The sequence below is a fragment of the Klebsiella sp. GB_Kp047 genome, assembly GCF_040065235.1.
GTDB classification, from domain to species: Bacteria; Pseudomonadota; Gammaproteobacteria; order Enterobacterales; family Enterobacteriaceae; genus Klebsiella; species Klebsiella quasipneumoniae.
The window spans coordinates 1-101,582 of the sequence record NZ_JBEAJG010000034.1 but is presented as its reverse complement, the minus strand read 5'-3'; the positions used below and the strand labels follow the sequence as shown (position 1 = coordinate 101,582).

General features: G+C 56.8%; 95 protein-coding genes and 1 riboswitch. Of the genes, 46 read left to right on the top strand and 49 right to left on the bottom strand.

The window, feature by feature from the left end; genetic code table 11:
* Positions 1-302 precede the first annotated feature (302 nt).
* Positions 303-1,154: a glutamate racemase gene (gene murI, locus ABLV76_RS15630; RefSeq protein ID WP_023291541.1), complete on the bottom strand. Its 852-nt coding sequence runs from the start codon at positions 1,152-1,154 to the stop codon at positions 303-305.
* Positions 1,099-2,937 carry a TonB-dependent vitamin B12 receptor BtuB gene (gene btuB, locus ABLV76_RS15625; RefSeq protein WP_049092593.1) on the bottom strand — a complete coding sequence of 613 codons (1,839 nt, stop codon included), beginning with the start codon at positions 2,935-2,937 and terminating at the stop codon, positions 1,099-1,101. Before btuB ends, murI begins: the two co-directional genes overlap by 56 nt.
* Positions 2,938-3,001: 64 nt before the next feature.
* Positions 3,002-3,189: riboswitch (cobalamin riboswitch) on the bottom strand.
* A 114-nt stretch (positions 3,190-3,303) separates the two neighbouring features.
* On the opposite strand from btuB, the gene trmA reads away from it, so the two are divergent.
* Entirely contained in the window at positions 3,304-4,404 is a 1,101-nt protein-coding gene (gene trmA / locus ABLV76_RS15620; RefSeq protein WP_004203692.1) for a tRNA (uridine(54)-C5)-methyltransferase TrmA, read from the top strand.
* Between the two features lie 50 nt (positions 4,405-4,454).
* On the opposite strand, the gene ABLV76_RS15615 is transcribed toward trmA, so the two are convergent.
* The gene (locus tag ABLV76_RS15615) at positions 4,455-4,814 is read right to left on the bottom strand and encodes a YijD family membrane protein (protein ID WP_004203691.1); all 360 of its coding nucleotides are present in this window, start codon (positions 4,812-4,814) and stop codon (positions 4,455-4,457) included.
* A gap of 15 nt (positions 4,815-4,829) precedes the next feature.
* The gene (fabR, locus tag ABLV76_RS15610) at positions 4,830-5,465 is read right to left on the bottom strand and encodes an HTH-type transcriptional repressor FabR (protein ID WP_004151856.1); all 636 of its coding nucleotides are present in this window, start codon (positions 5,463-5,465) and stop codon (positions 4,830-4,832) included.
* A gap of 196 nt (positions 5,466-5,661) precedes the next feature.
* Between fabR and sthA the strand changes: the two genes are divergently transcribed.
* A complete protein-coding gene (gene sthA, locus ABLV76_RS15605; protein WP_002883016.1) occupies positions 5,662-7,062 on the top strand; it encodes a Si-specific NAD(P)(+) transhydrogenase in 1,401 nt (466 codons plus the stop codon).
* Here the strand turns inward: sthA and oxyR are convergent.
* From oxyR to argC, 4 genes are all read right to left on the bottom strand, one after another.
* Positions 7,045-7,962 carry a DNA-binding transcriptional regulator OxyR gene (oxyR, locus tag ABLV76_RS15600; RefSeq protein WP_002883015.1) on the bottom strand — a complete coding sequence of 306 codons (918 nt, stop codon included), beginning with the start codon at positions 7,960-7,962 and terminating at the stop codon, positions 7,045-7,047. The two genes, sthA and oxyR, sit on opposite strands and share 18 nt — an antisense overlap.
* Positions 7,963-8,221: 259 nt before the next feature.
* Positions 8,222-9,595, bottom strand: a complete 1,374-nt coding sequence (argH, locus tag ABLV76_RS15595) for an argininosuccinate lyase (RefSeq protein WP_004203690.1) — start codon at positions 9,593-9,595, stop codon at positions 8,222-8,224.
* Between the two features lie 100 nt (positions 9,596-9,695).
* The gene (argB, locus tag ABLV76_RS15590) at positions 9,696-10,472 is read right to left on the bottom strand and encodes an acetylglutamate kinase (RefSeq protein ID WP_085955164.1); all 777 of its coding nucleotides are present in this window, start codon (positions 10,470-10,472) and stop codon (positions 9,696-9,698) included.
* A 6-nt stretch (positions 10,473-10,478) separates the two neighbouring features.
* Positions 10,479-11,483, bottom strand: a complete 1,005-nt coding sequence (gene argC / locus ABLV76_RS15585; protein WP_004203689.1) for an N-acetyl-gamma-glutamyl-phosphate reductase — start codon at positions 11,481-11,483, stop codon at positions 10,479-10,481.
* A gap of 113 nt (positions 11,484-11,596) precedes the next feature.
* On the opposite strand from argC, the gene argE reads away from it, so the two are divergent.
* Positions 11,597-12,748, top strand: coding sequence for an acetylornithine deacetylase (gene argE, locus ABLV76_RS15580; protein ID WP_004203688.1), 1,152 nt, complete (start codon positions 11,597-11,599; stop codon positions 12,746-12,748).
* A gap of 258 nt (positions 12,749-13,006) precedes the next feature.
* Positions 13,007-15,658: a phosphoenolpyruvate carboxylase gene (gene ppc / locus ABLV76_RS15575; RefSeq protein ID WP_017899812.1), complete on the top strand. Its 2,652-nt coding sequence runs from the start codon at positions 13,007-13,009 to the stop codon at positions 15,656-15,658.
* Between the two features lie 46 nt (positions 15,659-15,704).
* Here the strand turns inward: ppc and zinT are convergent, their stop codons facing one another.
* Positions 15,705-16,355, bottom strand: coding sequence for a metal-binding protein ZinT (gene zinT, locus ABLV76_RS15570; RefSeq protein ID WP_017899813.1), 651 nt, complete (start codon positions 16,353-16,355; stop codon positions 15,705-15,707).
* A gap of 69 nt (positions 16,356-16,424) precedes the next feature.
* Between zinT and ABLV76_RS15565 the strand changes: the two genes are divergently transcribed.
* The 3 genes from ABLV76_RS15565 to ABLV76_RS15555 all read left to right on the top strand — a co-directional run bounded on the left by ABLV76_RS15565 (position 16,425) and on the right by ABLV76_RS15555 (position 19,392).
* Positions 16,425-17,366 carry an AraC family transcriptional regulator gene (locus ABLV76_RS15565; protein WP_226648908.1) on the top strand — a complete coding sequence of 314 codons (942 nt, stop codon included), beginning with the start codon at positions 16,425-16,427 and terminating at the stop codon, positions 17,364-17,366.
* A 205-nt stretch (positions 17,367-17,571) separates the two neighbouring features.
* The gene (fsa, locus tag ABLV76_RS15560; RefSeq protein WP_017899815.1) at positions 17,572-18,234 is read left to right on the top strand and encodes a fructose-6-phosphate aldolase; all 663 of its coding nucleotides are present in this window, start codon (positions 17,572-17,574) and stop codon (positions 18,232-18,234) included.
* A 54-nt stretch (positions 18,235-18,288) separates the two neighbouring features.
* Entirely contained in the window at positions 18,289-19,392 is a 1,104-nt protein-coding gene (locus ABLV76_RS15555; protein WP_004203683.1) for a glycerol dehydrogenase, read from the top strand.
* A gap of 93 nt (positions 19,393-19,485) precedes the next feature.
* Here the strand turns inward: ABLV76_RS15555 and metF are convergent, their stop codons facing one another.
* Complete coding sequence (gene metF, locus ABLV76_RS15550) at positions 19,486-20,373, bottom strand: methylenetetrahydrofolate reductase (RefSeq protein WP_004203682.1); 888 nt, start codon at positions 20,371-20,373, stop codon at positions 19,486-19,488.
* Between the two features lie 74 nt (positions 20,374-20,447).
* Here metF and ABLV76_RS15545 point away from each other — a divergent pair, with 74 nt between their 5' ends.
* The 3 genes from ABLV76_RS15545 (at position 20,448) to ABLV76_RS15535 (ending at position 23,337) form a co-directional block, all read left to right on the top strand.
* On the top strand, positions 20,448-20,621 hold the full coding sequence (locus ABLV76_RS15545; protein WP_017899816.1) for a hypothetical protein: 174 nt from the start codon (positions 20,448-20,450) through the stop codon (positions 20,619-20,621).
* Between the two features lie 108 nt (positions 20,622-20,729).
* Positions 20,730-22,229, top strand: coding sequence for a PTS transporter subunit EIIC (locus ABLV76_RS15540; protein WP_032455467.1), 1,500 nt, complete (start codon positions 20,730-20,732; stop codon positions 22,227-22,229).
* Positions 22,230-22,320: 91 nt separating this feature from the next.
* Entirely contained in the window at positions 22,321-23,337 is a 1,017-nt protein-coding gene (locus tag ABLV76_RS15535) for a substrate-binding domain-containing protein (protein ID WP_064189998.1), read from the top strand.
* A 2-nt stretch (positions 23,338-23,339) separates the two neighbouring features.
* Here the strand turns inward: ABLV76_RS15535 and ABLV76_RS15530 are convergent, their stop codons facing one another.
* A complete protein-coding gene (locus tag ABLV76_RS15530) occupies positions 23,340-24,248 on the bottom strand; it encodes a LysR family transcriptional regulator (RefSeq protein WP_048326182.1) in 909 nt (302 codons plus the stop codon).
* A 91-nt stretch (positions 24,249-24,339) separates the two neighbouring features.
* On the opposite strand from ABLV76_RS15530, the gene ABLV76_RS15525 reads away from it, so the two are divergent.
* The gene (locus tag ABLV76_RS15525) at positions 24,340-24,711 is read left to right on the top strand and encodes a carboxymuconolactone decarboxylase family protein (protein ID WP_017899820.1); all 372 of its coding nucleotides are present in this window, start codon (positions 24,340-24,342) and stop codon (positions 24,709-24,711) included.
* A gap of 38 nt (positions 24,712-24,749) precedes the next feature.
* On the opposite strand, the gene ABLV76_RS15520 is transcribed toward ABLV76_RS15525, so the two are convergent.
* Both ABLV76_RS15520 and metB read right to left on the bottom strand, forming a co-directional pair.
* Complete coding sequence (locus tag ABLV76_RS15520) at positions 24,750-27,182, bottom strand: bifunctional aspartate kinase/homoserine dehydrogenase II (RefSeq protein WP_017899821.1); 2,433 nt, start codon at positions 27,180-27,182, stop codon at positions 24,750-24,752.
* A 2-nt stretch (positions 27,183-27,184) separates the two neighbouring features.
* On the bottom strand, positions 27,185-28,345 hold the full coding sequence (gene metB / locus ABLV76_RS15515; RefSeq protein WP_004203678.1) for a cystathionine gamma-synthase: 1,161 nt from the start codon (positions 28,343-28,345) through the stop codon (positions 27,185-27,187).
* 267 nt (positions 28,346-28,612) lie between these two features.
* On the opposite strand from metB, the gene metJ reads away from it, so the two are divergent.
* A complete protein-coding gene (metJ, locus tag ABLV76_RS15510) occupies positions 28,613-28,930 on the top strand; it encodes a met regulon transcriptional regulator MetJ (RefSeq protein WP_002882924.1) in 318 nt (105 codons plus the stop codon).
* A 101-nt stretch (positions 28,931-29,031) separates the two neighbouring features.
* Here metJ and rpmE read toward each other — a convergent pair whose 3' ends face one another.
* A complete protein-coding gene (gene rpmE, locus ABLV76_RS15505; protein ID WP_002882922.1) occupies positions 29,032-29,244 on the bottom strand; it encodes a 50S ribosomal protein L31 in 213 nt (70 codons plus the stop codon).
* A 252-nt stretch (positions 29,245-29,496) separates the two neighbouring features.
* Here rpmE and priA point away from each other — a divergent pair, with 252 nt between their 5' ends.
* The 7 genes from priA (at position 29,497) to rraA (ending at position 37,464) form a co-directional block, all read left to right on the top strand.
* Positions 29,497-31,692 carry a primosomal protein N' gene (gene priA, locus ABLV76_RS15500; protein ID WP_032455464.1) on the top strand — a complete coding sequence of 732 codons (2,196 nt, stop codon included), beginning with the start codon at positions 29,497-29,499 and terminating at the stop codon, positions 31,690-31,692.
* Positions 31,693-31,842: 150 nt separating this feature from the next.
* On the top strand, positions 31,843-32,871 hold the full coding sequence (cytR, locus tag ABLV76_RS15495; protein ID WP_004203676.1) for a DNA-binding transcriptional regulator CytR: 1,029 nt from the start codon (positions 31,843-31,845) through the stop codon (positions 32,869-32,871).
* 93 nt (positions 32,872-32,964) lie between these two features.
* Complete coding sequence (ftsN, locus tag ABLV76_RS15490) at positions 32,965-33,930, top strand: cell division protein FtsN (protein ID WP_004203675.1); 966 nt, start codon at positions 32,965-32,967, stop codon at positions 33,928-33,930.
* 91 nt (positions 33,931-34,021) lie between these two features.
* The gene (gene hslV, locus ABLV76_RS15485; RefSeq protein WP_002882918.1) at positions 34,022-34,552 is read left to right on the top strand and encodes an ATP-dependent protease subunit HslV; all 531 of its coding nucleotides are present in this window, start codon (positions 34,022-34,024) and stop codon (positions 34,550-34,552) included.
* A 9-nt stretch (positions 34,553-34,561) separates the two neighbouring features.
* Positions 34,562-35,896: an HslU--HslV peptidase ATPase subunit gene (hslU, locus tag ABLV76_RS15480; protein ID WP_004203674.1), complete on the top strand. Its 1,335-nt coding sequence runs from the start codon at positions 34,562-34,564 to the stop codon at positions 35,894-35,896.
* Positions 35,897-35,965: 69 nt separating this feature from the next.
* A complete protein-coding gene (gene menA, locus ABLV76_RS15475) occupies positions 35,966-36,886 on the top strand; it encodes a 1,4-dihydroxy-2-naphthoate polyprenyltransferase (RefSeq protein WP_135716142.1) in 921 nt (306 codons plus the stop codon).
* Positions 36,887-36,978: 92 nt separating this feature from the next.
* Complete coding sequence (gene rraA / locus ABLV76_RS15470) at positions 36,979-37,464, top strand: ribonuclease E activity regulator RraA (RefSeq protein ID WP_002882913.1); 486 nt, start codon at positions 36,979-36,981, stop codon at positions 37,462-37,464.
* Between the two features lie 61 nt (positions 37,465-37,525).
* Here rraA and pfkA read toward each other — a convergent pair whose 3' ends face one another.
* From pfkA to cpxP, 3 genes are all read right to left on the bottom strand, one after another.
* Positions 37,526-38,488, bottom strand: a complete 963-nt coding sequence (gene pfkA, locus ABLV76_RS15465; RefSeq protein WP_002882911.1) for a 6-phosphofructokinase — start codon at positions 38,486-38,488, stop codon at positions 37,526-37,528.
* A 196-nt stretch (positions 38,489-38,684) separates the two neighbouring features.
* Entirely contained in the window at positions 38,685-39,587 is a 903-nt protein-coding gene (fieF, locus tag ABLV76_RS15460; protein WP_002882907.1) for a CDF family cation-efflux transporter FieF, read from the bottom strand.
* A 159-nt stretch (positions 39,588-39,746) separates the two neighbouring features.
* On the bottom strand, positions 39,747-40,250 hold the full coding sequence (cpxP, locus tag ABLV76_RS15455; RefSeq protein WP_004203672.1) for a cell-envelope stress modulator CpxP: 504 nt from the start codon (positions 40,248-40,250) through the stop codon (positions 39,747-39,749).
* Positions 40,251-40,399: 149 nt separating this feature from the next.
* Here cpxP and cpxR point away from each other — a divergent pair, with 149 nt between their 5' ends.
* Positions 40,400-41,098 (top strand): envelope stress response regulator transcription factor CpxR, encoded by a 699-nt coding sequence (gene cpxR, locus ABLV76_RS15450; RefSeq protein WP_004203671.1) that lies wholly within the window; start codon positions 40,400-40,402, stop codon positions 41,096-41,098.
* Positions 41,095-42,468: an envelope stress sensor histidine kinase CpxA gene (cpxA, locus tag ABLV76_RS15445; RefSeq protein WP_004203670.1), complete on the top strand. Its 1,374-nt coding sequence runs from the start codon at positions 41,095-41,097 to the stop codon at positions 42,466-42,468. The genes cpxR and cpxA overlap by 4 nt, the downstream gene beginning before the upstream one ends.
* Before the next feature lie 63 nt (positions 42,469-42,531).
* Here the strand turns inward: cpxA and yiiM are convergent, their stop codons facing one another.
* Together yiiM and sodA are read right to left on the bottom strand one after the other, a co-directional pair.
* Positions 42,532-43,206, bottom strand: coding sequence for a 6-hydroxyaminopurine reductase (gene yiiM, locus ABLV76_RS15440; RefSeq protein WP_004203669.1), 675 nt, complete (start codon positions 43,204-43,206; stop codon positions 42,532-42,534).
* Positions 43,207-43,278: 72 nt separating this feature from the next.
* Complete coding sequence (gene sodA, locus ABLV76_RS15435; RefSeq protein WP_004203668.1) at positions 43,279-43,899, bottom strand: superoxide dismutase [Mn]; 621 nt, start codon at positions 43,897-43,899, stop codon at positions 43,279-43,281.
* Positions 43,900-44,188: 289 nt separating this feature from the next.
* Between sodA and rhaT the strand changes: the two genes are divergently transcribed.
* On the top strand, positions 44,189-45,223 hold the full coding sequence (gene rhaT, locus ABLV76_RS15430) for an L-rhamnose/proton symporter RhaT (RefSeq protein WP_004203667.1): 1,035 nt from the start codon (positions 44,189-44,191) through the stop codon (positions 45,221-45,223).
* Positions 45,224-45,255: 32 nt separating this feature from the next.
* Here the strand turns inward: rhaT and rhaR are convergent, their stop codons facing one another.
* Positions 45,256-46,101, bottom strand: coding sequence for an HTH-type transcriptional activator RhaR (gene rhaR / locus ABLV76_RS15425; protein WP_004203666.1), 846 nt, complete (start codon positions 46,099-46,101; stop codon positions 45,256-45,258).
* Positions 46,102-46,174: 73 nt separating this feature from the next.
* Positions 46,175-47,011 carry an HTH-type transcriptional activator RhaS gene (gene rhaS, locus ABLV76_RS15420; protein WP_004203665.1) on the bottom strand — a complete coding sequence of 279 codons (837 nt, stop codon included), beginning with the start codon at positions 47,009-47,011 and terminating at the stop codon, positions 46,175-46,177.
* Between the two features lie 310 nt (positions 47,012-47,321).
* Between rhaS (ABLV76_RS15420) and rhaB the strand changes: the two genes are divergently transcribed.
* The 9 genes from rhaB to rhaM all read left to right on the top strand — a co-directional run bounded on the left by rhaB (position 47,322) and on the right by rhaM (position 57,305).
* Positions 47,322-48,788, top strand: a complete 1,467-nt coding sequence (rhaB, locus tag ABLV76_RS15415; RefSeq protein WP_348878374.1) for a rhamnulokinase — start codon at positions 47,322-47,324, stop codon at positions 48,786-48,788.
* Positions 48,785-50,044, top strand: a complete 1,260-nt coding sequence (locus ABLV76_RS15410) for an L-rhamnose isomerase (RefSeq protein WP_004203663.1) — start codon at positions 48,785-48,787, stop codon at positions 50,042-50,044. Before rhaB ends, ABLV76_RS15410 begins: the two co-directional genes overlap by 4 nt.
* Positions 50,045-50,195: 151 nt before the next feature.
* Positions 50,196-51,026: a rhamnulose-1-phosphate aldolase gene (gene rhaD, locus ABLV76_RS15405; RefSeq protein WP_004203662.1), complete on the top strand. Its 831-nt coding sequence runs from the start codon at positions 50,196-50,198 to the stop codon at positions 51,024-51,026.
* Between the two features lie 81 nt (positions 51,027-51,107).
* The gene (gene rhaS, locus ABLV76_RS15400; protein WP_004203661.1) at positions 51,108-52,094 is read left to right on the top strand and encodes a rhamnose ABC transporter substrate-binding protein; all 987 of its coding nucleotides are present in this window, start codon (positions 51,108-51,110) and stop codon (positions 52,092-52,094) included.
* Positions 52,095-52,239: 145 nt separating this feature from the next.
* Positions 52,240-53,751, top strand: coding sequence for a sugar ABC transporter ATP-binding protein (locus ABLV76_RS15395; RefSeq protein ID WP_004203660.1), 1,512 nt, complete (start codon positions 52,240-52,242; stop codon positions 53,749-53,751).
* Positions 53,748-54,755, top strand: coding sequence for an ABC transporter permease (locus tag ABLV76_RS15390; RefSeq protein ID WP_074195334.1), 1,008 nt, complete (start codon positions 53,748-53,750; stop codon positions 54,753-54,755). Before ABLV76_RS15395 ends, ABLV76_RS15390 begins: the two co-directional genes overlap by 4 nt.
* Positions 54,752-55,756 carry an ABC transporter permease gene (locus ABLV76_RS15385; RefSeq protein WP_049093252.1) on the top strand — a complete coding sequence of 335 codons (1,005 nt, stop codon included), beginning with the start codon at positions 54,752-54,754 and terminating at the stop codon, positions 55,754-55,756. The genes ABLV76_RS15390 and ABLV76_RS15385 overlap by 4 nt, the downstream gene beginning before the upstream one ends.
* Positions 55,757-55,845: 89 nt before the next feature.
* The gene (fucO, locus tag ABLV76_RS15380; protein ID WP_062913760.1) at positions 55,846-56,994 is read left to right on the top strand and encodes a lactaldehyde reductase; all 1,149 of its coding nucleotides are present in this window, start codon (positions 55,846-55,848) and stop codon (positions 56,992-56,994) included.
* Entirely contained in the window at positions 56,991-57,305 is a 315-nt protein-coding gene (gene rhaM / locus ABLV76_RS15375; protein WP_017899830.1) for an L-rhamnose mutarotase, read from the top strand. Before fucO ends, rhaM begins: the two co-directional genes overlap by 4 nt.
* Before the next feature lie 122 nt (positions 57,306-57,427).
* On the opposite strand, the gene ABLV76_RS15370 is transcribed toward rhaM, so the two are convergent.
* From ABLV76_RS15370 to ABLV76_RS15350, 5 genes are all read right to left on the bottom strand, one after another.
* Positions 57,428-58,021, bottom strand: coding sequence for a maltose acetyltransferase domain-containing protein (locus ABLV76_RS15370; protein ID WP_114466371.1), 594 nt, complete (start codon positions 58,019-58,021; stop codon positions 57,428-57,430).
* Positions 58,022-58,072: 51 nt separating this feature from the next.
* Positions 58,073-59,338: an MFS transporter gene (locus ABLV76_RS15365; protein ID WP_004203654.1), complete on the bottom strand. Its 1,266-nt coding sequence runs from the start codon at positions 59,336-59,338 to the stop codon at positions 58,073-58,075.
* 41 nt (positions 59,339-59,379) lie between these two features.
* Complete coding sequence (locus ABLV76_RS15360; protein ID WP_004203653.1) at positions 59,380-61,503, bottom strand: alpha-galactosidase; 2,124 nt, start codon at positions 61,501-61,503, stop codon at positions 59,380-59,382.
* 114 nt (positions 61,504-61,617) lie between these two features.
* Entirely contained in the window at positions 61,618-62,613 is a 996-nt protein-coding gene (locus ABLV76_RS15355) for a substrate-binding domain-containing protein (RefSeq protein ID WP_032455457.1), read from the bottom strand.
* Positions 62,614-62,703: 90 nt separating this feature from the next.
* Entirely contained in the window at positions 62,704-63,252 is a 549-nt protein-coding gene (locus ABLV76_RS15350) for a helix-turn-helix domain-containing protein (RefSeq protein ID WP_002882865.1), read from the bottom strand.
* A gap of 99 nt (positions 63,253-63,351) precedes the next feature.
* Between ABLV76_RS15350 and ABLV76_RS15345 the strand changes: the two genes are divergently transcribed.
* Entirely contained in the window at positions 63,352-64,011 is a 660-nt protein-coding gene (locus tag ABLV76_RS15345) for an AzlC family ABC transporter permease (RefSeq protein ID WP_032431168.1), read from the top strand.
* On the top strand, positions 64,011-64,334 hold the full coding sequence (locus ABLV76_RS15340) for an AzlD domain-containing protein (protein ID WP_043521891.1): 324 nt from the start codon (positions 64,011-64,013) through the stop codon (positions 64,332-64,334). Before ABLV76_RS15345 ends, ABLV76_RS15340 begins: the two co-directional genes overlap by 1 nt.
* On the opposite strand, the gene ABLV76_RS15335 is transcribed toward ABLV76_RS15340, so the two are convergent.
* The 9 genes from ABLV76_RS15335 to fdhD all read right to left on the bottom strand — a co-directional run bounded on the left by ABLV76_RS15335 (position 64,331) and on the right by fdhD (position 70,760).
* Entirely contained in the window at positions 64,331-64,924 is a 594-nt protein-coding gene (locus ABLV76_RS15335; protein ID WP_004203646.1) for a hypothetical protein, read from the bottom strand. The genes ABLV76_RS15340 and ABLV76_RS15335 overlap by 4 nt on opposite strands.
* Complete coding sequence (locus ABLV76_RS15330) at positions 64,921-65,358, bottom strand: PTS sugar transporter subunit IIA (protein ID WP_004203645.1); 438 nt, start codon at positions 65,356-65,358, stop codon at positions 64,921-64,923. The genes ABLV76_RS15335 and ABLV76_RS15330 overlap by 4 nt, the downstream gene beginning before the upstream one ends.
* Before the next feature lie 9 nt (positions 65,359-65,367).
* On the bottom strand, positions 65,368-65,637 hold the full coding sequence (locus ABLV76_RS15325) for a hypothetical protein (protein ID WP_004203644.1): 270 nt from the start codon (positions 65,635-65,637) through the stop codon (positions 65,368-65,370).
* Between the two features lie 59 nt (positions 65,638-65,696).
* A complete protein-coding gene (locus ABLV76_RS15320; protein ID WP_025999201.1) occupies positions 65,697-66,539 on the bottom strand; it encodes a class II fructose-bisphosphate aldolase in 843 nt (280 codons plus the stop codon).
* Positions 66,526-67,893, bottom strand: a complete 1,368-nt coding sequence (locus tag ABLV76_RS15315) for a PTS sugar transporter subunit IIC (RefSeq protein ID WP_203559327.1) — start codon at positions 67,891-67,893, stop codon at positions 66,526-66,528. The genes ABLV76_RS15320 and ABLV76_RS15315 overlap by 14 nt, the downstream gene beginning before the upstream one ends.
* The gene (locus ABLV76_RS15310; protein ID WP_004203640.1) at positions 67,886-68,200 is read right to left on the bottom strand and encodes a PTS sugar transporter subunit IIB; all 315 of its coding nucleotides are present in this window, start codon (positions 68,198-68,200) and stop codon (positions 67,886-67,888) included. The genes ABLV76_RS15315 and ABLV76_RS15310 overlap by 8 nt, the downstream gene beginning before the upstream one ends.
* Positions 68,201-68,211: 11 nt before the next feature.
* Positions 68,212-69,192, bottom strand: coding sequence for a 6-phosphofructokinase (locus ABLV76_RS15305; protein ID WP_004203638.1), 981 nt, complete (start codon positions 69,190-69,192; stop codon positions 68,212-68,214).
* Positions 69,193-69,582: 390 nt separating this feature from the next.
* On the bottom strand, positions 69,583-69,795 hold the full coding sequence (locus tag ABLV76_RS15300; RefSeq protein ID WP_004203637.1) for a YdgH/BhsA/McbA-like domain containing protein: 213 nt from the start codon (positions 69,793-69,795) through the stop codon (positions 69,583-69,585).
* A gap of 128 nt (positions 69,796-69,923) precedes the next feature.
* The gene (gene fdhD / locus ABLV76_RS15295; RefSeq protein ID WP_017899836.1) at positions 69,924-70,760 is read right to left on the bottom strand and encodes a formate dehydrogenase accessory sulfurtransferase FdhD; all 837 of its coding nucleotides are present in this window, start codon (positions 70,758-70,760) and stop codon (positions 69,924-69,926) included.
* Positions 70,761-70,916: 156 nt separating this feature from the next.
* On the opposite strand from fdhD, the gene fdnG reads away from it, so the two are divergent.
* The 5 genes from fdnG to ABLV76_RS15270 all read left to right on the top strand — a co-directional run bounded on the left by fdnG (position 70,917) and on the right by ABLV76_RS15270 (position 77,682).
* Complete coding sequence (gene fdnG / locus ABLV76_RS15290) at positions 70,917-73,967, top strand: formate dehydrogenase-N subunit alpha (protein WP_085956538.1); 3,051 nt, start codon at positions 70,917-70,919, stop codon at positions 73,965-73,967.
* A 12-nt stretch (positions 73,968-73,979) separates the two neighbouring features.
* A complete protein-coding gene (gene fdxH, locus ABLV76_RS15285; RefSeq protein WP_002882822.1) occupies positions 73,980-74,882 on the top strand; it encodes a formate dehydrogenase subunit beta in 903 nt (300 codons plus the stop codon).
* Entirely contained in the window at positions 74,879-75,514 is a 636-nt protein-coding gene (gene fdoI, locus ABLV76_RS15280) for a formate dehydrogenase cytochrome b556 subunit (protein WP_004203632.1), read from the top strand. Before fdxH ends, fdoI begins: the two co-directional genes overlap by 4 nt.
* Positions 75,511-76,440 (top strand): formate dehydrogenase accessory protein FdhE, encoded by a 930-nt coding sequence (fdhE, locus tag ABLV76_RS15275; protein ID WP_004203631.1) that lies wholly within the window; start codon positions 75,511-75,513, stop codon positions 76,438-76,440. The genes fdoI and fdhE overlap by 4 nt, the downstream gene beginning before the upstream one ends.
* A gap of 324 nt (positions 76,441-76,764) precedes the next feature.
* Positions 76,765-77,682 (top strand): alpha/beta hydrolase, encoded by a 918-nt coding sequence (locus ABLV76_RS15270; protein ID WP_043521882.1) that lies wholly within the window; start codon positions 76,765-76,767, stop codon positions 77,680-77,682.
* A gap of 11 nt (positions 77,683-77,693) precedes the next feature.
* Here the strand turns inward: ABLV76_RS15270 and fabY are convergent, their stop codons facing one another.
* The 8 genes from fabY to typA all read right to left on the bottom strand — a co-directional run bounded on the left by fabY (position 77,694) and on the right by typA (position 85,790).
* Positions 77,694-78,635, bottom strand: coding sequence for a fatty acid biosynthesis protein FabY (gene fabY, locus ABLV76_RS15265; RefSeq protein WP_025999202.1), 942 nt, complete (start codon positions 78,633-78,635; stop codon positions 77,694-77,696).
* 44 nt (positions 78,636-78,679) lie between these two features.
* On the bottom strand, positions 78,680-79,117 hold the full coding sequence (dtd, locus tag ABLV76_RS15260) for a D-aminoacyl-tRNA deacylase (RefSeq protein ID WP_004203627.1): 438 nt from the start codon (positions 79,115-79,117) through the stop codon (positions 78,680-78,682).
* Positions 79,114-79,974: a virulence factor BrkB family protein gene (locus tag ABLV76_RS15255; protein ID WP_004203625.1), complete on the bottom strand. Its 861-nt coding sequence runs from the start codon at positions 79,972-79,974 to the stop codon at positions 79,114-79,116. The genes dtd and ABLV76_RS15255 overlap by 4 nt, the downstream gene beginning before the upstream one ends.
* A complete protein-coding gene (yihX, locus tag ABLV76_RS15250; RefSeq protein ID WP_004203624.1) occupies positions 79,968-80,567 on the bottom strand; it encodes a glucose-1-phosphatase in 600 nt (199 codons plus the stop codon). The genes ABLV76_RS15255 and yihX overlap by 7 nt, the downstream gene beginning before the upstream one ends.
* A gap of 138 nt (positions 80,568-80,705) precedes the next feature.
* The gene (locus tag ABLV76_RS15245) at positions 80,706-81,968 is read right to left on the bottom strand and encodes an MFS transporter (protein WP_057212601.1); all 1,263 of its coding nucleotides are present in this window, start codon (positions 81,966-81,968) and stop codon (positions 80,706-80,708) included.
* A gap of 100 nt (positions 81,969-82,068) precedes the next feature.
* On the bottom strand, positions 82,069-83,049 hold the full coding sequence (locus ABLV76_RS15240; RefSeq protein WP_348878373.1) for a TIM barrel protein: 981 nt from the start codon (positions 83,047-83,049) through the stop codon (positions 82,069-82,071).
* 7 nt (positions 83,050-83,056) lie between these two features.
* The gene (locus ABLV76_RS15235; protein WP_017899841.1) at positions 83,057-83,767 is read right to left on the bottom strand and encodes a GntR family transcriptional regulator; all 711 of its coding nucleotides are present in this window, start codon (positions 83,765-83,767) and stop codon (positions 83,057-83,059) included.
* 199 nt (positions 83,768-83,966) lie between these two features.
* Positions 83,967-85,790: a ribosome-dependent GTPase TypA gene (typA, locus tag ABLV76_RS15230; protein WP_002882755.1), complete on the bottom strand. Its 1,824-nt coding sequence runs from the start codon at positions 85,788-85,790 to the stop codon at positions 83,967-83,969.
* A 378-nt stretch (positions 85,791-86,168) separates the two neighbouring features.
* Between typA and glnA the strand changes: the two genes are divergently transcribed.
* From glnA to ABLV76_RS15210, 4 genes are all read left to right on the top strand, one after another.
* Positions 86,169-87,578, top strand: a complete 1,410-nt coding sequence (glnA, locus tag ABLV76_RS15225; RefSeq protein WP_004203622.1) for a glutamate--ammonia ligase — start codon at positions 86,169-86,171, stop codon at positions 87,576-87,578.
* A 188-nt stretch (positions 87,579-87,766) separates the two neighbouring features.
* Positions 87,767-88,816: a nitrogen regulation protein NR(II) gene (gene glnL, locus ABLV76_RS15220; RefSeq protein ID WP_004203621.1), complete on the top strand. Its 1,050-nt coding sequence runs from the start codon at positions 87,767-87,769 to the stop codon at positions 88,814-88,816.
* An 8-nt stretch (positions 88,817-88,824) separates the two neighbouring features.
* On the top strand, positions 88,825-90,234 hold the full coding sequence (gene glnG, locus ABLV76_RS15215; protein WP_002882749.1) for a nitrogen regulation protein NR(I): 1,410 nt from the start codon (positions 88,825-88,827) through the stop codon (positions 90,232-90,234).
* Between the two features lie 110 nt (positions 90,235-90,344).
* Positions 90,345-90,455, top strand: coding sequence for a YshB family small membrane protein (locus ABLV76_RS15210; RefSeq protein WP_004152951.1), 111 nt, complete (start codon positions 90,345-90,347; stop codon positions 90,453-90,455).
* Between the two features lie 35 nt (positions 90,456-90,490).
* Here the strand turns inward: ABLV76_RS15210 and hemN are convergent, their stop codons facing one another.
* A complete protein-coding gene (gene hemN, locus ABLV76_RS15205) occupies positions 90,491-91,864 on the bottom strand; it encodes an oxygen-independent coproporphyrinogen III oxidase (protein WP_094311569.1) in 1,374 nt (457 codons plus the stop codon).
* 188 nt (positions 91,865-92,052) lie between these two features.
* Entirely contained in the window at positions 92,053-92,559 is a 507-nt protein-coding gene (gene yihI / locus ABLV76_RS15200) for a Der GTPase-activating protein YihI (protein ID WP_002882743.1), read from the bottom strand.
* 585 nt (positions 92,560-93,144) lie between these two features.
* On the opposite strand from yihI, the gene yihA reads away from it, so the two are divergent.
* A complete protein-coding gene (yihA, locus tag ABLV76_RS15195) occupies positions 93,145-93,780 on the top strand; it encodes a ribosome biogenesis GTP-binding protein YihA/YsxC (protein WP_004203619.1) in 636 nt (211 codons plus the stop codon).
* A gap of 359 nt (positions 93,781-94,139) precedes the next feature.
* On the opposite strand, the gene polA is transcribed toward yihA, so the two are convergent.
* Positions 94,140-96,932: a DNA polymerase I gene (gene polA, locus ABLV76_RS15190; RefSeq protein ID WP_049004068.1), complete on the bottom strand. Its 2,793-nt coding sequence runs from the start codon at positions 96,930-96,932 to the stop codon at positions 94,140-94,142.
* Between the two features lie 396 nt (positions 96,933-97,328).
* Here polA and ABLV76_RS15185 point away from each other — a divergent pair, with 396 nt between their 5' ends.
* Positions 97,329-98,246, top strand: a complete 918-nt coding sequence (locus ABLV76_RS15185) for an acyltransferase (RefSeq protein ID WP_032425949.1) — start codon at positions 97,329-97,331, stop codon at positions 98,244-98,246.
* 29 nt (positions 98,247-98,275) lie between these two features.
* Here ABLV76_RS15185 and dsbA read toward each other — a convergent pair whose 3' ends face one another.
* From dsbA to ABLV76_RS15170, 3 genes are all read right to left on the bottom strand, one after another.
* On the bottom strand, positions 98,276-98,899 hold the full coding sequence (gene dsbA / locus ABLV76_RS15180) for a thiol:disulfide interchange protein DsbA (protein ID WP_004203613.1): 624 nt from the start codon (positions 98,897-98,899) through the stop codon (positions 98,276-98,278).
* Between the two features lie 27 nt (positions 98,900-98,926).
* Complete coding sequence (locus ABLV76_RS15175) at positions 98,927-99,913, bottom strand: serine/threonine protein kinase (RefSeq protein ID WP_065878550.1); 987 nt, start codon at positions 99,911-99,913, stop codon at positions 98,927-98,929.
* Between the two features lie 75 nt (positions 99,914-99,988).
* The gene (locus tag ABLV76_RS15170) at positions 99,989-100,258 is read right to left on the bottom strand and encodes a YihD family protein (RefSeq protein WP_002882612.1); all 270 of its coding nucleotides are present in this window, start codon (positions 100,256-100,258) and stop codon (positions 99,989-99,991) included.
* Positions 100,259-100,329: 71 nt separating this feature from the next.
* Here ABLV76_RS15170 and mobA point away from each other — a divergent pair, with 71 nt between their 5' ends.
* Both mobA and mobB read left to right on the top strand, forming a co-directional pair.
* Positions 100,330-100,911: a molybdenum cofactor guanylyltransferase MobA gene (gene mobA, locus ABLV76_RS15165; protein WP_004203611.1), complete on the top strand. Its 582-nt coding sequence runs from the start codon at positions 100,330-100,332 to the stop codon at positions 100,909-100,911.
* Positions 100,908-101,414, top strand: a complete 507-nt coding sequence (gene mobB, locus ABLV76_RS15160) for a molybdopterin-guanine dinucleotide biosynthesis protein MobB (protein WP_043521871.1) — start codon at positions 100,908-100,910, stop codon at positions 101,412-101,414. The genes mobA and mobB overlap by 4 nt, the downstream gene beginning before the upstream one ends.
* The last annotated feature ends 168 nt before the right edge of the window (positions 101,415-101,582 follow it).

Sequence of the window (101,582 nt, the reverse complement as noted above, 5' to 3'; positions counted from 1 at the left end):
ATGTCACTTTGAGTGCCCACACAGATTGTCTGATAAATTGTTAAAGAGCAGTTGCAACGCGGCTTTCAGCTCACCGTTGCGAGGTCCCGTATAATACGTTTTCCTCATTCAGAGTCAAGCCCTTATTTTGCTTTTCTCTGTCGGTTTTCAGCGCTGAACTTCATCGCCGAAACCCTGCTGACCCGGCGGCTCGCTTGCCGTTGTTCCGTGTCAGTGGAGGCGCATTATAGGGAGTTCTGAGACGTTGACAAGCCCTGTTTTCAAAAAATTATTCAACCGTCTCTTTTTTGTGCAAAACGCCGTTAAAGCGGTAATTTTTCCAGCGTCGAGAAGCCATAGCGATGCAAAACGGGTAAAAGTTGTTCCGTTTCTGCCGTCAACGCCATGCAGAATGCTTTATTCTCGTCGCTGGACTTCGCATCCGGCGCTTCATGCTCTAACAGCCAGGCGGTGCGACGGGCAATCGCCGCGCCGGAATCAATCAGCCGCGTGCCTTCCGGCAGAACGCGCTGCAGCTCCTCCTGTAAAAGAGGAAAATGGGTGCAGCCCAGCACCACCGTATCCGGCGGCTCCTGCATCCGCAGCCACGGGCGCAGGATACGGCGCAGCTCTTCTAACGGCACAGGCTCGCCGTGCAGCTTCGCTTCCGCCAGCTCCACCAGCTCCGCCGACCCCAGCATCTCAATCCGACATTCATTGGCAAAGCGGTCGATCAGCTCACGGGTATAAGGACGCTTTACGGTACCGCGCGTCGCCAGCAGACCAACAATGCCGTTCGCCGTTAAGCGGGCGGCGGGCTTGATCGCCGGCACCACGCCAACAACGGGGAAGGCGAACTTTTCACGCAGGGCAGGCAGGGAGACGGTACTGGCGGTATTGCAGGCGATCACCGCCAGCGCCAGGGGATAACGCTGCTGGACAGCGGTGACGATTTCCACAACGCGCTCAACGATAAACTCCTCGCTCTTCTCGCCATAGGGGAAGGCAACGTTATCGAAAGCATAGATGTAATGCAGATTCGGCAGCAGCTGCCGAATCTCATTATAAACCGACAACCCACCGACGCCGGAATCAAACACCAGCACGGTGGGACGTGGATCAGAAGGTGTAGCTGCCAGACAAGGTGTATTCCCGTCCTGCAGATTGGTAGCCATAAACTGTCTCGTAATCTTTATCGAACAGGTTGGCTATTTTACCACGAACTGTCAGGTGTGAGGTGACGGGATACGATAAACCGACATCCCAGAGGCTCAACCCACCCATATTGACGGTACGCGAATTGTCGTAATCATAATCGTAGCGCTTGCCGATGTAGTGATACGTCACATCCCACCCCAGATCGTAGACCTGGCCGTTCAGCTCGTATTTCACCTGCTGCTTCGCCCGGCGATAGAGGATCTTGTTAGTTTCATCATCGCGAGGGTCAACATACTGCAGCGTCAGATGGTGCTCCACCGGCCCTGTGGTGACATTTCCCGTCCACTCCAGCCCCTTGATCGTCGCCGACTTGACGTTGTAATAGGCGTTGTTGTCGTAATCGATGAGGTTTTGAATCTCATAGCGATACGCGGAGAGACGCCAGTCGACCGGCCCCGTTAACCCTTCAAGGCCCGCTTCCCACTGCTTCGACTCCTCTGGCTTCAGGTTCGGGTTAGAGGCGATGCCAAAGCGTTCTGCGCCGTACTGCTGCCCGAGGGAGGGGGCGAGGAATCCTGTGCCGTACGAGAGCGTTGTCCGATAACCGTCGATAAATTCCCAGCCTGCCGCCGTCTGCCAGGTACCGTGCCAGCCAAACTGCTCGTCATGATCCTCACGGCCGGAAGCTTCCAGCGTCACGCTGTCAATCTGCTGCTGGCCCGTCAGATAAAGACCGGTGGTATCGCGCTTATACACGTCGGTACTGGTCGTTCCGCTGGATTTCAGCTTCTCCTGTTTCCAGTCTACGCCGCCGCTCACCGCGCCATGGCCCACCACAACATTATTTCCCCACTGGATATAGCGCTGTTCCATATCATCCAGGGTGGTGCCCGCGGCATAGCGGCCAGCGTCGCTGCTGTAGTTGTAATCTTTAATACGCTGATAGTTCGCAATCAGCTGGGAGGAGTAAATTCCGGAGTGGTAGTGCAGACCGGTATCCCAGGATTGGGTATAGGACTGATCTTCATCGTTTCCACCTGCGTAGCCCCAGTTACCCTGGTCATAGTCAGCATTGGCGGAATAACCATAGCCGCGGAAGAATCCCGAGAAGTTATCATCGAACTGATGCTGTACCCCGCCCCACAGCATTTTATTGCGGTAGCCGTCGCGATCGCTGTCGCCGCTATAAGAGGAGTTCGGCTGGACGTTAAACCCTTTGGTGGTCTGATAGGCGCCGGCAGCGGTAACCAGCGTATCGCCAAACCGCTTGTTGAAGGCGCCATCATAGGACTGATAGCCGTTCGTTCCCGCGCCGGCGTTGATCTGCGAACGCTCAGCGTCGGTCATGGTGATAATGTTCACCACCCCGCCGATCGCTCCGGAGCCATACACCGCGGAGCGCGGGCCGCGGATATATTCCACCCGCTGGACCAGCGAGATAGGGATCTGACTGATATCCACGCCATTGGAGATCCCCGGACGCGCCATCGGCACACCGTCGATCAGCACCAGCACGTGGCGAGCCTCCGTCCCCCGAACATACAGCGAAGCGCTCTGCCCCATGCCGCCGTTGCGGGCAATATCGACCCCGGGAAGACGACGCATGACATCGTTTAAATCTTTGGACTGCCAGCGGTCGATGTCATCGCGCGTCACTATATCGGTCGGCGCCAGCACGGTATTGACCGGCTGTTGAAAACGGTTTGCTGTCACCACCAACGTATCTGAATTGCTATCCTGCGCCCAGCCGGAAAATGCCGTGACGGATAAGGCCGTCATCAGCGAAGCTTTTTTAATCATTGTAAAAGCATCCGAAACAGAAAAAGGATGCCGCAGGTTTTATCAGTTGCTCGCGACGATAAAACCCAGTGCGACGTATTCCGGCAGGTCTTCGGGCTTGGAGGCTGTTTCAAGAAATAATGACTTCCCACGGCTAACCGCAGTGTCTGCACCGAGTGCGCTCATTTCTCACCTTCCTTACCGCTGCGCGTCAGCCCCAGATTTCCACTGGGTTCCCTTTTAACTCACAGGACCGGTAGGCGAATGCTACAATCAGAATCATATAGATGTCCAGACTGCTAATTATATTTCCCGCGGCATTCGAGGCTGGACATCCCCGGCGCTTTCCCTACAATCCCCGCGTACTTATTTTATTCAGGATACATCATGACCCCCGAACACCTTCCTACCGAACAATACGAAGCGCAACTGGCAGAAAAAGTCGTCCGTTTGCAAACCATGATGGCGCCTTTTGCCGCGCCGGTTCCGGAAGTGTTTCGTTCGCCGGTCAGCCACTACCGTATGCGCGCCGAGTTCCGTCTGTGGCACGATGGCGACGACCTGTACCATATAATTTTCGATCAGCAGACCCGGTCGCGGATTCGCGTTGACAGCTTCCCGGCCGCCAGCGCGCTCATCAATCAGCTGATGACCGCCATGCTGGAGGGCGTACGCAACAATCCCGTGCTGCGCCATAAGCTGTTCCAGATTGACTATCTGACCACCCTCAGCAATCAGGCGGTCGTCTCGCTGCTGTATCATAAAAAACTCGATGATGCCTGGCGTGAGCAAGCGGAGGCGCTGCGTGACGCCCTGCGAGCCCAGGGGCTCAATGTGCATCTCATTGGTCGGGCGACCAAAACTAAAATCGAGCTCGATCAGGATTATATAGATGAACGTCTGCCGGTTGGCGGTCGGGAGATGATCTACCGTCAGGTGGAAAACAGCTTTACCCAACCGAACGCGGCAATGAACATTCAAATGCTGGAGTGGGCGCTGGATGTCACCAAAGGAGCGACCGGCGACCTGCTGGAATTGTACTGCGGCAACGGTAACTTCTCGCTGGCGCTGGCGCGTAATTTCGATCGCGTCCTGGCCACCGAAATCGCCAAACCGTCGGTGGCGGCGGCGCAGTACAACATAGCCGCCAACCATATCGACAACGTGCAGATTATCCGCATGGCGGCGGAAGAGTTTACTCAGGCGATGAACGGCGTGCGTGAGTTTAACCGGCTGCAGGGTATCGATCTGCAAAGCTATCAGTGCGAGACGATTTTCGTTGATCCGCCGCGTAGCGGGCTGGACAGTGAAACGGAAAAAATGGTGCAGGCCTATCCGCGTATTCTGTACATTTCGTGCAACCCGGAAACGCTGTGCCGCAATCTGGAAACGCTAAGCCAGACGCATAATGTTACCCGGCTGGCGCTGTTCGACCAGTTCCCGTATACCCATCACATGGAATGCGGCGTGCTGTTGACCCGGAAATAGGCCAAAAAAAACCGGCAACGTCATATTGCCGGTTTTTTATCACTGGCGGCTTATTCGGCTGCCGTATTTTTGCGGTTACGCATCTTGTAGCCGATCCAGAAGACCATCGCGACGGACAGAACGGCCGGGAAGAAGTTAGAGCCGATATCAGGGTACTCCGCACGCACGACGGTGCTGTACAACAGCACCCCGAGAATAAAAAAGGCGGCGGCGAGGCCCGGTAGCCCGACGGGCATACTGCGATTCTGATAGCGCTGATGCAGACAGTAGACCGTCAGCAGCAGGGATAAGATGGGGAAGACGGAAAACGGAACTATCGAACTGAACAGCGCCGCAAAGGCGCCATTAATAGATAACCCGGCAATCAGCGCCAGCAGCAGCGTACCTTTATCTTGAACTGAGTGTTTCATTGCTCGTCCTTCACGTTATTCGGAATGATGTGACATTTTTTCTTGTTCACGGCGATACCAGTAATACGCGCCTTTAGAGATCATTCTGAGCTGCAGTACCAACCGTTCTTCCAGCTGTCGGCGCTGTTCAGGGCCGACATCCAGCGCTTCCGCGCCAGCGCTAAAAACGATGGTGACCATAGCTTCAGCCTGCGCTTCGGTAAAGGCGCGCGGCATATGGTTTTCGAGTTCTAAATAGTCGGCGAGTTCCGCAATAAAGTGCTGGATCTCGCGTGCGACGGCGGCGCGAAACGCCGCAGAAGTTCCCGAGCGCTCGCGCAGCAGCAGGCGGAAGGCGTTCGGGTTGTTACCGATAAACTCCATAAAGGTCGAGACCGAGGTGCGGATCACGCTGCCGCCTTTGGCAATCCGCTGGCGCGCCTGGCGCATCAGCTGGCGCAGCATCAGTCCGCTCTCATCGACCATCGTCAGGCCTAACTCATCGACATCGCGAAAATGACGATAAAAGGACGTCGGCGCGATCCCTGCTTCCCGCGCCACTTCACGCAAACTCAGGCTGGCGAAACTCCGCTCAGCGCTAAGTTGGCTGAATGCCGCTTCCACCAGCGAACGGCGGGTTTTTTCTTTTTGTTGTGCTCTTACGCCCATCACGATGTATGAATCCTTCCAATAGCCCTGCTGGCACTATACCAGAGATTAAAACTAATCGGTTTGCCCTGGATTGTGAATGATTGTTTACGAGCCGTTTCTGCTTTTATGCCGCAAAAAAGCACAACGATAATTGGGTTAAAGCGCAGCGAATGTTATCATCGTGTTTATTTTATGTATAAAACAGGTGAGTAATGCCATGTCACACTCTTGGGATTATGATGCAATAGTGATTGGTTCCGGTCCTGGCGGCGAAGGCGCCGCCATGGGACTGGTAAAACAGGGAGCACGCGTTGCCGTCATCGAGCGCTACCATAACGTCGGCGGCGGTTGCACCCACTGGGGCACCATCCCGTCGAAAGCCCTCCGCCATGCCGTCAGCCGTATTATCGAGTTTAACCAAAACCCCCTCTACAGCGACCACTCCCGCCTTCTTCGCTCTTCTTTCGCCGACATCCTTAACCATGCCGACAGCGTCATCAACCAGCAGACTCATATGCGCCAGGGATTCTATGAGCGCAACCACTGTGAAATTCTGCAGGGCAATGCCCACTTCGTTGATGAGCATACTCTGGCGCTGGAGTGTCATGACGGCACGGTTGAGACGGTGACCGCGGAGAAATTCGTTATCGCCTGCGGCTCTCGCCCCTACCATCCGGCGGATGTCGATTTCCACCACCCGCGCATCTATGACAGCGATTCGATTCTCAGCCTGCAGCATGAGCCGCGCCATGTGATCATTTACGGCGCCGGGGTAATCGGTTGTGAATATGCGTCGATCTTCCGCGGCATGGAGGTGAAGGTCGATCTGATCAACACCCGCGATCGTCTGCTGGCCTTCCTCGATCAGGAGATGTCAGATTCGCTCTCTTATCACTTCTGGAACAGCGGCGTGGTCATTCGCCACAACGAGGAGTATGAGAAAATTGAGGGGGTGGATGACGGGGTGATCATGCACCTGAAGTCCGGTAAAAAACTGAAAGCCGATTGCCTGCTGTACGCCAACGGCCGCACCGGCAATACCGACACTCTGGCGCTGGAAAATATCGGTCTGCAGACCGATAGCCGCGGTCAGCTGAAGGTCAACAGCATGTATCAGACCGCCCTTCCGCACATCTATGCGGTTGGGGATGTCATCGGCTATCCGAGCCTCGCCTCCGCGGCGTACGATCAGGGACGCATTGCCGCCCAGGCGCTGGTGAAAGGCGAAGCCTCAGCGCATCTGATTGAAGATATCCCGACCGGGATCTACACCATTCCGGAAATCAGCTCCGTCGGGAAAACCGAGCAGCAGCTGACGGCGATGAAAGTGCCGTATGAGGTGGGTCGCGCTCAGTTTAAACACCTGGCGCGGGCGCAAATCGTTGGCATGAGCGTGGGAACCCTGAAGATCCTGTTCCATCGGGAGACCAAGGAGATCCTCGGCATTCACTGCTTTGGCGAACGCGCAGCCGAAATCATTCACATCGGCCAGGCAATCATGGAGCAGAAAGGTGGTGGTAACACCATTGAGTACTTCGTCAACACCACCTTTAACTACCCGACCATGGCGGAAGCGTACCGGGTTGCCGCGCTGAACGGCTTAAACCGCCTGTTTTAACGCCTTGTCGAAATGGCCATCCATCGTGCCGCGGATGGCCTCCGCCAGATGTTCGTAGCGGCTGCGCAGCGGTGAGCCCGGACGGTAAACCAGACCGATGGTGCGTCTTGGCTCTGGCTTAATGCACGGCAGGTAGACCACGCCATCGCGTTTTCTTTCCTGCGGCACCGCCAGCGCAGGCAGCAGGGTAATACCGCTGCCTGCCGCTACCATATTGCGCAGCGTTTCCAGGCTGGTCGCGCGGAAGTGGGTATCCTCATCCGCCCCCGCTTCAAAGCAGAAGCCCATCGCCTGATCGCGCAGGCAGTGCCCATCCTCCAGCATCAGCAGCTTTTCACCGGCCAGATCCGACATCGGCACCCGATCGCGGTTTGCCCACGGATGATCCTCATAGATAGCCAGCATCATCGGCTCATCGAACAGCGGCACCTCGATAAAGGCCTCGCTCTCTTTGACCAGCGCCAGGATGGCGCAGTCGAGCTTACCGCTGTCGAGCTGAGCCAGCAGCTGATGGGTCTGCGCTTCGTGCAGATACATTTCCAGCTTCGGGAAGGTCTGATGCAGCATCGGAATGATGTGCGGCAGCAGGTACGGGCCAATTGTCGGGATCAGGCCGATATGCAGCGGCCCGGACATGGTTTCCCCTTGTTGGCTTGCCATCTCCTTGAGCACTTTTACTTCGCGTAACACGGTACGCGCCTGATCCACCAGCAACAGCCCCGCCTGGGTAAACAGAACCTTACGGCTGGTGCGCTCCAGCAGCATGACGCCAAGCTCATCCTCCAGCTTGCGGATCTGTCCGCTGAGCGTCGGTTGGCTCACATGGCATGAGTCAGCCGCCCGCCGGAAGTGGCGGTGTTCGGCGAGCGCTACCAGGTATTCAAGATCGCGAATATTCATTATTCATCCTCCATCGCCACGATAGTCCATGGCGATAGATAGCATAGCAACGAACGATTATCCCTATCAAGTTTTCTGTTCAATAATACACCCATAAAGACGGTGAACCTGTGAAAACCACTGGCCCGTCACACTGTTTCTCTACCCGAACAACTAAAGCCAACGTGAACTTTTGCGGACCTTGCGTCCGCTTTTTTTTTGCATAAAAAACCCGGCGTCGCTGGGCTCGGCCGGGTCAGGGGGGGCAGATATCTAAGGATTAGCTCAGACGGGCCTTCGCCTCGCCGATAGCCTGCGCCACCTGCTGCGGCGAGACGCCGCCTTTTGCCGCGCGTTTATCCAGGCAGGACTGCAGCGACAGGATCGGATAAACATCGTCCGCAATCACCGGGCTGAATTTCTGCAGATCGGCCAGGGCCAGCGCTTCCAGCGGTTTCCCTTGCGCAATGGCTTCCACCACCGCTTCACCGACAATATGGTGCGCCTCACGGAACGGTACGCCTTTCGCCACCAGATAATCCGCCAGCTCCGTGGCGTTGGCATAGCCCTGCTGCGCCGCTTCCGCACAGCGCGGACGTTTTACCTGGATGCCATCCAGCACCAGGGTCGCCATATGCAGGCAGTCGAGCCAGGTATCCAGGGCGTCGAAAAGCCCCTCTTTATCTTCCTGCATATCTTTGTTGTAGGCCAGCGGCAGCCCTTTCAGGGTCATCATCATGCCGGTCAGCGCGCCCTGCACGCGACCGCATTTGCCACGGATAAGCTCCAGGGCGTCCGGGTTTTTCTTTTGCGGCATCAGCGAGGAGCCTGAGGTTACGCGGTCGGAAAGCTCGACGAAATTCGCCTCGCCGGAGTTGAAGAAAATCAGATCTTCCGCAAAGCGCGACAGATGCACCATGCCGATAGAGGCATCGGAAAGCAGCTCCAGAACATGGTCACGGTCGGACACGCTGTCGAGGCTGTTGCGGGTAGCGGAGGCAAAGCCCAGCCACCCGGCCAGCTGCTCGCGGTCGATCTCATACGCCGTTCCCGCCAGCGCGCCGCAGCCCAGCGGGCTAACGTCGAGGCGCTTCAGCGCGTCCTGCAGGCGGCTTTCGTCGCGCGCCAGCATTTCGACATAGGCCAGACACCAGTGCGCGAACGTCACCGGTTGGGCGCGCTGCAGGTGGGTGTACCCCGGCATCACCGCGTCCTGGTTCTGCTGGGCCGTCTCCACCAGCGCGCTCTGCAGCTGGCGGTTCGCCGACAGCAATTCGACAACGGTATCTTTGCACCACAGTTTAAGATCGGTAGCGACCTGGTCGTTACGGCTGCGGCCGGTATGCAGTTTCTTGCCCAACTGGCCCACTTTGTCGATCAGTTTGCCTTCCACCCAGCTGTGAATATCTTCGGCATCGCTGGCGAGGATTTGCTGCGGATTGGCGCGCACCTCTTCCAGTAGCACGTTCAGCGCTTCTTCCAGCTGCTGCTGTTCAGCGGCACTCAGAACGCCGACCGTTACCAGCGCTTTCGACCAGGCGACAGAGCCAACGATATCCTGCTCCGCCAGACGATAGTCGAAGCGCAACGAGTCGTTGAACTGTTTAAACCGTTGATCTGCTGCCTGTGTAAAACGCCCGCCCCAAAGTGCCATAACATGCTTCCTTTATTCGTTAGTTCCGCCGGTGGCGTTGTGCCTCCCCGGCCTACGGTCTTGTAAGCCCGGCAGACAACGCGCCGCCGGGCATGAAATCTTAAGCCAGAATACGTGTGCCGATAGGCGTGCCGTTAAACAACGCCGGCAGCTGCTCGGCGTGACGCCAGGAGGCGATGTCCACCGGACGGCCCAGAGCGCGCGCGGCGTCGAGGGCCGCATTCACTTTGACAATCATGCCGTCGGTGATAATCCCCTGCTCGATCAGTTGCTCCGCTTTCTCGGCGGTCATCTCGGCAATGCGCTGCCCTTTACCGTCGAGGATACCGCTGACGTCAGACAGCAGAATCAGATCCGCCCCCAGGGTAGCCGCCAGCGCCGTCGCCGCCTGGTCAGCATTGACGTTCATCAGCTGGCCCTCATCGGTCACGCCGATAGAGCTCACCACCGGCAGGTAACCGCCCGCCAGCAGGGTGTTGATCAGCGTCGGAGAGCCCGGCTGCGCCAGCCCGACATGGCCCAGCTCAGCATCCAGCTGCGTCACCTTCACGCTATCGCCATCGCCGAGGAACAGGCCGACAGAGGCCAGACCGTGCTTTTTCGCCCACGCCAGCAGCGTCTTGTTAGCGGTTCCCGCCAGCGCGCCGGTGATGATGTCGATTTGCTCAGCCGGCGTCACCCGCAGACCATTTTTCTTCTGCACCGGCAGATTGAGCTGCTTCATCAGCTCATCCACCACGCAGCCGCCGCCGTGGACGATAATCAGCGGACGCTGGTGCGCTTCACGGTAATTGACCAGCGCGGTAAACAGACGCTCCAGCGCTTCTTCGCTATCGAGTAATACGCCGCCGAGTTTGATAATTAATGGGTTCATCATCACACCTTAAATAAGAGACTGCGTCTCAGCGAAGCCGAAACGAATATTCGCGCACTGCACCGCCTGCGCTGCGGCGCCTTTCAGCAGATTATCTTCTGCCGCGACGACGATGAGATGATCGTCCTGCACGGCAAAACCGATATCACAGAATGGCAGACCTTCGACGCTTTTCACTGCGGGCACGCCTTTATCATATAAACGTACCAGCGGTTTATCGGCGTAAGCCTGCTGGTAAACCGCCGCGATCTGCGCATGGCCAACGCCCGGCTTCAGGCGGCAGGTAATGGTTTCCAGAATACCGCGTTTAAAATTACCCAGGTGCGGGGTAAAAATCACTTTCGCTCCGAGGTGGCTGGCAATCTCCGGCTGATGACGATGGTTAAATATGCCGTACGGCTGCAGGCTGACTTCACAGAAGCTGTTGCCGATCGCGGCTTTGCGTCCCGCGCCGCTCACCCCGCTGGTGGCGTTGATCACTGGCCACTGGTTGAGATCCAGCAGACCGGCATCGATCAGCGGCTTCAGCGACAGCTGCGCCGCCGTTGGGTAGCAGCCAGGCACCGCGATTAACTGCGCTTCTTTAAGCGCATCCGCGCTCCACTCCGCCAGACCATACACCGCCTGTTTGAGCAGGTCGGGATGCTGATGAGTGAAACCATAATATTTTTCGTAGAACGCCCCATCGTTAACGCGGAAGGCACCGGAGAGATCGAACACCACGCAGCCGGCGGCAAGGAACTGCGGCGCCAGATCGTGACTCACTTCGTGCGCGGTGGCGAGAAACACCACGTCCACGCCAGCGCTGAATTCGCTGATATCGGACATCGGCTGCAGCGGCATATCGACAATGCCTTTGAGCTGCGGATGCAGGTCGGAAATTAATTTTCCCGCATCATTGCTTTGCGCGGAGACCGTCAAAGCGGTTATGTTCATATGCGGATGACGATTGATATAGGTCACCAGCTCTGCGCCGGCATAACCACTGGCACCCACAATCAGCGTATTTAACATTGGAAGCGCATCTCCTTACATTCGATGGGTTTTCTTACGCTCAACGATATTGTATTTTTATTCACAATAAATGCATGAATATTGATACTATCACGACCCAAGGTGTGTCAACAATGAAAAACAATTTACCGCCCTTTATCGAGATCTACCGCGCGTTGATCGCCACACCGTCCATCAGCGCGACCGAAGAGGCTCTCGATCAAAGCAATGAGTCTTTAATCAATTTGCTGGCCGGCTGGTTCCGCGATCTCGGCTTCAACGTCGAGGTACAGCCAGTGCCGGATACGCGCCATAAATTCAATCTGCTGGCCAGCACCGGACACGGCGCCGGCGGCCTGCTGCTCGCAGGGCATACCGATACCGTGCCGTTCGATGATGGCCGCTGGACGCGCGACCCGTTCACCCTCACCGAACACGATAACAAGCTCTACGGCCTCGGCACGGCCGATATGAAAGGCTTTTTCGCCTTTATTCTCGACGCCCTGCGCGATGTCGACGTCACCACGCTGAAAAAACCGCTGTATATTCTGGCCACCGCCGACGAAGAGACCAGCATGGCTGGCGCGCGCTATTTTGCCGAAACCACCCAGCTGCGCCCGGACTGCGCCATCATCGGCGAGCCCACCTCCCTGCAGCCAATCCGCGCCCATAAAGGACATATGTCCAACGCGATCCGTATTCAGGGCCAGTCCGGCCACTCCAGCGATCCGGCGCGCGGGGTCAACGCGATCGAGCTGATGCACGACGCCATCGGCCGGATTATGCAGCTGCGCGATCTGCTAAAAGAGCGCTACCACTTCGAGGCGTTCACGGTCCCTTACCCGACCCTCAACCTCGGCGCCATCCATGGCGGCGATGCCTCAAACCGTATCTGCGCCTGCTGTGAACTGCATATGGACATCCGCCCGCTGCCGGGGATGACCCTCAACGACCTTAATGGTCTGCTGGGCGAGGCGCTGGCCCCGGTCAGCGAACGCTGGCCAGGCCGCCTGACGGTCTCGGAGCTGCATCCGCCGATCCCCGGCTATGAGTGCCCACCGGACCATAAGCTGGTGCAGGTGGTTGAGAAACTGCTTGGCGCCCAGACCGACGTGGTGAACTACTGTACCGAAGCGCCGTTTATCCAGACGCTGTGCCCAACGCTGGTTCTCGGCCCGGGCTCGATCAACCAGGCCCATCAGCCTGACGAGTTTCTGGAGACGCGCTTTATCAAGCCGACGCGGGAGCTGATTAGCCAGGTGGTCCACCACTTCTGCTGGCACTAAAATCGCCCTCTTTTTCCGCCCCGTTCTCCCGGGGCGGAACGGTGACGATCGTCACATTTCCATAAGCGATGCTTATCCAGCGCCCCCTGAGTTAAATTTCGCAAATTACGGGTATTTACTCGTTTGCTGAAGCGATTTCGCAGTAATTGACGTGGGGGTATTTACGTGGCTTTATAAAAGACGGGTTGCTTATCCGTTGCTCACGTTCCAGCGCAGCGGATATAACAAAATAAAATGAGATGGGGTGTCTGGGGTAACATGAACGAACAATATTCCGCATTGCGTAGTAATGTCAGTATGCTCGGCAAGGTGCTGGGCGATACCATCAAGGATGCATTGGGAGAAAATATTCTTGATCGTGTCGAAACTATCCGTAAGTTGTCCAAATCTTCACGCGCCGGCAACGAAGCTAACCGCCAGGAGCTGCTGACCACGCTGCAGAATTTGTCTAACGACGAACTGCTGCCGGTAGCCCGTGCCTTCAGCCAGTTCCTGAATCTGGCTAACACCGCTGAGCAGTACCACAGCATTTCGCCGAATGGCGAAGCGGCCAGCAATCCGGAAGTCATTGCGCGTACCCTGAGAAAGCTCAAAGACCAACCCAATCTCAACGAAGAGACCATCAAAAAAGCGGTGGAATCTCTTTCCCTGGAGCTGGTGTTAACCGCCCACCCGACCGAGATCACCCGCCGGACGCTGATCCATAAAATGGTGGAAGTGAACAACTGCCTCAAGCAGCTGGATAACAAAGATATCGCGGACTACGAGCACCACCAGCTGATGCGCCGTCTGCGCCAGCTGATCGCCCAGTCCTGGCATACCGATGAAATTCGTAAGCACCGTCCTTCCCCGGTCGATGAAGCCAAATGGGGCTTCGCGGTGGTGGAAAACAGCCTGTGGGAAGGGGTGCCTAACTACCTGCGCGAGCTGAACGAACAGCTGGAAGCCAACCTCGGCTATCAGCTGCCGGTGGACTTTGTCCCGGTGCGTTTCACTTCGTGGATGGGCGGCGACCGCGACGGCAACCCGAACGTGACCGCCGATATCACCCGCCACGTGCTGCTGCTCAGCCGCTGGAAAGCGACCGATCTGTTCCTTAAAGATGTGCAGGTGCTGATCTCCGAGCTGTCGATGGTGGAGTGTACCGACGAATTGCGTGCCCTGGCCGGCGCCGAGGGCGCTCAGGAACCGTACCGTTACCTGATGAAAAAACTGCGCACTCAGCTGATGGAAACCCAGGCCTGGCTGGAAGCGCGTCTGAAAGGCCAGAAGCTGCCGAAACCGGCGGGACTGATCACGCAGAACGAGCAGCTGTGGGAGCCGCTGTACGCCTGTTATAAATCGCTGCAGGCCTGCGGCATGGGCATTATCGCCAACGGCGAGCTGCTCGACACCCTACGCCGCGTGAAGTCTTTCGGCGTACCGCTGGTGCGTATTGATATTCGTCAGGAAAGCACCCGCCATACCGAAGCGCTGGGCGAAATGACCCGTTACCTCGGGATCGGCGATTACGAAAGCTGGTCAGAAGCCGACAAACAGGCTTTCCTGATCCGCGAACTGAATTCCAAACGTCCGCTGCTGCCGCGCCAGTGGGAGCCCAGCGAAGAGACCCGCGAAGTTCTCGACACCTGCAGAGTGATCGCCGAGGCGCCGCGCGGATCGATCGCCGCCTACGTGATCTCGATGGCCAAAACGCCGTCCGACGTGTTGGCGGTTCACCTGCTGCTGAAAGAGGCCGGGATTGGCTTCGCCCTGCCGGTGGCTCCGCTGTTCGAAACGCTGGACGACCTGAACAACGCCAACGACGTCATGACCCAGTTGCTGAATATCGACTGGTACCGCGGCTTTATCCAGGGCAAACAGATGGTCATGATCGGCTACTCTGATTCCGCGAAAGACGCAGGGGTGATGGCCGCCTCCTGGGCGCAGTACCAGGCGCAGGATGCGTTGATCAAAACCTGTGAGAAAGCCGGGATCGAACTGACGCTGTTCCACGGTCGCGGTGGCTCCATTGGCCGCGGCGGCGCGCCTGCCCACGCCGCGCTCCTCTCACAGCCGCCGGGAAGCCTGAAAGGCGGCCTGCGCGTTACCGAGCAGGGTGAGATGATCCGCTTTAAGTACGGCCTGCCGGAAGTCACCATCAGCAGCCTGTCGCTCTATACCAGCGCGATCCTCGAAGCCAACCTGCTGCCGCCGCCGGAACCCAAGCCGCAGTGGCGCGACATCATGGCCGAGCTGTCCGACGTGTCGTGCAAGATGTATCGCGGCTATGTGCGTGAAAACAAAGATTTCGTGCCTTACTTCCGCTCCGCCACTCCGGAGCAGGAGTTGGGCAAACTGCCGCTGGGTTCGCGTCCGGCAAAACGTCGCCCGACCGGCGGCGTCGAGTCGCTGCGCGCCATTCCGTGGATCTTCGCCTGGACCCAGAACCGCCTGATGCTTCCGGCCTGGCTGGGCGCTGGCGCTGCGCTGCAGAAGGTAGTCGAAGGCGGAAAACAGAGTGAACTGGAAGCGATGTGTCGCGACTGGCCGTTCTTCTCCACCCGCCTCGGCATGCTGGAGATGGTTTACTCGAAGGCCGACCTGTGGCTGGCGGAGTATTACGATCAGCGCCTGGTGAAACCGGAGCTGTGGGCGCTGGGTACCGAGCTGCGCAAGCTGCTGGCTGCCGATATCAACGTCGTGCTGGCCATCGCCAACGACTCCCATCTGATGGCCGACCTGCCGTGGATCGCCGAGTCTATCCAGCTGCGTAATATCTATACCGATCCGCTGAACGTCCTACAGGCGGAACTGCTGCACCGTTCACGCCAGGCTGAAGAAGAGGGCAAAGACCCGGATCCGCGCGTTGAACAAGCGCTGATGGTCACCATCGCCGGCGTCGCCGCCGGTATGCGTAACACCGGCTAATCGATGTCTTCCCCCGGCCGCCCGGCCGGGGGATTTTTCACCCGTTTTAGTGGTGCAACATCTCATCAACGATCTGTTCTTTATGCAGCGCATACGGATAATAGGTCGGCCAGTTATCCATCTCTTTCAACAACGCTTCCTGTGATTCATTACCCATGAAAATATGGAAATGCTGCGATTTACGCGGACCAATGATATGGTCGCTGAACTGGACATATTTTGGCGCGTTGGCATCGCCCTGCTGGCACTCGAACAGATAACGTACGCCCTTCTTACCGGAGGCGTAATGCAGAATTTTGTAGCCTGAATAGCGGTATTTGCAGCTGTTGACGGCCTCGCCGACGTGGAACTCAATCACGTCATCTTCAATGCCAATCTGTTCCACATCGGTGGCGTAGCCCTTCTTATAATAGGCGCGATACTCCTCCACGCTCTTGCCGCCGGGCTTTTTCGCCTTCTGCTCCAGCACCGGATCGAGATCGCCGTTGAGCAGATATGGGTTCACCGACTGCCAGACGCCCTCCCAGTCGCTCAGCGCGCGGTCCTGCACATCTTTATCCGCAAAAATGCCTTCGCTGGCCTGACGCTCCACTTCGGTTAGCGCCGGCCCATGGCTATGGTTGCCGTGGGCGAACGCCTGGGCGCTGGCGAGCGCCATGCCGAGTCCCAAGGCCAGCAGGGGGATCTTTCTGGTCATTACTCTCTCCTGAGTTTGTTATCAATGGCGACAAATTGTTACGATATAACATATCTTAAGTGAGAAGCAATAGCGACAGGCTGGCGCTTTTACCGCTGGAATAATGTCCGGTATGATGAAAAGGGTGATGCGCGGGGCGGAACAATGATGGACAACGATATCAATCAACTTATTGATGCATTGCTAAAAAAGCAGACCAGCCTCGGCCGGGTTTATTTCGCCGGCGAGACGCGCTCGCCTGCTGAACCGGTGGTGCAGGTTGATTTTCCCCGTCTGAATATCCTCCTCGATGGGCAATTGCGCGACCAGGCGCTCGGCGATAACGCCCCGCCCCTGGAGACCCATGACGTGCTCTATATTCCTGGCGATAGCTGGAACTGCCCACAGTGGCAGGCGCCCTGCCTGCTGTTAAGCATCCTGTTCGCTAAGCAGCAGCTGGAGTGCTCGCTGCAGCACTGGAATGGCAAGACGATCGCCGTTGTTGAAAAACTACAGGCGCTGCGTCGCGGGCCGCGCGTCGGTTCCTTTCTGCTGCAGGCGCTCAACGAGATCCGGATGCAGCCGCAGGAGCAGCAAACCGCCCGCAGCATCGTCATCAGCCTGCTCAGCCACTGCCATGATCTTCTCGGCAGCCAGGCGCAAACCTCCTCGCGCAGCCAGGCGCTGTTCGAGGCAATCCGTCAGTACATCGAGGTCCATTACCCGGAGCCGCTGAGCCGGGAATCGGTCGCCCAGGCGTTCTATCTCTCTCCTAACTATCTTTCTCATCTGTTCCAGAAATGTGGGCCAATGGGCTTCAATGAATATCTGAACCACATTCGTCTCGAACAGGCCCGTATGCTGCTGAAGGGCCACGATATGAAAGTGAAAGACATCGCCCACGCCTGCGGCTTCGCCGACAGTAACTACTTCTGCCGCCTGTTCCGCAAAACCACGGAACGCTCGCCGTCTGAATACCGCCGCCAGTACCATAGCCAGCTGACGGAAAAATCATCCCCGGCAAAAAACTAGATTTTTGTGTGTTAAACCTGACTTTTGTGCGCGCTATAGTTTCCTCTCATCCCAGGCTGCGTCGATAAATGTGATCTAAATCATCCTTAATCGCGATGCGTACATTTATCCAGTTTTTGGCAAATTTGTCATCTGGCGATCCTTCAAACGAAAGCCGTATGCTTACCTCAACGACAGCACCGAATTAAGCATTGAGGAAAACACTATGGAACTCTATCTGGATACCGCCAACGTCGCCGAAGTGGAACGCCTGGCCCGCATCTACCCGCTGGCCGGGGTGACCACCAACCCGAGCATTATCGCCGCCGGAAAAACACCGATCTGGGATGTACTGCCGCGCTTGCAAAAAGCCGTTGGCCCGGAAGGGATTCTGTTCGCGCAGACCATGAGCCGCGATGCGCAGGGCATGGTGGCAGAAGCCAAACGCCTGAGCAACGCCGTGCCGGGCATCGTGGTCAAAATCCCGGTCACCGCCGAAGGCCTCGCCGCTATCAAGCTGCTGAAGAAAGAAGGCATCCCAACCCTTGGCACCGCCGTCTACAGCGCCTCACAGGGTCTGCTGGCCGCGCTGGCCGGCGCAAAGTACGTCGCGCCTTACGTTAACCGCGTCGACGCTCAGGGCGGGGACGGCATCCGCATGGTGCAGGAGCTGCAATCCCTGCTGGAAATGCATGCGCCCGAAAGCAAAGTGCTGGCGGCGAGCTTCAAAACGCCCCGTCAGGCACTGGATTGCCTGCTGGCTGGCTGCGAAGCCATCACCCTTCCATTAGATGTAGCGCAACAAATGCTCGGCACCCCTGCGGTAGAGTCAGCCATAGAGAAATTTGAACAGGACTGGAATAACGCCTTTGGCACGCTGAACCTGTAACCGGACCCGCGCGCCGCCTGCGGGCGGCATCACGGTCATCGAGGAGGAATCGTAATGGATCGCATTATTCAATCACCAGGCAAATACATTCAGGGCGCAGGCGCCATCAAGCGCCTTGGCGACTACCTGAAACCGCTGGCCGAACGCTGGCTGGTCGTTGGCGATAAATTCGTGCTGGGATTCGCGGAAGAGATGCTACGCAAAAGCCTGGCCGATGCCGGCCTGGCGGCGGAAATCGCGCCGTTTGGCGGTGAATGTTCGCATAATGAAATCAATCGCCTGCGCGATATCGCCGGCAGTGCGAAATGCACCGCCGTGCTGGGGATCGGCGGTGGTAAAACCCTGGATACCGCGAAAGCGCTGGCCCATTTTATGAAGGTGCCGGTGGCGATCGCCCCTACCATCGCCTCCACCGATGCGCCGTGCAGCGCGCTGTCGGTGATTTACACCGACGAAGGGGAGTTCGACAGCTATCTGATGCTGCCGCATAACCCTAACATGGTCATTGTCGATACGCAGATCGTTGCCGGCGCGCCGGCTCGCCTGCTGGCAGCCGGAATTGGCGATGCGCTGGCCACCTGGTTCGAAGCCCGCGCCTGCTCACGCAGCGGCGCCACCACCATGGCGGGCGGGAAATGCACCCAGGCGGCGCTGGCGCTGGCCGAGCTGTGCTACAACACCTTACTCGAAGAGGGTGAAAAAGCGATGCTGGCCGCCGAACAGCACGTGGTCACTCCGGCGCTGGAGCGGGTGGTGGAAGCCAACACCTATCTGAGCGGCGTCGGTTTTGAAAGCGGTGGCCTGGCGGCAGCCCACGCAATTCATAACGGCATGACGGCCATCCCTGACGCTCACCACTATTATCACGGTGAAAAAGTGGCGTTCGGCACCCTGACGCAGCTGGTGCTGGAAAACGCGCCGGTGGAAGAGATCGAGACCGTCGCCGCGCTATGTCACAGCGTTGGGCTGCCGATCACCCTGGCGCAGCTGGATATCAAAGGCGACATCCCGACCAAAATGCGCCTGGTGGCGGAAGCCGCCTGCGCTGAAGGCGAAACCATTCACAATATGCCGGGCGGGGTTAACTCCGACCAGGTCTACGCCGCGCTGCTGGTCGCCGACCAATATGGCCAGCGCTTCCTGCAGGAATGGGAATAATCCAGAGCAAAACAAAACACCCGGCGTCAGCCGGGTGTTTTTTATGTTTATCTGCCGGACGTGTCGCCCACTGGCGGCGGAAACGACAAGCACTCAGGCCGGACGCACGCCCAGCGTATGGCAGATGGCGTAGCTCATTTCGGCGCGGTTCAGGGTGTAGAAGTGGAAATCTTTTACCCCTTCCCGACTTAAAATCTTCACCATGTCCATAGCGATGTTAGCCCCCACCAGCTGACGGGTTTCGGCATCGTTATCGAGACCTTCGAACATTTTCGACATCCACACCGGGATACGAACGTTGGTCATATCCGCAAACTTTTTCGCCTGTTTAAAGTTGGATACCGGCAGGATACCCGGAATAATTTCCACGTCGATGCCCGCTGAGACGCAGCGATCGCGAAAACGCAGGTAGCTTTCCACATCGAAGAAGAACTGGGTGATCGCGCGGTTGGCGCCTGCCTCGACTTTGCGTTTCAGGTTGAGTAAATCCGCCTGCGCGCTTTTCGCTTCCGGATGCACTTCCGGATACGCGGCAACAGAGATATCGAAATCCCCCACCTCTTTCAGCAGGCTGACCAGATCGGCGGCATACATCTCCGGTTTACCGCTGCCCGGCGGCAGGTCGCCGCGCAGCGCGACGATATGGCGGATGCCGTTGTTCCAGTAATCCTGGGCGATAGTGCGCAGCTCATCGCGAGTCGCATCGATACAGGTCAGGTGCGGCGCCGCTTCCAGACCGGTTCGCTCTTTAATGCCCTTGATGATGCTGTGGGTGCGATCGCGCTCGCCGGAGTTCGCGCCATAGGTCACCGAGACAAACTTCGGTTTCAGACTGCTCAGGCGATCGATGGATTTCCACAGGGTTTGCTCCATTTCACTGGTGCGCGGCGGAAAGAATTCAAAGGACACATTAATCTGGCCCTGGACTTCCGCCAGGCTCTGATTCAGGGCTTCCCGCTGATTGGCGTGAAAAAAGCTCATACCTTACCTCATCAATCGCATGTAATGGCTGTTGTATTGCGAACTTCTATACGTTTAGACGTCCAGATGTAAAAATGACGGAAAAGCGCGCGGGCGTCAATAGAAAAATCTGCGTAAAGAGTGAGGAAAAGGCCGCCAATATGAAAAAAATTCATCTTCCGGCCAGAATGGATGCCGCGCAGGAAGAATTCGATCCGATGAAATTTGAAGCAGTTCAAAAAACCAGCATCTCCCCATGTTGGCCGTAGCGATTGTTATTGCAGCCGCTTATCGCTTGGTTCAGAGTAAGTAGAACGTTCTACTAGAACGTTCTACTTACTCAATAATGCTTATAAAATCTATTCGGGGATATCACCATGAGTCTGTGGTCAGGGTTCATAAAATCATTATCAAAACTGTCGATGATCGGCCGCGCCTTGATGCTGCCGATTTCGCTCCTCCCGGCCGCCGGCTTACTGTTGGCCTTCGGGGATAAATTCCATATGCCCTTGATGATGAACGCCGGCGGTATCATTTTTGATAACCTGCCAATGCTGTTTGCAATTGGTTCAGCCGTGGGGCTGGCATCAGAATCGGGTATCGCTGCGCTGTCGGCAGCCGTCTCCGTCTTCATCACTAATATCACCATTAGCACTGTGCTCGGCATTACGCCGGAGATGGCCTCTCAGGGCGGAAAATATGCCATGGTCGTCGGCATCCCGACGCTGCAGATGGGGGTTTTTGGCGGTCTCATCTGCGGTATTCTCGCGGCGTGGTGCTATAACCGCTTCCATGCGATGCAGTTGCCTGAGTTCCTTGGCTTCTTCTCGGGTAAGCGTTTCGTGGCGATCGCCACAGCATTTCTCTCATTTATCCTCGGCCTGCTGTTGCCTTATGTCTGGCAACATATCCAGGCTGGTATTGACTCACTGTCGATGGTGGTAAACGGCGACAACCAGGCCGCATCGACCTTTATTTTCGGCCTCGTTGAACGGGCGCTGATCCCACTGGGACTGCACCACATATGGTATCCCTCCTTCTGGTACTCTTTCGGCGATTACACCACTCAGGCAGGCCAGGTGATCCACGGCGACCAGACCATCTGGTTTAAAATGCTGGAAGAAGGGGTGAAATCTTTTAGCTCCGATAGCTACCAAAACGCTGGGAAGTTTATGCAGGGGGAATTCCCGCTTATGCTGTTCGCGCTTCCAGCTGCCTGTCTGGCGATGTATCACGAAGCGCATACTAAGAATAAAAAAATCGCGGCCGGTATTCTCTTCTCTGCCGCGCTGACCTGCTTCCTGACCGGCATTACCGAACCCGTAGAATTTACCTTTATCTTCGTGGCGCCGATCCTGTACGTCTTCAACGCCATCATGGCGGGGCTCTCGTACATGACAATGTATCTGCTGCATGCGCATATCGCTAAATCCTTCTCGGCGGGGCTTATTGACTATATCTCCTTCGGTATTCTGCCGTCGCTGAACGGCTATCAAACCCACTTCCTCAACGCGGTTATCGTTGGCGTGCCGATGGGGCTGATTTATTATTTCACCTTCCGGTTCGTTATCCGTCGCTTTGATGTGAAAACACCAGGCCGTACCGATATCACTGTCACCGCCGATGATAAAACCGACGCGGAGCTGGCAACGGAGATCGTCAATCTTCTCGGTGGTGCACAAAATATCGATTCCGTCGGGGCTTGTATCACCCGCTTGCGCCTGGAAGTGGCTGAGCGCGATGCGGTTGATAAAGATGGCCTCAACGGCATCGGCGCACGCGGGGTGGTCTTCGTCGGCGATAACGGCATCCAGATTATTTTTGGCGCCAGGGCGCAATTTATCGCGCAAACCATGTCGGGGATGATTGGCAAATAACAAGAAGGTGTTATGGTGTGGAAGTAGGCTTACCGTGGGTAAGCCTATGTCTGCGATCTGACGGTAATACACGCGTTGTCATGGAGCGATTTTGAAGAAAGTCAGCATTATAGATGTGGCGAAACTGGCCGGCGTCTCCGTTTCGACGGTGTCGCTGGTATTACGCCAGAAAGGAAAGATCTCCGACGCCACCATCGAAAAAGTCAACGCGGCCATCCAGGAACTTGGCTATGTACATAACGTCGCCGCCGCTAACCTTCGCGCCAATACCACCAATTTGATCGGCCTGATCCTGCGCGACTTCAACGACAGTTTTTCCATTAAAGTGATGGCGAATATCGTCCAGGAGCTGGAGAAGCAAGGCTATATGGTGATCCTCGGCCAGCCGCGCGACGATCATGACTATCTGGCCCGCTGCCTGCTGTCGTTTAAACAGCAGGGCGTCGCCGGCGTGATATATCTGGATGCCGATACCACCAGCAATGCGCTGCCTGCGGCGTTACAAGCATGTCCTCTGCCGCTGGTCGCCGTCTCGCAAACGCCGCTCGCCGGCCATCATGACCAGGTGGTCCGCGATAATCGCCAGGCCGCCAGTATCGCCGCCCGCTATTTGATTGAACGCGGCCATCGCTACATCGCCTATATTGGCGGACAGGATAATGACCTGATTCGTCAGCAGCGGCTGCTTGGCTTATACAGTACGCTGGAGAAAAACGGCATGACCGTACGGGAGGAATTTGCTCCTGCCTGCAGCGACAATACGCAGGCTGCCAGTATCGCTACCCGCCAGTTGCTGGAAAAAAATAATGCCATTACCGCCCTGCTGTGCCACTCACCGGATGCAATGATTGGCTGCCTCAGCGGCATTCATCAGGTTGGACGCACGGTGGGAAAAGATGTCTTTCTCACTCAACAGGTGGCGCTGGTGGGTTTTGAAGACATGATGCACGTGAATTTGACCTCGCCATCCTTCACTTATGTCTCTTCCGCCAGCGAAGAGACAGGACGTCAGGTAGCCTCGCTCATTATCCGCAAAATCAAAGAACCTGCCCTGCCGACCCAGCGCATTACCCTTTCCGGACAGCTGGTGGCTCGAGAGTCAGCCTGAGGCTAGCCAGTCGTCAGGTGCTCATCCAGCAGTGAGAGCCATTGCTGCACGGATTCTGCCCGGTGAGGCGCATAGATCACCCCAAGGCTTAACGGCATGCTGTCGCCTTCAGCGACAGGACAGAACACCACCCCCTGACGCTGGATTGCGGAAAAGGACGCCGGCAGGAGGATCATGCCTTCCCCACGCGCAATTCGCGCCAGCAGCACATCATGTTCGGCAGGCTCTTCCACATAAGCGGGGGTATAGCCAGCCCGGTCGAAAATACGTCGCGTGTAGTCAAAGAAATCGGGGTTACGCTCACGTTTAAACCAGAACAACGGCCGGTGATTGAGCGCGCTTAGCGTTAACGCTGGTGTGGCGGCTTCCGGCCAGGAGGCTGGCACTGCCGCGATGAGCGGCTCCTGATACGGCAATGGGTGCAAGTGCAGCCCTTCAGTATTGAGCGGCAGCGCAACCAGCGCCGCATCGAGTTTGCCTTTGCGCACCTGCTGAGCCAGCGCCGGTGAAGCGTGGCGGGTGATATGCAACGCGCGGGTATGTTCGCTCAGCGCAGATTCAACAGCGGCGAAAATGCCTTGTTCGAAGGCGGTAGTCACGCCCAGACGCAGAGACGGCGGCGAGTGAACGGAGAGCTCACTCAATGCCGCCAGCGTGCGTTCCTGTAGCGCCAGCATGGGCCGAATCATCGCCAGCACCTCTCTGCCCGCGTCGGTAAGGATCAGGCCTTTGCTATGGCGCTGAAACAGCGTCACCCCCAGCTGCGCTTCCAGATGGCGCATATGGCGACTCAGCGGCGGCTGCGAGATAAATAACCGCTGCGCCGCCCGGCTGATGTTATTTTCCTCCGCCACCACCGCAAAGGCGCGCAGCAGGCGGATATCGAGAGAATGCAATCGCGAAGTTGTCATACTGAAAAGGTATCACGAAAAGGGTATTACTCAAGTCCGGCAAACTTCCCTACCCTTCCTCTCAACGCATCATCACAGAGAGGAAAAAACGATGTCCAGCGAACGTTATATCACCGGTCAGGAAATGCTTCAGCGTGTGGACGGTCGCGGCGGGGAAGCCGTCGTCGACAGCCTGCGGGATATCGCCCCCGACTTCGCCCGCTATCTGATTGAGTTCCCCTTCGGCGATATTTACGCCCGGCCAGGGCTTGATTTGCGCAGCCGGGAAATCGCCACCATCGCCGCGCTCACCGCGCTGGGTAACGCCGAGCCGCAGCTGAAAGTGCATATTGCCGCGGGATTAAATGTTGGTCTGACGCAAGAGGAAATTACGGAAGTGATCATGCAGATGGCGGTCTACGCCGGATTCCCGGCGGCGCTAAACGGCCTGTTTGCCGCTAAAGCGGTTTTTGCGGCGCACTAACAAAAAAGACCAGGCCTGGCCTGGTCTTTTTCTCGGGATTACAGCAGCTGCGCCAGACGGTTAATATCCGACTGGATCGCCCCGGCGGTCACGTCACGCCCGGCGCCGGGCCCGCGGATCACCAACGGATTATCACGATACCAGCGGCTTTCGATAGCAAACACGTTATCGCACGGCAGCAGCGCCGCCAGCGGGTGCTCTTCGCGTACCGCTTCCACGCCGACGCGAGCTTTGCCGTTGGCATCAAAGCGCGCCACGTAGCGGAGCACCAGCCCCATCTCGCGGGCCGCCTCCAGGCGCTGCAGCATCTGCTCGTTCAGCTCTTCGCCATTCTCAAAGAAGTGATCAACCGAACCCTCTTCACAGTGCGCCGGGACCAGTGATTCCACGCGCACCTGATCCGGTTCGATGTCATAGCCCGCTTCCCGCGCGAGGATCACCAGCTTGCGCATCACATCTTTACCGGACAGATCGACACGCGGATCCGGCTCGGTCAGCCCCTGCTGCCACGCCTGATCCACCAGGTCGGTGAACGGCACGGTGCCATCGAACTGCAGGAACAGCCAGGAGAGCGTTCCCGAGAAGATACCGCTCAGGCCGAGGATGGTATCGCCGCTGTCGATCAGGTCGCGCACCGTATGGTTCACCGGCAAGCCGGCGCCCACGGTGGCGTTATACAGCCAGTGGCGCCCCGTCTTCTCAAACGCGTCGTGGATCTGGCGATACTTATCGCTGCTGCTGGCCCCCGCCAGCTTGTTGGCGCTGATCACGTGGAAGCCATGGCTGGCGAAATCAAGATACTGGTCGGCCAGCTGTTCGCTGGCGGTGACGTCCAGCACCACTAAATCATCGTACGGGTGCGCGCGCATCCACAGGAACAGCGACTCTTCATCCTGCTCCACCGCTTCATCGTTGAAGAAAGCCAGCGCCCGGCTGGCGTCCAGCCCGTCATAGTTCAGCAGACTGCGTTTACTGTCGACCACGCCGGCGAGAACAAACTCAAAGCCGGTGCGCGCCGAGAGCGTGGTTTGTTCACGGGCGAACAGCTCCAGCCAGCGGGAACCGATGTTTCCTTTGCCGAACAGCATCAGGCCAATACGCTTTTCGGCACGAAACAAGGACTGGTGCAGCCCCTGGATCAGGCTTTCCGTCGGCCCGGCGCGCAGCACGGCCACCAGGCTGATTCCTTCTTCCGACTGCCAGGTGAACTCCACTGGCTGCCCTTTCAGCTGCTGCCAGAAACGGTGGCAATGCAGGGGGTTACGGGTGACGCCAGCGCCCACCATCGCCACCAGCGCCAGCTTCTGACGCAGACGCAGCTCGCCCGGCAGACCTGCTTCATCGAGCAGCTTCAGCGCGCTGTCGGCCACCTCGGAGGTATAGCAAAACTGCAGCAGCTTGCGGTCGGCATGGACGCCAACGGCTAACGGGCGCAGCTGGGCGCGTTTGAGCAGGGCGTCCAGCTCTTTATGCGCCAGTTTGAAATCTTGACCGGCCGGCACCTGGAACTCCACCAGGCAGACGTCGTCATGGCTGGTGACAATCCGGGCGCCAGTACCGGAGGCCAGTACGCGCTCAATGCGCGTGGAACCCTGTTCCGGCGTATAGCTACAGCGTAACTGCAGATCGATATCGCTGGCGGAAACCGGCTGTAGCGTGCGGGCATGGAGCACCGGCGCGGCCAGACGCGCTAACTCGCTGGCTTCGTCCAGACGCAGCAGCGGCAGCAGACAGGCGTCTTTCACCTTGCGCGGATCCGCGCTGTACACCCCGGCGACGTCGCTCCAGATAGTGACGCGGGAAGCGCCCGCCAGCGCACCGATCTGGGTGGCGGAGTAGTCAGACCCGTTACGGCCCAGCAGGACGGTTTCACCGGCCTGGTTGCGGGAGATAAAGCCGGTCACCACCAGACGTTTGTTAGGATGCTGCGCCATCAGCTGCTGCAGCAGCGGATAGGATAATCCTTCATCCACCTGCGGCTGCGCGGCACGTTCCGCGCGCAGGAACGCGCGCGCGTCAAGCCAGGCGGCTTCCATTCCCAGCTGGTTGAGAACCGCCGCCATCAGGCGCGCGGACCACACTTCCCCATGGCCGACCACTTCCGCATAGACCGCTTCGGAAACTCCGCCGTCCAGCAGACCAGCCAGACGCTCAAGGTCGTGGATAAAGGCGGCTATCAGCGTATCCGCCGCCGCAGGCTCCACCAGACCGCCAATCAGTTCGGTGTGATAGCGGCGAAGCGACTGCTGAACCTGATGCGCAGCAAGGCGATCGCTCTGGCTAAGCTTAAGCCAGCTGATCAGCTGGTTGGTGGTGCTGCCAGCGGCGGAGACGACCATCATGTCCCCCGCCTGCGAATACTCCTTCATGATCCCCGCGACGCGCAGGTAACATTTCGCATCCGCTAAACTACTCCCACCAAATTTGTGCAGCTGACGACCCTTCGCCCCTGCCTGCGCAATCACACTCATCTTTATTCCTCGTTTGCTGCCCGGAAGCCATTTTCCAGGTCGGCAATTAAATCTTCACCATCTTCAATACCGGTCGAAATACGCAGGAGCGTTTCTGAAATTCCGGCGGCGGCACGCGCTTCAGGCGCCATGCCGGCATGCGTCATCGTTGCCGCATGGGAAATCAGGCTTTCAACGCCCCCCAGCGATTCCGCCAGTGTAAACAGCGACAGCCCGCTCAGGAAACGGCGCAGCGTCTGCTCGTCACCGTCCAGCTCGAAGCTTAACATTGCGCCAAAACCTTTTTGCTGACGCGCCGCAATTTCATGCCCCTGGTTTTCCGGCAGCGACGGATGATACAGCTTTTTCACCAGTGGCTGGGTTTTCAGATACTCGACAATCGCCAGGGCATTACGCTGCGCCACTTCCATGCGTGGAGAAAGCGTCCGCAGCCCGCGCAACAGCAGATAGCTGTCGAAGGCGCTGCCGGTGACGCCAATATTATTCGCCCACCATGCCAGTTCGGTGACAGTCGCCGGATCGTTGGCAATCACCACCCCGGCCACCACATCAGAGTGACCATTAAGGTATTTAGTACAGGAGTGCAACACCAGATCGGCGCCCAGCGCCAGCGGGTTTTGCAGCGCCGGACTCAGGAAGGTGTTATCGACCACGCTGATCGCCCCGGCTTCGCGCGCCAGACCACAGATTTTCGCAATATCCACTACCCGCAGCAATGGATTACTTGGGCTTTCGACCAGCACCAGCTTCGGTTTTTCCGCCAGCGCCGCCCGCAGCGCCTGCTCATCGTTTTGATCGACGAACTGAACGCGATAGCAGCCGCGCTTCGCCAGGCTATCGAACAGACGGTAGCTGCCGCCGTAGCAGTCGTGCGGCGCCACCAGCAGATCGCCAGGCTTAAGGAACACCGTCGTCACCAGCAGGATCGCCGACATACCGGTATTGGTCAGCACTGCGCCAGCGCCGCCCTCCAGCTCCGCTAAGGCACGCTGCACCACATCACGCGTCGGGTTGCCGCGGCGGGAGTAGTCGTGAGCGCGAGGTTCATTAAAGTCGGTGAAGTTATAGGTACTGGAGAGGTGGATCGGCGGGACAACGCAACCGTACTGCTCGTCGTCATTTAAACCGCTACGCACTGCGATGGTGGCCTGTTTACGCGTCATGTTGGGAAGTTCCTGGGCTGAATCGGTGAAAAGTCAGGCTCCAGAGTAATCATTGTCACAATAGACGTCAATACATCTGGACATCTAAACTTCTTTGCGTATAGATTGAGCAAAGTGCAAATAGCCGTTAAAATTATATGCATTAGCGCACGTCGGCGGCGGCTTATCTCATGTCAGAAAGCCTGCGCTTACGGTAAACTACGCGCAATTATAGCCCGGGCGGAATATTCTGGCCCTTCACTAATAAACAGAGGATTAAGGTATCTCATGGCTGAATGGAGCGGCGAATATATCAGCCCATACGCTGAGCACGGTAAGAAGAGTGAGCAAGTAAAGAAAATTACGGTTTCCATTCCTCTGAAGGTGTTAAAAATCCTCACCGATGAACGTACGCGTCGTCAGGTGAATAACCTGCGTCACGCGACCAACAGCGAGCTGCTGTGCGAAGCGTTCCTGCATGCCTTTACCGGACAACCGTTGCCTAACGATGAAGACCTGCGTAAAGAGCGCAGCGATGAGATCCCGGAAGCGGCGAAAGCGATTATGCGTGAACTGGGTATCGACCCGGATACGTGGGAATACTGAGACAATAAAAAGGGCGGAAGCACTCTTCCGCCCTTTTTCTTTCTCGCCCAGGCAGGCGAGAGACACAAAAAAGCCGCCCTGAGGCGGCTTCTTCTGGCAACTTACTTGCTGCCCGGGATGCTGAAGCGCTTGTTGAAGCGGTCAACACGGCCACCGGTAGCAACATCACGCTGTTTGCCGGTGAAGAACGGGTGGCATTTGCCGCACACGTCGAGGTTCAGGTCATGACCTACAGTGGAGCGGATTTTCATGACATTACCGCAAGAACAGGTAGCAGTAATTTCGTCGTAATTTGGGTGAATACCTTTTTTCATGGGAGAACCTCAGTTAAGGCCGCGTCGCTCTTCCAGCCCTAACGCCAGACACCACGCGATATTAGTAATTTCCCGTCGCCCTCTACGCTGCTGACAGCGTGAAGCACACGGTAATGGTCAATCTTCAATGCGATATAAAGCGCATCAAAGGCGGCGAATCATACAGAATTTGACCAGCATATGCAAACTGATCCGCGCCGCCTTATCGTAATGTGTATACTATCCCGCCAGATTTCAAGTCAGGAAGATGACATGCCCGTCGCCCACGTTGCCCTACCCGTTCCGCTACCGCGCACCTTTGACTATCTGCTGCCTGACGGCATGGCGGTCAAAGCGGGCTGTCGGGTGCGGGTGCCGTTCGGCAAACAGGAGCGGATCGGCATTGTCGCGGCGGTCAGCGAGCGCAGCGAGCTGCCGCTGGACGAGCTAAAACCGGTCGCGGAAGCGCTGGACGACGAACCGGTCTTCTCCGGTACCGTCTGGCGGTTGCTGATGTGGGCGGCTGAGTACTACCATCACCCGATCGGCGATGTGCTGTTCCATGCGTTGCCCATTCTGCTGCGCCAGGGTAAACCCGCCAGCGCTACGCCGCTGTGGTACTGGTTCGCCACCGAGCAGGGGCAGGCCGTCGATCTTAACGGTCTGAAACGCTCGCCGAAGCAGCAGCAGGCGCTGGCGGCGCTGCGCCAGGGCAAAATCTGGCGTCATCAGGTCGGCGAACTGGAATTTAATGAAGCGGCGCTGCAGGCGCTGCGCGGCAAAGGGCTGGCGGAGCTGGCCTGCGAAGCGCCCACCCTCACCGACTGGCGCAGCGCGTATTCGGTGGCTGGCGAACGCCTGCGTCTTAATACCGAGCAGGCCACAGCCGTCGGCGCGATCCACAGCGCCGCCGATCGCTTCTCCGCCTGGCTGCTGGCGGGTATTACCGGCTCCGGGAAAACGGAAGTGTATTTGAGCGTGCTGGAGAATGTGCTGGCGCAGGGGCGCCAGGCGCTGGTGATGGTGCCAGAGATCGGCCTGACGCCGCAAACCATCGCCCGTTTTCGCCAGCGCTTTAACGCGCCGGTGGAAGTCCTGCACTCCGGGCTCAATGACAGCGAACGTCTCTCGGCCTGGCTGAAGGCGAAAAACGGCGAAGCGGCCATTGTGATCGGCACCCGCTCCTCGCTGTTTACCCCGTTTAAAGACCTCGGCGTCATCGTCATCGACGAAGAGCATGACAGCTCCTACAAGCAGCAGGAGGGCTGGCGCTACCATGCCCGCGACCTGGCGGTATGGCGCGCCCACAGCGAACAGATCCCGATAATTCTCGGCTCGGCGACGCCGGCGCTGGAGACCCTGCATAACGTCCGCCAGGGCAAATACCGCCAGTTAACCTTAAGCAAACGCGCGGGCAATGCGCGCCCTGCCCAGCAGCACGTGCTCGATCTCAAAGGGCAACCGCTGCAGGCAGGTCTGTCTCCCGCGCTGATTGGCCGTATGCGTCAGCATCTGCAGGCGGATAACCAGGTGATCCTGTTTCTTAACCGCCGCGGCTTTGCGCCAGCGCTGCTGTGCCACGACTGCGGCTGGATAGCGGAATGTCCGCGCTGCGACAGCTACTATACGTTGCACCAGGCGCAGCACCATCTGCGCTGCCACCATTGCGACAGTCAGCGCCCTATCCCGCGCCAGTGCCCCTCCTGCGGCTCCACGCACCTGGTGCCGGTGGGTATCGGCACCGAACAGCTGGAGCAGGCCCTGGCGCCGCTGTTTCCTGACGTGCCTATCTCGCGTATCGACCGCGATACCACCAGCCGCAAAGGGGCGCTGGAAGAGCATCTCGCCGCCGTCCATCGCGGTGGGGCGCGTATTTTAATTGGCACCCAGATGCTGGCCAAAGGCCACCACTTCCCGGACGTCACCCTCGTCTCCCTGCTGGACGTCGACGGGGCGCTGTTTTCCGCGGATTTCCGCTCCGCCGAGCGTTTCGCTCAGCTCTATACCCAGGTCTCCGGGCGAGCGGGGCGGGCAGGAAAACAGGGCGAAGTGATCCTGCAAACCCACCATCCGGAACACCCTCTGCTGCAGACCCTGCTGTATAAAGGCTACGACGCTTTCGCCGAACAGGCGCTGGCAGAGCGGCAGACAATGCAGCTACCGCCGTGGACCAGCCATGTGCTGATTCGTGCGGAAGACCATAACAACCAGCAGGCGCCGCTGTTTTTACAACAGCTGCGCAATCTGCTGCAGGCCAGTCCGCTGGCCGACGACAAGCTATGGGTGCTCGGTCCGGTTCCGGCGCTGGCGCCGAAGCGCGGCGGCCGCTGGCGGTGGCAGATATTGCTGCAGCATCCTTCGCGGGTGCGCCTGCAGCATATCGTCAGCGGTACGCTGGCGCTGATCAATACGCTGCCGGAGGCGAAAAAAGTGAAGTGGGTGCTGGATGTCGATCCTATTGAAGGGTAAGCCTTCTCTTGCGAGCCGGATCGAAAAATTCAACAAGCATCACGTTTTTCATGAAAATTCTGTAACTCACTGCCGCGACTATCTGATAAAAAAGATGCAGCAGTTAGCGCGCAAGGGAAATGCCAGCGCCATTCAGCGAGGAGAAACCAGGTGAAGCCCAAAAAACAAGTGGTTGCCGCCACCATGAAAGACGTCGCCTTAAAGGCAAACGTTTCCACGGCAACCGTGTCCCGAGCGTTGATGAACCCTGATAAGGTGTCGCAAGCCACCCGTAACCGGGTCGAGCAGGCGGCGCTGGAAGTCGGCTATTTACCGCAGTCGCTCGGACGCAATATGAAGCGCAACGAATCGCGGACGATCCTCGTGATCGTTCCGGATATCTGCGATCCCTTTTTTAGCGAAGTGATCCGCGGTATTGAAGTCACTGCCGCCGAGCATGGATATCTGGTGTTAATCGGCGATTGCGCCCACCAGAATCAGAAAGAAAAAACCTTTATCGACCTTATCATCACCAAGCAGATTGACGGCATGGTGCTGCTCAGCTCGCGCCTGCCGTTTGACGCCAGCGTGGAAGAGCAGCGCAATTTGCCACCGATGGTCATGTCGAACGAGTTCGCGCCGGAGCTGGAGCTGCCCACCGTCCACATCGATAACCTGACGGCGGCCTTTAACGCGGTAAACTACCTTCACGAGCTGGGACACCAGCGTATCGGCTGCATCGCCGGCCCGGAAGATATGCCGCTGTGCCATTATCGCCTGCAGGGTTACGTGCAGGCGCTGCGCCGCAGCGGTATCACCGTTGATCCGCACTATATCGCTCGCGGCAACTTTACCTTCGAAGCTGGCGCCAATGCGCTGGAGCAGCTGCTGTCGCAGCCGGTACCGCCCACGGCGGTCTTTTGCCATAGCGATGTGATGGCGCTGGGCGCCTTATCGCTGGCGAAACGCCGCGGTCTGAAAGTGCCGGACGACCTGTCGATTGTCGGCTTCGATAACATCGCGTTGTCTGAATTTTGCGATCCGCCATTGACCACCGTGTCACAGCCGCGTTTTGATATCGGCCGTGAAGGAATGCTGCTATTACTTGAGCAAATGCAGGGTCATAACGTGAACAGCGGCTCGCGCCTGCTCGATTGCGAACTGATAGTTCGCGGCAGTACGCAAAAAATCAGACGATAACCATCAGGCTTTCGGGCCTGCTCTTCTGGTCAAAGGCCCGCCGCTTAAGTAACATGGCGGGCTGACGAACGAATATAAGACAGCGAAACGATAGTGGCACAACGAGATTATGTACGCCGCAGCCAACCGGCTTCTTCGCGGCGCAAAAAGAGCACTACCCGAAGCTCAAGGAATAAGCAAAGCAGCCTTCCGGCAATTTCACCGGCTATGGTGGCGATCGCGGCGGCTGTGCTGGTGGCCTTTATCGGTGGACTCTATTTCATTACGCACCATAAGAAAGAAGAAGCGGAAGCGATGCAAAATCGCCAGGCCGCCGGCAACGGCTTGCCGCCAAAACCGGAAGAGCGTTGGCGCTATATTAAAGAGCTGGAAAGCCGACAGCCGGGCGTTCGCGCGCCGACCGAACCGACCGCCGGCGGCGAAGTGATGAAACCGGAGCAGCTGACTGACGAACAGCGCCAGCTGCTGGCCCAGATGCAGGCCGATATGCGTCAACAGCCGACTCAGCTGACCGAAGTGCCGTGGAACGAACAAACGCCGGCCCAGCGCCAGCAGACGCTACAGCGCCAGCGTTTAGCGCAGCAACAGCAGCAGGCGCAACAGCAACAGTGGGCGCAAACTCAGCCGCAGACCGTGCAGCAGCCGCCGCGCGTTCAGCAGCCGAAGCCGGTCCAGCAGCAACAGCCGAAGCAGACCGCGTCAAACCAGCAGCCGTACCAGGATCTGCTGCAGACGCCAGCGCATACCAATACCACGCAGCCGCGTACCCAGGCCGCGGCGCCGGTAACTCGGGTGGAAGAAGCGCCGAAAACCACCGCCGAGAAGAAAGACGATCGTAGCTGGATGATCCAGTGCGGCTCCTTTAAAGGCGCCGAGCAGGCCGAAACCGTCCGCGCTCAGCTGGCTTTCGAAGGGTTTGCTTCGCACATCACCACCAACAACGGCTGGAACCGCGTGGTCATTGGCCCGCTGAAAGGCAAAGAAAGCGCCAACGAGATGATCACCCGCCTGAAGATGGCTGGACACGCGAACTGCATTCGTCTCGCCGCCAGGGGTTGAAACCCTCAAAAACCCCCCCATCTATAATTGCATTCGGCCCCGCGGACAGCGCGGGGCCCCTGTTCCGCTTTTGCAACCAAGGGGTCTGCTCGTGACTACAATTGTAAGTGTTCGCCGTAACGGCCATGTTGTTATTGCCGGTGATGGCCAGGCCACGCTGGGCAACACCGTAATGAAGGGCAACGTGAAAAAAGTGCGTCGTCTGTACAACGACAAAGTGATTGCCGGTTTCGCTGGTGGCACCGCCGACGCCTTCACGCTGTTCGAACTGTTTGAACGTAAACTGGAAATGCACCAGGGCCATCTGGTGAAGGCCGCCGTTGAGCTGGCTAAAGACTGGCGAACCGATCGGATGTTGCGCAAGCTGGAAGCGCTGCTGGCCGTCGCGGACGAAAACGCGTCGCTTATCATCACCGGTAACGGTGACGTGGTACAGCCGGAAAACGATTTGATTGCTATCGGCTCCGGCGGTCCTTACGCCCAGGCCGCGGCCCGCGCGCTGCTGGAAAACACCGATATGGGCGCGCGCGATATCGCCGAGAAAGCGTTGGATATTGCAGGTGATATCTGCATCTATACCAACCATTTCCACACCATCGAAGAATTACCTTCTAAAGCGTAAGGATCTCCCATGTCTGAAATGACCCCACGCGAAATTGTCAGCGAACTGGACAAACACATTATCGGCCAGGACGCCGCCAAGCGTTCTGTTGCTATCGCCCTGCGTAACCGCTGGCGCCGGATGCAGCTTAACGAAGAGCTGCGTCATGAAGTCACGCCGAAAAACATTCTGATGATCGGCCCAACCGGCGTCGGTAAAACCGAAATCGCTCGTCGTCTGGCGAAACTGGCCAACGCGCCGTTTATTAAAGTTGAAGCGACGAAGTTCACCGAAGTGGGCTATGTCGGTAAAGAAGTGGATTCTATCATCCGCGATCTGACCGATGCGGCGATCAAAATGGTTCGTATGCAGTCCATTGAAAAGAACCGTTACCGCGCGGAAGAGCTGGCTGAAGAGCGCGTACTTGACGTGCTGATCCCACCGGCGAAGAACAACTGGGGCCAGACTGAGCCGTCGCAGGAACCGTCTGCGGCGCGCCAGGCGTTCCGTAAGAAACTGCGTGAAGGCCAGCTGGACGATAAAGAGATTGAAATCGATCTCGCCGCGGCGCCGATGGGCGTTGAAATCATGTCCCCTCCGGGCATGGAAGAGATGACCAGCCAGCTGCAGTCCATGTTCCAGAACCTCGGCGGCCAGAAGCAGAAACCGCGTAAGCTGAAAATCAAAGACGCAATGAAGCTGCTGATTGAAGAAGAAGCGGCCAAACTGGTCAATCCGGAAGAGCTGAAGCAGGAGGCCATCGACGCTGTAGAGCAGCACGGTATCGTCTTTATCGACGAAATCGACAAAATCTGTAAGCGCGGCGGCAACACCTCCGGCCCGGACGTCTCCCGTGAAGGCGTACAGCGCGACCTGCTGCCGCTGGTGGAAGGCTGCACCGTCTCCACTAAGCACGGGATGGTCAAGACCGACCACATCCTGTTCATCGCCTCTGGCGCGTTCCAGGTGGCCAGCCCGTCCGATCTGATCCCGGAACTGCAGGGGCGTCTGCCGATCCGCGTTGAGCTGAAGGCGCTGACCACCCATGACTTTGAGCGCATCCTGACCGAACCGAACGCCTCCATCACCGTGCAGTACAAGGCGCTGATGGCGACCGAAGGGGTGAATATCGAATTCACCGAAGACGGTATCAAGCGTATCGCTCAGGCCGCATGGCAGGTAAACGAAACCACCGAGAACATCGGCGCGCGCCGTCTGCACACCGTGCTGGAGCGCCTGGTGGAAGATATCTCCTATGATGCCAGCGAGATGAACGGCCAGACCGTCACTATCGATGCCGAATATGTGAGTAAGCACCTGGATGTTCTGGTGGCAGATGAAGATCTGAGCCGTTTTATCCTATAATCCGGTGCAATGCATTTTCATCACTGTTGATGGGGGCTATCGCCCCCATTTTTATTGGCTAGAATAACTATGACTGATATCAGCCGTTCTCAGGCGTGGCTGGAAAGCCTGCGTCCTAAAACGTTACCGCTGGCATTTGCCGCGATTATTGTTGGCACCGTCCTTGCCTGGGAGCAGGGGCATTTTGATCCCTGGGTCGCCCTGCTGGCGCTGATCACCGCCGGCTTGCTGCAAATTCTTTCCAACCTCGCCAATGACTACGGCGACGCGGTCAAGGGGAGCGATAAACCGGACCGCATCGGGCCGCTGCGCGGGATGCAGAAAGGGCTGATTACCCCCCAGCAGATGAAGCGCGCCCTGATTGTCACCGTCGCGCTGATCTGTCTGTTTGGTCTGGCGCTGCTGTGCGTCGCCTGGCAGAGCGTCGGCGATTTCATCGGCTTCCTCGCGCTGGGTGGCTTGTCGATCGTGGCCGCCATCACCTACACGGTGGGCACCCGCCCGTATGGTTATATCGGCCTTGGTGATATTTCGGTACTCGTTTTCTTCGGCTGGCTGAGCGTCCTCGGCAGCTGGTATCTGCAAGCGCATAATGTGGAAGCGGCCATCTTTCTGCCGGCAACGGCCTGCGGTCTGCTGGCGACCGCCGTGCTGAATATCAATAACCTGCGTGATATCGACAGCGACCGGCAGAACGGGAAGAACACCCTCGCCGTGCGCCTGGGGCCGGTGAATGCCCGCCGCTATCATGCCTGCCTGCTGCTCGGCGCCCTGCTGTGTCTGGCGCTGTTTAACCTGCTGGCGCTGCATTCAGCCTGGGGCTGGCTGTTTATTCTCGCCACGCCGCTGCTGGTCAAACAGGCGCGTTACGTCCTGCGCGAATCCGATCCGCTGGCGATGCGGCCGATGCTCGAAAAGACGGTCAAAGGGGCTTTACTGACCAACCTGCTGTTTGTTATCGGGATTATTGCCAGTAAGCTGGCTGCTTAACTGACAAATATCAATTAACAATTGATGATTTTGCCAACAATGCGATTCGCGGGATATACTAAAAACTCTCGCAGCAACTGAACGTTAAGCCTATGAAATACGATACTTCCGAGCTTTGTGACATCTACCAGGAAGATGTCAACGTCGTGGAACCGCTGTTCTCTAACTTTGGAGGACGGTCGTCGTTTGGTGGACAGATCATTACGGTAAAATGTTTCGAGGATAACGGGTTGCTCTACGATCTGCTCGAGCAGAATGGCCGTGGTCATATTCTCCTGATCGACGGCGGCGGCTCAGTACGACGCGCGTTAATTGACGCTGACCTGGCGCGTCTGGCCGTACAGAATGAATGGGAAGGGTTGGTGGTCTATGGCGCGGTGCGCCAGGTTGACGACCTTGAGGAACTGGATATCGGCATCCAGGCGCTGGCGGCCATTCCGGTCGGCGCAGCTGGCGAAGGCATCGGCGAAAGCGACGTGCGCGTCAATTTCGGCGGCGTGACCTTCTTCAGCGGCGACCATCTGTATGCCGATAACACCGGGATGATCCTGTCGGAAGACCCGCTGGATATCGAATAAACCTTGCGCCATAAAAAAGGCCTTCTCCATGAGAAGGCCTTTTGTTTATCCGGCGCGTAACTTAGTACAGTTTCTTCGCGCAATCCAGCCAGTCGTTCTTGAACGGACGCTTCATGTTCTCGATGGCATCGATGATGTCGTGGTGCACCAGCTTCTCGTTCTGGATGCCGACGCAACGGCCGCCATGGCCCTGCAGCAGCAGCTCAATCGCATAGGCGCCCATGCGGGAAGCCAGGATACGGTCGTAAGGAACCGGGGAACCACCGCGCTGAATGTGGCCGAGGACGGTGGCGCGGGTTTCACGGCCAGTCTCTTTCTCGATGTAGCTTGCCAGCTCGTCAACGTCGCACATGTGCTCGGTGATCGCCACGATAGCGTGTTTTTTCCCTTTCGCGATGCCGGCTTTGATTTCAGCCACCAGATCGTCGCGGGTATATTCCACTTCCGGCACCATGATGAACTCACAGCCGCCAGCAATCGCCGCCGCCAGAGTCAGGTCGCCGCAGTAACGGCCCATCACTTCCACCACGGAGATACGCTGGTGCGAAGAGGAGGTGTCGCGCAGACGGTCAATCGCTTCCACCACGGTGCTCAGAGCGGTGAAGAAGCCGATGGTGTAGTCAGTGCCTTTGATATCGTTGTCGATGGTGCCCGGCAGGCCGATGCAAGGGAAGCCCATCTCGGTCAGGCGCATCGCCCCCATATAGGACCCGTCACCACCGATAACCACCAGCGCGTCCAGGCCGCGCTTCTTCATGTTTTCGATAGCCACAGCGCGGATGTGTTCTTCGCGGAATTCCGGGAAGCGAGCGGAGCCCAGGAAGGTGCCGCCGCGGTTGATCATGTCGGAAACGCTGTAACGGTCGAGCTGAACCATACGGTCTTCGTACAAGCCGAGGTAACCGTCATAGATTCCAAAAACTTCCAGACCTTCCGTTAATGCCGCGCGCACAACGCCACGAATTGCTGCGTTCATGCCCGGCGCATCACCGCCACTTGTCAACACACCGATTTTCTTAATCATGACTACCTCTGAACTTAGGAAGCAAAAAATAATTCTGTTGCCTGAAGCGCTCCCTCACCAGGAGTGCACGACGCTAATGACAATAGTATATCAAACGCTTCAAGCTGAATTGATTCAGGTCAGACCAAACGGCGGTAATTTATACAAAAAATGCCGAGCTGACCCACATTTTTACATCGAGTTTACAGACTATAACCTAACGCTCAAAAAAGCCCTGCTGCGCCGCTGGCACCACAGAACTGGGATCCTGATGGATAATGACATCGGATCCCGGGAAACGGCGCAGAATCGCCTGCTCCACCTGGTCTGCAATCACGTGGGCTTGCACCAGCGGGAGGTTATCTTCCATTTCCAAATGAATCTGAATAAAGCGGGTCGGCCCTGACTGCCGCGTTCGTAGATCGTGCGCCCCGCGGATGCCGGGCCATGCGGTCACGATGGTGATAATGTCCTGACGCTCCTCGTCAGGCAAAGCGCGGTCGAGTAACGACTGAACCGCCTCATAGCCCATCCGCAGCGCGCTATATAAAATATAGATGCCAATTCCTAAGGCAAACAACGCATCGGCGCGATGCCAGCCGTACCAGGATAGGCCCAGCGCCACCAGAATGGCGCCGTTCATCATAACATCAGACTGATAATGAAGCATATCCGCCCGCACCGCCTGGCTCTGGGTTTTTCGCACCACCCAGCGCTGGAAAGTCACCAGCGCCAGCGTGCTGACGAGAGCGATCAGCGTCACAACGACCCCGACGCCGGCGGCCTGCAGCGGCTCCGGACGCACCAGGTGCTGAATACCGGTGAGAAACAGGAACAGCGCCGAGCCGGAGATAAACATGCTTTGCGCCAGCGCCGCCAGCGACTCCGCTTTGCCGTGGCCAAAGGTGTGTTCTTCATCAGCTGGTTGCAGCGAATAGCGAACCACCAGCAGGTTGGTCAGCGAGGCGGCAATATCCACCAGCGAATCCACCAGCGCAGCCAGAATACTGACTGAACCGGTATACCACCACGCAAAAATTTTGATCAAAAGTAACGCAGAGGCCATCGCTGTCGCAGCGATAGCGGCGCGGCTGACCAACCGGCCATAAGATTGATTCATATAGGCTCCTTCTCCTGCACTGCGCTTAGTATAACCTGAACTTGTGACGCTCACGGGAAAGGCGAAGAAGTTGATTTGCCGAAAAAAGGGCAAAAAAAACCCCCTCATCATGAGGGGGGAAGACAGGGATGGTGTCTATGGCAAGGAAAACAGGGTTTGTTACTGGGGTTGCAGGGTGTTGCTACTACTCGAAAGCATCATCGCTGAGCCTTTCTGCATCCTTGCAACCTCACGCAACTGATCCATACGTTGCTGGTGCTTAGCATTTAAAACCGCTTGCTGCTCTGGCGTAAGCAGGTGGTACATCTGGTTGCGGACCTTAGCCATCTCGACCTGGCGAGCAACCTGTTCCTGCGCCATCTTTTCTGCCTGAGCGCGCACAGCGTTTTCATCAAAATTTTCTGCGGTGACAAGGCGATGCATTGTCTCCATTTCGCTAACATTAACGGGGAGCCTGTCGTGGCGTGCCCGTTGCATAAGATCCCGTAACTGCTGACGTTGCTGCTCGGTTAAACTTATGCCGTCAAACATATGGCTCTGGCTACCGCGCTGTCCCCCTTCGTCTCCGGGGAGCCAGTTAACGCTGGTAACGACTTCAGCGGCCTGGCTAATTGCACTTAGCGCCAGCGTTGAGGCCATGACGGCAGCGATAACATTGCGCATCACATACTCCCAAAACGTTTGTGTCGCGATTCAACGAGAGACAGTCTACGATTCAGGCTGCAAACATGCGTCAGGGGGTGTAAAACAACGTAAAGTCATGGATTAGCGGGCCTTGATGACGTAATTTCTGCCTCGGAGGTATTTAAACAATGAATAAAATCCTGTTAGTTGATGATGACCGGGAGCTCACCTCCCTGTTAAAAGAGCTGCTCGATATGGAAGGTTTTAACGTGCTGGTGGCCCATGATGGGGAACAGGCGCTGGCCCTTCTGGACGACAGCATTGATTTATTGCTGCTCGACGTAATGATGCCGAAGAAAAACGGTATCGATACGCTTAAAGAGCTGCGTCAGACACACCAGACACCGGTTATCATGCTAACAGCGCGCGGGAGCGAGCTGGATCGCGTTCTCGGCCTCGAGCTGGGCGCAGATGACTATTTGCCTAAGCCGTTCAACGATCGTGAACTGGTGGCGCGTATACGCGCGATTCTGCGCCGTTCCCACTGGAGCGAACAGCAGCAGACGACCGAAGCCGGTTCGCCGACCCTGGAAGTGGATGCCTTAAGCCTCAATCCGGGCCGTCAGGAAGCCAATTTCGATGGCCAGACGCTGGAGCTCACCGGCACCGAGTTCACCCTGCTCTATCTGTTAGCGCAGCATCTCGGCCAGGTGGTGTCACGCGAACATTTAAGCCAGGAAGTGTTAGGCAAGCGCCTGACGCCGTTCGACCGCGCTATCGATATGCATATTTCCAACCTGCGGCGTAAGCTGCCGGAGCGCAAAGATGGCCATCCGTGGTTTAAAACGCTGCGTGGCCGCGGGTATCTGATGGTTTCCGCTTCATGATTGGAAGTTTGACTGCACGCATCTTCGCCATCTTCTGGCTCACGCTGGCGCTGGTGTTGATGCTGGTGCTGATGTTGCCCAAACTGGACTCCCGGCAGATGACCGAGCTGCTGGAAAGCGAGCAGCGTCAAGGCATCATGATCGAGCAGCACGTTGAGGCCGAGCTGGCCAACGATCCGCCGAACGACCTGATGTGGTGGCGTCGTCTGTTTCGCGCCATCGATAAATGGGCGCCTCCTGGGCAACGCCTGCTGCTGGTGACCAGCGAAGGCCGCGTGATCGGCGCAGAACGCAACGAGATGCAGATCATTCGCAACTTTATCGGCCAGGCCGATAACGCCGATCATCCGCAGAAAAAACGCTATGGCCGCCTGGAAATGGTGGGCCCGTTCTCCGTCAGGGATGGGGAGGATAACTATCAGCTGTATCTGATCCGTCCCGCCAGCACCTCACAATCCGACTTTATCAACCTGCTGTTTGACCGGCCGCTGCTGCTGCTGATCGTCACAATGCTGGTTAGCGCCCCGCTGCTGCTGTGGCTGGCGTGGAGCCTGGCGAAACCAGCGCGTAAGCTGAAAAATGCCGCCGACGAGGTCGCCCAGGGCAACCTGCGGCAGCATCCGGAGCTGGAAGCTGGACCGCAGGAGTTTTTAGCCGCCGGCGCCAGCTTTAACCAAATGGTGACGGCCCTGGAGCGGATGATGACCAGCCAGCAACGGCTACTGTCCGATATCTCGCACGAGCTGCGCACGCCGCTTACGCGCCTGCAGCTGGGCACCGCCCTGCTGCGCCGCCGCAGCGGTGAGAGCAAAGAGCTGGAGCGAATCGAAACTGAAGCGCACCGGCTGGACAGCATGATCAACGACCTGCTGGTGATGTCGCGCAATCAGGCGAAAAATGCCCTGGTGAGCGAGACGGTCAAAGCCAATCAGCTGTGGAGCGAAGTGCTGGACAACGCGGCGTTTGAAGCCGAGCAGATGGGTAAATCCTTCACCGTTGAGTATCCTCCGGGCCCGTGGCCGCTGTACGGTAACCCCAATGCGCTGGAAAGCGCGCTGGAGAACATCGTCCGCAACGCCCTGCGCTACTCGCACACGAAGATTTCCGTCAGCTTCTCGGTGGATAAAGACGGGATTACGGTTAACGTCGATGACGACGGCCCGGGAGTCAGTCCGGAGGATCGCGAGCAGATTTTCCGGCCATTCTACCGGACCGACGAGGCGCGCGACCGCGAGTCCGGCGGCACCGGCCTGGGGCTGGCGATTGTCGAAACCGCTATTCAGCAGCACCGTGGCTGGGTGAAGGCCGACGACAGCCCGCTGGGCGGTCTGCGCTTAACCCTCTGGCTGCCGCTGTATAAGCGCACCTGATGCTATCCCGGCTTGCGCTACGCTAAGCCGGGAGCATCCCCGGAAATACTCAATATGGGGGAATTATTTCCCCCATAATCTCCGCGAACTATCCTCGATCTTACCGCTTAAACGGCGCTTCTGCATGGTTCTGCTCCAGCTCACCGACAGGCCCGCGGCCGACAATAAGCGGTGGTACTGATCGTCATCAAACGGCATATGCCAGGCAATCGCCCCGGCCTCATGGACGCTGACCTCACTCAGGCGAGAGACCAGCTCGAGCGGTGCATCGCTGGAAACTTTCCCCCCAGCGATCACCCGATACAACCAGCCGGTCTTCCCGCTGTTTTGCATCAGCTGAGCCATGTCATTGATCGAAAAATGAAAGTTGAGCTTGAAGCACGGAGAGCGCGGCTGGGTGACCTGGATCAGCGCCTCGCCCCAGCGAAAGATATCGCCAATGCAGACGTTTTGTTCGGTGAGCCCGGTGGTGGAAAGGTTTTCGCCGAACGCCGGGGCGCAGAACCGATCGGCATGCTGGGGGAATTCACGGATCCAGTCGGCATAGTGTTCGCGCGGATAGTGACACAGCGCGCGGTCCGGCCCGCCGTGGATTTTCTTCTCCGCCTGCTCATCCCCTTCGAGACCGAGATCGCCGAGCTGCAACTCGCCGTCAACCTGGATTTTGCCGATCGCGCTGGGACGACTGCCCGTGTAGTCCCTGATTTTGCCGACAAAGACATTCACCGGATAATGCATCTCTGCTCTCCTTGCTACCGATATAAAAAAAGCGAGCCATCAGACTCGCTTCTCTCTTAGCACATTGCAACCTTATTTTTTGGCGGCAAAACGCGCTGCAGCTTCGTCCCAGTTCACCACATCCCAGAAGGCTTTGATGTAGTCCGGGCGACGGTTCTGGAATTTCAGGTAGTAAGCGTGTTCCCACACGTCCAGACCCAGGATCGGGAAGCCAGAAGCGCCGGAAATGGCTTCGCCCATCAGCGGAGAATCCTGGTTAGCGGTGGAGACAACGGCCAGTTTGTCACCTTTCAGGACCAGCCACGCCCAGCCGGAACCGAAACGGGTAGCAGCGGCTTTTTCAAATTCCGCTTTGAAGTTGTCCACAGAGCCGAAATCGCGCTCGATAGCCGCTTTCAGGTCGCCCTGCAGGGTGGTACCGGTTTTCAGGCCTTTCCAGAACAGGCTGTGGTTCGCGTGGCCGCCGGCGTTGTTACGCAGTACGGTTTTTTTGTCAGCCGGCAGCTGATCCAGCTTGGTGATCAGCTCTTCAGCGGACAGGTTAGCGAACTCCGGCAGGCTTTCCAGCGCGGCGTTGGCATTGTTCACGTAGGTCTGATGGTGTTTGGTGTGATGGATCTCCATCGTCTGCTTGTCGAAGTGCGGTTCCAGAGCATCGTAAGCGTACGGCAGGGATGGCAGGGTATAGCTCATAATCATCTCCATTATTGTCGAGCGGCTCAAGTGTTAACGCCGCGTAAGCAGTTTGTCCATTATAGTTAATTAAATGGTATTGAAAATGCTTATCAATGCCGTATTTTTCATATGGATATAACCAGAAGAAATACCCGCCGTTTTGTGATGTAGAACAACTAATTAAGCCCATGGTTGCCAGAGTTCGCCATCCTGTGGCAACGTCCTGAAGGCGGCCAAAGCGGCTAATTTTTACACTCATCGCATCGGAAGCCGCCGTCTCCGATAAAAAAAGATGAGGATAAAATCAATGAACCACGCGATTACGATGGGTATTTTTTGGCATTTGATAGGGGCCGCCAGTGCCGCCTGTTTCTATGCCCCGTTCAAGAAAGTAAAACACTGGTCGTGGGAAACCATGTGGTCGGTCGGGGGGATCGTCTCCTGGCTGATCCTGCCCTGGGCCATCAGCGCCACGCTGTTACCCGATTTCTGGGCCTACTACCGCTCCTTTAACGCCTCCACGCTGCTGCCGGTCTTTCTGTTCGGCGCCATGTGGGGTATCGGTAATATCAACTATGGCCTGACCATGCGCTATCTGGGCATGTCGATGGGGATTGGCATCGCCATTGGCATCACGCTGATTGTCGGTACGCTGATGACGCCGATTATTAACGGTCAGTTTTCGGTGCTGATGCACACCCAGGGCGGTCAAATGACGCTGCTCGGCGTGCTGGTGGCGGTGGTTGGCGTTGGCATCGTCACCCGCGCGGGCCAGCTGAAAGAGCGCAAAATGGGCATCAAAGCCGAAGAGTTCAATCTGAAGAGAGGGCTTCTGCTGGCGGTGATGTGCGGTATCTTCTCGGCAGGGATGTCGTTCGCGATGAACGCCGCCAAACCGATGCATGATGCCGCCGCGGCGCTCGGCGTCGACCCGTTATATGCGGCGCTGCCAAGCTACGTGGTGATTATGGGCGGCGGGGCGCTGGTTAACCTTGGCTTCTGCTTTATTCGTTTGGCAAAAGTGAAGAGCCTGTCCGTCAAAGCCGATTTCTCGCTGGCCAAACCCCTCATCATCAGCAACCTGCTGCTTTCCGCCCTCGGCGGCCTGATGTGGTATCTCCAGTTCTTCTTCTATGCCTGGGGCCACGCCAGCATTCCGGCGCAGTATGACTATATGAGCTGGATGCTGCACATGAGCTTCTACGTACTGTGCGGCGGTCTGGTGGGTCTGGTGCTGAAAGAGTGGAACAACGCCGGTCGTCGTCCGGTGAGCGTCCTGAGCCTCGGCTGCGTGGTGATCATCATCGCCGCCAACATCGTCGGTCTGGGAATGGCCCGTTAAGCACCGGAGCATTTGCCTGACAAAGACGCGCTTCAGGCGGCGGCGCGACTGCGCTGCCGCCACTGCCCCGGCGACATGCCGATTTCCCGGCTGAACACCACCGAAAAGTAGTTACTGTCCTCAAAGCCGCACTGCATGGCGATATCGCCGATTAAGCGCTCGGTATGCTGCAACAGATACTGCGCATGGCAGATCCGCAGCTGGCGTAAATAGTGATTGATGGTCATCCCGGTTTGCTGGCGAAACTGCTGACGTAGCGCCCGCTCGCTGCCGCCCTCCTGCTCGCAGAAACGCTCCAGGACAAAGGGGCGGCTCAGGCTGGCCGCCAGCGCGGCCAGCAGTTTGTCCAACAGCGCTTCGCGCTGCGTCGCCGCCAGGTTATCCGTCGCGTAGCGATGCCGCTGGAGGGTCAGCGCCAGCTGAGCAAACAACAGCTCGGCCATCGCATTCCCCTGCGCATCGTGCCGGGAACACTCATGCTCAAGCTGACTAATCACCTGACGCGCCTGCGCCATACCGGTGCTGCCCATGCGCCAGTGGGGCTTCCACGGGGTGCCGAAGAGGCCAGGGATCGCCCCCGCCCAGTCGAAATTGAGCTGCAGCCGCTCCGGGCAATAGATGATGTTCTGCAGAACCAGATCGTTAACGGAAGCATAGGAGTGTTTATCTTCGGCGCGAATATAGAACAGATCGCCGCGGGTAATGCGCCAGGGACGGTCGTTGAGAACATGCAGCCCGTTGCCCCGCCACACCAGCACCAGCTCGCAGAACTCATGGGTGTGTTCAGCGAAGACGTTTTGCGGATAGCGGTCAGCCACCGCCACCGCCTGCGTGGCGGAAGGGAAAAATTCCTCTTTACGTAGAATCAAACCGGCCACGGCTCACACTCCCAACGCGGATAACGGCGCATTATTCGCGTTTTTTCTCCGCAATACGTTGACTCCTCTCGCGTTACTGAAGAATAGCGTCGCGCCCCTGGCGGATATCGCGCGGCGACCAGGAAAACTCGCGGCGAAAAAGCGTCGAAAAGTGGTTACTGTCGCCGAATCCGCAGCGATAGGCGATATCCGTCACGCTTTCATCGCTGTGGCGCAGCAGGTGGCGGGCTTTCATCAGGCGCACCCGATTGAGATAGCGCTGCGGCGTCAGGCCGGTCTGCTGCTTCAGCTGACGGTGTAATGTACGCAGCGATAGCGAAAACTGCGCCGCCACCTCCTCCCAGCAGATCTCCTGCGCAAAATGGTCTTCCAGCCAGGCCAGCAGCTGATTCAGCCGTGCATCGTTGTTGGTGGCCTCTTCCGCAAGGCTGCTTTTCCGCAGCAGCACCAATAGCTGCATAAACAGGATCTCACGGCTGGCGACGGCATGGGTATCCGTTTCGCTCCCCATGGCCTCCATCTGCGCCACGATATGCCGCACCTGCTGCAGAACCGTCTGGTTCACCCGCCAGTGCGACGGGTAGTTGCCCTCCTGCTCCTGGGGCAACAGCTGGCTGACCCCGGCGAGAAACCGAAACGCATCCGGCGCGCGATAAAGCACGTTGGTCAGACACAGATTGTCCGTGTGCTCGTAAAGATGCCGGTCGTGATCGCGAATAAAGCAGACCGAGCCGCCGCCGATGGTATAGGGCTGGCCATTGAAGACGTGAATGCCCGTACCCTGCTCCACGATGACAATTTCATGAAAATCATGGTGATGTTCAGGAAAGGCCGACTGAGGGAGGCGGGGTTCAATAGCCACCGTCGAGATCCCGGCCTTAAAGAAATCCGTACTGTGCAATATGGTCATGATGCCACCCTCGTAATGAGAAAAATTATCAGTCACCGGCTGATAGTAATGAAGGGTTGGCTATCCGGCCTTCAATTTTTGACCGCGAAATTCGTAAATCCTGCCGCTTTTTCAAGAATCAGCCGGAAAGATGCGGAACTGCGGACCCCATCACATCCTCCTCACCACCGCCCAAAACCGCAATTTGTGATTTTCCTCACGGTCACCTTTGCTTTCTTGCCAGCGGCCAGTTTCGGCTGTCCGTAGCGAGAAGGTGTGAGTCAGCGCCCTTTTTTAGACTGCGGACAATGATTTTAAGAAGGATCGTTCCATGAGTATTCGTCATTGTGTCGCCGTCGATTTAGGCGCCTCCAGCGGGCGGGTCATGCTCGCCAGCTATCAGTCCGGGCCGCGCGCCCTGACGCTGCGTGAAATTCATCGCTTCACCAACAGCCTGCAGAAGGTGGATGGCTTCGACTGCTGGGATCTCGATAGCCTCGAAGACGAGATCCGCCGCGGGCTGGAGAAAGTGTGTGAGCAGGGCATCCTGATCGACAGCATCGGCATCGATACCTGGGGCGTGGATTATGTCCTGCTGGATAAGCAGGGTCAGCGCGTCGGGCTGCCGGTCTCCTATCGTGACGATCGCACCCAAGGCCTGCTACGTCACGCTGAAGAACAGCTGGGCCGGGCGGAGATCTATCGCCGCAGTGGCATTCAGTTTCTGCCGTTTAACACCCTTTATCAACTGCGCGCCCTGGTGGAACAGCAGCCGGAGCTGGTCAGTCAGGCCGCCCATGCCCTGCTGATCCCCGACTATTTCAGCTTCCGCCTGACCGGCAATCTGAACTGGGAATATACCAACGCCACCACCACCCAGTTGGTCAACATCCACAGCGATAACTGGGATGAGACGCTGCTGAACTGGACCGGCGCGCCGCGCGAGTGGTTTGGCACCCCGACGCATCCCGGCAATGTGACAGGCCACTGGATCTGCCCGCAAGGCAACCGTATTCCGGTGGTCGCCGTCGCTAGTCACGACACCGCCAGCGCGGTGATCGCCTCCCCGCTGGCCGACCGCCACGCCGCCTATCTCTCCTCCGGCACCTGGTCGCTGATGGGGTTTGAAAGCCTGACCCCTTACACCTGCGACGCGGCGCTGCAGGCCAATATCACCAACGAAGGCGGAGCCGAAGGCCGCTATCGGGTGCTGAAAAATATCATGGGCCTGTGGCTGCTGCAGCGGGTGCTGAAAGAACAAAACGTCAGCGACCTGCAGGGGCTGATCGCCCGCACTGCCGCGCTGCCGGCGTGTCGCTTCATCATTGACTGCAATGACGACCGCTTTATCAACCCGGCCAGTATGAGCGCCGAGATCCAGGCCGCCTGCCGCGGATCCGGCCAGCCGGTTCCTCACAGCGACGCCGAACTGGCGCGCTGCATTTTCGACAGCCTGGCGCTGCTTTACGCCCGGGTGCTTAACGAGCTGGCGGCGCTGCGCGGCCAGCCCTTCAGCCAGCTGCATATCGTCGGCGGCGGCTGCCAGAACGAACTGCTCAACCAGCTGTGCGCCGACGCCTGCGGGATCGCCGTCGTGGCCGGCCCGACAGAGGCCTCCACCCTCGGCAATATCGGCATCCAGTTAATGACCCTCGACGAGCTGGCCAGCGTCGATGAGTTTCGTCAGGTGGTGCACGGCAATGCGTCCCTCACCGCCTTTACCCCCAATCCTGATAGTGAAATTGCCCGTTTCGTGGCGCAGTTTCAGCCACAACAGACCAAGGAGCTTTGCGCATGACCACTCAACTTGAACAAGCCTGGGAAATTGCTAAGCAGCGCTACGCCGCCGTCGGCGTGGATGTCGAGGAGGCCCTGCGCCAGCTGGACCGTCTGCCCGTCTCCATGCACTGCTGGCAGGGTGACGACGTCGCCGGTTTCGAAAACCCGGCGGGAAGCCTGACCGGCGGCATCCAGGCCACCGGCAATTACCCGGGCAAAGCGCGCAATGCTCAGGAGCTACGCGCCGACCTTGAGCAGGCGCTGAGCCTGATTCCGGGGCCAAAACGTCTAAACCTGCACGCTATTTATCTGGAAGCCGACGCGCCGGTGGCGCGCAATGAGATAAAGCCGGAGCACTTTAAAAACTGGGTCGAGTGGGCGAAAGCCAACAAACTGGGGCTGGATTTCAACCCCTCCTGCTTCTCGCATCCGCTGAGCGCCGACGGCTTTACCCTGTCGCATGCCAACGATGAGATCCGCCAGTTCTGGATCGACCACTGCAAAGCCAGCCGCCGCGTATCCGCTTATTTTGGCGAGCAGCTGGGCACCCCGTCGGTGATGAATATCTGGGTGCCGGACGGCATGAAGGACATTACCGTTGACCGCTTCGCGCCGCGCCAGCGGCTGCTGAACGCGCTGGATGAAGTCATCAGCGAAAAATTCGACCCGGCGCACCACATTGACGCCGTCGAGAGCAAGCTGTTCGGTATCGGCGCCGAAAGCTACACCGTCGGCTCCAACGAGTTCTATATGGGCTATGCCACCAGCCGCCAGACGGCGCTGTGCCTGGATGCCGGCCACTTCCACCCGACGGAGGTCATCTCCGACAAGATCTCCGCCGCCATGCTCTACATCCCGCGCCTGCTGCTGCACGTCAGCCGCCCGGTGCGCTGGGACAGCGACCACGTGGTGCTGCTGGATGATGAGACTCAGGCCATCGCCAGCGAAATCATTCGCCATAACCTGTTTGACCGCGTGCACATCGGCCTCGACTTCTTCGATGCCTCCATCAACCGCATCGCGGCCTGGGTGATTGGTACCCGCAATATGAAAAAAGCGTTGCTGCGCGCCCTGCTGGAACCGACCAACCAGCTGCGCCAGCTGGAGAACGACGGCGATTACACCGCCCGCCTGGCGCTGCTCGAAGAGCAAAAATCCCTGCCGTGGCAGGCCATCTGGGAGATGTACTGCCAGCGTCACGACACGCCGGCGGGCAGCCAGTGGCTGGACAACGTGCGGGCTTATGAGAATGCGGTTCTGAGCCAGCGCGGGTAATGCACGGGCTTCCCCGGGTCGCGGCTGACGCCTTACCCGGGCTACGAACTGCGCGATGTTGCCAGAGCGCACCGAACCGTTCCCTCTCCCCTGTGGGGAGAGGGTTAGGGTGAGGGGCTACCCCCACCGAATTAACAGGAAAGACAAGACTATGCAGACCATTATCGACGCCTGGTTCGTCCAGGGCATGATCAAAGCCACCTCCGACGCCTGGCTGAAAGGCTGGGACGAGCGCAACGGCGGCAACCTGACGCTGCGTCTGGATGAGGCGGATATCGAACCTTACGCGGCGGATTTCCACGCTAAACCCCGCTATATCGCCCTCAGCCAGCCGATGCCAACCCTGGCCAATCAGCCGTTTATCGTCACCGGTTCCGGCAAATTCTTCCGTAATGTCCAGCTCGACCCGGCCGCTAACCTTGGCGTGGTGAAAGTCGACAGCGACGGCGCGGGATACCATATCCTGTGGGGTCTGACGGAGGATGCGGTGCCGACCTCCGAGCTGCCGGCACACTTCCTGTCGCACAGCGAGCGCATCAAACTGACCGACGGCAAGGACCGGGTGATCATGCACTGTCATGCCACCAATCTGATCGCCCTGACCTACGTCCTGGAGAACCACAGCGATCTGTTCACCCGCAAGCTGTGGGAAGGTAGCACCGAATGTCTGGTGGTCTTCCCGGATGGCGTCGGCATTCTGCCGTGGATGGTGCCAGGCACCGATGAAATCGGCCAGGCGACTGCGGAAACCATGCAAAAACACTCGCTGGTGCTGTGGCCGTTCCACGGCGTCTTCGGCAGCGGCCCAACCCTGGATGAGACCTTCGGCCTGATCGACACTGCCGAGAAGTCCGCCGAAGTGCTGGTGAAAGTCCTGTCCATGGGCGGGATGAAGCAGACCATCACTCGCGAAGAGCTTATCGCTCTTGGCAAACGCTTCAACGTCCAGCCGCTGCAGTCCGCGTTAGATCTTTATCCATAACAACATCGCGCCCCGCTCACCGAGACGGGGCGAAGCCTCACCTGCAAACCCTACAAAACTGACTCATGTGGAGTAAAAGCAATGAAAACAAAGACAAGCTTGATCCTCACCGTTGCCGCCCTGGCGTTGTCCGGTTCCGCCTTAGCAGAAGTTAAAATCGCCCTCGTGGCGAAATCGCTGGGAAATGGCTTCTTCGAAGCCGCCAACGTTGGCGCCCAACAGGCCGCCAAAGAGTTAGGTGATGTCAAAGTGATCTACACCGGCCCGACCACCACCACCGCCGAAGCGCAGATCGATGTGCTGAACGGGTTGATCGCCCAGGGGGTGGATGCGATCGCCATTTCCGCCAACGATCCGGACGCGGTGGTGCCGGTGCTGAAAAAAGCGATGCAGCGCGGCATCAAAGTGGTTTCCTGGGACTCCGGCGTGGCGCCGGCAGGCCGCCAGATCCATCTTAATCCTTCCAATAACGCCTTAATTGGCGAGACCAACGTCAAGCTCGCCGCCGATGCGCTGAAGGCGCTGAACGTGGAGAAGGGGGATGTGGCGGTGTTAAGCGCCACCCCGACCTCCACTAACCAGAATATCTGGATTGAGGAGATGAAAAAGGTGCTGCCGCAGTATCCGTCCGTCAATCTGGTGACCGTCGCCTACGGTGACGATCTGTCGGATAAAAGCTACCGCGAAGCGGTGGGCCTGCTGAAATCATATCCGGATCTGAAAGTCATAGTTTCGCCGTCATCGGTGGGAATTGTTGCCGCCGCGCAGGCGGTGAAGGACCAGGGAAAAATTGGCAAAGTCTATGTCACCGGGCTGGGGCTGCCGTCGGAAATGGCCGGCGCGATCAAGTCTGGCGCCAGCAAAAGCTTCGCCATCTGGAACCCGATTGACCTCGGTTACGCCGCCACCTATCTGGCCGACGATTTAGTCAAAGGCACGGCGACCAAAACCGAAGCCAGTATGGGCAAGCTGGGCAAAGTGAAGCTGGACGCCGAAGGGAATGGCGCGATGGCCGAGCCGTTTGTCTACGATGCGAGCAACATCGATAAGTTCTCGAAAATTTTCTAACCCTTGTTCCCTCACCCCGGCCCTCTCCCAGAGGGAGAGGGGGAACGGCTGGCCCTCTGCGCGATGCGGCCTGCGGGCGCCAGACCGTTCCCTCTCCCCTTTGGGGAGAGGGTTAGGGTGAGGGGCGATTTTACGGAGAACTATCATGTCAGCATCAACACCACTGCTGTCGCTGAAGGGGATCACCAAGATTTTTCCCGGTGTGCGCGCCCTTGAGAACGTGCAGCTCGATCTCTGGCCCGGCAAAGTGACCGCCCTCATCGGCGAAAACGGCGCGGGGAAATCCACGCTGGTCAAAGTGATGACCGGTATTTATCAGCCCGAAGAGGGGGAGATCCTCTATAAAGCGATTCCCATTCATCTGCCGACGCCGGAGTCGGCGCACAAGATGGGGATCACCGCCATCCACCAGGAAACCATACTGTTTGACGAACTTTCGGTCAGCGAAAACATTTTCGTCGGCCAGTATCTGTATAAGGGACTGCTCAAAACGCTCGACTGGCCGGCGATGCACCGCCGGGCTGGTGAGATCCTCGCCCGGCTGGAAGTCCAGATCGACCCGCGGGCAACGTTAAAAACGCTCAGCATCGCCCAGCGGCACATGGTGGCGATTGCCCGGGCGCTGGCTTTCGACGCCCAGGCGGTGATCCTCGATGAGCCGACCGCCGCGCTTTCCCAGCATGAAATCCTGGAGTTTTATCACATCGTTGAGCGTCTGAAGCAGGACGGCAAAGCGATCCTGTTTATCTCGCATAAGTTCGATGAAATTTTCGAGCTGGCCGACTATTACACCATCCTGCGCGATGGGGTGTACGTCAGCTCCGGGATGATGAGCGATATTACCGAAGAGCGGATGGTGTCGATGATGGTGGGCCGGGCGATCAGCCAAACCTACCCAAAAGTCGACTGTACCCCAGGGGAAACGGTGCTGGAGGTCAACGATCTTTGTCATCCTACCGAGTTTGCCGATATCAGCTTCAGCCTGCGCAAGGGGGAAATTCTCGGCTTTTACGGCCTGGTGGGCGCCGGACGCACCGAGCTGATGCAGGCGCTCTCCGGCGTAACGCATCCCTCCTCCGGCGAGATCCGACTGAACGGCAGCCCCATGCGCTTTCGCCAACCCGCCGACGCTATCCGCGCGGGCATCGTCTGCGTACCGGAAGAGCGACAGAAACAGGGGGCGATCATCGCCCTGCCTATCGCCCAGAACATCAGTCTGCCGCAGCTGAGCAAGCTCAATCCTAACGGCGTCCTGAACGACGCCCGGGAATGGCGGCTGGCGGACGAGTACGCCTCGCGCCTGCAGGTTAAAGCCTCCAGCTGGCGGCAGCCGGTGGAGACCCTCTCTGGCGGCAACCAGCAGAAAGTGGTGATCGGCAAATGGCTGGCGACCCAGCCCGAGGTGATCATCCTCGATGAGCCGACCAAAGGCATCGATATCGGCTCAAAAGCCGCTGTGCATCAGTTTATGTCCGAGCTGGTCAGCCAGGGGCTGGCGGTGATTATGGTCTCGTCAGAGCTGCCGGAAGTGATGGGCATGGCCGACCGGATTATCGTGATGCATGAAGGGCTGATGGTCGCCGAGTACCGGGCCGGGGAAGCGACGGCGGAAACCATCGTTAGCGCCGCCAGCGGCATCGGCCAGGAGGCAGCATGATGGGACACGCATGGCTGAAGCATCGCGAAGCGCTGCTGGCGCTGGTCATCATTTTGATGATCGGCGCCATTGGCAGCCGGGCGCCGTCGTTCGTTTCACCGGGTAATCTGGTGGAGATGTTTAACGATACCGCCATCCTTATCATTCTCGCCCTCGGACAGATGATGGTGCTGCTCACCAAAGGCATCGATTTGTCGATGGCCGCCAACCTGGCGCTGACCGGGATGATCGTCGCCCTGCTCAATGCCCACAATCCGGGTATTCCGGTGGTAGCGCTGCTGGCGCTGGCAACCCTGCTGGGCCTGCTGATGGGGATGATTAACGGCCTGCTGGTCTGGCGCCTCGGCATTCCCGCCATCGTGGTGACCCTGGGCACCATGAGCATTTATCGCGGCATTATCTTCCTGCTGACCGACGGCGGCTGGGTTAACTCACATCAGATGAGCGCTGATTTTCTCAGTCTGCCGCGCAGCACCCTCCTGGGATTGCCGCTGCTGAGCTGGTGCGCCATCGCCGCGCTGCTGCTGGTGGGTTACTTCCTGCGCTACAGCCGCACCGGCCGGGCCTTGTATACCGCGGGCGGCAACGCGACGGCGGCGTATTACACCGGCATTAACGCCGGGAAAATGCAGTTCGTCAGCTTCTGCCTCTCCGGCGCGCTGGCTGGCTTCTGCGGCTATCTGTGGATCTCGCGCTTCGCCGTCGCCTATGTCGATGTGGCGAACGGCTTTGAGCTGCAGGTGGTCGCCGCCTGCGTGATCGGCGGTATCAGCACCATGGGCGGAAGCGGACGGGTACTGGGCTGCCTGTGCGGCGCGCTGTTCCTCGGGGTCATCAATAATGCCCTGCCGGTGATCGGCATCTCGCCGTTCTGGCAAATGGCGATTTCCGGGGCGGTGATCGTCATGGCGGTGTTGCTTAACGAGCGCGGCAATCGCGGTCACGGGCGGTTAATCCTGCGTAACGCGGCGTTAGCCCGACAGAAACAGGCGGTAAAATCATGAGCAAGATGATGGTATCTGAAGAGATGAAAAACGCCCCGGCCGCGCCGTCGCCGCTGCGCCGCCTGCTGTGCTGGGAAGGGTTTTTACTGGCGGTCACCCTGGCGGTATTTATCGGCAACGCGGTGGCTTCCCCGTACTTCCTCAATATCTGGAACCTCTCGGACGCGACCTTTACCTTTACCGAGAAGGCGATCGTCGTCCTGCCGATGGCGATGCTGATTATCGCCCGGGAAATCGATCTGTCGGTGGCCTCGACGATGGCGCTCAGCTCAACGGTGATGGGCTTCTGCGCGGCGGCGGGGATGGATACGCCGCTGCTGGTATTGGTTGGATTGGGCGTAGGTCTGCTGTGCGGCCTGTTCAACGGCTTGCTGGTGACTCGCTTTAACTTGTCGTCCATTGTGATCACCATCGGCACCATGAGCCTGTATCGCGGCATCACCTATATCCTGCTGGGCGATCAGGCGCTCAACCACTACCCGGAGAGCTTTGCCTGGTTCGGCCAGGGGTACGTGTGGGGGGCGCTCTCTTTTGAGTTTGCGCTGTTTATCCTCCTCGCGGCTGCCTTCACCTTCCTGCTGCATAAAACCAACTTTGGCCGCCGAACCTACGCCATCGGCAATAACCCGACCGGCGCCTGGTACTCCGGGATCAACGTGAAGCGACATAACCTCGCGCTGTTCGCGCTGGTCGGGCTGATGGCCGGGCTGGCGGCGGTCCTGTTGACCTCACGGCTCGGCAGTACCCGCCCCACTTTGGCGATGGGCTGGGAGCTGGCGGTTGTCACCATGGCGGTGCTCGGCGGCGTCAATATTCTTGGCGGTTCCGGCAGCATGCCCGGGGTGATCATCGCCGCCTTTCTGATGGGGCTGGTGACCTTCGGCCTGAGCCTGCTGAACGTCCCCGGCATCGTGATGTCGGTGATTATCGGCGCGATGCTGATCGTGGTGATCTCCCTGCCGATTATGGCCCGGCGGATGCTGCAGCGAAGACGATGTTAATTTCCCCCTCGCCCTGGCCCTCTCCCCAAGGGAGAAGGGCGGGGTGAGGGGAAACGGATTTCCCAAAATCAACATTAAGGAGAATTATCATGAGTTTTATGTTGGCACTACCTAAAATCAGCCTCCACGGCGCAGGCGCTATCGGTGATATGGTCAAGCTGGTAGCGGGCAAACAGTGGGGCAAGGCGCTGATCGTCACCGACGGCCAGTTGGTGAAGCTGGGCCTGCTGGACAGTCTGTTTTCCGCGCTGGATGAACAGCAGATGGCTTATCAGCTGTTTGACGACGTGTTCCCCAACCCCACCGAAGCGCTGGTGCAGCAAGGCTATGCGGCGTACCAGGCGGCCCGCTGCGATTACCTGATCGCCTTCGGCGGCGGCAGCCCGATTGATACCGCCAAAGCGATAAAAATCCTCACCGCCAACCCAGGCCCCTCCACCGCCTACTCCGGCGTCGGCAAAGTGAAAAACGCTGGCGTGCCGCTGGTGGCCATCAACACCACCGCCGGCACGGCGGCGGAGATGACCAGCAACGCCGTGATTATCGATAGTGAGCGTCAGGTAAAAGAGGTGATTATCGACCCGAACCTGATCCCGGATATCGCCGTCGACGACGCCAGCGTGATGCTCGACATCCCACCAGCCGTTACCGCCGCCACCGGCATGGACGCCCTGACCCACGCCATCGAGGCCTTTGTCTCCGTTGGCGCCCATCCCCTGACCGACGCCAACGCCCTCGAGGCCATCCGCCTGATCAACCTGTGGCTGCCGAAAGCGGTAGACGATGGGCACGATCTGCAGGCCCGCGAGCAGATGGCGTTTGGCCAATACCTGGCGGGCATGGCGTTCAACAGCGCCGGTCTCGGGCTGGTACACGCCCTGGCCCATCAGCCTGGCGCCACCCACAACCTGCCGCACGGGGTGTGCAACGCCATCCTGCTGCCGATCATCGAAAACTTTAACCGCCCGAACGCGGTGGCGCGCTTCGCCCGCGTGGCGCAGGCGATGGGTGTCGATACCCACGGCATGAGCGATGAAGCCGCCAGCATGGAGGCCATCAACGCCATTCGCGCGCTGAGCAAACGCGTAGGGATCCCCCAGGGCTTCAGCCAGCTTGGCGTCAGCAAAGCCGATATCGAAGGCTGGCTGGACAAAGCGCTGGCCGACCCGTGCGCGCCGTGTAACCCGCGCCCCGCCAGCCGCGATGAGGTACGCGAGCTCTATCTGGAGGCATTATGATCCGCAAAGCCTTTGTGATGCAGGTTAACCCTGACGCGCACGAGGAGTATGCACGTCGCCACAACCCCATCTGGCCGGAGCTGGAGGCGGTACTGAAAACGCACGGCGCGCACCACTACGCCATTTATCTCGATAAAGAGCGCAACCTGCTGTTCGCCACGGTGGAGATTGAGTCGGAAGCCCGCTGGGAGGCGGTCGCCAGCACGGAAGTGTGCCAGCGCTGGTGGAAATACATGCGCGAGGTGATGCCCAGCAACCCTGACAACAGCCCGCTGAGCGCGGAGCTCAAAGAAGTGTTTTATCTGGCGTGAAACCCCGCGACGCCGGAGAGTACCTTCCCCGGCCTCCCCCCATGCGGGCTGGAGGCCGGTTCAACGGCGATAATGCAAAACAGGGGACACGATCCTTTACGCTCCCCTGTTTCTCTCGTCCATCATCCGGGGAAAAGTGCGTATTTGTCTTTATCCGCATCGGTAATTTCTCTTAATACCCGGCAAGGTACGCCAGCGGCAACCACATTCGCCGGTATAGAGCGATTTACCACACTGCCCGCGCCTATGACTGAATTCTGGCCAATCGTTACCCCGGGATTAATAATCACCCCCGTGCCTAACCAGACCCCATCTTCAATCACTACCGGTAATGAAAACTGTTGATGCGTATGGCGCAGCACGGGGTGGATGGGATGCCCGGCGGTGGAGATAGTGACATTTGGCGCAAACATAACGTTATTGCCGATGATAATGTCCGCATCGTCGACCAGCGTGAGGTTAAAATTGGCATAAAAATTATCACCAATCGTCGTATGGATCCCATAGGCAATATTGATCGGCGGCTCTATCCAGCATTGTTCGCCGACTTTCGCGAACATGCGCTGAATAATATCGTTGCGCAATTCCTGATTAAACGGATGCGAATGATTATATTCATAGGCCCGCGCTTTACCCACCAGCCGCTGCTCCGGCAAGCCATATCCTGCATCCAGGTAAAGCTCACCGCTGTTCATACGTTTTTTCATATCCATCATGACATCTTCCTTCTCTGTCAGGCACCACCCTGTGCCACGGAATGTTGATAATTAAACGGTCATCGCATTATCGCGCAGCGGCTCACTTTTCGCCTTGCCCGCTAACGTAAACGCGGATATTAAGGTGACCGTCAGGGCTATTCCGCCGAGGATCATATAGGTCTCCTGGAAGCCGATCCGATCATACATATTGCCGGCGAAGGCGGAGAGGAAGATCGCCGCCACCTGCTTGGCGAACTGGAAGCCCACCAGATATATGGTCGCCGACAGCCGGACATCAAACACGCCGGTGATGTATTTAAAGGCGCCCACCAGCAGGAACGGCACTTCCAGCGCATGGAGCATCTTCAGCGCCACCACTTCCGCGGCGGTGGTGGCGAAGGAAGAGCCAATCATTCTGGCCGCCATCACCATCCCGGCGATCAGCAGGGTATTCTTCGCTCCGATGCGGTTAATAATCCACGGCGAGCTGAACATAATGATGGCGTTACATATTTCTCCCGCGGTGGTGGCGAAACCAAAGGCACGGGTGCCTGCTTCCGGGGTCGCGAAGAACGATTTGAAGAAGGTGGCGAACTGCTGATCGAAAACGTCATACACGCAGGCCACGCCGATGACATACAGAATAAACATCCACATCTTCCGCTGACGGAACATGCGCACCGCCGTTTTTAAATCGATCGCCGGGCGATTGGCGCCGAGCGAGTCCATTACCTGCGCGGACTGACTGGCCTGCGGTTTAGCGATAGCCACCAGCACCACCAGCAGCAGCGCGGCGGCCGACCCCATCCAGAACACCCATTCGGGATTAATGCTGAACAGCATGCCGGCGGTGGTGGCGCACAGCGCCCATCCCAGACAACCAAAGGTGCGCGCCTTGCCGTATTCAAACCCGCTGTTGCGGCTTACCCGTTCGATATAGGCCTCCATCGCGCCGGCGCCTGCGGAGAATACAAAGCCGATATAGGCGCCGCCGCTCAGCGCCCCGAGCCAGATGTTGGTTTTCAGCAGCGGCGCGAAAACATAGAGGAAGAAGGGAGCAATCAGCACCAGCAGAACGGTCACGATCCACATCAGATGTTTTTTCAGCCCCAGCTTGTCTGAGATCACCCCGAGAACCGGCTGGAAACAGATGGCGAACAGCGACAGGCTGGAGAAAACGAGGCCGGTTTCAGTTTTATTCAGGCCGATAACATCCGACAGCCAGATCGGCAGAAACGGAAAGCAGGTGGCCATGATGAAGAAGTAGAGAAAGAAGAACAGCCCGAAAATCCAGAAGTTGGGGTTGTTTTTGTGGGTACAGACGGTCGGGTTCATTATATTTTCCTCAAGAAGGGCCGCGACGCGGCCCGATACCATCACACGCGTTGCAGGCCAATCAGAATGGCGCTTTCCGGGTCGAGGATGGGCAGCGCCAGCCCCGCCTGCTGTAGCCACTCACCGCTCACCGTCTGCGGCGTCGTCATCCATGCCGGCAGCTTCCGCATGGTGTGGCCGCCCTCGCCGGTGATCTGAATGTTCGGATGATCGAGGAGCGTCACCTGATAGCGGGCGCTCGCCTCCAACCCCGCCAGGCGCAGCGGCGCCATCAGGGTGTAGTCCGGCATCGCCAGCTGGCTGACGAGGAAAATCGCCTGCGCTTTATCCGGGCTGACGACGCCATGAGCAAGGGTGGTGGCGTCCGGCATATCCATCCGCCACTGCACGCCGTGATGGATCACGTCGCGCCACTGCTTATGCAGAGCCGCGTATTTCCTATACCCGGCGCGCTCTTCTTCATCGGCGCTCACTGGATCCAGCTCAAGCCCCATATGACCGAACAGCGCCGTCAGGCCGCGGAAGGCGATACTGTGCTGGCGGAAGGTGGCATGACAGTGGCGATTACCGATATGCGCGCCCATCACCTCCGGCGGGAAGAAGTAGCTCATGCCGCGCTGGATGGTGTTGCGCTCAAGGGCGTCATTGTTGTCAGAAGCCCAGAAGCGATGGCTGCGCTTGAGGACTTCATAATCGATACGACCGCCGCCGGAGGAGCAGGATTCAAATTCAATATGCGGGAAGCGGGCCACCAGCGTATCCAGCAGGCGGTAGAACTGGCGAGTCTGCGCATCGGCGGCGGCTTTGCCGTTATGGCCCGGCTGCACCAGCTCGCGGTTCATATCCCATTTCACGTAGTCCACCGCATGTTCGCCCAGCAGCCAGCTCATCCGCTCCAGCAGATAATCAAAGGCTTCCGGAATATTCAGGTTCAGGACAAACTGATGACGCCCGGGAAGCGGCGTATAGCCCGGAAGCGCCAGCACCCAATCAGGGTGTGCCCGATACAGATCGGAATCCGGGTTAATCATCTCAGGCTCCACCCAGATACCGAACTCCATCCCCAGCGATTTCACGTGGTTGATAACCGGCGTCAGGCCGTGGGGGTATTTTTTCTCATCGAGATACCAGTCGCCGAGCGCCGCCCAGTCGTCGTTGCGTCCTTTAAACCAGCCGTCGTCAATGATAAAACGCTCCACGCCCAGGGCCGCCGCTTCATCCGCCATGCGCATGATGTAGTCCGGATCGTGGTCGAAATAGATCCCCTCCCAGGTGTTGAGATGCACCGGGCGCGGCTTGTTGCCCGGGAAGCGAATAATCCGTTCGCGCAGATAACGATGGAACTGCTGGCTCATGCCGTTCAACCCGTTCGCCGAGTAGCTGGCATACAGGTAAGGCGTCCACAAGGTTTCCCCTTCTGCCAGCGCCATTTCGCCCGGCAGATAGAGCGCCTCGGCCTGCAGATAGCGGCGGCCATCGGTTTTCACCTCCGCCCGCAGGCGATGATTACCGCTCCAGGCCAGATGCACGCCCCAGACTTCACCCTGCATCTCGCTAAAGGCGTGGCTGCCGGTGATCAGGGCCGGGAAATGTTCGTGAGAGGTGCGCCCGCGGCGGTTCTCCAGCACAAAGCTGTCGTGCTCCAGGGTCAGGCGGTGAGGCTGAAACTCGCGGATCCAGCGGCCATGGAAAGCCATTACCTCACGAGCGCGTTCGGCGACCGGCAGCGTGACCGCCAGGCGATCCACCTGCCATGGGCTGACGCGCAGATTGGTCACGCCATGGCGCACGCTCAACACACCGCTGGCATCCAATGCGATCTCGCTGTACAAACGCAGGCCGGCATGCGGGTCTTCGCTGACCAGGGTTAGCGTCTGGCCCTCGTGCCGCACTTTGCTGGTGGCGAAAATCGGCGAGGCATCCAGCCCCTGGCGATGGCCTTCAATGCCCGGCGCGCCAAACAGACCATGGCCCAGTTCCGCCATTAAAGTGACCGGGGAATCGACATCGAGGCGGCCATTGGCGACCGGTCGCGTCAGGCTGTCGGCATCCTGCGGCGAAAAGTGGCTTAAATGCGGCCCCCAGTAGATAATTTCGGCGAAAGGGCGGGCTTTGATCACCACGTCAACCGTTGCGCTTTGCAGGCGTATAATCGAATCTGACATTAGACATCTCCATATCAAGGAATGTCTTACTGTTGATCCGAAACGTTTCGGACGCCAACCAAAACGTTTCGGATCCGTGATCGAGTTCAGGAAATTAATCTGTGGAGAGAATTATCAGGCGGTTTCGCCGGGAATGAATTCGGGCTGCCAGAGCACCTGAAGCGAGGTCAGATCTTCGCCGGCAATTAAGCGGCGGACCATCGTGGCTATCTGGCGGCCCACCCCCTGTCGGGTGGATTGAACCACCGCGCCCACCGGGGTGTCGATGATGCTATCCTGCGGCAAACCGTCGTAGACCACCAGTGAGACGCGATCGGCGCCGGTAAGACGTCCGAGCTGAGCCAGGGCCATCGCCGCGCCGTCGCCATGGGTATTGCAGTCGGTGACAATCGCCGTTGGCGGTTCAGGCAAGCGCAGCAGCTCCATCGTTGTCTGAAACCCGCCGCGGCGGGTGGGCGGCACGCTGCGCAGCCAGGTTTCCGCCAGGCCCGCTTCGCGCAGCGCTTCCAGGTAACCGTTGCGGCGTTGGGTAATAAACGCCTGATTATTATTTTCGCTCAGCAGCGCGATGCGCCGGTGCCCCTGGCTAATCAGATGACGGGTGGCGCGATACGTGCCCGCCTGGTTATCGAAATCAAACCAGGCGTAGGGCTGCGGCAGGCGGCTACGGCCCAGCGCGAGAAAAGGAAAGCCGGAAGAGAGCAGCTGAATCAGGCGCGGGTCGTCATCCAGGGTATGCGCGACGATCAACGCATCGACGCGACGGCTCTGCACCATGCGCATATAGCCGTGTTTATCGGCCTGTTCATCATCGGCGATCAGCAGTAAATCAATCTCATAGCGCGCCAGCTCGTGGCTGATTTCTCCCACCATTTCGAGAAAGACGTTGTTATTCAGCGGCGCGGGGCGCACGGGGAAAACGAGGCCAACGGCGTCGATTTTGCCCATTTTCAGGCGACGCGCGAACGTGTTTGGCCGATATCCGCGACGCTGCGCTTCAGCCTCCACGCGAGCACGGGTCTCCTGCGACACATCATCATAGCCGTTTAACGCGCGGCTGACGGTCGTTACCGAGATCCCAAGTTCTTTAGCAATGGCTTTCAGCGACATAGGTATGCCTGTCTTCGCGGAAGAATGCGGCTAGTGTCCCGCAATACGGCTATGGCGTCCAGCGAGAGCGCGACGCCCGCCGGTGCGATGTCAGTTTTGCTCAGCGATCAGCAGGGCCTGCGTATCCGGCTCCAGGGCCTGAAACACATGCTCCTGATCCGCCGGATAGCAGATATAGTCGCCCTCGCCGAGCTCTTCCGGCGCCGACGTCAGCCCTACCCGCGCCCGCCCCTGGGTCACGATAATATGTTCCACCGAGCCTGGCGGATGCGGATGCGAAATGCGGTCGGCGCCGGGCTGGGTGAGCAGCAAATAGATGTCCCGACGCGCGCCGGGTGGACAGGCGGCCAGCAAAATAGCCTGATAGTTCGCCTGCTCCGCCACCACTTTTGTCCCCTCGCCGCGGCGGATCACCTGCGTTTTGTTCACCTGCGGCTCAAGCAGCCTGGCAAATGGAATATCCAGCGCTACGCAGAGCGACCACAGCGTTTCCAGACTCGGATTACCGTTGCCGGACTCCAGTTGCGATAGCGTGGATTTTGCGATACCCGCCCGACGCGCGACTTCCGCCAGCGAAAGCCCGGTCCGCGCCCGCTCCCGCACCAGACTTTTGGCGATAACGCTGATTGGCTGTGTCATACCCGCCCCTTGTTTTTTATATCGAACGATTTGTTCGCCTTGAAAAACGATCATTATGTGTTCATTATAATGGAAATTCGTTCGATATGGCTAAGTGATATGAAACAAACTCTCTCCAGTCTCAGCGGAGACACGATAAAAGCGATTGTTTTAGTTTGCCTCGCCGTCGGGGTGGTAGGCATGTCCTATGGGTCGCTGGCGGTGGCTTACGGCTTCCCCTTATGGGTGCCGCTCGTACTTTCGGTGTCCGTGCTGGCGGGCGCCTCTGAATTTATGTTTATCGGTATTGTCGCCAGCGGCGGTAGCCCGCTGGCCGCCGCCGCCGCCGGCCTGTTAGTCAACGCGCGCCATATCCCTTTCGGGGTGACTGTGCGCGAACTGGTTGGTCGGCGCGCCTTAAGCTTTATCGGGTGCCACATTATGAACGACGAGAGCGTGGTCTTTGGCTTGTCGCAGCCCACCCCCGCGCAGCGCAAAGCGGCCTACTGGCTGTGCGGCGCCGGCGTAGCGCTGATCTGGCCTTTGGGTACGCTCACCGGCGCCGCCGTCGGCAAACTGCTGCCGGCGCCGGAAACCATCGGGCTTGACGCGGTCTTCCCGGCAATCCTGCTGGCGCTGGTGATCCCGGCCTTTAAAAACCGTACCACGCTGATCCGCGCCGTCAGCGGCGCCGCGCTGGCGCTTGCTGCCGTGCCGTTTGCGCCTACCGGGCTGCCGGTGCTGCTCTCGTTGTTTGGTTTACTGTCGAGGAAAAAATAATGGGCAATATGACGCTGTTTATCGCCGGTATCGCCATCCTGTCGCTGGGAACCTATCTGATGCGTCTTGGCGGCGCGAAGCTTGGTAATCGGCTGGCATTTTCCGAGCGCTCGCAGGCGCTGCTTTCCGATGCGGCGACGGTGCTGCTTTTTTCCGTCGCCCTGGCCACCACTTTCTATGAAGGCGCGCATTTCGCCGGCATAGCGCGCGTTCTGGGCGTGGCTGTCGCTGTGTTTCTCGCCTGGCGCAAGGTGCCGCTGATCGGCGTGATTATCGCCGCGGCGGTGGTGACGGCGCTGCTGCGGCTGGCGGGTATGTCCTAGGACGGGTAGGCGTAATTCGCCAAACCGGTACGTTGCCCGCTAATTGTACCTTCAAGCCAGTGAATAACCGCCGTTATCTCCAGCGGGCGCTGCTGGTCTATCGTCAAAAGGGGCCCTAAAGACATGGGCTGCGCGCGCCCGGCCAGCTGGGCCAGCTCCGGCAGATACTCTTCGCCGGGGTGGCCCGGCGGCCGCGTCGCCAGCCGCGAGGCATAGCGCGCGACCGCCAGCTCGGGGGAGATATGGTTCCAGATCTCAATCACCTGCTCCACGCCCGCCTGCCGCAGCAATTTTTGCAAGGTCTCCCGCGGCTGAAAGCCGAACCAGGCGTCGATCAACCAGACCATACTGGCAGGCGACGCGCCGACAATCGACCAGATCACCTCATACGCCGCACAGCCCAGCTGGCGATTCATTGGCCGGTCGACCGGAGCCAGACGCGCCATAAACGGCTCTTTGATGCCGTCGATCGTCAATACCGGCAGGCTGAAGGTCTCCGCCAGCAAACGGGTGATGGTACTCTTCCCCGAGGCCGGAATGCCGTTGATTAAAATAGCCGTTTTGCAGACTGGGGTCAGATGTCTGTTCATAGTAACGCGACAACCTCCTCCCGGCTGCGGGCCATCCGCAGTTTGGCCATCGTGTCATTGTTATCCAGCAGCGCGACGATGGAGCGGATCCCCTCCTCGATATGCGCATTGCTGTCCCGGGCGCCAAACATAATGACAATGTCGGCTTTTTCACTGTCCGCAAAAGGAATCGGCTTTTCCAGCAGCACCAGGCTAAAGCAGTTGCGTCTGACGCCGCACTCGGGTCGGGCATGGGGGATAGCAATACCTTCATCGAAGACGTAATAGGCGCCATGGTTCAGGGTATTGTCGATCACCGCCTGGCTATATTCCGTCGAAATAAAGCCTTTTGCCTCCAGCGGGCGGGCAGCCAGCTTTATTACCCGCTGCCAGTCGGACTCCACAACGCCAACCTGAATGGCATCGGCCTCAATAAGCAGTTCTTTTATGGTCATTCTGTATTCCTAAATATTGCGGCGAATAATATTGCGTAAATTATCAATCTGCAGAAACAGCGTATCGATATCCTGCCGGTGGGCGGTGCTTTTGGCATATATCGATAGCGCCCGGTTGTAAGTCAGCATCAATGTTTTTTGCACCTCGCTATTGCCAGGCTGGCGCTGTAGTTCGCCCTCCAGCCTGGCAATCTCCTCCGCCAACTGACGGGACTGTTGATCATAATCCTGCAGCGGGGTTTGCTCTTTTTTCCACAACGTTTTCAATGATTCAAACATAGCAAGTTCCCTCCCTGGCGGAAGACAGGGCAATGAAATAGAGAGTGGAGGAGAAAACGTTATTTAAATAACGCCATTTTTTCCATTAAGACATCAGTGACCGCCTGGTTGGCGGGAATTAAGAATTTCCGTACGCTGTCATTCACCTTCCCTTTCTCAAACGTCGTTTTACAGCGGTCAACCCACTGCACGTTCATTTCCGTCCCGACGTTCACTTTATTAATCCCTTCGGTGACGGCCAGCCGCATATCCTCATCGCTGACGCCGGTACCGCCATGCAGCACCAGCGGCACGCCGGTCGCCGCGCTAATCTGTTTCAGCCGCTGGTGCTGTATCTGCGCTTTACCGGTGTAGAGGCCATGCACGGTGCCTACCGAAACGGCCAGCATATCGACCTGGGTCTCCTCCACAAAGCGTTTCGCATCTTCGACGGTGGTAAAACAGATATCTTCCGCCGCCACCGCTTTTCCATCCTCAGACCCGCCGATCGCCCCCAGTTCGCCTTCTACCGTAATATTGCGCGGGCGGGCCATCTCCACCACAATCCGCGTATTACCGATATTTTCCTCAAGGCTTAAATGTGAGCCGTCGTACATCACCGACGAAAAGCCCGCGTTCATTGCCGTCTCGATAGCCTTAATATCTGAGCAGTGGTCAAGATGCAGACAGGCTGGAATATTTTCACTGTCCGCTAATGAACGCACGGCGTCGACCAGCAAACGATAGCCGAGGTACTCCGCGGTCCCGGTTGAAATTTGGATCATTAACGGGCTGTGGCTGTTTTGCGCGGCTTTGAAAAACGCCGGCAGCATCTCAATACAGTGCAAGTTAAACGAGCCAATCGCTTTAAAATTTCTCGCTTGGGCAATTTTTAAAATCTCATTGAAATTATACAGACTCATGAACATTTTCCCCTTTCGGCTTAGCGGATTTCCCGTTGACAAACCATGCCAGTGCGGCGACAAACACAATAATTAAGGCGACAAAGAGCCAGTTATTCTGGAAGGCGTGGCCTAATACCAGACCCGAGCTGATGACGTCAGAGTCGCTGAAGGTGACGCCCGTAAAGCCATAGCTCTCCAGCATGGGCACCAGAATGGCCGGCAGAAACGTGATAAACAGACCGTGAATAACCCCGCCGATCATCGCCCCGCGGCGTCCGCCCAGCGCGTTGCCAAAAACCCCTGCCGTGCCGCCGGCGAAAAAGTTGGTTAACAGCCCGGGGAGGATCATCGCCAGACCGAACATCGGGAAAACCAGCATGCCGATAATCGAGCCGACGGTCGTCGCCAGAAATCCGACAATCACCGCATTCGGCGCATAAGGAAACAGTACCGGGCAATCAAGAGCCGGCTTCGCATCCGGGACAATACGCATCGCAATACCGCGAAAGGCCGGCACCAGCTCATTGAGCAATAAACGCACGCCGCTATAGAGGACAAAGACCCCGGCGACAAACTGAATGGACTGCATAAAGGCATACATCAGGTAGTTAATCCCGCCGGAGAACTGCGCGATGTACTGGGGGCCCGCCGCGATAGCCGGGATGAGATACATCGGCACCATCACCACCGCCATGGCCAGATAGGTATCCTGCAGAAACTTAAAGTTATCAGGCAGCTCGAGATCTTCCGTGGAGCGGGAGCCTTTGCCGACGACCTTTGCGACGGCGGCCTGCACCAGATAACCGATGGTACAGAAGTGCCCCAGGGCCACGTCGTCAGATCCGGTAATGCGCCTGACCACCGGCTGCGCCAGGGCCGGCATTAACACCGCCATCACGCCGCCGAAGATGCCCCCGGTTAAAATCAGCGGTACGCCAGTGAGCCCGGACTTATAGCCAATCACGGCGCCGATCGTCGCCATCCACAGCAGCGCCTGGCCGGTCAGGAAAATATATTTAAGCGGCGTCAGACGGGCGATAATAATATTGACGGCAAAGATCACCAGCAGCGTCAGCGCCACTTCCGAACCTAATTCCCGATTCGCTAACCCGGCGATGGCGGCCACATCGGTAATATAGCCTTTCATGCCAAATCCCTGGGTGAAGATATCGTTCAGAAAGGTTAGCGTGGCGACAATGATGTTGATCCCCGCCATCATAATTAAGAAGCCAAGCAGCGTTTTAAACGTCCCTTCCGCGGTTTTGCCCGGCGATTTCTTTTGCAGGATCAGGCCAAGCATGGCAATAAAAGCAATAAGAATGGATGCCTGACCAAGTAAATCCTTAACGATAAACGCAACGAAGCTATTCATAATCAGCCACCTTCAGATGACGTTCTTTTAAGAATGCGACGATCTTGGTTTCAATTTCCTCTTTATCCGTAAGCTTATTGAGCACCACGACGCGTTTAATTTCCTCTTCAGTAGCATCGGCGGTTAAGATGTCGGCAAAGGTTTTTTGCGTCAAAATCATATCCGATTTAAAGGCTCCGGCTTCGGATACGGTGGTGTGTTCAATATGAGCGGGAATTTCCAGCTTTTTTAAAACTGCCTTCGCCGTCATTTCAATGGCAAAGCTTGAACCGAGGCCGCAGCCACATACGCATAAAATTTTCAGCATGGAGGGTCTCCTCAAATAATATTGAGTTGCTTGGCAAGTTTATAATGATGTCCTTCAGTATCGACCAGTCGTTTTTTCATACTGACTAAATCAATCGGAATAGGTTTGTTACTGGAATTAATTATTATGGCTTTATTTTTCATACCTGACTGAATACAGCGAACCACTTCACTGGCCATAATGGTGCCCTGATAAATCTCTTCACAGGTCGGGTCACCGCTGCGTAGGCCATAACCGACAATCGTTTTACGGATTCGGACGCCGATTTGCGGTTCCAGCTGTTTTATCATGGTATCAATCGCTCCCTGAAAGCCGGGAGAGTATTCTTTGGTGTAGCCTTCTGAGCAGAGGATAACGACGCTGTTCTGCGTGCTCAGCTTCCGGGTAATCCGCTCCGCAAGCATGGCCAGCGGCATCTGCGCCTCCGGGATCAGGGCAATATCCGCATTGCATTTAATGGCGGACTGTAACGTTAATTCTCCACAATAACCTCCTAATATCTCAACCATAAAAACCCGCCCCGGCAGCGCTCTTCCGGTATTTCTTAAACGGGAGACTTCTTTAATAATCTGCTCGCAGGCCGTGGAAAAGCCAATCGTATAATCACTGCCATACACATCATTATCGATAGTCATTCCCACGCCAAAGCAATTAATATCAAATTCACTTAGGGTATTGAGAAACTGCAGGCTGCCGTCCCCCCCGGCCATAATAAGCACGTCAATACGCAGCGATTTCAGTTTTTTAGCAATCATTTCATATTCGCTGCGCTGTAGTTTGCGACTGGTTCGTCCGGAGGTAATGATCGGCACCGCGGTAATGGAGAAATCAACCAGATCGCGCCACGCGATATCCTGATGATTTTTCTCCAGCAGGCCAGGAATACCGCCATTAAACAGCGTGATATCGGCATCAGCCTGCCTGGCAATCTGGAATATAAAATTATTCATTCCCGAAACATCCCCGCCGCTAATAACGATGCCAATTTTCATGACGCCTCCTCGCTCATTTGCCTGACGACATTTTTCCCTGACTGCAAGACTTGTATTTGCAATGGAGATCACATAATGCGTATTAAATTACGTACATGAATAGTTGACAGTCGCAACAGCGGGCTTATTTTTGTGACAAAAATCACACATGCAGAGCGTGTTCTTCATCGCTTTTCCTTTTTAATATCTTTACATTTCATAGCGTTAAAATATCGAGATATTCAACAATGAAGATGTTTCATTGGCGGTAATAATGGGGAGTTAAGAAAAGAACGGAAACGTGAGTACTGCCACATTTTTTTCGCGGCGGTGGGGAATAGTGACTGTTTTTTGCCGAAACGGAAACGAAAAAAAGCGCCCTGAGGCGCTCTTTCGACAGTAGCGTTACGCTTATTTGTTCAGTTCGGCAGTCATATGCACGCGGTTGCCGGTAAACGCTTCGGTAATTTTGTAAGACGACGCGCCTGCTGCCTGGGCCTGTGCGGCGATTTTCGCTTCCGCGCCGTCCATCGTTGCAGCGGTAGCGGTGACGGTTTCAGCGGCGAAGGAAGCAAAAGAGGCGGCCATAGCGATTACTGCGACAAAAGTTTTGATGCTTTTCATGATATAAACCCTTTCATTTAGTTGTTTAGATAAGGCGTTGTGCCTTGATGTGTTAAATAGTAGCCCGCACATCACCAAACAAAAAGCGGAAGGATTTGCTGTCATTATTCAAATTTACTGATTAACTTTTAACCCGCGATCAAACGCTGCGGGTGGGTGTAGATCGTCGCCCTGCCCGGCTTGCAAAAGCCCACCAGCGTCAGGTTGCAGCGCTCGGCGACCTCCACCGCTAAGGTGGTGGCTGCTGATACCGCGAACAGGATCTCGACCCCGCACATCGCGGCTTTCTGCACCATTTCATAGCTGGCGCGGCTGGAGACCAGCGCGGCGCCCTGCTGCCAGCCCTCACCGATTTCCGCCCGCCGGCCCAGCAGTTTATCCAGCGCCACATGCCGGCCGACGTCTTCAAAACCGCCCGCCAGTTCGCCCGTCGACCGGACCCAGGCGGCCGCGTGGGTACAGCCGGTGAGTCGGCCGACCGGTTGAAAGTCGTTAAGATGCGCCAGGGCCTGGTCGAGATTGGCGATATCGAACGTCTGAGTGAACGGCAGCGGTTGAACCGGCTTACCAATATCATTGAGCTGCTCGACGCCGCAGACCCCGCAGCCGGTGCGCCCGGCCAGCGCGCGACGCCGGGCTTTGAGCCCCATAAAACGCCGGCTGGAGAGTTCAATCTGCACCTCAAGGCCGTTGCATACCGACACCACGTCCATGCCGAAAATCTCCCGCCGATGCTCAATAATCCCTTCGGATAAGGAGAAGCCGACGGCGAACTGCTCCAGGTCTTTCGGCGTGGCCATCATCACCACGTGGGAGATACCGTTGTAGACCAGCGCGACCGGTACCTCTTCCGCTAACTCATCTGGCTGAGGATGTTGCAGATCCTCGCGCTTCCAGAGGGAGACCTGGCGATATCCTGTGACATTCGTCACATTTTCGATTTGTTCGAGAGGCTTCTTGTTCACTTTGCTTTAACCGTATTGGAACAGGCATACACACAATGTGGTATTCTGTTTTTATCCCTTCAGGAATGAGGGAAATATGCCCTAATTCTGAACCTTTGCGGCTCTCACCGCAAAGCAAATAACTACATGTGACAATGTCGAAACAAGGAGCGAACCATGCAGGTCAGCAGAAGGCAGTTCTTTAAGATCTGCGCTGGCGGTATGGCGGGAACCACGGCAGCAGCGCTGGGCTTTGCCCCGGCGACTGCGCTCGCGGAGACACGGCAGTACAAATTGCTGCGCACGCGCGAAACCCGTAACACCTGCACATACTGTTCTGTCGGCTGTGGGCTGTTGATGTATAGCCTCGGCGACGGCGCGAAAAACGCCAAAGCATCCATTTTCCATATCGAAGGCGATCCGGATCATCCGGTCAACCGTGGTGCGCTCTGTCCGAAAGGGGCTGGTCTGGTGGACTTTATCCATTCTGAAAGCCGCCTGAAATTCCCGGAATATCGCGCGCCAGGCTCCGATAAATGGCAGCAAATCAGCTGGGACGAAGCGTTCGATCGCATCGCCAAGCTGATGAAAGAGGACCGCGACGCCAACTTTATCGCGCAAAACGACGCTGGCACCACCGTCAACCGCTGGTTGACCACCGGGATGCTGTGCGCCTCCGCCTCCAGTAACGAAACCGGCTATTTAACGCAAAAATTCACCCGCGCCCTCGGGATGCTGGCGGTGGATAACCAGGCGCGTGTCTGACACGGACCAACGGTAGCAAGTCTTGCTCCAACATTTGGTCGCGGTGCGATGACCAACCACTGGGTGGATATTAAGAACGCCAACCTGATCGTGGTGATGGGCGGTAACGCCGCTGAAGCGCATCCGGTGGGATTCCGCTGGGCGATGGAAGCCAAAATCCATAACGGTGCCAAACTCATCGTTATCGATCCGCGCTTCACGCGTACAGCGTCGGTGGCTGATTTCTATACCCCGATTCGTTCCGGTACCGACATTACCTTCCTGTCGGGCGTGATCCTGTATCTGCTGAATAACGAAAAATTCAACCGCGAATACACCGAAGCCTACACCAACGCCAGCCTGATCGTGCGTGAGGACTACAGCTTCGACGACGGGCTGTTCAGCGGCTATAACGCAGAAAAACGCCAGTACGACAAAACCAGCTGGAACTATGAGCTGGACGAAAACGGCTTCGCCAAACGCGATACTACGCTGCAGCATCCGCGCTGCGTCTGGAACCTGCTGAAGCAGCACGTTTCCCGTTATACCCCGGATGTGGTCGAAAACATCTGTGGTACGCCGAAGGCCGACTTCCTCAAAGTCTGTGAATACATTGCTGAAACCAGCGCGCCGGATAAGACCGCGTCGTTCCTGTACGCTCTCGGCTGGACCCAGCACTCCATCGGCGCGCAGAACATCCGCACCATGGCGATGATCCAGCTGCTGCTGGGCAACATGGGGATGGCGGGCGGCGGCGTCAACGCCCTGCGCGGCCACTCCAATATCCAGGGTCTGACCGACCTCGGCCTGCTCTCCACCAGCCTGCCAGGCTACATGTCGCTGCCGAACGAAAAACAGGCCGACCTGCAGACCTACCTGACGGCTAACACGCCGAAGCCGCTGCTGAAAGACCAGGTCAACTACTGGGGCAACTATCCGAAGTTCTTCGTCTCCATGATGAAAGCCTTTTTCGGCGATAAAGCGACAGCAGAAAACAGCTGGGGCTTTGACTGGCTGCCGAAATGGGATAAGAGCTACGACGTTCTGCAGTACTTCGAGATGATGAATCAGGGCAAAGTGAATGGCTATATTTGCCAGGGCTTTAACCCGGTCGCCTCGTTCCCGAACAAAAACAAGGTCGTCGCTTCCCTGTCGAAGCTGAAGTTCCTCGTGACCATCGACCCGCTCAATACCGAAACGTCCACCTTCTGGCAAAACCACGGTGAGTCGAACGATGTTGACCCGTCGAAAATCCAGACCGAAGTGTTCCGTCTGCCGTCTACCTGCTTCGCCGAAGAGAATGGGTCTATCGTCAACTCCGGCCGCTGGCTGCAGTGGCACTGGAAAGGCGCGGACGCCCCGGGGATCGCTGTCACCGATGGTGAAATCCTCGCCGGTATCTTTACGCGCCTGCGTAAGATGTATGCCGAAGAGGGTGGCCCGGCGCCAGAGCCAGTGCTCAACATGACGTGGAACTACTCCACGCCACACGAGCCGGCGTCAGAAGAAGTGGCGATGGAGAGCAACGGTAAAGCGCTGGCGGATATTACCGACCCAGCAACCGGCGCGGTGATCGTCAAGAAAGGCCAGCAGCTGAGCTCCTTCGCACAGCTACGCGACGACGGCACGACTTCCAGCGGCTGCTGGATCTTCGCCGGAAGCTGGACGCCGGAAGGTAACCAGATGGCGCGCCGGGATAACGCCGATCCGTCAGGCCTCGGCAATACGCTGGGCTGGGCATGGGCATGGCCGCTCAACCGCCGCATCCTGTATAACCGCGCCTCCGCGGACCCGCAGGGTAAACCGTGGGATCCGAAGCGTCAGTTGCTGAAGTGGGATGGCGCGAAATGGGGCGGCGTGGATATTCCGGACTACAGCGCCGCTGCGCCTGGCAGCGACGTCGGTCCGTTTATCATGCAGCCGGAAGGGATGGGCCGTCTGTTCGCTATCGATAAGATGGCGGAAGGACCGTTCCCGGAACACTACGAGCCGTTTGAAACGCCGCTCGGGACTAACCCGCTGCACCCGAACGTGGTCTCTAACCCGGCCGCTCGCGTCTTCAAAGGCGATCTCGAGCAGATGGGCAAAGCGGAGAAATTCCCGTACGTCGGCACCACTTATCGCCTGACTGAGCACTTCCACTACTGGACCAAGCACGCGCTGCTTAACGCCATCGCGCAGCCGGAGCAGTTTGTGGAGATCGGTGAAAAACTGGCGAATAAACTCGGCATCAGCCATGGCGATACCGTCAAGGTCTCCTCCAACCGCGGCTACATTAAGGCCAAGGCGGTGGTGACCAAACGTATTCGCACGCTAAAAGTTGACGGTAAGGATATCGATACCATCGGCATTCCTATTCACTGGGGCTATGAGGGAGTGGCGAAAAAAGGCTTTATTGCCAATACCCTGACGCCGTTCGTCGGTGATGCGAATACGCAGACGCCGGAGTTCAAAGCTTTCCTCGTGAACGTGGAAAAGGTGTAACGGAGACGACTTATGGCTTATCAATCGCAAGATATTATTCGTCGTTCCGCGACTAACGGTTTCACCCCCGCGCCTCAGGCGCGGGACCACCAGCAGGAGGTGGCGAAGCTTATCGACGTCACCACCTGTATCGGCTGCAAAGCCTGTCAGGTGGCCTGCTCCGAATGGAACGATATTCGTGATGAAGTCGGTCACAACGTTGGGGTGTATGACAACCCGGCGGACCTGACCGCCAAGTCATGGACGGTGATGCGCTTCTCGGAAGTGGAGCAAAACGACAAGCTTGAATGGCTCATCCGCAAGGATGGCTGCATGCATTGCGCCGATCCGGGCTGCCTGAAGGCCTGCCCGTCAGAAGGCGCGATCATTCAGTACGCCAACGGCATCGTCGATTTCCAGTCCGAGCAGTGCATCGGCTGCGGTTACTGTATCGCCGGCTGTCCGTTCGATGTACCGCGTCTGAACCCGGAAGACAACCGCGTCTACAAATGTACCCTGTGCGTAGACCGCGTCACCGTCGGCCAGGAACCGGCCTGCGTGAAAACCTGCCCGACCGGCGCCATCCACTTTGGCTCCAAAGAGGATATGAAAACGCTGGCCGGCGAGCGCGTAGCTGAACTGAAAACCCGCGGTTACGACAATGCGGGCCTGTACGATCCGGCCGGCGTCGGCGGTACCCACGTCATGTACGTGCTGCACCATGCCGATAAGCCGAATCTGTACCACGGCCTGCCGGAAAACCCGGAGATCAGCCAGACCGTCAAGTTCTGGAAAGGCATCTGGAAACCGCTGGCGGCCGTCGGCTTCGCCGCGACCTTCGCAGCCAGTATCTTCCACTACGTCGGCGTCGGTCCGAACCGCGCGGAAGAGGAAGAGGACAACCTGCATGAAGAGAAAGACGAGGTGCGCAAATGAAAAGACGTGACACCATCGTGCGCTACACGGCGCCGGAACGCATCAACCACTGGGTCACCGCCTTCTGCTTCATCCTGGCGGCGGTAAGCGGGTTAGGCTTTTTCTTCCCGTCCTTTAACTGGCTGATGCATATCCTCGGCACGCCGCAGCTGGCGCGAATTCTCCACCCGTTCGTCGGGGTGGTGATGTTCGCGTCGTTCATCATCATGTTTTTCCGTTACTGGCACCATAACCTAATCAATCGGGATGATATCTTTTGGGCGAAGAATATTCGTAAGATCGTCGTCAACGAGGAGGTGGGCGATACCGGACGCTATAACTTCGGCCAGAAATGCGTATTCTGGGCGGCGATTATCTTCCTGGTACTGCTGCTGGTGAGCGGTGTGATAATCTGGCGTCCGTATTTTGCGCCGGCTTTCTCAATCCCGGTGATCCGATTTGCGCTGATGCTGCATTCATTTGCCGCAGTGGCGTTAATTGTGGTTATCATGGTGCATATCTACGCCGCCCTCTGGGTGAAAGGCACCATTACCGCGATGGTGGAAGGCTGGGTCACCAGTACGTGGGCGAAAAAACATCACCCGCGCTGGTACCGAGAGGTCCGCCAGAAACAGGAAAAGTCATCTGAATGAGTATTCGCATAATCCCGCAAGACGAGCTGGGTTCGAGCGAGAAACGCACGGCGGAAGCAATTCCGCCGCTACTGTTCCCCAGGCTGAAAAATCTGTATAACCGCCGCGCTGAACGTCTGCGCGAGCTGGCCGCCAATAACCCGCTGGGCGATTACCTGCGCTTTGCCGCGCTGATCGCCCATGCCCAGGAAGTGGTGCTGTACGACCATCCGCTGCAGATGGATCTCACCGCCCGTATTAAAGCGGCCAGCGAACAGGGCAAGCCGCCGCTGGATATCCACGTCCTGCCGCGCGACAAACACTGGCACAAGCTGCTGCACTCGCTGATTGCCGAGCTGAAGCCGGAGATGAGCGGCCCAGCGCTGGCGGTCATTGAAAATCTGGAAAAAGCCTCTGAGCAGGAGCTGGAGCAGATGGCCAGCGCGCTGTTTGCTTCCGACTTCGCCTCGGTCAGCAGCGATAAAGCGCCGTTCATCTGGGCCGCGCTGTCGCTCTACTGGGCGCAGATGGCCAGCCTGATTCCGGGGAAAGCGCGCGCTGAATACGGCGAACAGCGCCAGTTCTGCCCGGTGTGCGGCTCGATGCCGGTCTCCAGCATCGTGCAGATCGGCACCACCCAGGGGCTGCGCTATCTGCACTGCAATCTGTGCGAAACCGAGTGGCACGTGGTACGCGTCAAATGTAGCAACTGCGAACAGAGCCGCGATCTGCACTACTGGTCGCTGGACAACGAGCAGGCTGCGGTGAAAGCCGAAAGCTGTGGCGACTGCGGAACTTACCTGAAGATTATGTATCAGGAGAAGGATCCGAAAGTCGAAGCCGTCGCCGACGATTTGGCATCCCTGGTGCTCGACGCCCGCATGGAGCAGGAAGGCTTCGCCAGAAGCTCAATTAACCCGTTCATGTTCCCCGGCGAAGGGGAATAAGTTCTGCGCTCCTATAACGGGCGACTCAGGTCGCTCGTTATCATTCATACGGTGTGAACACGCCGGAAATGCTCTCCTTAGCCCGTTTCTGCTTCTCCAGATATTGTTCAACTTTTAGGGTGCTGTTCAGAAGGACAAGGTATTACGGCGCACCGGATAACGAGCAAATTACACCTGATAAAAACGAAGAAAAAGCAGATCTTTGCTGAGAAATACGCTTCTGCGAGCCGCTTTCCACAATGCGATCGCGGCTTTATTCGGTATATCTTTTTCGCAATAACCAGGCTATAACACTGGATATTAACCCAGTAAAAGGGACTTGCCATGACGTTGGAAAAAGGGATTGCTTCGCTGGTTGAGGAGTTTATTGCTGCGGGGCGGCCATCATCGCGAGAACAGAGTATTGATGACCGGAGAAACGGCTATCTCGCCAGCGCCGTTCTCGCAGGGGAAACGGAAACGCGGGTACAGGTTGAAGACATCGCGCTCGATGGCATGACCTTGCGCGTCGTCTCGCCGCCAAAAAGCAACGGCTTACTACCCACCATTGTGTATTATCATGGCGGCTGTTTTGTCAGCGGCGGCTTTGCCACCCACGACAATCAGCTCCGCCAGCTAGCCTGGTTCAGCGGTTGCCGGGTGATCGCCGTGCAGTACCGCCTGGCGCCGGAGCATATCTTTCCGGCGGCGCACGATGACGCAGAACAAGGTGTCATGATCATCCACCGGCACGCGGAGCAGCTTGGCGTTGACGCCTCACGCATCACACTGGCTGGCGACAGCGCCGGCGGGCACCTCGCTCTGGTAACGGCCCTGCGCCTGAAAGCGAATGCGGCGTGGCAACCCGCGCAACTGATTCTGATTTATCCCATGCTCGACCCCACCGCCAGCATGGCGAGCTACGTCAGCAACGGCGCTGACTATGTGATTACCCGGGACACGTTGTTGAGCGGCTATGAAATGTACCTCGCCTCGACGCCAGCGAACCATCCGGATGCCAGTCCGCTCTGGCGCGACGATTTTCACGGTCTGCCGCCGGTGCATATTCTGACGGCGGAGTTCGATCCTTTACGCGACGAGGGCGAAGCGCTGTATCGAAGGCTGATGGCGCAAGGGGTGGAGAGTTCCTGTCAGCGCTATCTGGGGGTGATCCACGGCTTCTTTCAGCTGGGTGGGATCAGCCGCGCCGCGCGAGATGCCATGCGGGATATCGCCTGGCGCTTAGCATCGCCAGGACGATAACCGCCCGCGGCTTACTCTTCCTCGTTGCCGCCCTCTTCGTAAGAGCCAAAGGGCTTCGCCGGCAGCACGATGTAGATCCCCTCGAAAACGGCGCCCTGTTTATCGTCGCCAAAAAGCTCCACCTGCATTTGCACGCGGGCTTTACGCCCACGCGCCAGACGGTCGAGATCGCCGCTCAGCGAACCGAGGTCGGCGATGGCGCTGGGGCGGCCGCTAATGGGCTGACTGTAGCGGATATGCGCATCCGCCAGAATGATGGTGCCCCCCAGGTGCCGCTCGCGCAGCATCAGCCAGATAAGCCCCCATCCGGTTAAGGTAGCGAGCGAGAACAAACTGCCGGCAAACAGCGTGTGGTGCGGATTCTGATTTCCCGCTTCCGGCATGGTGGTAATAAATTTCTGCCCGGTGTACTGCTGGATGCGCACGCCCATTTTTTCACTCAGCGGGATATGCTGATACCACGCCTGCTGTAGTTGCGCGCACCAGTCGCCACGGTGGAGAATGTCGTCCAGCGATGCGACCGGCTTAATCATCAGGAAATGACGGATCGGCGTGGTGGTCGGGGTGGTGATCTCCCCCTGATTGATAAAGCCGAGCTTGGCGAAAAACTCCACCGCATCTTCGCGAGCGCTACAGGTGACCCGCTTAACCCCTTCCTGACGCGCGACGGACTCCAGGGTCATCGCCATCAGCGTACCCAGCCCTTTATCCTGCACCGAGGGATGAACGGCCATAAAGCGAATGGAGGCTTCATTCTCTGCATTGATATATAGCCGGCCGACAGCCACCAGGTTGCCCTCTTCATCCACCACCATCTGATGATGCGCCATCGCATCCCAGGCGTCACGTTCCGAACCCTTAGGCTGATGCAGCGGCTTACGCAGCATCTCCCAGCGGAACTGATAGTAGCTCTCTAACTCTTCTGCTGTTTGCGGTACACGAAGGTGATACATAGTCGTACTCTCTTTTGTTACCCGCAGCCTGCCCGGAAGCTGGGTCATACTTGCAACCAAAAGGTCACGGGACCATCATTGACCAAAGAAACCTGCATATCCGCAGCGAATCTTCCGGTCTGGGTGTTCATTTCCTGCTGGCGACAGCGGGCGACGAAATACTCATACAGCGCCTCAGCGCGGTCAGGAGCGGCGCCTTTCGAGAAGCTTGGCCGCATTCCCCGCTCGGTATCCGCCGCCAGCGTAAATTGCGAAACCACCAGCACGCTGCCGCCCGCCTGCTGAACGTTCAGGTTCATTTTCCCCTCCGCATCGCTGAAGATGCGGTAGCCCAGCACGCGCTCGCAGAGGCGATTCGCTTTTTGTTCATCATCGTCTTTTTCGACTCCCAGCAGCACCAGAAGCCCCGGGCCAATTTCGCCCGTCACTTCGTCCGCCACGGTAACGCTTGCACGGGATACGCGTTGAATTAATGCAATCATGGTTGTTCTGTTTCTTCTGTTTTAAGTTTGCGGTATTCACCGAGAGTGACAGTAATTTCAGCGCCAAGCAAGACGATACACCAGGTCCAGTACACCCAGACGAACAAAATCGGCACCACCGAAATCACGCCATAAATGAGCTGATAGGACGGAAAGGTGGTGATATAGAGGGCAAACGCTTTTTTACCTGCCTCAAACAGCAGCGCCGCCACCAGCGCCCCGATCACCGCGTCGCGGTTACGTACCTGGGTGGTGGGTACAATACTGTAGAGCAGCCAGAATGCCGCCCAGGAGAGGATCAGCGGGAAAAGGCGGAGCAGATTATCAATTACGCCGTCCAGGTCGCTTGCCCAGCGCAGCGACAGCAGATAGGAACTGATCGCCAGGCTGGCGCCCGCCAGCAGCGGACCAAGGGTCAGGATCATCCAGTAAACGGCAAAGGAGTAAACTTTGGGGCGACTGCGCGTGCTGCGCCAGATGGTGTTTAGCGCGCTGTCGATCGAGTACATCAGCAGCAGCGAGGTGACGATCAGGCCAAAGGCGCCTACGGCGGTCATGCGGCTGGAATTGGCGACGAACTGCTCGATATATCCCTGGATCACATCCCCGGTCGCCGGAATAAAATTGGCGAAGATAAAATGGCGGATCTGCACGCTGACTTCGGAGAACATGGGGAAGGCCGCAAATAGCGCGAACACGACGGCAATCAGCGGCACCAGGGACAGTAATGACACATAGGCGAGGTTCCCCGCCAGGGTCGTCATATGGTCTTCATCAATACGCCGCCACAGCAGCTTTAGCCACGCCAGCAGCGGCCGGGTATGGTGGAGTAATTTTTGATGAACGGTTCTTAGCATAGCTGTTTCGCGAAATAGTCAGGGATGGTCTTCTTCCCGGTCACCAGAATGCTGGTGATCCCCAACCGGTTAGCCCCTGCTATATTATCGACGTTATCATCAAAAAAGACCGTATCTGCGGCGGAAAAGCCCTCTTCGTCCAGTACTCGCTGATAAATTTGCGCTTCAGGCTTACGCATTCCCATCTCCTGTGACAGATAGATGCGATCGGCGGCAGCGCGCACTTCCGGGTATTCATCCGGCCAGAACGTGGTGTGAAGACGATTGGTATTGGAGAGCACCACCACGCGATGGCCCTGGGCACGCAGTTTTTGCATGATCGCAATCACTTCCGGACGCAGCGCGACAAACACCGCCTGCCAGCCGTGAGCAAACTGTTCATAGCTGAGGGACATATTCATTTCATGACACATGGCGGCGGCAAAGTCTTCATCGCTGAGCTCGCCGCGCTCATGCTGATGGAAAGCCTCTCCCATGGTGAAATGCTGCTTCAGCGTCGCCAGCGGGATGCGGGTTAAATCGCTCCAGGCCCCCAATACCCGGTTGAAGTCAATGTCGACAATCACATTACCTAAATCAAAGATATAGAGCATTTTCGTCTCCTTCCGCGCCGTGGAAAATTAACTTTAGCGGGAAAGATGAGGTTTGACTATGCATAAACCTGAAACAACAAGCCACTCGCGAACAAAGCCGCATAATGCGGCTTTGAATAAGCAGAGTCAGGCTGGCGGTTATTCTGTCGCAGCGCGCAGCGTTTTCCTGCCACCGCGAATGCGTTTAACCAGCATGACCGAAACGAACGCGCCACAGAGCGCAAAGCACGCCATGATGCCAAAGACTATCTTGTAGCCTGTCAGACCAGGGTTGAGATCGAGAATGTAGCCATACAGGCTGTAGCAGAACATGGCCGGTGCGTAGCCAATGAAACTCCCCAGCGCCATGGCGGCGCCGGTCCGGTTCTCCGCGATGTTGGCTTCACCGATCGGGGCAAAGAAGACCGCTCGCTGGGTAAACACAATTGCGCCAAATCCCAGGGTGCAGATCATGCCGAGGTAGACTGGCATGCTTTCGTGGGGCAGCAATATTAACGCCACCAGGGCTACGGTGCTGGCACAAAAGGTATAGAAGAGATATTTGCTTGGCGACTTGAGGATTTTATCGGCTATCAGGCCGCCAATCGGCCCACCCACCATTTTCAAACAATACTGGTTAATGATGCCGTAGGCGCCCACCAGCGCCACCGGCAACAGGTAGATATTTTTCAGGAAGGGAATAAAGAAAGTGAGCCCACAGTAAACCGCATAAACAAAGAAGACGTTGAACGCGATAAGCCAGATGGTTTTATCTTTTAAGACCGAAGAGATGCTACTTTTCTCTGTGGCGCTCTCGACGGTAGCTTTCTCAGGCGCATCCTCATCCTTTTCTTTCAGCATAAAAAACAGCATGATCCCGACAACAATCACGATCAGAGCGTAGAACCAGATCCCGGCTTTAAACCCCAGCAAACCGCTGCCAAACCAGGTGAAAATAGCCAGGGCAGAGAAAGCAATAATCGTGTCGACAATCCCCCGCCCGGTCTCAAAGAAACCAAACAAACGCCCCTGCTGTTCGCTGTTGCCCAACCGGCTTACCGACTTTAATAGCACCGGCCAGTTCATCATGTCGCAGGTAACGCCAAAGAGAGCCCAAACAAAGAGAATTCCCCAGTAGCCTGGCATAGTCGTCAGATAGATCCCCAACAAGCCTGTCGCAATCAGCGATAGCGACATGGTGTAGCGGCGAGGCAGTTTATCGGCAAAGTAAATTGACAGGAAAAAACCAATCGTGGTCACCACGGAGTTCACCGACATGGCATTGCCTATCTGGCCATTAGTCAGATGGAAATAGTCCTGCATCGGGATATAAAAAGCATCTTTCAGAGAAGGCAGTTTATAAATGGTGCCACCGCACAGGGTTAATAAACTGAATATAGCCCATTTCTTTTTTGTGAGCATAAGTTCCCCTAATGATTGAACATCATTTGGTTTAAGGAAAATAACAGACCATCATCATTTATTAAAAATGATGTCCCGGCATAACGAATTAATAGTAAATTTAGTGTGCCAGCGCCGTAAGCGCTTCGTCTTTTATTCTCTGCAACGTCTCTTTGACATAATGGAGCTGCGCTATCGCATCCTCTTTTTCTTTTAGCAGTCGCTCTTCAAGCTGATCGGCGTCTGGCAGTGGGATTTCGCTCATTTGTCGCCAGGGGATCCACGGGTTGTCCCCCTCCGAGGCAAAACGGAACGGGGGGGCATAGTAATCCACTTCTTCTTCCAGACCGTATGCCATGACCTGCGGATGATCATCACCAAGACAAATTAATTCCGTCAGCAGCGCCTTAAACGGCATATCGCCCTGGCCTGAATTACAGGCCCGATGCCCAAGCCCACCGTTCTCAGTAATAATACAAGCGTCTTTGATATGAACCTGCGTAATGTAAGGTGACATCAACGCTAACGCCTCAAGCGGTCGCTCATTAGCGTTGATCATATTGGCGAAGTCAAAAAGGAGCGATAGCGATGGCATCTCGCTTTGTTTAATTAAATTCACCAGTTCAGCGCTTTTGAGATCTTCATGTTGCTCAAGGGTGAAGGTCAGGCCGGTATGGCTATAAGCCTTTTTAATGTATTGAATATCTGCTGAAATTTTTTCCATTACGTCATGTAAATGGCCTTCATAACGCGGATAAAAACGAACGGAAGTCGCTCCTGTTTTTAAAGCGATAGTCGCGGCCTGATCGATGGTCTGTTTATCGGAGGCGCTGGTTTCGATGTGAATATCCAGCTGCAACGCTTTCGCTTTGTCAGCAAACCCGGCTAACTGGGCATCATTCATATTGCTCAGCGAATAACGCTCACCATCAAGAACGTGTATTTTCACCCCCTTTAAATGCAGACTATCTGCAATGGTCAGTAAATCATTAGGTAAAATACGTTCAAGCCGCATATTCAAATGATAGGCATAAGCATGAAGGTAGAGTGGTATATTATCAATACGGGAAAGGATCTTCCCGGCGTTATCTTTAGTGACCATAAAATACCTACAAGTTAATAAACAGATCCACAGCCTCAAATCGCCAGTATTCGAGATCTATTTGCACAATATTGCCGGCACTATCGGCACGGTGTTTTTCTATCAGAATAGCCGGCAGACCTGCAGAGCCACCGATGAATTTGCTCACATCGCCCGACATTCTGACGGGTCTAAAAGCCAGTTTTTTTATCACCACAGGCTTATGATATTCACGCTCCCAGACGGAGGAAAAAGACTGGTTCTTCAACCGGTCAATAAAATCTGGCGCGACGTTAGGGTTGATAAAAGTCTCGTGGTAGAAAACTTTATGCCCTTCCAGCGCTCCCCAGCCGGTGACCAGATATAAATCATCAGACGGAGTGACATCCAGCAGGGGTTTAGCGGCGTCGGGATAGTCTCGGGTTCGCTGTTTTTCAATAAAGCCCCACGAGGGTTCTCTTCCCTGCTCAATGGCGGCCCGCTGAAAGCTCGCGGGGAGCTCAGGACTGTAGTTAAAACGCGGCTGCGCGACAAACCATCCTTTCCGGTCTTTACGAAAGATCCTCGATTCCGCTTCCAGGCTGAGCAGCGCCTGACGCAGCGTCATGCGTTTGATCCCCAGCAGTTCGCCAAGCTCTCTCTCTGAAGGCAGTTTTCCACCCGCAGCCGTCAGCCCTTGCTTAAGCCACAGATCCAGTTTCTCTTTTGCATTTTCGACAGTAGAAAGATTTTCAGTCATTGTTTAATCCATTTGGTTTAAACCAGATAACTCATCTTACTCTTCTGCAAAAAAAGAAAGCAATTCCTCGGACAAACTTTAGGTATAAATGTGACCAGGGTCTCCTGGAGGCCCCGGGTTAGCGCAGCGATTGTCAGATCTCACCCATAAAAAAACCCCGCCGGAGAGGCGGGGTTTAGCGAACAGCAAGAAGAATCAATTACTCTTCTTTTGCACCGCGCATTGCGCGTTTACGGTCGTTCTCGGTCAGGTGACGTTTACGAATACGGATAGAGGTCGGAGTGACTTCTACCAGTTCGTCGTCATCGATGAACTCCAGAGCCTGCTCCAGGGTCATCTTAACCGGCGGAACCAGAACCGTGGCTTCGTCAGTACCGGACGCACGCATGTTGGTCAGTTTTTTACCGGTCAGGCAGTTTACCGTCAGGTCGTTAGAACGGCTGTGAATACCGATGATCTGGCCTTCGTAAACTTCCGCACCGTGACCGAGGAACAACTTACCGCGATCCTGCAGACCGAACAGCGCGAACGCTACCGCTTTACCCTGACCGTTGGAGATCAGCACGCCGTTGTTACGCTGGCCCACTTCGCCCGGACGAACGTCGTCGTAGTGGCTGAAGGTGGAGTACAGCAGACCGGTACCGGAGGTCATGGTCATGAACTCTGAACGGAAGCCGATCAGACCGCGGCTTGGGATCACGTAGTCGAGACGTACGCGGCCTTTTCCGTCCGGATTCATGTTTTTCAGGTCGCCTTTACGCTCGCCCAGCGCCTGCATAACAGAACCCTGGTGCTGCTCTTCGACGTCCAGCGTCACGTTCTCGAACGGCTCTTGTTTACGGCCATCGATTTCACGGAAGATAACTTTCGGACGGGAAACCGCCATCTCGAAACCTTCGCGACGCATGTTTTCAATCAGAACGGACAGATGCAGTTCACCACGGCCGGAAACGCGGAACGCATCAGCGTCTTCGGTTTCTTCAACGCGCAGCGCCACGTTGTGCACCAGCTCTTTGTTCAGGCGGTCCAGAATCTGGCGAGAGGTAACGAACTTACCTTCTTTACCGCAGAACGGAGAGGTGTTGACGTTGAAGAACATGGAAACGGTCGGCTCATCAACGGACAGGGCCGGCAGCGCTTCGACATTCTGCGGGTCGCAGATGGTGTCGGAGATGTTCAGCTCGCCCAGACCGGTGATCGCGATGATGTCGCCAGCTTCAGCTACGTCGCTCTCGATACGCTCAAGCCCCAGGTGAGTCAGCACTTTACCGACTTTACCGTTACGGGTTTTGCCTTCGCTATCGATGATAGTGACCTGCTGGTTCGGCTTCACTTTACCGCGTTTGATGCGGCCGATGCCGATGACGCCAACGTAGTTGTTGTAGTCCAGCTGGGAGATCTGCATCTGCAGCGGACCGTCAAGGTCAACGTCCGGCGCCGGCACGCGATCGACAATCGCCTGGTACAGCGGGGTCATGTCGTCAGCCATGTCTTCGTGGTCCAGACCCGCGATACCGTTCAGCGCGGACGCGTAAACGATCGGGAAGTCCAGCTGTTCGTCGGTCGCGTCGAGGTTAACGAACAGGTCGAACACCTGATCGACAACCCAGTCCGGACGCGCGCCCGGGCGGTCAACTTTGTTGATGACCACGATCGGCTTCAGACCGTGGGCAAAAGCTTTTTTGGTCACGAAGCGCGTTTGCGGCATCGGGCCATCAAAGGCATCTACCACCAGCAGCACAGAGTCAACCATGGACATAACACGCTCAACTTCACCTCCGAAGTCGGCGTGCCCAGGGGTATCAACGATGTTGATACGGTAATCATTCCATTTGATTGCGGTGTTTTTCGCGAGGATGGTAATCCCACGCTCTTTCTCCAAATCGTTGGAGTCCATCACACGTTCTTGTGCTTCAGTACGTGCGTCGAACGTACCGGATTGCTGTAGCAGCTTGTCAACCAGGGTAGTTTTACCATGGTCAACGTGCGCGATGATGGCGATATTACGCAGATTTTCGATCACAACTTTGCCTCAGGCATTAGAAATAGCGCGTTATTGTACACGTATTAAGCGAAGGACTGAACAGGATCACAAACATCCTCCGCAAACAAGTATTGCAGAGTTTCTTTGTGACCGCTTTCACGGAGCGATAAAAGGGCACCGTAACAAAAATTGCACCAAAATGGTGCTCAATGTTCACACTGAGGCACTATTTTGGTGCATTATCTCCATCATGGTGCAGTCCTTTTGCACTATGGTGCGCATGATACAGCGTTTTATGGGGCATTTAAAAGTTGGCACAGATTTCGCTTTATATTTTTTAAGGCAACAACGCCACTTTTAAGCAGTATGAAGTTTTCGTTACCACGACGACAATGACCAATCCGGGAGAGTTTAAGTATGTCCGCTGAACACGTTTTGACGATGCTGAACGAGCACGAAGTGAAGTTTGTCGATCTGCGCTTCACCGATACCAAAGGTAAAGAACAGCACGTCACGATTCCGTCTCATCAGGTAAATGCCGAATTCTTCGAAGAAGGCAAAATGTTTGATGGCTCCTCGATTGGTGGCTGGAAAGGTATCAACGAATCTGACATGGTCCTGATGCCGGACGCTTCCACCGCGGTCATTGACCCGTTCTACGAAGAACCGACCCTGATCATCCGCTGCGATATCCTCGAGCCAGGCACCCTGCAGGGCTATGACCGTGACCCGCGCTCCATCGCGAAACGCGCTGAAGAGTACCTGCGCGCTACCGGCATCGCTGACACCGTCCTGTTCGGGCCAGAACCAGAATTCTTCCTGTTCGACGACATCCGTTTCGGCGCCTCTATCTCCGGCTCCCATGTCGCGATCGATGATATCGAAGGTGCGTGGAACTCCTCCACCAAATACGAAGGCGGTAACAAAGGTCACCGTCCGGGCGTGAAAGGGGGTTACTTCCCGGTTCCGCCAGTAGACTCTTCTCAGGATATCCGCTCCACCATGTGTATGATCATGGAAGAGATGGGCCTGGTTGTTGAAGCTCACCACCACGAAGTGGCTACCGCAGGTCAGAACGAAGTGGCAACCCGCTTCAACACCATGACCAAAAAAGCGGACGAAATTCAGATTTACAAATACGTTGTTCACAACGTCGCTCACCGCTTTGGTAAAACCGCGACCTTTATGCCGAAACCAATGTTCGGCGACAACGGCTCCGGCATGCACTGCCATATGTCTCTGGCGAAAAACGGGACTAACCTGTTCTCCGGCGACAAATACGCAGGTCTGTCTGAGCAGGCGCTGTTCTACATCGGCGGCGTAATCAAACACGCTAAAGCCATCAACGCCCTGGCGAACCCGACCACCAACTCCTACAAGCGTCTGGTCCCGGGTTACGAAGCGCCGGTTATGCTGGCTTACTCTGCCCGTAACCGCTCTGCCTCCATCCGTATTCCGGTGGTGACCTCTCCGAAAGCGCGTCGTATCGAAGTGCGCTTCCCGGACCCGGCTGCTAACCCGTACCTGTGCTTTGCGGCGCTGCTGATGGCTGGCCTCGATGGTATCAAGAACAAAATCCATCCGGGCGAAGCAATGGACAAAAACCTGTACGACCTGCCGCCGGAAGAAGCGAAAGAGATCCCGCAGGTTGCCGGTTCTCTGGAAGAAGCCCTGCAGGCCCTGGATGCTGACCGCGAGTTCCTGACGGCTGGCGGCGTATTCACCAATGACGCTATCGATGCTTACATCGCCCTGCGTCTGGAAGAGAACGACCGCGTACGCATGACTCCGCATCCGGTTGAGTTCGAACTGTACTACAGCGTCTAATTTTGCTGTAAATCCAGGGTATGTCGTGTTGTGGCGCGGGATGCCCGGGATATTTTGTTGCCGTGGAAACTTTCAGCCCATCTCAGGATGGGCTTTTTTCTCCACCAACACGCTGATCTCGCGAGCTTTTTACCGATAAAAAGCTATACTGCACTAAATTGGTGCACTCTTTTTCAGGAGACTGTCGAATGGCAACAGGCACACTGCCCGATGCTGGGCAGATCCTCAACTCTCTTATCAACAGTATCTTACTGGTCGATGATGACCTGGCGGTGCACTTTGCCAACCCTGCGGCGCAGCAGTTGCTGGCGCAGAGTTCGCGCAAGCTGTTTGGCACCCCGTTACCTGAGCTGTTGAGCTATTTCTCATTAAATATTGGGCTGATGCAGGAGAGTCTGCAGGCGGGCCAGGGTTTTACCGATAACGAAGTGACGCTGGTTATCGATGGCCGCTCGCATATCCTGTCGCTGACCGCCCAGCGGCTGCCGGAAGGCTTTATTCTGCTGGAAATGGCGCCGATGGATAACCAGCGCCGCCTGAGCCAGGAGCAACTGCAGCACGCGCAGCAGGTCGCCGCCCGCGATCTGGTCCGCGGCCTGGCGCACGAGATAAAAAACCCGTTAGGCGGCCTGCGCGGCGCGGCACAGCTGCTCAGCAAAGCCCTGCCCGACCCGGCGCTAACGGAATATACCAAAGTGATCATCGAGCAGGCCGACCGGCTGAGAAATCTGGTCGATCGCCTGCTCGGCCCACAGCATCCGGGCATGCACGTTACCGAAAGCATCCACAAGGTCGCCGAACGGGTAGTGAAACTGGTCTCGATGGAGTTGCCGGACAACGTGAAGTTGATCCGTGATTACGACCCCAGCCTGCCGGAGCTCCCCCACGACCCGGATCAAATTGAACAGGTGTTGCTGAACATCGTCCGTAATGCGCTGCAGGCGCTGGGGCCGGAAGGGGGCGAAATTGTTCTCCGCACCCGGACCGCTTTCCAGCTGACGCTGCACGGGGTGCGTTATCGCCTCGCCGCCCGTATTGACGTCGAAGATAATGGCCCGGGTATTCCGCCCCAGCTCCAGGATACGTTGTTTTATCCGATGGTCAGCGGCCGCGAAGGCGGTACTGGCCTGGGCTTATCTATCGCCCGCAGCCTTATCGATCAGCACTCCGGCAAAATTGAATTCACCAGCTGGCCGGGTCATACCGAATTTTCGGTATACCTGCCTATTCGGAAGTAGAGGTGTTTATGCAACGAGGGATAGCCTGGATCGTTGATGACGATAGCTCCATCCGCTGGGTGCTTGAACGCGCGCTCACCGGAGCCGGCTTGAGCTGCACAACGTTCGAAAGCGGCAATGAGGTGCTAGATGCCCTCACCACCAAAACCCCGGATGTACTGCTGTCAGATATCCGTATGCCGGGAATGGATGGTCTGGCGCTGCTCAAACAGATTAAGCAGCGTCATCCGATGCTTCCGGTCATCATAATGACCGCACATTCCGATCTGGACGCCGCGGTCAGCGCTTATCAGCAGGGCGCGTTTGATTATCTGCCCAAACCTTTTGATATCGATGAAGCTGTCGCCCTCGTCGACCGGGCGATTAGCCACTATCAGGAGCAGCAGCAGCCGCGAAATGCGCCGATAAGCAGCCCCACCGCCGATATCATTGGCGAGGCGCCGGCCATGCAGGATGTCTTTCGCATTATTGGCCGTCTGTCGCGCTCATCCATCAGCGTGCTGATCAATGGCGAATCCGGTACCGGTAAAGAGCTTGTCGCTCATGCCCTGCATCGCCATAGCCCGCGCTCAAAAGCGCCATTTATCGCGCTGAATATGGCGGCGATCCCCAAGGACCTGATCGAATCGGAATTGTTTGGGCATGAAAAAGGGGCCTTTACCGGCGCCAATACCGTCCGTCAGGGTCGCTTTGAACAGGCTGACGGCGGCACGCTGTTCCTGGATGAAATTGGCGATATGCCGCTGGATGTCCAGACTCGTCTGCTGCGCGTTCTGGCGGATGGCCAGTTTTATCGCGTGGGCGGCTACGCGCCGGTGAAGGTCGATGTGCGGATCATCGCCGCCACCCATCAGAATCTGGAGCAGCGGGTGCAGGAGGGGAAATTCCGTGAAGATTTATTCCACCGCCTGAACGTGATCCGGGTGCATTTGCCGCCGCTGCGCGAGCGTCGGGAAGATATTCCACGTCTGGCCCGCCATTTTCTGCAGATTGCCGCCCGCGAGCTAGGTGTTGAAGCCAAACAGCTGCATCCGGAAACGGAGACAGCGCTGACCCGCCTGGCGTGGCCGGGCAACGTTCGCCAGCTGGAAAACACCTGTCGCTGGCTCACCGTCATGGCCGCCGGCCAGGAGGTGCTGACGCAGGATCTGCCGAGCGAACTGTTTGAGACCACCATTCCTGATAGCCCGACGCAGATGCAGCCAGACAGCTGGGCGACGCTGTTGGGTCAGTGGGCCGATCGGGCGCTGCGTTCCGGTCATCAAAACTTGCTTTCAGAAGCGCAACCCGAAATGGAACGCACGCTGCTGACGACCGCCCTGCGTCATACTCAGGGACATAAACAGGAGGCTGCGCGCCTGCTGGGATGGGGTCGTAATACCCTGACGCGTAAGCTAAAAGAGTTGGGTATGGAGTAGGGTTAAACGGCGTGATGAAAAATAGCCGATCAGCGCAAAGTGCTGCTATTTTGTACTTTACTGTTCCGATGAGTTGAGTATGATCGTGCCCGGCATTAGGGGAGAGCATCATGTTTGAATCACTGGTGAGTATGATATCGAGCGGCGCCGCTGCGAGTCACACACCACAAACGGCAGTCGCTGCCGTTCTGTGCGCTGCGCTGGTCGGGCTGTTCAGCTAATTGTTCCCCCTCTCCTGCGGGAGAGGGGGAAAACATTAAATCACCCTTGAGAACTGCTGCATCCGAGCCTTTTGCCGCAGATAGGCATCAAAGCACATACAGATGTTGCGGATCAGCAGGCGGCCTTTCGCCGTTACCTGGATAGCCTTACTCTCCACCACCACCAGCCCGTCATGCGCCAGCGGCGCCAGCAGTTTCAGGTCCTCAGCAAAATAAGACTGAAAATCCACGGCCCACTGCGCTTCGACTGCATCAATATCCAGACGGAAGTTACAGATCAACGCCTTAATTACGTCGCGACGCAGACAGTCGTCCCGGGTTAACGCGATCCCGCGCCACAGGGCGTTCCCTTGCTCTGCCACCTGCTGGTAGTACTGCTTTAGCTCTTTTTGGTTCTGGGCGTAGCTGTCGCCAATCATGCTGATCGCGGACACGCCCATCCCCAGCAAATCGGTATCGCCCTGAGTGGTGTAGCCCTGGAAATTGCGATGCAGTACGCCGTGACGTTGCGCGACCGCTAATTCATCATCAGGACGCGCGAAGTGGTCCATGCCGATGAACTGATAGCCTGCCGCCGTCAGCGAGCCGATGGTCTCCTGGAGGATCTCCAGCTTCTGTTCAGCGGAGGGCAGATCGGCATCTTTAATTTTGCGCTGTGCGGCAAAGAGCGTGGGCAGATGCGCGTAGTTAAACACGCTCAGGCGGTCAGGATTGAGCTCGGCGACCTTTTGCAGGGTAAAGGCAAAGCTCTCCGGCGTTTGTTTCGGCAGGCCGTAGATGAGGTCGATATTTGTCGAAGTAAATCCAATCTCCCGCGCATGACGGAGCAAATCAAAGATGAACGCTTCGTCCTGTTCGCGGTTAACCAGACGCTGAACCTCTTTATTAAAGTCCTGCACGCCCATACTCAGGCGGTTGAATCCCTCAGCGCGTAAATGATCGAGGACATCCAGCTCGATTTCACGCGGATCGACCTCGATGGAGATCTCGGCTTCGGCGCTGAAATGAAAATGGGTACGCAACAGATCCATCAGGCGACTGATTTGCGCCTTGTTGAGATAGGTCGGCGTGCCGCCTCCCCAATGCAGTTGCTTAACCTGACGGTTGGCAAACAGCGGCGCACGGTGGATGATCTCCTGTTCAAGGAGATCGAGATACTGATCGGCCTTATGCTGCTGGCGGGTGACGATCTTATTGCAGCCGCAGAAATAACACAGCTTATGGCAAAACGGGATATGCACGTACAGCGACAGGGGACGCTGTGGGTAACGGGCCACAGCGGCATCGAATTCCGCCGTGCCGAATTGTGGTGAAAACTCCAGCGCGGTGGGATACGAGGTATAGCGCGGCCCGGAATAGTTATATTTCTGGATCAGGGCCAGATCCCAGTCGATTATCTGCTCAGACATGCTCACTCCTTCCGATGGTGCCGCCGACGGGTACGCCGTCCCGGCCCCACCGCACCGCGGGTCATGAGCCGGTTGCGCAACCATTTCTGACGCCGCGACAACCGTCGTAGTTTAACGAATAACCACAGCAGATAACATATAACCAGAAGGGTTATAAGCAGTACCGGGAATCCGATGGGATGCAAATGTTAGTTTCCACCCTTCAGCAGACGCATCATATCTTCCTGACGCTCTTCCTCTTCTTCATCTTCGTCATCGTAAGAGAGGCCGAGCTGCTGCATCAGCTCATCAATGCGATCCAGTTTGGCATCCACCCAGCTCTGCTCTTCAGCATTCAGGGTACCGCCCTCTTCCAGACGTTCCAGCAGCGCGTCCAGGCGCTCATCATTCTCCAGCAACTCCAGCTCAGCCTGCGGTGAAAGCATAGGTTTCTCGCTCTTTGGTTTATGCTGCTTGGGAGCTGGAGCGCTGCTTTCGCTCACGCCCAGCGGGATGGGTTTTTTGCTGCCCACGCGTGGATCTTGCGCCTGGCGCTGTTTTTTACCTGCTGAAGCCGCATCGCCGCCGTTCGCGCGACTACCTGCCGCGTGGCCACGATGTTTCTTCTGCCGTTTGCGATCGCGAGCTTCCTGATTTAACTCTTCACGCGACTTGCGGCCGGATTTGCCACGGGTGGCGGATGTCGGTTTTTTCATGGTGTGTAATCTTCAGACAGTATTATTCAGTATAGAATTGAGGCGGAATCTAGCAGAAAGCAAGCAAAGAAAAAAGGCGACAGATTACTCTGTCGCCTTTTTCCTCACTGACCACCCTTAACGGGCTCTTCTTTCCCTGTTCGCTAACGACTTACCCTGTCTTTCCCTTAGCGTCCAACGGTCCCTGTCTCTTCCTTTTCCCTTTGAAACGTTTCCAAAACGCGCGTCATCCTGACAATCCTGTGGTCTTCGCCTCCTGGCGCTTCCTGACCCCTCGTCCTGAGTCCTCATCCTTTTCAGCATCCCCGCCGTTGTGTATTACTTTACCCTGTTGACAAAAATCGACAACCAGTCTGGCCGTTAAAATTCCACTTTTCAGATTTCTCTATTCTTGTAATCTATTTATTTTCAGTAGGTTATAATTTATTAGTCTTATTTTTCTCAGGCATGTCCTATACGAAGAATAGCCAATGTCTCACAAAGTGCATGGTTTTTACTTACAGAACCGGCGTGCGGTAAAAACAGCCTTTTTCTGCTGTTCAGGTATAATCCCTGCCATAGCCTGTTTTAACGGAGACGACCGTCTTGACCAACTGGAATTATCAACTGACGCACTTTGTCACTAGCGCGCCAGATATCCGCCATCTTCCTGCCGATACCGGTATTGAAGTGGCATTCGCCGGCCGCTCCAATGCGGGAAAATCCAGCGCGCTGAATACGCTGACCAACCAGAAAAGCCTGGCGCGGACCTCCAAAACTCCCGGACGTACACAGCTGATTAACCTGTTCGAAGTCGCCGAAGGCAAACGCCTGGTCGACCTTCCCGGCTACGGTTATGCGCAAGTCCCGGAAGAGATGAAGATCAAGTGGCAGCGCGCGCTGGGAGAATACCTGGAAAAACGCCTGTGCCTGAAGGGCCTGGTGGTCCTGATGGACATTCGCCACCCGCTTAAGGATCTCGATCAGCAGATGATCCAATGGGCGGTAGAAAGCGATATTCAGGTACTGGTGCTGCTGACCAAAGCCGATAAGCTCGCCAGCGGCGCGCGTAAAGCGCAAGTGAATATGGTGCGTGAAGCAGTCCTGGCCTTCAATGGCGATGTTCAGGTTGAACCCTTCTCTTCGCTGAAAAAATCTGGCGTGGATAAGCTGCGACAGAAGCTGGATAGCTGGTTTAACGAAATCCCGCCGCAGGAAGCAGAGAGCGCCGTAGACGAGTAATCGTCACCAACAGCCGGATAAGAGCGTGCCGCGCCTTGTCCGGGTTCCTCTCCAGCGTCAAGCACAAGCGCGTCCTTCTTTTTGCCACTTTTCTTTCGCGCAATAAAAAACGCCCCGGTCATAAATGACCGGGGCGGCTAAAATATTCAGCCAAATCCGATTACGTGAAGTAAAAGGTCTGAAAGATAGAACATCTTACCTCTGTACCCTACGCGAATAACTTTACTCTTCTTTCGCTCACGGATAAAGCATTTTTTGTAGTTTTTTTTCACTATTTACATAGCAAATTCAAATGATCCTCACAAAACTCTATAAGTTATGTTGCTTACTTACAGAAAATCGCGTTGTGCTTTGTATACTTAGTGCGCTTGATCCCAGTTTTCTCCGCTGCCCACTTCCACCAGCAACGGTACCGCCAGCGTAGTGCTGTTCTCCATCAGTTCGTGGATCTTTTTCGATACGGCATCGAGCTCATCCTTATGCACTTCAAAGACCAGTTCATCGTGAACCTGCATGATCATTCGCACGCGAGGTTTCTCGCTCCGCAGCCATTCATCAACGGCAATCATCGCCCGCTTGATGATATCCGCAGCCGTCCCCTGCATTGGGGCGTTAATCGCCGCACGTTCCGCACCGGCACGACGAGCGCCATTGCTGGACTTGATATCCGGCAAATAGAGTCGACGGCCATCCAGCGTTTCAACATACCCTTGCTCCTTCGCCTGTGCGCGGGTGCGCTCCATATACTCCAGGACGCCCGGATAACGCTCGAAATAAAGATCCATGTACTTCTGCGCTTCTTTACGCGGGATGTTCAGCTGGCGGGCCAGGCCAAAGGCGCTCATGCCATAGATCAGACCGAAGTTGATAGCTTTCGCACTGCGCCGCTGTTCGCTGCTGACGCTGTCCAGCGGTAAGCCAAACACTTCAGCCGCCGTCGCCCGGTGAATATCCTTCCCTTCCGCGAAGGCGGTCAGCAGTCCTTTATCCCGCGACAGGTGCGCCATAATGCGCAGCTCGATTTGCGAGTAGTCCGCCGAGACAATAACGTAATCTTCTGGCGCGATAAACGCCTGGCGAATACGGCGCCCTTCTTCGTTACGCACCGGAATGTTTTGCAGGTTTGGATCGGTAGACGACAAACGGCCGGTGGCGGTAACCGCCTGATGATAGGAGGTATGTACGCGGCCCGTTTTGGGATTAATCATCAGCGGCAGCTTATCGGTATAGGTCGACTTCAGCTTCGCCAACCCACGGTACTCCAGAATCACTTTCGGCAACGGATAATCGAGCGCCAGCTCTTCCAGTACCTCTTCAGAGGTGGACGGCGCACCGCCCGGCGTCTTCTTCAGCGGCTTGATACCCTGTTTTTCAAACAGGATCGTTTGCAGCTGTTTGGTGGAGGAGAGATTAAACGCTTCCCCGGCGATCTCATGCGCCCGCTGCTCCAGCTCAACCAGGCGCTGGGCTATTTCCTGCGAGTGCGCATGCAGCACGGCGGGGTCGATTTTAACGCCGTTGCGCTCAACGCGTGACAGCACCGGCACCAGCGGCATTTCAATGTGCTGGAAGATATTCAGCGGACCTTCATGCTGCTGCAGCTTCGGCCACATTTTCAAATGCAACTGAAGCGTGACGTCGGCGTCTTCCGCCGCGTAGCGACCCGCCTCTTCCAGCGCAATCTGGTTAAAGGTGAGCTGACTCTTACCCTTACCAGCGATCTCTTCGAAGGTAATCGTTTTATGTTTCAGCCAGCGGTCGGAAAGACTGTCCATATCATGGCGGCCCGCCACGCTGTCGAGAATGTAAGATTCCAGCATGGTATCGAACGCAATCCCGCGCAGCTCAATGTCGTAATTAGCCAAAATGCCGCGATCGTATTTGAGATTTTGCCCAACCTTGAGCAGCTTCTCATCCTCCAGCAGCGGTTTAAGCAGCGCCAGCACGCGCTCGCGCGGGATCTGATCCGGCGCATCCAGGTAATCATGCGCTACCGGGACATAGGCGGCCACGCCCGGCTCAACAGCGAATGAAAGGCCGACCATGTTGGCGGAGATGTTATCCAGGCTGTCGGTTTCCGTATCAAAGGCAAAGAGCGGCGCTTGCTTCAGCTTATCGATCCAGGTGAGCAGCGTAGCCTCATCAAGGATGGTGACATAGTGCTCTGCTGAAAGTGCAGTAGCGGCCTCAACCTCTGCTTCCGCTTCTGCCGCTGCTGCAGGCACTGCAGGTTTCGCAGCCGGTTTGCCCCCCTTAGCCTGCAGCCATTTTCCGGCTTCAACGTCGGTGGTCCAGCGCTTAAACTCATACTGTCTGAACAGCGCCAGCAGATCGTCTGCCGCCGGCGGCTGCACCTCCAGCTCTTCGCACTTGAGCTCCAGCTCGACGTCGGTTTTGATGGTCGCCAGCTGATAAGAGAGATAAGCCACCTCCTTGTTCTGCTCCAGCTTCGCCGCCATCGTTTTCGCGCCGCGGAAGCTCAGTTCAGCGATCTTCTCCGGTTCCGCATACAGCGTATCGAGGCCGCCGAGGCCTTGCAGCAGCGCCTGGGCGGTCTTTTCGCCCACGCCCGGCACGCCAGGAATGTTATCTGAGGAGTCGCCCATCAGCGCCAGGAAATCAATAATCAGCTCTGGCGGGACGCCGTACTTGGTAACCACCTCATCCGGCCCGAGGATAGTGTTGGTCATGGTATTGATCAGGGTGATCCCCGGCGTCACCAGCTGGGCCATGTCTTTATCGCCGGTACTGATCAGCACCGGACGTCCAGCCCTTTCCGCTTCCCGCGCCAGGGTGCCAATCACATCGTCAGCTTCGACGCCCGGGACCGCCATCAGCGGCAGCCCCATCGCTTTCACCATCTTATGCAACGGCTCAATCTGCGCGCGCAGATCGTCCGGCATCGGCGGGCGGTGAGATTTGTAATGTTCGAACAATTCATCACGGAAGGTTTTCCCTTTCGCATCAAAGACCACGACGGCATGAGTCGGTTGATACTGCAGAATCAAACTGCGCAGCATATTCAGTACGCCGTACATAGCCCCGGTGGGCTCCCCTGCGCTGTTAGTCAGCGGCGGAAACGCATGATACGCCCGATAAAGATAGGAGGAGCCGTCAACGAGGATGAGAGGGTTTTCTGGGATCTGAACCATAATTTCCGTGCCTGTTTATCAGATTATGGATAAAGGATGCCACAGACGGGCATGAAATCCTGAATTTTTCCCGCATTTCGCGGAAAAGATTCAACGATCGTCGCGATCGCGCGACAACTTAGCTTGTGGATAACTTTGTGCATAGTTTTACAACGTCAGCTTATCCGCCCCTGAAAATAAATGAATAAATAGTATTAGCCATTATTTATCAATAACTTAAAAGAAGATCAACGATTCTGGCATGAATTTGATGACCTAATCTTCCATGTGGATAGAAGATCCTTGTTTTTTTCTGTTCTGGTAAGACCCGTCATTTGCCGCGTTTTCTGGTAAAATCAGCCTCTTGCGCAGCTTAAAGGCGCTCTTTGTCAGCCTAACTTTCTGAATAAACTAACTATGTCGAGATTACTCGCTGCGATAACACTTCCGCTGAGTATCGCCTTAACCATCTTAGTCACCGTTATCTGCTCTGTACCGATCATCGTCGCCGGGCTGATTAAACTGCTGGTCCCCATTCCAGCGGTATGGCGCTCTATATCCGTTTTTTGCAATTTTATGATGTACTGCTGGTGCGAGGGGCTGGCGCTGCTGTTGCATCTCAATCCCTGGCTAAAATGGGACGTCCAGGGTCTGGAAGGCCTGAACAAAAAGAACTGGTATCTGCTGATCAGCAACCACCACAGCTGGGCAGATATCGTGGTGCTATGCGTGCTGTTCCGCAAGCATATTCCGATGAATAAGTACTTCCTTAAACAACAGCTGGCGTGGGTACCGTTCATAGGCCTCGCCTGCTGGGCGCTGGATATGCCTTTTATGCGCCGCTATTCGCGCAGCTATCTTATTCGTCACCCGGAACGCCGCGGTAAAGATGTCGAAACCACCCGCCGTTCATGTGAGAAATTCCGCTCGCACCCAACGACAATCGTCAATTTCGTGGAAGGCTCGCGTTTTACCGACGTAAAAAAGCGCGAGACGCGCTCCCCTTACGACAATCTTTTACCACCGAAAGCGGCGGGTATTGCCATGGCGCTCAATGTTCTCGGCTCGCAGTTCGATAAACTGCTGAACGTTACGCTGTGCTACCCGGAAAATCATGCAAGGCCGTTTTACGACATGCTAAGTGGCCGACTGACGCGCATTGTGGTTCGTATCAATCTGGTACCGATTGGCGAAGAGCTACACGGCGATTACGTCAACGATAAGAACTTTAAGCGTGGTTTCCAGCGCTGGCTGAATGGGCTATGGGAAGAGAAAGACCGTCAGTTAACTGACATCATGCGGGACAAAGCAAGGAAGTCACGGCAAAGTAGATAAAAAAAAGCCGGTCAGTGACCGGCTTTTTTTTATTTCTTCTCAACCAGCTGCTTCACGGTATCCGCATACTGAGCGACGAAGACATCCATATTGCTGGTGTCCATCCCCTGCGGGTTCAGCTGGTACTTACCATTGACGTACATAGCCGGTACCCCCTGCAGCTGCAGATCGGCTGCCGCTTTCTCCTGCTGAGCGACCAGAGATTTCACCACGAAGCTGTTCCATGCGGCATCGTAGTCTTCCCCTTTCACGCCAGCGTCGACGAACACTTTACGAATGTCAGCCAGGCTCTGTACGGTCTGGTTTTTCTGCACCGCTTCGAACATCGGCGCCGTAATTTTATCTTCAACGCCCAGCGCGATGGCCACAGCCCATGCCTGCGTCAGCTCCTTGCCCAGCGGCCCCAGGAACTCGACATGGTATTTGGTCATTTTGGTGCCTTCTGGCAGTTTCTGGCGCACGCTGTCAGAGACATGCAGCACTTCTTCAAACTGATAGCAGTGCGGGCAGTAGAATGAGAAGAATTCGAGCACCTGCGGCTCGCCAGCAACCGGCTTATCAAGGGTGATGTACTGCTTGCCGTCGGTGATCTGGGCAGCGGATGCACTAAAAGCCAGAATCATACCAGCCAGCGCCAGCCAAACTTTTTTCATGATTTACTCTCTCCTGGATATATCACATTAATACATTGGCGTTAACTGAAGCGGGGGTTCCTGTAGAACCTTCACCTGCTCGAGAAAAGTAGACGTCTGCCCTCGCCAGTAATCCTCCCCGGTTAACCAGGGAAAATTAACCGGAAATGCCGGATCGTCCCAGCGTCTGAGCAACCACGCCAGATAATAAACCAGTCGCATGGCGCGTAAAGGTTCAATAAGCGCGATTTCATCGCTGTTAAAGGGGCTGAATTCCTCATAGGCCTCGACGATGGTCTCCAACTGCATACGCTGTTCAGCCTTATCGCCGTTGAGCAGCATCCACAGATCCTGAATCGCCGGGCCGGTTCGCGCATCGTCTAAATCAACAAACAGCGGCCCATCGCGCCAGAGGATATTGCCTGCATGGCAGTCACCATGCAGGCGCAAAGTAGTCCCGCCACCGTGCCATTGCGTCATGACGGCAGCGATGAGTTTATCGGTCGCCTTCAGGAAATCGGCCTTCAGGCCTGAGGGGATAAGCGTCGACTGTTCAAATACCTGGCGTGGTTCCAGCAGATATTCCTGCACGCCAATCTCCGGACGCGCAGAAAAGCGCTGTTTGCGCCCGGTCTGGTGCAGGCGCCCCAGATAACGGCCAACCCACTCCATCTGATCAAGGTTATCCGCCTCGAACTGTCGGCCGCCAAGGCTTGGGAAAACGGCAAAATAAAACCCCTGGTGCTGATGAAGCGTACTGTCGTTAAATAACAGCGGCGCCGCAACGGGCACTTCATCTTCTACAAGCTGAAGCGCAAACTTGTGTTCTTCAAGGATTTGTGCTGCCGACCAGCGCTCAGGACGATAGAACTTCACCACATAACGATGACGCTCTTCGTCCTGGAACTGATAAACGCGGTTCTCATAGCTGTTCAGCGGGGTAAGACCGGAGTCCACCCGCATACCCAGATCGAATAACCCATCGATAATGGTATCCGGGCGAAGCGTCTGAAAAGTAAAAGCCTTATCGTGCATCCTGACATCCGATAATCGTACGAATAGTTCAGGATATCATCTCATTGCGCTTTACGCGGCAGCGCTTACAACCTTTTACTCTTTTATTACGCCGCGGGCGCGCAGCAGCGCGGTTTTAAAGTCTTCTTCATAATCCTTCTGAATACCCGGGATGACAGCATCTTTTGAAGAATCACGCATCTTCAGGTGATAGATCAGAATATCGTCGGAAAGATCGCTCAGTTCGCCATCATAGCCAGCCTCTTTCGCCAGTTTCTGCAAAAATTGCATCAGGTTCAGTTCTGGCTCTTTCTGCCAGGCGGGCTGGAGGAGTTCAATTACTTCATTCAGACGTTTACATTTCATGGTCATGCTCCTTACTCTTGATAGGGACAAGTTAACAGGGTCAATCCCACAATGAAAGAGGCGATATTCATATGCAAAGCGAGGCGATAACCGGCGTCGTGCTGGCGGGCGGCAGGGCCACGCGAATGGGCGGCATTGATAAAGGATTACAGTTGCTCAATGGACGTCCTCTCTGGCGACACGTCGCGGAGGCATTAGCTCCACAGGTCGATGAGTTAGTCATTAGCGCCAATCGTCATCTTGAACAGTGGCGTGCCAGCGGATATCCGGTCTTTCGAGACATACAGGAGGGTTATCAGGGGCCGCTGGCCGGAATGCTTGCTGTGATGCAGCAGGTCGCGAGCCCATGGTTTGTTTTTTGCCCCTGCGACACGCCGTTCATTCCGTCCTTTTTGGTGGAGCGCTTTATCCAGCAGAGAGGGGACGCACCGGTCGTTTGGGCCCATGACGGCGAACGGGATCATCCTGCCGTTGCATTAGTTCATCGTCAAATCATTCCGGAACTGGAGGCTTATCTGGCACATGGAGAGCGCAGGGTGATGGTTTTTATGCGACAAATGGGTGGGCGCCCGGTGAATTTCAGCGATGTGAAAACTGCTTTCATTAATGTAAATACGCTCGAAGATTTGCAGCAGATGCAGGAGCCATCATGATCCCATTACTGGCGATCGCCGCATGGAGCGGTACCGGAAAAACAACATTATTAAAGCGTCTTATCCCTGAGCTTTGCGCTCTAGGATTAAGCCCGGGACTGATAAAGCACACCCATCATGATATGGACGTGGATAAGCCGGGCAAAGATAGCTATGAACTGCGTAAGGCGGGCGCTGCGCAAACTATTGTCGCCAGCGAACAGCGGTGGGCATTGATGACCGAGACGCCAGAGAAGCCGGAATTAGATCTCACGTGGCTGGTCAGTCGAATGGATGCCAGCAAACTGGACCTGGTTTTAGTGGAGGGGTTCAAACATGAACCCGTGCCGAAGATCCTGCTTTTTCGGCAAAACAGCGGCCATCGTGTAGAAGAGCTGGTAATTGATGAGCATACCATCGCCGTGGCCAGCGATGTATCGATCGCGACCTCACTTCCGTTGCTGGATTTAAATAATATTCCGCAGATTGCGTCATTTATTGTCGGCTGGTTAGCGAAGCAGTAGCAGGTATTCAGGCGATTTTTTTCCCAAAGGCGGTGCTGCGCCCCCCTGGCCGGGCGACCGGGGCGTAGCCCCATGTCGGATCAGTAGCCCCGGTAAGCGCAGCGCCACCGGGGGGCATACCCCACACAGCAAAAAACCCCGCACCTTTCGGGACGGGGTTCTTGTTAA

What these genes read in the sequence shown, in the direction of transcription:
- yiiM (WP_004203669.1), bottom strand. Translation starts at nt 43,206, where the DNA reads ATGCATTATCCGGTGAATGTCTTTGTCGGCAAAATCAGGGACTACACG.
- ABLV76_RS15245 (WP_057212601.1), bottom strand. Translation starts at nt 81,968, where the DNA reads ATGCTCACAAAAAAGAAATGGGCTATATTCAGTTTATTAACCCTGTGC.
- rhaS (WP_004203661.1), top strand. Translation starts at nt 51,108, where the DNA reads ATGAAAACAAAGACAAGCTTGATCCTCACCGTTGCCGCCCTGGCGTTG.
- rhaD (WP_004203662.1), top strand. Translation starts at nt 50,196, where the DNA reads ATGCAGACCATTATCGACGCCTGGTTCGTCCAGGGCATGATCAAAGCC.
- btuB (WP_049092593.1), bottom strand. Translation starts at nt 2,937, where the DNA reads ATGATTAAAAAAGCTTCGCTGATGACGGCCTTATCCGTCACGGCATTT.
- ABLV76_RS15315 (WP_203559327.1), bottom strand. Translation starts at nt 67,893, where the DNA reads ATGAATAGCTTCGTTGCGTTTATCGTTAAGGATTTACTTGGTCAGGCA.
- ABLV76_RS15520 (WP_017899821.1), bottom strand. Translation starts at nt 27,182, where the DNA reads ATGAGTGTGATTGCGCAGGCAGGGGCGAAGGGTCGTCAGCTGCACAAA.
- rpmE (WP_002882922.1), bottom strand. Translation starts at nt 29,244, where the DNA reads ATGAAAAAAGGTATTCACCCAAATTACGACGAAATTACTGCTACCTGT.
- cpxR (WP_004203671.1), top strand. Translation starts at nt 40,400, where the DNA reads ATGAATAAAATCCTGTTAGTTGATGATGACCGGGAGCTCACCTCCCTG.
- argB (WP_085955164.1), bottom strand. Translation starts at nt 10,472, where the DNA reads ATGATGAACCCATTAATTATCAAACTCGGCGGCGTATTACTCGATAGC.
- mobB (WP_043521871.1), top strand. Translation starts at nt 100,908, where the DNA reads ATGATCCCATTACTGGCGATCGCCGCATGGAGCGGTACCGGAAAAACA.
- ppc (WP_017899812.1), top strand. Translation starts at nt 13,007, where the DNA reads ATGAACGAACAATATTCCGCATTGCGTAGTAATGTCAGTATGCTCGGC.
- rhaM (WP_017899830.1), top strand. Translation starts at nt 56,991, where the DNA reads ATGATCCGCAAAGCCTTTGTGATGCAGGTTAACCCTGACGCGCACGAG.
- ABLV76_RS15345 (WP_032431168.1), top strand. Translation starts at nt 63,352, where the DNA reads ATGAAACAAACTCTCTCCAGTCTCAGCGGAGACACGATAAAAGCGATT.
- fsa (WP_017899815.1), top strand. Translation starts at nt 17,572, where the DNA reads ATGGAACTCTATCTGGATACCGCCAACGTCGCCGAAGTGGAACGCCTG.
- ABLV76_RS15335 (WP_004203646.1), bottom strand. Translation starts at nt 64,924, where the DNA reads ATGAACAGACATCTGACCCCAGTCTGCAAAACGGCTATTTTAATCAAC.
- ABLV76_RS15270 (WP_043521882.1), top strand. Translation starts at nt 76,765, where the DNA reads ATGACGTTGGAAAAAGGGATTGCTTCGCTGGTTGAGGAGTTTATTGCT.
- zinT (WP_017899813.1), bottom strand. Translation starts at nt 16,355, where the DNA reads ATGACCAGAAAGATCCCCCTGCTGGCCTTGGGACTCGGCATGGCGCTC.
- sthA (WP_002883016.1), top strand. Translation starts at nt 5,662, where the DNA reads ATGTCACACTCTTGGGATTATGATGCAATAGTGATTGGTTCCGGTCCT.
- glnA (WP_004203622.1), top strand. Translation starts at nt 86,169, where the DNA reads ATGTCCGCTGAACACGTTTTGACGATGCTGAACGAGCACGAAGTGAAG.
- ABLV76_RS15325 (WP_004203644.1), bottom strand. Translation starts at nt 65,637, where the DNA reads ATGTTTGAATCATTGAAAACGTTGTGGAAAAAAGAGCAAACCCCGCTG.
- rhaB (WP_348878374.1), top strand. Translation starts at nt 47,322, where the DNA reads ATGAGTATTCGTCATTGTGTCGCCGTCGATTTAGGCGCCTCCAGCGGG.
- fdxH (WP_002882822.1), top strand. Translation starts at nt 73,980, where the DNA reads ATGGCTTATCAATCGCAAGATATTATTCGTCGTTCCGCGACTAACGGT.
- glnL (WP_004203621.1), top strand. Translation starts at nt 87,767, where the DNA reads ATGGCAACAGGCACACTGCCCGATGCTGGGCAGATCCTCAACTCTCTT.
- yihI (WP_002882743.1), bottom strand. Translation starts at nt 92,559, where the DNA reads ATGAAAAAACCGACATCCGCCACCCGTGGCAAATCCGGCCGCAAGTCG.
- hslU (WP_004203674.1), top strand. Translation starts at nt 34,562, where the DNA reads ATGTCTGAAATGACCCCACGCGAAATTGTCAGCGAACTGGACAAACAC.
- metF (WP_004203682.1), bottom strand. Translation starts at nt 20,373, where the DNA reads ATGAGCTTTTTTCACGCCAATCAGCGGGAAGCCCTGAATCAGAGCCTG.
- fucO (WP_062913760.1), top strand. Translation starts at nt 55,846, where the DNA reads ATGAGTTTTATGTTGGCACTACCTAAAATCAGCCTCCACGGCGCAGGC.
- fdhE (WP_004203631.1), top strand. Translation starts at nt 75,511, where the DNA reads ATGAGTATTCGCATAATCCCGCAAGACGAGCTGGGTTCGAGCGAGAAA.
- sodA (WP_004203668.1), bottom strand. Translation starts at nt 43,899, where the DNA reads ATGAGCTATACCCTGCCATCCCTGCCGTACGCTTACGATGCTCTGGAA.
- ABLV76_RS15175 (WP_065878550.1), bottom strand. Translation starts at nt 99,913, where the DNA reads ATGCACGATAAGGCTTTTACTTTTCAGACGCTTCGCCCGGATACCATT.
- menA (WP_135716142.1), top strand. Translation starts at nt 35,966, where the DNA reads ATGACTGATATCAGCCGTTCTCAGGCGTGGCTGGAAAGCCTGCGTCCT.
- pfkA (WP_002882911.1), bottom strand. Translation starts at nt 38,488, where the DNA reads ATGATTAAGAAAATCGGTGTGTTGACAAGTGGCGGTGATGCGCCGGGC.
- ABLV76_RS15555 (WP_004203683.1), top strand. Translation starts at nt 18,289, where the DNA reads ATGGATCGCATTATTCAATCACCAGGCAAATACATTCAGGGCGCAGGC.
- ABLV76_RS15360 (WP_004203653.1), bottom strand. Translation starts at nt 61,503, where the DNA reads ATGTCAGATTCGATTATACGCCTGCAAAGCGCAACGGTTGACGTGGTG.
- hemN (WP_094311569.1), bottom strand. Translation starts at nt 91,864, where the DNA reads ATGTCTGAGCAGATAATCGACTGGGATCTGGCCCTGATCCAGAAATAT.
- ABLV76_RS15305 (WP_004203638.1), bottom strand. Translation starts at nt 69,192, where the DNA reads ATGAAAATTGGCATCGTTATTAGCGGCGGGGATGTTTCGGGAATGAAT.
- ABLV76_RS15210 (WP_004152951.1), top strand. Translation starts at nt 90,345, where the DNA reads ATGTTTGAATCACTGGTGAGTATGATATCGAGCGGCGCCGCTGCGAGT.
- ABLV76_RS15615 (WP_004203691.1), bottom strand. Translation starts at nt 4,814, where the DNA reads ATGAAACACTCAGTTCAAGATAAAGGTACGCTGCTGCTGGCGCTGATT.
- ABLV76_RS15395 (WP_004203660.1), top strand. Translation starts at nt 52,240, where the DNA reads ATGTCAGCATCAACACCACTGCTGTCGCTGAAGGGGATCACCAAGATT.
- fabY (WP_025999202.1), bottom strand. Translation starts at nt 78,635, where the DNA reads ATGTATCACCTTCGTGTACCGCAAACAGCAGAAGAGTTAGAGAGCTAC.
- ABLV76_RS15185 (WP_032425949.1), top strand. Translation starts at nt 97,329, where the DNA reads ATGTCGAGATTACTCGCTGCGATAACACTTCCGCTGAGTATCGCCTTA.
- rraA (WP_002882913.1), top strand. Translation starts at nt 36,979, where the DNA reads ATGAAATACGATACTTCCGAGCTTTGTGACATCTACCAGGAAGATGTC.
- ABLV76_RS15235 (WP_017899841.1), bottom strand. Translation starts at nt 83,767, where the DNA reads ATGACTGAAAATCTTTCTACTGTCGAAAATGCAAAAGAGAAACTGGAT.
- ABLV76_RS15240 (WP_348878373.1), bottom strand. Translation starts at nt 83,049, where the DNA reads ATGGTCACTAAAGATAACGCCGGGAAGATCCTTTCCCGTATTGATAAT.
- ABLV76_RS15320 (WP_025999201.1), bottom strand. Translation starts at nt 66,539, where the DNA reads ATGAGTCTGTATAATTTCAATGAGATTTTAAAAATTGCCCAAGCGAGA.
- argH (WP_004203690.1), bottom strand. Translation starts at nt 9,595, where the DNA reads ATGGCACTTTGGGGCGGGCGTTTTACACAGGCAGCAGATCAACGGTTT.
- ABLV76_RS15540 (WP_032455467.1), top strand. Translation starts at nt 20,730, where the DNA reads ATGAGTCTGTGGTCAGGGTTCATAAAATCATTATCAAAACTGTCGATG.
- ABLV76_RS15355 (WP_032455457.1), bottom strand. Translation starts at nt 62,613, where the DNA reads ATGTCGCTGAAAGCCATTGCTAAAGAACTTGGGATCTCGGTAACGACC.
- dsbA (WP_004203613.1), bottom strand. Translation starts at nt 98,899, where the DNA reads ATGAAAAAAGTTTGGCTGGCGCTGGCTGGTATGATTCTGGCTTTTAGT.
- oxyR (WP_002883015.1), bottom strand. Translation starts at nt 7,962, where the DNA reads ATGAATATTCGCGATCTTGAATACCTGGTAGCGCTCGCCGAACACCGC.
- metB (WP_004203678.1), bottom strand. Translation starts at nt 28,345, where the DNA reads ATGACGCGTAAACAGGCCACCATCGCAGTGCGTAGCGGTTTAAATGAC.
- ABLV76_RS15370 (WP_114466371.1), bottom strand. Translation starts at nt 58,021, where the DNA reads ATGATGGATATGAAAAAACGTATGAACAGCGGTGAGCTTTACCTGGAT.
- ABLV76_RS15350 (WP_002882865.1), bottom strand. Translation starts at nt 63,252, where the DNA reads ATGACACAGCCAATCAGCGTTATCGCCAAAAGTCTGGTGCGGGAGCGG.
- polA (WP_049004068.1), bottom strand. Translation starts at nt 96,932, where the DNA reads ATGGTTCAGATCCCAGAAAACCCTCTCATCCTCGTTGACGGCTCCTCC.
- metJ (WP_002882924.1), top strand. Translation starts at nt 28,613, where the DNA reads ATGGCTGAATGGAGCGGCGAATATATCAGCCCATACGCTGAGCACGGT.
- rhaT (WP_004203667.1), top strand. Translation starts at nt 44,189, where the DNA reads ATGAACCACGCGATTACGATGGGTATTTTTTGGCATTTGATAGGGGCC.
- ABLV76_RS15365 (WP_004203654.1), bottom strand. Translation starts at nt 59,338, where the DNA reads ATGAACCCGACCGTCTGTACCCACAAAAACAACCCCAACTTCTGGATT.
- murI (WP_023291541.1), bottom strand. Translation starts at nt 1,154, where the DNA reads ATGGCTACCAATCTGCAGGACGGGAATACACCTTGTCTGGCAGCTACA.
- argC (WP_004203689.1), bottom strand. Translation starts at nt 11,483, where the DNA reads ATGTTAAATACGCTGATTGTGGGTGCCAGTGGTTATGCCGGCGCAGAG.
- ABLV76_RS15300 (WP_004203637.1), bottom strand. Translation starts at nt 69,795, where the DNA reads ATGAAAAGCATCAAAACTTTTGTCGCAGTAATCGCTATGGCCGCCTCT.
- ABLV76_RS15410 (WP_004203663.1), top strand. Translation starts at nt 48,785, where the DNA reads ATGACCACTCAACTTGAACAAGCCTGGGAAATTGCTAAGCAGCGCTAC.
- cpxP (WP_004203672.1), bottom strand. Translation starts at nt 40,250, where the DNA reads ATGCGCAATGTTATCGCTGCCGTCATGGCCTCAACGCTGGCGCTAAGT.
- fdoI (WP_004203632.1), top strand. Translation starts at nt 74,879, where the DNA reads ATGAAAAGACGTGACACCATCGTGCGCTACACGGCGCCGGAACGCATC.
- yihX (WP_004203624.1), bottom strand. Translation starts at nt 80,567, where the DNA reads ATGCTCTATATCTTTGATTTAGGTAATGTGATTGTCGACATTGACTTC.
- ABLV76_RS15530 (WP_048326182.1), bottom strand. Translation starts at nt 24,248, where the DNA reads ATGACAACTTCGCGATTGCATTCTCTCGATATCCGCCTGCTGCGCGCC.
- ABLV76_RS15390 (WP_074195334.1), top strand. Translation starts at nt 53,748, where the DNA reads ATGATGGGACACGCATGGCTGAAGCATCGCGAAGCGCTGCTGGCGCTG.
- trmA (WP_004203692.1), top strand. Translation starts at nt 3,304, where the DNA reads ATGACCCCCGAACACCTTCCTACCGAACAATACGAAGCGCAACTGGCA.
- rhaS (WP_004203665.1), bottom strand. Translation starts at nt 47,011, where the DNA reads ATGACCATATTGCACAGTACGGATTTCTTTAAGGCCGGGATCTCGACG.
- ABLV76_RS15255 (WP_004203625.1), bottom strand. Translation starts at nt 79,974, where the DNA reads ATGCTAAGAACCGTTCATCAAAAATTACTCCACCATACCCGGCCGCTG.
- ABLV76_RS15525 (WP_017899820.1), top strand. Translation starts at nt 24,340, where the DNA reads ATGTCCAGCGAACGTTATATCACCGGTCAGGAAATGCTTCAGCGTGTG.
- priA (WP_032455464.1), top strand. Translation starts at nt 29,497, where the DNA reads ATGCCCGTCGCCCACGTTGCCCTACCCGTTCCGCTACCGCGCACCTTT.
- dtd (WP_004203627.1), bottom strand. Translation starts at nt 79,117, where the DNA reads ATGATTGCATTAATTCAACGCGTATCCCGTGCAAGCGTTACCGTGGCG.
- glnG (WP_002882749.1), top strand. Translation starts at nt 88,825, where the DNA reads ATGCAACGAGGGATAGCCTGGATCGTTGATGACGATAGCTCCATCCGC.
- ABLV76_RS15310 (WP_004203640.1), bottom strand. Translation starts at nt 68,200, where the DNA reads ATGCTGAAAATTTTATGCGTATGTGGCTGCGGCCTCGGTTCAAGCTTT.
- cpxA (WP_004203670.1), top strand. Translation starts at nt 41,095, where the DNA reads ATGATTGGAAGTTTGACTGCACGCATCTTCGCCATCTTCTGGCTCACG.
- fieF (WP_002882907.1), bottom strand. Translation starts at nt 39,587, where the DNA reads ATGAATCAATCTTATGGCCGGTTGGTCAGCCGCGCCGCTATCGCTGCG.
- ABLV76_RS15545 (WP_017899816.1), top strand. Translation starts at nt 20,448, where the DNA reads ATGACGGAAAAGCGCGCGGGCGTCAATAGAAAAATCTGCGTAAAGAGT.
- mobA (WP_004203611.1), top strand. Translation starts at nt 100,330, where the DNA reads ATGCAAAGCGAGGCGATAACCGGCGTCGTGCTGGCGGGCGGCAGGGCC.
- ABLV76_RS15340 (WP_043521891.1), top strand. Translation starts at nt 64,011, where the DNA reads ATGGGCAATATGACGCTGTTTATCGCCGGTATCGCCATCCTGTCGCTG.
- argE (WP_004203688.1), top strand. Translation starts at nt 11,597, where the DNA reads ATGAAAAACAATTTACCGCCCTTTATCGAGATCTACCGCGCGTTGATC.
- ABLV76_RS15385 (WP_049093252.1), top strand. Translation starts at nt 54,752, where the DNA reads ATGAGCAAGATGATGGTATCTGAAGAGATGAAAAACGCCCCGGCCGCG.
- ABLV76_RS15330 (WP_004203645.1), bottom strand. Translation starts at nt 65,358, where the DNA reads ATGACCATAAAAGAACTGCTTATTGAGGCCGATGCCATTCAGGTTGGC.
- ABLV76_RS15170 (WP_002882612.1), bottom strand. Translation starts at nt 100,258, where the DNA reads ATGAAATGTAAACGTCTGAATGAAGTAATTGAACTCCTCCAGCCCGCC.